116 protein-coding genes, 1 tRNA gene and 1 pseudogene (2 of these 118 running past the window's edge) are annotated in these 111975 nt (G+C 62.0%); 67 read left to right on the top strand and 51 right to left on the bottom strand.

Annotated elements, in window-relative coordinates; translation table 11 throughout:
- On the top strand, positions 1 to 449 hold the 3' portion of the coding sequence (locus RA19_RS11985; protein WP_039162808.1) for a helix-turn-helix domain-containing protein. Its footprint begins 118 nt before the window's first position; the window shows 449 of its 567 coding nt (coding positions 119–567); its start codon lies beyond the left edge, outside the window; it ends in the stop codon at positions 447 to 449.
- 61 nt (positions 450 to 510) lie between these two features.
- Here RA19_RS11985 and RA19_RS26565 read toward each other — a convergent pair whose 3' ends face one another.
- Positions 511 to 960 carry a hypothetical protein gene (locus RA19_RS26565; RefSeq protein ID WP_152615742.1) on the bottom strand — a complete coding sequence of 150 codons (450 nt, stop codon included), beginning with the start codon at positions 958 to 960 and terminating at the stop codon, positions 511 to 513.
- Positions 961 to 1358: 398 nt separating this feature from the next.
- Between RA19_RS26565 and RA19_RS11980 the strand changes: the two genes are divergently transcribed.
- Positions 1359 to 1565: a cold-shock protein gene (locus tag RA19_RS11980; RefSeq protein ID WP_039125638.1), complete on the top strand. Its 207-nt coding sequence runs from the start codon at positions 1359 to 1361 to the stop codon at positions 1563 to 1565.
- 66 nt (positions 1566 to 1631) lie between these two features.
- Here the strand turns inward: RA19_RS11980 and RA19_RS11975 are convergent, their stop codons facing one another.
- Positions 1632 to 2033 (bottom strand): VOC family protein, encoded by a 402-nt coding sequence (locus RA19_RS11975; protein WP_039162804.1) that lies wholly within the window; start codon positions 2031 to 2033, stop codon positions 1632 to 1634.
- Positions 2034 to 2198: 165 nt separating this feature from the next.
- Between RA19_RS11975 and RA19_RS11970 the strand changes: the two genes are divergently transcribed.
- A complete protein-coding gene (locus tag RA19_RS11970) occupies positions 2199 to 3383 on the top strand; it encodes a glycine C-acetyltransferase (protein WP_039162803.1) in 1185 nt (394 codons plus the stop codon).
- A gap of 17 nt (positions 3384 to 3400) precedes the next feature.
- The gene (gene tdh, locus RA19_RS11965; RefSeq protein WP_039162984.1) at positions 3401 to 4429 is read left to right on the top strand and encodes an L-threonine 3-dehydrogenase; all 1029 of its coding nucleotides are present in this window, start codon (positions 3401 to 3403) and stop codon (positions 4427 to 4429) included.
- A gap of 81 nt (positions 4430 to 4510) precedes the next feature.
- On the opposite strand, the gene RA19_RS11960 is transcribed toward tdh, so the two are convergent.
- The 4 genes from RA19_RS11960 to RA19_RS11945 form a co-directional block, all read right to left on the bottom strand.
- Positions 4511 to 5239, bottom strand: coding sequence for a metallophosphoesterase family protein (locus RA19_RS11960; RefSeq protein ID WP_039162802.1), 729 nt, complete (start codon positions 5237 to 5239; stop codon positions 4511 to 4513).
- Positions 5240 to 5250: 11 nt separating this feature from the next.
- Positions 5251 to 5865 carry a hypothetical protein gene (locus RA19_RS11955; RefSeq protein ID WP_152615741.1) on the bottom strand — a complete coding sequence of 205 codons (615 nt, stop codon included), beginning with the start codon at positions 5863 to 5865 and terminating at the stop codon, positions 5251 to 5253.
- Between the two features lie 87 nt (positions 5866 to 5952).
- Positions 5953 to 7548 (bottom strand): phosphoglycerate dehydrogenase, encoded by a 1596-nt coding sequence (gene serA / locus RA19_RS11950; RefSeq protein ID WP_039162797.1) that lies wholly within the window; start codon positions 7546 to 7548, stop codon positions 5953 to 5955.
- Positions 7549 to 7624: 76 nt separating this feature from the next.
- Complete coding sequence (locus tag RA19_RS11945) at positions 7625 to 8779, bottom strand: phosphoserine transaminase (RefSeq protein ID WP_039162795.1); 1155 nt, start codon at positions 8777 to 8779, stop codon at positions 7625 to 7627.
- 279 nt (positions 8780 to 9058) lie between these two features.
- Between RA19_RS11945 and serB the strand changes: the two genes are divergently transcribed.
- From serB to RA19_RS11925, 4 genes are all read left to right on the top strand, one after another.
- Entirely contained in the window at positions 9059 to 9934 is an 876-nt protein-coding gene (serB, locus tag RA19_RS11940; protein ID WP_039162793.1) for a phosphoserine phosphatase SerB, read from the top strand.
- Between the two features lie 272 nt (positions 9935 to 10206).
- A complete protein-coding gene (locus RA19_RS11935; protein ID WP_039162792.1) occupies positions 10207 to 10527 on the top strand; it encodes an ArsR/SmtB family transcription factor in 321 nt (106 codons plus the stop codon).
- Positions 10524 to 10961 (top strand): SRPBCC family protein, encoded by a 438-nt coding sequence (locus RA19_RS11930; RefSeq protein WP_039162790.1) that lies wholly within the window; start codon positions 10524 to 10526, stop codon positions 10959 to 10961. Before RA19_RS11935 ends, RA19_RS11930 begins: the two co-directional genes overlap by 4 nt.
- A 33-nt stretch (positions 10962 to 10994) precedes the next feature.
- A complete protein-coding gene (locus RA19_RS11925) occupies positions 10995 to 11315 on the top strand; it encodes a YciI family protein (RefSeq protein WP_039162788.1) in 321 nt (106 codons plus the stop codon).
- Positions 11316 to 11352: 37 nt separating this feature from the next.
- On the opposite strand, the gene RA19_RS11920 is transcribed toward RA19_RS11925, so the two are convergent.
- The gene (locus tag RA19_RS11920) at positions 11353 to 12351 is read right to left on the bottom strand and encodes an asparaginase (protein WP_039162787.1); all 999 of its coding nucleotides are present in this window, start codon (positions 12349 to 12351) and stop codon (positions 11353 to 11355) included.
- Between the two features lie 191 nt (positions 12352 to 12542).
- On the opposite strand from RA19_RS11920, the gene RA19_RS11915 reads away from it, so the two are divergent.
- The 3 genes from RA19_RS11915 to rlmN all read left to right on the top strand — a co-directional run bounded on the left by RA19_RS11915 (position 12543) and on the right by rlmN (position 14848).
- Complete coding sequence (locus RA19_RS11915; RefSeq protein WP_039162786.1) at positions 12543 to 13073, top strand: invasion associated locus B family protein; 531 nt, start codon at positions 12543 to 12545, stop codon at positions 13071 to 13073.
- 96 nt (positions 13074 to 13169) lie between these two features.
- Complete coding sequence (locus tag RA19_RS11910; protein WP_052261763.1) at positions 13170 to 13577, top strand: lysozyme inhibitor LprI family protein; 408 nt, start codon at positions 13170 to 13172, stop codon at positions 13575 to 13577.
- 83 nt (positions 13578 to 13660) lie between these two features.
- Entirely contained in the window at positions 13661 to 14848 is a 1188-nt protein-coding gene (gene rlmN, locus RA19_RS11905) for a 23S rRNA (adenine(2503)-C(2))-methyltransferase RlmN (RefSeq protein ID WP_039162783.1), read from the top strand.
- A 41-nt stretch (positions 14849 to 14889) separates the two neighbouring features.
- On the opposite strand, the gene RA19_RS11900 is transcribed toward rlmN, so the two are convergent.
- Positions 14890 to 16128 (bottom strand): reprolysin-like metallopeptidase, encoded by a 1239-nt coding sequence (locus RA19_RS11900; RefSeq protein WP_039162780.1) that lies wholly within the window; start codon positions 16126 to 16128, stop codon positions 14890 to 14892.
- Between the two features lie 360 nt (positions 16129 to 16488).
- Here RA19_RS11900 and RA19_RS11895 point away from each other — a divergent pair, with 360 nt between their 5' ends.
- Positions 16489 to 16698, top strand: a complete 210-nt coding sequence (locus tag RA19_RS11895; RefSeq protein ID WP_039162778.1) for a hypothetical protein — start codon at positions 16489 to 16491, stop codon at positions 16696 to 16698.
- A gap of 31 nt (positions 16699 to 16729) precedes the next feature.
- On the opposite strand, the gene RA19_RS11890 is transcribed toward RA19_RS11895, so the two are convergent.
- Positions 16730 to 17578 carry an LOG family protein gene (locus tag RA19_RS11890; RefSeq protein ID WP_039162980.1) on the bottom strand — a complete coding sequence of 283 codons (849 nt, stop codon included), beginning with the start codon at positions 17576 to 17578 and terminating at the stop codon, positions 16730 to 16732.
- A gap of 147 nt (positions 17579 to 17725) precedes the next feature.
- Between RA19_RS11890 and RA19_RS11885 the strand changes: the two genes are divergently transcribed.
- The 4 genes from RA19_RS11885 to RA19_RS11870 all read left to right on the top strand — a co-directional run bounded on the left by RA19_RS11885 (position 17726) and on the right by RA19_RS11870 (position 21812).
- Complete coding sequence (locus tag RA19_RS11885; protein ID WP_039162777.1) at positions 17726 to 18646, top strand: threonine/serine dehydratase; 921 nt, start codon at positions 17726 to 17728, stop codon at positions 18644 to 18646.
- 49 nt (positions 18647 to 18695) lie between these two features.
- Positions 18696 to 19295, top strand: a complete 600-nt coding sequence (locus tag RA19_RS11880; RefSeq protein WP_039162775.1) for a GntR family transcriptional regulator — start codon at positions 18696 to 18698, stop codon at positions 19293 to 19295.
- 119 nt (positions 19296 to 19414) lie between these two features.
- Complete coding sequence (gene dapD / locus RA19_RS11875; RefSeq protein ID WP_039162773.1) at positions 19415 to 20242, top strand: 2,3,4,5-tetrahydropyridine-2,6-dicarboxylate N-succinyltransferase; 828 nt, start codon at positions 19415 to 19417, stop codon at positions 20240 to 20242.
- A 202-nt stretch (positions 20243 to 20444) separates the two neighbouring features.
- Positions 20445 to 21812 (top strand): formimidoylglutamate deiminase, encoded by a 1368-nt coding sequence (locus tag RA19_RS11870; RefSeq protein ID WP_039162772.1) that lies wholly within the window; start codon positions 20445 to 20447, stop codon positions 21810 to 21812.
- Here RA19_RS11870 and RA19_RS11865 read toward each other — a convergent pair.
- Positions 21809 to 22342 carry a HutD/Ves family protein gene (locus RA19_RS11865; RefSeq protein WP_039162770.1) on the bottom strand — a complete coding sequence of 178 codons (534 nt, stop codon included), beginning with the start codon at positions 22340 to 22342 and terminating at the stop codon, positions 21809 to 21811. The genes RA19_RS11870 and RA19_RS11865 overlap by 4 nt on opposite strands.
- A gap of 141 nt (positions 22343 to 22483) precedes the next feature.
- On the opposite strand from RA19_RS11865, the gene RA19_RS11860 reads away from it, so the two are divergent.
- Positions 22484 to 22831, top strand: a complete 348-nt coding sequence (locus RA19_RS11860) for a hypothetical protein (protein ID WP_193748264.1) — start codon at positions 22484 to 22486, stop codon at positions 22829 to 22831.
- Between the two features lie 9 nt (positions 22832 to 22840).
- Here RA19_RS11860 and RA19_RS11855 read toward each other — a convergent pair whose 3' ends face one another.
- The 3 genes from RA19_RS11855 to RA19_RS11845 all read right to left on the bottom strand — a co-directional run bounded on the left by RA19_RS11855 (position 22841) and on the right by RA19_RS11845 (position 26656).
- On the bottom strand, positions 22841 to 23896 hold the full coding sequence (locus RA19_RS11855) for a transporter substrate-binding domain-containing protein (RefSeq protein ID WP_052261762.1): 1056 nt from the start codon (positions 23894 to 23896) through the stop codon (positions 22841 to 22843).
- 109 nt (positions 23897 to 24005) lie between these two features.
- Positions 24006 to 25079 (bottom strand): Hint domain-containing protein, encoded by a 1074-nt coding sequence (locus tag RA19_RS11850; RefSeq protein ID WP_241479056.1) that lies wholly within the window; start codon positions 25077 to 25079, stop codon positions 24006 to 24008.
- A gap of 5 nt (positions 25080 to 25084) precedes the next feature.
- Entirely contained in the window at positions 25085 to 26656 is a 1572-nt protein-coding gene (locus tag RA19_RS11845) for a Hint domain-containing protein (RefSeq protein ID WP_039162766.1), read from the bottom strand.
- Between the two features lie 320 nt (positions 26657 to 26976).
- Between RA19_RS11845 and dapE the strand changes: the two genes are divergently transcribed.
- The 4 genes from dapE to rnr are packed head-to-tail and all read left to right on the top strand — an operon-like array spanning position 26977 to position 31438.
- Positions 26977 to 28122: a succinyl-diaminopimelate desuccinylase gene (gene dapE / locus RA19_RS11840; protein ID WP_039162764.1), complete on the top strand. Its 1146-nt coding sequence runs from the start codon at positions 26977 to 26979 to the stop codon at positions 28120 to 28122.
- Positions 28119 to 28544, top strand: coding sequence for a GNAT family N-acetyltransferase (locus RA19_RS11835; RefSeq protein WP_039162762.1), 426 nt, complete (start codon positions 28119 to 28121; stop codon positions 28542 to 28544). The genes dapE and RA19_RS11835 overlap by 4 nt, the downstream gene beginning before the upstream one ends.
- The gene (locus RA19_RS11830) at positions 28541 to 29113 is read left to right on the top strand and encodes a TIGR04282 family arsenosugar biosynthesis glycosyltransferase (RefSeq protein ID WP_039162760.1); all 573 of its coding nucleotides are present in this window, start codon (positions 28541 to 28543) and stop codon (positions 29111 to 29113) included. The genes RA19_RS11835 and RA19_RS11830 overlap by 4 nt, the downstream gene beginning before the upstream one ends.
- 51 nt (positions 29114 to 29164) lie before the next feature.
- Positions 29165 to 31438, top strand: coding sequence for a ribonuclease R (gene rnr, locus RA19_RS11825; RefSeq protein ID WP_039162758.1), 2274 nt, complete (start codon positions 29165 to 29167; stop codon positions 31436 to 31438).
- A gap of 34 nt (positions 31439 to 31472) precedes the next feature.
- Here the strand turns inward: rnr and RA19_RS11820 are convergent, their stop codons facing one another.
- Entirely contained in the window at positions 31473 to 31895 is a 423-nt protein-coding gene (locus RA19_RS11820) for a DUF1801 domain-containing protein (RefSeq protein WP_039162756.1), read from the bottom strand.
- Between the two features lie 84 nt (positions 31896 to 31979).
- Between RA19_RS11820 and RA19_RS11815 the strand changes: the two genes are divergently transcribed.
- Both RA19_RS11815 and RA19_RS11810 read left to right on the top strand, forming a co-directional pair.
- A complete protein-coding gene (locus RA19_RS11815; protein WP_039162754.1) occupies positions 31980 to 32669 on the top strand; it encodes a helix-turn-helix transcriptional regulator in 690 nt (229 codons plus the stop codon).
- 102 nt (positions 32670 to 32771) lie between these two features.
- Entirely contained in the window at positions 32772 to 34100 is a 1329-nt protein-coding gene (locus RA19_RS11810) for a lytic murein transglycosylase (protein WP_039162753.1), read from the top strand.
- Positions 34101 to 34221: 121 nt separating this feature from the next.
- Here the strand turns inward: RA19_RS11810 and RA19_RS11805 are convergent.
- The 6 genes and pseudogenes from RA19_RS11805 to RA19_RS11780 form a co-directional block, all read right to left on the bottom strand.
- Positions 34222 to 35067 (bottom strand): annotated as a pseudogene (locus RA19_RS11805) (ABC transporter permease); the annotation flags it as partial.
- Between the two features lie 14 nt (positions 35068 to 35081).
- Positions 35082 to 36353 (bottom strand): ABC transporter permease, encoded by a 1272-nt coding sequence (locus RA19_RS11800; RefSeq protein ID WP_039162751.1) that lies wholly within the window; start codon positions 36351 to 36353, stop codon positions 35082 to 35084.
- Between the two features lie 91 nt (positions 36354 to 36444).
- Entirely contained in the window at positions 36445 to 37545 is a 1101-nt protein-coding gene (locus tag RA19_RS11795) for an extracellular solute-binding protein (protein WP_039162750.1), read from the bottom strand.
- Between the two features lie 78 nt (positions 37546 to 37623).
- Complete coding sequence (locus RA19_RS11790; protein WP_039162749.1) at positions 37624 to 38724, bottom strand: ABC transporter ATP-binding protein; 1101 nt, start codon at positions 38722 to 38724, stop codon at positions 37624 to 37626.
- A 371-nt stretch (positions 38725 to 39095) separates the two neighbouring features.
- The gene (locus RA19_RS11785; protein WP_039162748.1) at positions 39096 to 40490 is read right to left on the bottom strand and encodes an aspartate aminotransferase family protein; all 1395 of its coding nucleotides are present in this window, start codon (positions 40488 to 40490) and stop codon (positions 39096 to 39098) included.
- A gap of 66 nt (positions 40491 to 40556) precedes the next feature.
- Complete coding sequence (locus RA19_RS11780; RefSeq protein ID WP_193748259.1) at positions 40557 to 41243, bottom strand: GntR family transcriptional regulator; 687 nt, start codon at positions 41241 to 41243, stop codon at positions 40557 to 40559.
- Between the two features lie 142 nt (positions 41244 to 41385).
- Between RA19_RS11780 and RA19_RS11775 the strand changes: the two genes are divergently transcribed.
- The 5 genes from RA19_RS11775 to RA19_RS11755 all read left to right on the top strand — a co-directional run bounded on the left by RA19_RS11775 (position 41386) and on the right by RA19_RS11755 (position 46737).
- The gene (locus tag RA19_RS11775) at positions 41386 to 42474 is read left to right on the top strand and encodes a polyamine ABC transporter substrate-binding protein (protein ID WP_039162744.1); all 1089 of its coding nucleotides are present in this window, start codon (positions 41386 to 41388) and stop codon (positions 42472 to 42474) included.
- 123 nt (positions 42475 to 42597) lie between these two features.
- Entirely contained in the window at positions 42598 to 43725 is a 1128-nt protein-coding gene (locus tag RA19_RS11770; RefSeq protein WP_039162742.1) for an ABC transporter ATP-binding protein, read from the top strand.
- The gene (locus RA19_RS11765) at positions 43725 to 44606 is read left to right on the top strand and encodes an ABC transporter permease subunit (RefSeq protein WP_039162740.1); all 882 of its coding nucleotides are present in this window, start codon (positions 43725 to 43727) and stop codon (positions 44604 to 44606) included. Before RA19_RS11770 ends, RA19_RS11765 begins: the two co-directional genes overlap by 1 nt.
- Positions 44603 to 45418 carry an ABC transporter permease gene (locus RA19_RS11760; protein ID WP_039162738.1) on the top strand — a complete coding sequence of 272 codons (816 nt, stop codon included), beginning with the start codon at positions 44603 to 44605 and terminating at the stop codon, positions 45416 to 45418. The genes RA19_RS11765 and RA19_RS11760 overlap by 4 nt, the downstream gene beginning before the upstream one ends.
- Complete coding sequence (locus RA19_RS11755) at positions 45418 to 46737, top strand: NAD(P)/FAD-dependent oxidoreductase (RefSeq protein ID WP_193748258.1); 1320 nt, start codon at positions 45418 to 45420, stop codon at positions 46735 to 46737. Before RA19_RS11760 ends, RA19_RS11755 begins: the two co-directional genes overlap by 1 nt.
- Here the strand turns inward: RA19_RS11755 and RA19_RS11750 are convergent.
- The 3 genes from RA19_RS11750 to fliK form a co-directional block, all read right to left on the bottom strand.
- Entirely contained in the window at positions 46716 to 47525 is an 810-nt protein-coding gene (locus RA19_RS11750) for a phosphotransferase family protein (RefSeq protein ID WP_446720278.1), read from the bottom strand. The two genes, RA19_RS11755 and RA19_RS11750, sit on opposite strands and share 22 nt — an antisense overlap.
- A gap of 109 nt (positions 47526 to 47634) precedes the next feature.
- Positions 47635 to 48309 (bottom strand): flagellar hook capping FlgD N-terminal domain-containing protein, encoded by a 675-nt coding sequence (locus RA19_RS11745; protein WP_039162732.1) that lies wholly within the window; start codon positions 48307 to 48309, stop codon positions 47635 to 47637.
- Positions 48310 to 48313: 4 nt separating this feature from the next.
- Complete coding sequence (gene fliK, locus RA19_RS26985; protein WP_206540274.1) at positions 48314 to 48904, bottom strand: flagellar hook-length control protein FliK; 591 nt, start codon at positions 48902 to 48904, stop codon at positions 48314 to 48316.
- A 1558-nt stretch (positions 48905 to 50462) separates the two neighbouring features.
- Between fliK and RA19_RS11735 the strand changes: the two genes are divergently transcribed.
- The 6 genes from RA19_RS11735 (at position 50463) to RA19_RS11710 (ending at position 53767) form a co-directional block, all read left to right on the top strand.
- The gene (locus RA19_RS11735) at positions 50463 to 50756 is read left to right on the top strand and encodes a rod-binding protein (protein WP_039162728.1); all 294 of its coding nucleotides are present in this window, start codon (positions 50463 to 50465) and stop codon (positions 50754 to 50756) included.
- Positions 50749 to 51108, top strand: a complete 360-nt coding sequence (locus RA19_RS11730; protein ID WP_039162726.1) for a flagellar export chaperone FlgN — start codon at positions 50749 to 50751, stop codon at positions 51106 to 51108. The genes RA19_RS11735 and RA19_RS11730 overlap by 8 nt, the downstream gene beginning before the upstream one ends.
- Positions 51109 to 51309: 201 nt before the next feature.
- On the top strand, positions 51310 to 52122 hold the full coding sequence (locus RA19_RS11725; protein WP_039162723.1) for a flagellin N-terminal helical domain-containing protein: 813 nt from the start codon (positions 51310 to 51312) through the stop codon (positions 52120 to 52122).
- A gap of 78 nt (positions 52123 to 52200) precedes the next feature.
- A complete protein-coding gene (gene flaF / locus RA19_RS11720) occupies positions 52201 to 52572 on the top strand; it encodes a flagellar biosynthesis regulator FlaF (protein ID WP_039162721.1) in 372 nt (123 codons plus the stop codon).
- Between the two features lie 2 nt (positions 52573 to 52574).
- Complete coding sequence (gene flbT, locus RA19_RS11715; protein ID WP_039126788.1) at positions 52575 to 52979, top strand: flagellar biosynthesis repressor FlbT; 405 nt, start codon at positions 52575 to 52577, stop codon at positions 52977 to 52979.
- The gene (locus RA19_RS11710) at positions 52976 to 53767 is read left to right on the top strand and encodes a DUF1217 domain-containing protein (RefSeq protein WP_039162718.1); all 792 of its coding nucleotides are present in this window, start codon (positions 52976 to 52978) and stop codon (positions 53765 to 53767) included. Before flbT ends, RA19_RS11710 begins: the two co-directional genes overlap by 4 nt.
- 73 nt (positions 53768 to 53840) lie before the next feature.
- Here the strand turns inward: RA19_RS11710 and RA19_RS11705 are convergent, their stop codons facing one another.
- Entirely contained in the window at positions 53841 to 55169 is a 1329-nt protein-coding gene (locus RA19_RS11705; protein ID WP_039162975.1) for a FliI/YscN family ATPase, read from the bottom strand.
- Between the two features lie 88 nt (positions 55170 to 55257).
- Between RA19_RS11705 and RA19_RS11700 the strand changes: the two genes are divergently transcribed.
- Genes RA19_RS11700 through RA19_RS11660 form a run of 9 tightly spaced genes read left to right on the top strand, consistent with a single transcriptional unit; the run spans position 55258 to position 59840 of the window.
- Positions 55258 to 55647 carry a FlgB family protein gene (locus tag RA19_RS11700; RefSeq protein ID WP_039162973.1) on the top strand — a complete coding sequence of 130 codons (390 nt, stop codon included), beginning with the start codon at positions 55258 to 55260 and terminating at the stop codon, positions 55645 to 55647.
- Positions 55648 to 55660: 13 nt separating this feature from the next.
- Positions 55661 to 56053, top strand: coding sequence for a flagellar basal body rod protein FlgC (gene flgC / locus RA19_RS11695; protein ID WP_039162716.1), 393 nt, complete (start codon positions 55661 to 55663; stop codon positions 56051 to 56053).
- Positions 56054 to 56084: 31 nt separating this feature from the next.
- Positions 56085 to 56387 carry a flagellar hook-basal body complex protein FliE gene (fliE, locus tag RA19_RS11690; protein WP_039162714.1) on the top strand — a complete coding sequence of 101 codons (303 nt, stop codon included), beginning with the start codon at positions 56085 to 56087 and terminating at the stop codon, positions 56385 to 56387.
- A 3-nt stretch (positions 56388 to 56390) separates the two neighbouring features.
- Positions 56391 to 56663 (top strand): flagellar biosynthetic protein FliQ, encoded by a 273-nt coding sequence (locus RA19_RS11685; protein WP_039162712.1) that lies wholly within the window; start codon positions 56391 to 56393, stop codon positions 56661 to 56663.
- A complete protein-coding gene (locus tag RA19_RS11680; RefSeq protein WP_039162709.1) occupies positions 56663 to 57379 on the top strand; it encodes a flagellar hook-basal body complex protein in 717 nt (238 codons plus the stop codon). Before RA19_RS11685 ends, RA19_RS11680 begins: the two co-directional genes overlap by 1 nt.
- 10 nt (positions 57380 to 57389) lie before the next feature.
- On the top strand, positions 57390 to 58175 hold the full coding sequence (gene flgG, locus RA19_RS11675; protein WP_039162707.1) for a flagellar basal-body rod protein FlgG: 786 nt from the start codon (positions 57390 to 57392) through the stop codon (positions 58173 to 58175).
- A complete protein-coding gene (gene flgA, locus RA19_RS11670) occupies positions 58175 to 58597 on the top strand; it encodes a flagellar basal body P-ring formation chaperone FlgA (RefSeq protein ID WP_039162705.1) in 423 nt (140 codons plus the stop codon). Before flgG ends, flgA begins: the two co-directional genes overlap by 1 nt.
- On the top strand, positions 58597 to 59337 hold the full coding sequence (gene flgH / locus RA19_RS11665) for a flagellar basal body L-ring protein FlgH (RefSeq protein WP_052261761.1): 741 nt from the start codon (positions 58597 to 58599) through the stop codon (positions 59335 to 59337). Before flgA ends, flgH begins: the two co-directional genes overlap by 1 nt.
- An 8-nt stretch (positions 59338 to 59345) precedes the next feature.
- Positions 59346 to 59840, top strand: a complete 495-nt coding sequence (locus RA19_RS11660; RefSeq protein ID WP_039162703.1) for a flagellar basal body-associated FliL family protein — start codon at positions 59346 to 59348, stop codon at positions 59838 to 59840.
- Positions 59841 to 59917: 77 nt separating this feature from the next.
- On the opposite strand, the gene RA19_RS11655 is transcribed toward RA19_RS11660, so the two are convergent.
- From RA19_RS11655 to RA19_RS11615, 9 genes are all read right to left on the bottom strand, one after another.
- The gene (locus RA19_RS11655) at positions 59918 to 60316 is read right to left on the bottom strand and encodes a hypothetical protein (RefSeq protein ID WP_039162701.1); all 399 of its coding nucleotides are present in this window, start codon (positions 60314 to 60316) and stop codon (positions 59918 to 59920) included.
- Entirely contained in the window at positions 60313 to 61401 is a 1089-nt protein-coding gene (gene flhB, locus RA19_RS11650) for a flagellar type III secretion system protein FlhB (protein ID WP_039162699.1), read from the bottom strand. Before flhB ends, RA19_RS11655 begins: the two co-directional genes overlap by 4 nt.
- Positions 61398 to 62177: a flagellar biosynthetic protein FliR gene (locus tag RA19_RS11645; protein ID WP_039162697.1), complete on the bottom strand. Its 780-nt coding sequence runs from the start codon at positions 62175 to 62177 to the stop codon at positions 61398 to 61400. Before RA19_RS11645 ends, flhB begins: the two co-directional genes overlap by 4 nt.
- On the bottom strand, positions 62174 to 64207 hold the full coding sequence (gene flhA, locus RA19_RS11640; protein ID WP_446720279.1) for a flagellar biosynthesis protein FlhA: 2034 nt from the start codon (positions 64205 to 64207) through the stop codon (positions 62174 to 62176). The genes RA19_RS11645 and flhA overlap by 4 nt, the downstream gene beginning before the upstream one ends.
- A 452-nt stretch (positions 64208 to 64659) precedes the next feature.
- Positions 64660 to 67110, bottom strand: coding sequence for a hypothetical protein (locus tag RA19_RS11635; protein ID WP_193748256.1), 2451 nt, complete (start codon positions 67108 to 67110; stop codon positions 64660 to 64662).
- Complete coding sequence (gene motA, locus RA19_RS11630; protein WP_039162692.1) at positions 67107 to 67976, bottom strand: flagellar motor stator protein MotA; 870 nt, start codon at positions 67974 to 67976, stop codon at positions 67107 to 67109. The genes RA19_RS11635 and motA overlap by 4 nt, the downstream gene beginning before the upstream one ends.
- Positions 67977 to 68054: 78 nt before the next feature.
- Positions 68055 to 68669, bottom strand: a complete 615-nt coding sequence (locus tag RA19_RS11625) for a MotE family protein (RefSeq protein WP_039162690.1) — start codon at positions 68667 to 68669, stop codon at positions 68055 to 68057.
- Positions 68669 to 69115, bottom strand: a complete 447-nt coding sequence (locus RA19_RS11620) for a hypothetical protein (RefSeq protein WP_039162688.1) — start codon at positions 69113 to 69115, stop codon at positions 68669 to 68671. The genes RA19_RS11625 and RA19_RS11620 overlap by 1 nt, the downstream gene beginning before the upstream one ends.
- A 9-nt stretch (positions 69116 to 69124) precedes the next feature.
- A complete protein-coding gene (locus tag RA19_RS11615) occupies positions 69125 to 69649 on the bottom strand; it encodes a flagellar basal body-associated FliL family protein (RefSeq protein ID WP_039162686.1) in 525 nt (174 codons plus the stop codon).
- Positions 69650 to 69768: 119 nt separating this feature from the next.
- Between RA19_RS11615 and fliF the strand changes: the two genes are divergently transcribed.
- The 4 genes from fliF to fliP are packed head-to-tail and all read left to right on the top strand — an operon-like array spanning position 69769 to position 73067.
- The gene (fliF, locus tag RA19_RS11610) at positions 69769 to 71439 is read left to right on the top strand and encodes a flagellar basal-body MS-ring/collar protein FliF (protein WP_039162684.1); all 1671 of its coding nucleotides are present in this window, start codon (positions 69769 to 69771) and stop codon (positions 71437 to 71439) included.
- On the top strand, positions 71439 to 72038 hold the full coding sequence (locus RA19_RS11605; protein WP_039162682.1) for a hypothetical protein: 600 nt from the start codon (positions 71439 to 71441) through the stop codon (positions 72036 to 72038). The genes fliF and RA19_RS11605 overlap by 1 nt, the downstream gene beginning before the upstream one ends.
- Positions 72031 to 72327: a FliM/FliN family flagellar motor switch protein gene (locus RA19_RS11600; protein ID WP_039162680.1), complete on the top strand. Its 297-nt coding sequence runs from the start codon at positions 72031 to 72033 to the stop codon at positions 72325 to 72327. The genes RA19_RS11605 and RA19_RS11600 overlap by 8 nt, the downstream gene beginning before the upstream one ends.
- Positions 72324 to 73067 (top strand): flagellar type III secretion system pore protein FliP, encoded by a 744-nt coding sequence (gene fliP / locus RA19_RS11595; RefSeq protein ID WP_039162678.1) that lies wholly within the window; start codon positions 72324 to 72326, stop codon positions 73065 to 73067. The genes RA19_RS11600 and fliP overlap by 4 nt, the downstream gene beginning before the upstream one ends.
- Before the next feature lie 445 nt (positions 73068 to 73512).
- Here fliP and RA19_RS11590 read toward each other — a convergent pair whose 3' ends face one another.
- The 5 genes from RA19_RS11590 to RA19_RS11570 form a co-directional block, all read right to left on the bottom strand.
- Positions 73513 to 74619 (bottom strand): flagellar basal body P-ring protein FlgI, encoded by a 1107-nt coding sequence (locus RA19_RS11590; RefSeq protein ID WP_039162676.1) that lies wholly within the window; start codon positions 74617 to 74619, stop codon positions 73513 to 73515.
- On the bottom strand, positions 74619 to 75623 hold the full coding sequence (locus RA19_RS11585) for a flagellin (RefSeq protein ID WP_039162672.1): 1005 nt from the start codon (positions 75621 to 75623) through the stop codon (positions 74619 to 74621). Before RA19_RS11585 ends, RA19_RS11590 begins: the two co-directional genes overlap by 1 nt.
- Positions 75624 to 75626: 3 nt before the next feature.
- Entirely contained in the window at positions 75627 to 77075 is a 1449-nt protein-coding gene (gene flgK, locus RA19_RS11580; protein WP_039162670.1) for a flagellar hook-associated protein FlgK, read from the bottom strand.
- A 46-nt stretch (positions 77076 to 77121) separates the two neighbouring features.
- Complete coding sequence (locus tag RA19_RS11575) at positions 77122 to 78408, bottom strand: flagellar hook protein FlgE (RefSeq protein WP_039162669.1); 1287 nt, start codon at positions 78406 to 78408, stop codon at positions 77122 to 77124.
- A 124-nt stretch (positions 78409 to 78532) separates the two neighbouring features.
- Positions 78533 to 79369, bottom strand: coding sequence for a flagellar motor protein MotB (locus RA19_RS11570; protein ID WP_039162667.1), 837 nt, complete (start codon positions 79367 to 79369; stop codon positions 78533 to 78535).
- Between RA19_RS11570 and RA19_RS26560 the strand changes: the two genes are divergently transcribed.
- On the top strand, positions 79368 to 79580 hold the full coding sequence (locus RA19_RS26560) for a hypothetical protein (protein ID WP_152615740.1): 213 nt from the start codon (positions 79368 to 79370) through the stop codon (positions 79578 to 79580). The genes RA19_RS11570 and RA19_RS26560 overlap by 2 nt on opposite strands.
- Before the next feature lie 34 nt (positions 79581 to 79614).
- Here RA19_RS26560 and hemN read toward each other — a convergent pair whose 3' ends face one another.
- Positions 79615 to 80970: an oxygen-independent coproporphyrinogen III oxidase gene (hemN, locus tag RA19_RS11565; RefSeq protein ID WP_039162665.1), complete on the bottom strand. Its 1356-nt coding sequence runs from the start codon at positions 80968 to 80970 to the stop codon at positions 79615 to 79617.
- A 216-nt stretch (positions 80971 to 81186) separates the two neighbouring features.
- On the opposite strand from hemN, the gene RA19_RS11560 reads away from it, so the two are divergent.
- From RA19_RS11560 to RA19_RS11525, 8 genes are all read left to right on the top strand, one after another.
- Positions 81187 to 81273: transfer RNA gene (locus tag RA19_RS11560), tRNA-Leu, on the top strand.
- Positions 81274 to 81432: 159 nt separating this feature from the next.
- Positions 81433 to 82047, top strand: a complete 615-nt coding sequence (locus RA19_RS11555) for a ribonuclease D (RefSeq protein ID WP_039162663.1) — start codon at positions 81433 to 81435, stop codon at positions 82045 to 82047.
- Positions 82044 to 83012 (top strand): KpsF/GutQ family sugar-phosphate isomerase, encoded by a 969-nt coding sequence (locus RA19_RS11550; RefSeq protein WP_039162661.1) that lies wholly within the window; start codon positions 82044 to 82046, stop codon positions 83010 to 83012. Before RA19_RS11555 ends, RA19_RS11550 begins: the two co-directional genes overlap by 4 nt.
- A gap of 22 nt (positions 83013 to 83034) precedes the next feature.
- Positions 83035 to 83634 carry an LPS export ABC transporter periplasmic protein LptC gene (gene lptC / locus RA19_RS11545; protein ID WP_039162659.1) on the top strand — a complete coding sequence of 200 codons (600 nt, stop codon included), beginning with the start codon at positions 83035 to 83037 and terminating at the stop codon, positions 83632 to 83634.
- Positions 83635 to 83637: 3 nt separating this feature from the next.
- Positions 83638 to 84150, top strand: coding sequence for a lipopolysaccharide transport periplasmic protein LptA (lptA, locus tag RA19_RS11540; protein WP_039162657.1), 513 nt, complete (start codon positions 83638 to 83640; stop codon positions 84148 to 84150).
- Positions 84150 to 84908 carry an LPS export ABC transporter ATP-binding protein gene (lptB, locus tag RA19_RS11535; protein WP_039162655.1) on the top strand — a complete coding sequence of 253 codons (759 nt, stop codon included), beginning with the start codon at positions 84150 to 84152 and terminating at the stop codon, positions 84906 to 84908. Before lptA ends, lptB begins: the two co-directional genes overlap by 1 nt.
- A 272-nt stretch (positions 84909 to 85180) precedes the next feature.
- Positions 85181 to 85738 (top strand): ribosome hibernation-promoting factor, HPF/YfiA family, encoded by a 558-nt coding sequence (hpf, locus tag RA19_RS11530; RefSeq protein WP_039126662.1) that lies wholly within the window; start codon positions 85181 to 85183, stop codon positions 85736 to 85738.
- Between the two features lie 50 nt (positions 85739 to 85788).
- Positions 85789 to 86253: a PTS sugar transporter subunit IIA gene (locus tag RA19_RS11525; protein WP_039162653.1), complete on the top strand. Its 465-nt coding sequence runs from the start codon at positions 85789 to 85791 to the stop codon at positions 86251 to 86253.
- Between the two features lie 346 nt (positions 86254 to 86599).
- On the opposite strand, the gene RA19_RS11520 is transcribed toward RA19_RS11525, so the two are convergent.
- From RA19_RS11520 to cysQ, 8 genes are all read right to left on the bottom strand, one after another.
- Positions 86600 to 88033 carry a sulfotransferase family 2 domain-containing protein gene (locus RA19_RS11520; protein WP_039162651.1) on the bottom strand — a complete coding sequence of 478 codons (1434 nt, stop codon included), beginning with the start codon at positions 88031 to 88033 and terminating at the stop codon, positions 86600 to 86602.
- A gap of 6 nt (positions 88034 to 88039) precedes the next feature.
- Entirely contained in the window at positions 88040 to 89740 is a 1701-nt protein-coding gene (locus tag RA19_RS11515) for a DUF5927 domain-containing protein (protein ID WP_039162649.1), read from the bottom strand.
- Entirely contained in the window at positions 89737 to 90723 is a 987-nt protein-coding gene (locus RA19_RS11510) for a glycosyltransferase family 2 protein (protein ID WP_039162647.1), read from the bottom strand. Before RA19_RS11510 ends, RA19_RS11515 begins: the two co-directional genes overlap by 4 nt.
- Positions 90724 to 90927: 204 nt before the next feature.
- Positions 90928 to 91968: a glycosyltransferase family 2 protein gene (locus tag RA19_RS11505; RefSeq protein ID WP_039162645.1), complete on the bottom strand. Its 1041-nt coding sequence runs from the start codon at positions 91966 to 91968 to the stop codon at positions 90928 to 90930.
- Between the two features lie 2 nt (positions 91969 to 91970).
- On the bottom strand, positions 91971 to 92954 hold the full coding sequence (gene galE / locus RA19_RS11500) for a UDP-glucose 4-epimerase GalE (protein WP_039162643.1): 984 nt from the start codon (positions 92952 to 92954) through the stop codon (positions 91971 to 91973).
- A gap of 46 nt (positions 92955 to 93000) precedes the next feature.
- Positions 93001 to 93894, bottom strand: coding sequence for a UTP--glucose-1-phosphate uridylyltransferase GalU (galU, locus tag RA19_RS11495; RefSeq protein ID WP_039162641.1), 894 nt, complete (start codon positions 93892 to 93894; stop codon positions 93001 to 93003).
- 171 nt (positions 93895 to 94065) lie between these two features.
- Positions 94066 to 94866: a 3-deoxy-manno-octulosonate cytidylyltransferase gene (locus RA19_RS11490; protein ID WP_039162639.1), complete on the bottom strand. Its 801-nt coding sequence runs from the start codon at positions 94864 to 94866 to the stop codon at positions 94066 to 94068.
- Positions 94867 to 95664: a 3'(2'),5'-bisphosphate nucleotidase CysQ gene (gene cysQ, locus RA19_RS11485; protein ID WP_039162637.1), complete on the bottom strand. Its 798-nt coding sequence runs from the start codon at positions 95662 to 95664 to the stop codon at positions 94867 to 94869.
- 112 nt (positions 95665 to 95776) lie between these two features.
- On the opposite strand from cysQ, the gene RA19_RS11480 reads away from it, so the two are divergent.
- Positions 95777 to 96598, top strand: a complete 822-nt coding sequence (locus tag RA19_RS11480; RefSeq protein WP_039162635.1) for an ABC transporter permease — start codon at positions 95777 to 95779, stop codon at positions 96596 to 96598.
- A 73-nt stretch (positions 96599 to 96671) separates the two neighbouring features.
- Here the strand turns inward: RA19_RS11480 and RA19_RS11475 are convergent, their stop codons facing one another.
- The gene (locus tag RA19_RS11475) at positions 96672 to 97274 is read right to left on the bottom strand and encodes an alpha-ketoglutarate-dependent dioxygenase AlkB family protein (protein ID WP_039162633.1); all 603 of its coding nucleotides are present in this window, start codon (positions 97272 to 97274) and stop codon (positions 96672 to 96674) included.
- A gap of 213 nt (positions 97275 to 97487) precedes the next feature.
- Between RA19_RS11475 and dnaK the strand changes: the two genes are divergently transcribed.
- From dnaK to radC, 4 genes are all read left to right on the top strand, one after another.
- Positions 97488 to 99410 carry a molecular chaperone DnaK gene (gene dnaK / locus RA19_RS11470; protein WP_039162631.1) on the top strand — a complete coding sequence of 641 codons (1923 nt, stop codon included), beginning with the start codon at positions 97488 to 97490 and terminating at the stop codon, positions 99408 to 99410.
- Positions 99411 to 99486: 76 nt separating this feature from the next.
- The gene (gene dnaJ, locus RA19_RS11465; protein ID WP_039162629.1) at positions 99487 to 100644 is read left to right on the top strand and encodes a molecular chaperone DnaJ; all 1158 of its coding nucleotides are present in this window, start codon (positions 99487 to 99489) and stop codon (positions 100642 to 100644) included.
- A gap of 127 nt (positions 100645 to 100771) precedes the next feature.
- Complete coding sequence (locus RA19_RS11460; protein ID WP_039162628.1) at positions 100772 to 101092, top strand: hypothetical protein; 321 nt, start codon at positions 100772 to 100774, stop codon at positions 101090 to 101092.
- 141 nt (positions 101093 to 101233) lie between these two features.
- Entirely contained in the window at positions 101234 to 101998 is a 765-nt protein-coding gene (gene radC, locus RA19_RS11455) for a RadC family protein (RefSeq protein ID WP_039162626.1), read from the top strand.
- Positions 101999 to 102097: 99 nt separating this feature from the next.
- Here radC and RA19_RS11450 read toward each other — a convergent pair whose 3' ends face one another.
- The 3 genes from RA19_RS11450 to RA19_RS11440 all read right to left on the bottom strand — a co-directional run bounded on the left by RA19_RS11450 (position 102098) and on the right by RA19_RS11440 (position 105732).
- Positions 102098 to 103651 (bottom strand): phosphate ABC transporter substrate-binding/OmpA family protein, encoded by a 1554-nt coding sequence (locus RA19_RS11450; RefSeq protein ID WP_039162624.1) that lies wholly within the window; start codon positions 103649 to 103651, stop codon positions 102098 to 102100.
- Between the two features lie 24 nt (positions 103652 to 103675).
- On the bottom strand, positions 103676 to 104575 hold the full coding sequence (locus RA19_RS11445; protein WP_039162621.1) for a hypothetical protein: 900 nt from the start codon (positions 104573 to 104575) through the stop codon (positions 103676 to 103678).
- 230 nt (positions 104576 to 104805) lie between these two features.
- The gene (locus tag RA19_RS11440; RefSeq protein ID WP_039162619.1) at positions 104806 to 105732 is read right to left on the bottom strand and encodes a LysR family transcriptional regulator; all 927 of its coding nucleotides are present in this window, start codon (positions 105730 to 105732) and stop codon (positions 104806 to 104808) included.
- 116 nt (positions 105733 to 105848) lie between these two features.
- Between RA19_RS11440 and RA19_RS11435 the strand changes: the two genes are divergently transcribed.
- The 6 genes from RA19_RS11435 to RA19_RS11410 all read left to right on the top strand — a co-directional run.
- Positions 105849 to 106754, top strand: a complete 906-nt coding sequence (locus RA19_RS11435; protein WP_039162617.1) for a dimethylarginine dimethylaminohydrolase family protein — start codon at positions 105849 to 105851, stop codon at positions 106752 to 106754.
- Positions 106751 to 107992: a Zn-dependent hydrolase gene (locus tag RA19_RS11430; RefSeq protein ID WP_052261760.1), complete on the top strand. Its 1242-nt coding sequence runs from the start codon at positions 106751 to 106753 to the stop codon at positions 107990 to 107992. The genes RA19_RS11435 and RA19_RS11430 overlap by 4 nt, the downstream gene beginning before the upstream one ends.
- Positions 107993 to 108049: 57 nt before the next feature.
- Positions 108050 to 109000, top strand: a complete 951-nt coding sequence (locus RA19_RS11425; protein WP_039162613.1) for an ABC transporter substrate-binding protein — start codon at positions 108050 to 108052, stop codon at positions 108998 to 109000.
- A gap of 77 nt (positions 109001 to 109077) precedes the next feature.
- Positions 109078 to 110127 carry a quaternary amine ABC transporter ATP-binding protein gene (locus tag RA19_RS11420; protein ID WP_039126694.1) on the top strand — a complete coding sequence of 350 codons (1050 nt, stop codon included), beginning with the start codon at positions 109078 to 109080 and terminating at the stop codon, positions 110125 to 110127.
- The gene (locus RA19_RS11415; protein WP_039162611.1) at positions 110124 to 111683 is read left to right on the top strand and encodes an ABC transporter permease; all 1560 of its coding nucleotides are present in this window, start codon (positions 110124 to 110126) and stop codon (positions 111681 to 111683) included. Before RA19_RS11420 ends, RA19_RS11415 begins: the two co-directional genes overlap by 4 nt.
- 87 nt (positions 111684 to 111770) lie before the next feature.
- Positions 111771 to 111975, top strand: partial view of an arginase family protein gene (locus tag RA19_RS11410; RefSeq protein WP_039162609.1) — the 5' portion only. The gene runs 785 nt beyond the window's last position; only the first 205 of its 990 coding nucleotides appear in the window; it begins with the start codon at positions 111771 to 111773; its stop codon lies off the right edge, out of view.

The raw sequence follows: 111975 nt of genomic DNA, 5'->3' as shown, positions 1-111975 counted from the left end.
TGGTGAGCCAGATCGAACGCGGCGAAAGCTCCCCCACCATTGCGACGCTGTGGAACCTCACGCGCGCGCTGCAGGTGGATTTTGCCGGCCTGCTGGAAGCGGGCGACATGAAAGACCGGATCGAGGTGCTGCGCGCCGCGGACGTGCCCAAGATCGAGAACATGGGCCAGGGCTGCCGCATCCGCATCCTGTCGCCGCCGGAAGAGGCCGGCGGGCATGAGGTCTATGATATCCGCTTCGATAAAGGCGGCGCGCTGACCAGCCAGCCCCACACCCGCGGCGCGATGGAGCAGCTGACGGTGCTGGAGGGCGAGATCGCGGTCAGTTCCGGCAATGCCAAGGACCATCTGCAGGCCGGCGACACTGCCCGCTATGCCGCCGACGTCGCGCATTCGATCTCCGCGCCCGAGGGGCCTGCGCGGGTGTTTCTGATTGTGAAGAATGCTTGAGGGAAGACAGCTTAGAAATTCCCTGAACGGTTAAGCCTAATCACATAGAGACTGGCTTTTCCTAGCGTGGAACCCGGTCTCCAGACTTATACCAAGGCGGCAGAATAACCGGTTGCGGAACGCATTTCTCAACCAGTAGTGTTTCTTCGCCGGCCGCAAACAGGTTCAATCCCGCAGATACGGCAACAAGCCCGGCGTCCTCGCAGTACTGCTCAGCAGCCCGCGCCAACGCCAAGACGTCTGAGACCGCTTCGATATCCAACTGCGCCGGAGTTACTGAGAGTACGTAAGTGTTTCTGTCGGTTACCGTCTCAACCGGAACAAAGTGGTGTGTTGCTTGTGATCCATCTTCATTGAAGTGTCTTACAGTTCCTTTCACGACAGCAATTTTATGCTGAAAAGTCAGCTGGAGATCCGGACGGTCATCGAAAGGTTCGTATGTCTGTGGAAGCGGCTTATGAAGAGGCTGACCGCTGCATCCCGAAACGAGCAAAGTGGTGAGTGCCGGCATCACAATGCTCCGAAAAGCCGATTCAGGCGATGGCCCAATATCTGAAAAATATCTGAATCTCTTCATTATCAATGTCTTCACAAGAAAACTGTTAGCCCGAGTATGAATGCATTTTGGCCTCCAGCGAAGACAATGTTCAAGAAACATACTTTGACATTCAGAGCCGCGTTTTCCCGGCGCCGGCTTCCGGTCAGACAGCAGTAGTTAGCCCGTGGAACAAGTCTTTGTGAACAAACGCCTTGAAAGACTCACCCCCACGGCCCATATGAAGGGCGCTTACGTTATTCTTGTCGATCCACTGTCTCCCCGTCACCGGCGTTTTCAGTCTCTCGATCCAGACCGACTACGCCAGGCTGCCGCACCGACGCGGGCAGCAAAAACTTTAGGAGACTACGGATATGGCCACCGGCACCGTAAAATGGTTCAACACCACCAAAGGCTACGGCTTCATCGCACCCGACGGCGGCAGCAAAGATGTGTTCGTGCACATTTCCGCTGTTGAGCGTTCCGGCCTGACCGGCCTGGCGGACAACCAGAAAGTCACTTTCGACATCGAACCCGGCCGTGACGGCCGCGAGTCGGCAGTGAACCTGTCGCTGGACTAAGCTTTACAGCTTAGCGGTTTTGAAACGCGGCTCCCGAAAGGGGGTCGCGTTTTGCGTTTCGAGCAGTCAGCCCTTGTTCTTTTCGTTCCAGAGTTTGGGCTCCCACAGCTCAACCTTGTTGCCCTCCGGGTCCATGATCCAGGCGAAACGCCCGTTTTCGTGGGCCTCGGGGCCTTGCAGGATCGGGATGCCCGCCTTGGTCAGCTGCGTGATCATGCCATCCATATCGTCGACCCGGTAGTTGATCATGAAAGAGGCGGTGCTGGGGCTGAACCAGGTGCCGTCCGGATCCGCGGTGCCCCAGACGGTGAGGCCGCCGTCCTCGGCCGTGTCATCCTGCCAGTGCAGTATGGCACCGCCGAAGTCATTGAGCTCCAATCCCAGATGATCGCGGTACCATGCGGCCAGCGCCTTGGCGTCCCCACTCGCCTTGATGAATACCCCGCCGATGCCTGTAATCCGCGCCATGACTGTCTCCTTCCTTCAGCTGCCGGGGCAGATAGGTCGGTTTGGTGGAATTTCACCCAGATGTTCCAGTTTCACGGATTTTTTTCCGGGATAATGAATTCCTGTATTCCGGAAACACGTCCGCTATGCTAGACACGCGACTCGAGACATCCAGGGAGTTTGCTCATGTCCAACGCATTTCTGACCGACATCTCCAACACGCTGGCCCAGATTGAGGGTGAGGGACTGTATAAACGTGAGCGAATGATCACCTCCCCGCAGGGGGGCGAGATCACAGTCGGGGACCGGGCCGTAATCAACCTCTGTGCCAACAACTATCTGGGGCTGGCGGACCACCCTGCCCTGATCCAGGCGGCCAAGGACGCGATGGAGCCGAAGGGGTTCGGCATGGCCTCGGTGCGGTTCATCTGCGGCACACAGGACATTCACCGGGAGCTGGAGCAGCGTTTGGCAAAGTTTCTGGGCAAGGATGACGCGATCCTGTTCGCGGCCTGCTTTGACGCCAACGGCGGGCTGTTCGAGCCGCTCTTGGGGCCGGAGGATGCGATTATCTCGGACTCGCTGAACCATGCGTCGATCATCGATGGGGTGCGCCTGTGCAAGGCCAAGCGCTACCGCTACCTGAACAGCGATATGAACGACTTGGAGGCCTGGCTGAAGCAGGCCCGTGAAGACGGCGCGCGCCATATCATGATCGCAACCGACGGCGTGTTCTCGATGGACGGCTATCTGGCGAAACTGCCGGAAATCCGGGCACTGGCGGACAAATACGATGCGGTTGTGATGGTGGATGACTGCCACGCCACCGGCTTCATGGGGGCGACGGGCGCCGGCACGCCGGAGCATTTCGGGGTGGACGTGGACATCCTGACGGGGACTTTGGGCAAAGCACTTGGGGGGGCCATCGGCGGTTATATCGCCGGGCCGCAGCCAGTGATCGACCTGCTGCGGCAGCGGGCGCGGCCCTATCTGTTCTCCAATTCGCTGCCGCCATCGATTGTTGCTGCCGGGCTGGAAGCGATCCGGCTGGTGGAAGAAGGGGACGGGCTGCGGGCGCAGCTGTTCGAAAACGCGCGCTACTGGCGGGATGGACTGGAAAAGCTAGGTTTTGATCTGCTGCCCGGCGAGCATCCGATCATCCCCGTGATGCTGGGCGAGGCGCAGCTGGCGCAGGACATGGCGGCGCGGCTGTTTGACGAGGGCGTCTATGTCTCCGGCTTCTTCTTCCCGGTGGTGCCGCGCGGCCAGGCGCGGATCCGGACGCAGATGAATGCGGCTCTGACCCGGGAAGAACTGGACCGGGCGCTAGCGGCATTCGCGAAGGTCGGCAAGGAACTGGGAGTGATCTGATGAGCCGTCCGAACACGATGAAGGCGCTGGAGAAAAGCCATCCGCAGGAAGGCCTGTGGATGGTCCAGGCGCCGGTGCCGGAGATCGGCCCCGACGAGGTGCTGATCAAGGTCAAGAAGACCGGCATCTGCGGCACCGACATCCACATCTGGAACTGGGACGAATGGGCCGCGCATACGGTGCCGGTGCCGCTGATCACCGGCCATGAGTTTGCCGGCGAGATCGTCGAGCTGGGCAAGGATGTGACCGGGCTGGAGATCGGCCAGCGCTGCTCGGGCGAGGGGCACCTGATCGAGCATGACTCGCGCCAGTCCCGGGCCGGCAAATTCCATCTGGATCCCGGCACCCGCGGCATCGGGGTGAATGAGCAGGGCGCCTTTGCCCAGTATCTGAAGCTGCCTGCTTTTAACGTGGTGCCGCTGCCGGATGACGTGCCGGATGAAATCGGTGCGATCCTCGATCCGCTGGGAAATGCGGTGCATACCGCCTTGAGCTTTGATCTGCTGGGCGAGGATGTGCTGATCACCGGCGCAGGGCCGATCGGCATCATGGCAGCAGCGGTGGCGCGCCATGCCGGGGCGCGGCATGTGGTGATCACCGATATCAACCCGGATCGTCTGAAACTCGCCGAACACGTGGTGCCGACGGTGCGGGCCGTGAATGTGGCGCGGGAAGAGCTGCAGGATGTGATCCATGAGCTGGGCATGACCCAGGGGTTTGACGTCGGACTGGAAATGTCAGGTAACCAGGCAGCACTGGATCAGATGGTCGAGGCGCTGGTGATGGGCGGCAAGATTGCGCTTTTGGGAATTCCGCCGGGGAAATCGCCGGTGGATTGGAGCCGCATCGTGTTCAAGGCGATCACCATCAAGGGCGTCTATGGCCGTGAGATGTTCGAGACCTGGTACAAGATGATCGCCATGCTGCAGAACGGGCTGGATGTGAGCCGGGTGATCACCCACCGGTTCGGCGTCGATGAGTTTGCCGAAGGCTTTGCGGCGATGAAATCGGGGTCCAGCGGCAAGGTGGTACTGAACTGGTTCTGAGACTGTTGAGGGGGGCTTTGCCCCCTCGCGCCTTCGGCGCTCACCCCCAGAGTATTTTTGACCAGAAAGAAGCTGGAAGGTTTAAGGGGTCAGCGGCACCCGGCCCTGATCTGTCAGCAGCCAGCAGCCACGGCCTTCGAAGACCGCAGCGGTGAGCGGGCGGCCGTAGCCGGCGCCGCTGTCGAGGTTGATCCGGTTCACCCGGTGTTCGGCCTGCTTGGCTGGAGTATGGCCATGAACCACCAGCCAGGGGTGCACGCGCTCGTCCTTTAGGAATTCCTGGCGAATCCAAATCAGGTCGTCTTCACTTTGCTCTTCCAGCTGCAAGCCGGGGCGGATTCCTGCGTGGACAAACAGCAGTTCCCCTTCCTGATGGAAAGGTTTCAGACCTGCCAGGAAGGTCAGATGCGCTTGCGGCACCGCGCCACGGGCGCGTTTGTGGACCTGGTAGATCCGGTCCCCTTCGGCCACATCCACGCCGTAGGACTGCAGGGTCTCGATGCCGCCCAGCCGTTCATGCAGCCAGTGATAGCCGATCAGAAGCTGGGAGTCATTGCGCGGATACTCCTCCAGGAACATCGAGAACATCCGGTCGTGGTTGCCTTTTAGGCAGATCCAGCTGCGGCCCGCGGCCTGGCCCTGCATCAGCCGCTCGATCACCCCGCGGCTGTCCGGCCCGCGGTCAGTGTAATCGCCCAGGAAAACGATGCGTGCGTCCGGGCCGCCGTCGGCCTCGATCCGCTGCAGTGCATCTTCGAGCATGGCCAGCTGGCCGTGGATATCTCCGATGGCGTACACTGGTTGTGGCATGTCAGCCCCTTTCAGATCCGTGCTGTACTGGCTCCTGCAGCCAGCAAAAGAGTAATGAACACCGCTTGGCGCAGCCGCCGCCATCCGTCGGATTCGACGCGGCTTCCCGGATCAGGCAGCAGAAACAGAACCGCATTGCCAAGCAGGACTGCAAGCACCACGTCTTTCGTCCAAATCAAAGTGCCGATCAAGGCTGCGAACGCAGACAAGAGCAAAAGAAGAATACGCGGCAGGCGGCTTTCATCAATTACAGGCTGGCCGTCGCGCGGCCGGGCAAGGACTCCGTTGGTTATTCCCATCCCTAATCCAAACGTCACAGCGGCATTGATCCCCTGCACTGGGTCAAAGACCCTGGACAGCAGCAACCCCGCCCCCCAAAGCGCCCAGTAAAACAGGAGACTGGCAATCCGGTAATCATCCGGCTGCCGCTTTCCAGAGGGCCACGCATCCGCCTTCCAGGCATTGACGCCAACCAAGGCGGCGGCCAGCGCAAGCTGCATCATTTCGGCGGGATCAATTGGGAATCCTGCCTGAAAGCAAAGCAGAACAGCATAGCCGGCCCCGAAAACAGGGAGGGCCAGTTTTACCAAAGGCTGCAACGGGGAAAACGGTTTTTCCTGGGCCATCAAATCACTGAGAAAAATCAATGGCTGCAGGCTAGTTGAGAAACCGCCCCTGATGAAGAGCGGTTTCCCTGTTTTTCATCGCCGCACTCAGGCGACGTCGAATTCCAGCGGCTTGATCTGGTTGAACAGCCCGGTTTCCGCCAGTTTGGCCCGGGCCTCGGCCGGCACCTGTTCGTCGACGTAGAGGAGCGCAATGGCTTCTCCGCCCGCCTCGGCCCGGCCCAGGGTGAAGTTGGCGATGTTGACGCCGTGGTCGCCCAGGGTGTGGCCAAGGGTGCCGATGATGCCCGGCACATCCTCGTTGGTGGTGTAGAGCATATGCGCGCCCACATCGGCCTCGATGTTGATGCCCTTGATCTGGATGAACCGCGGCTTGCTGTCGGAGAAAACGGTGCCCGCGACCGAACGCTCGCGCTTGGAAGTCACCGCAGTCACTTTGATATACCCATCAAACGAACCGGACTTGTCCTGATTGGTGGTTGAAATCTGAATGCCGCGCTCCTTGGCGACCACAGGCGCGGAGACCATGTTCACCTCGGGGTTGGAACGCTTCATGATGCCGGCAATCACCGCACAGTTCAGCGCGTCTAGGTTCATGCCTGCAGCCACCCCATCGTAAAGGATGTTGATCGCCTTGATCGGCTCGTCGGTCATCTGGCCCACGAAGGAGCCCAGGTGGTCGGCCAGTTTGATCCAGGGGCCCATGACCTTGGCTTCCTCAGCCGTGACTGACGGCATGTTGAGCGCGTTTTCGACGGCGCCGGTCAGCAGGTAGTTGGACATCTGCTCGGCCACCTGCAGGGCAACGTTTTCCTGCGCCTCGGTTGTGGCGGCGCCCAGATGCGGAGTGCAGACCACGTTGGGCAGGCCAAACAGGGCGTTTTCCTTGGCCGGCTCGACCGAGAACACATCGAATGCCGCACCAGCCACATGGCCGGAGGTGAGGAGTTCCGCCAGCGCGGCCTCATCCACCAGGCCGCCGCGGGCACAGTTGATAATGCGCACGCCCTTCTTGGTCTTTGCCAGGTTCTCCTTGGACAGGATATTACGGGTCTGGTCGGTCAGCGGCACATGCAGGGTGATGAAATCGGCGCGCGCCAGCAGCTCGTCGAGTTCGACCTTTTCGACGCCCATCTTGTCGGCTTTTTCAGTGCTCAGATAGGGGTCATAGGCCGCAACCTTCATCTTGAGGCCGCGGGCACGGTCGCAGACGATACCGCCGATATTGCCGGCACCGATCACACCCAGGGTCTTGCCAGTCAGCTCAACCCCCATGAATTTCGACTTTTCCCATTTGCCGGCATGGGTCGAGGCCGAGGCCTCGGGCAGTTGGCGGGCAACCGCGAACATCATGGCGATGGCATGTTCGGCGGTGGTGATCATGTTGCCGAACGGCGTGTTCATCACGATCACGCCGCGTTTGGAGGCCGCCTCCTTGTCGACATTGTCGGTGCCGATGCCGGCACGGCCGACGACCTTGAGGTTGTCCGCCTTCTCCAGGATCTTTTCAGTCACCTTGGTGGCAGAGCGGATGGCGAGGCCATCGTATTGGCCGATGATTTCAGCCAGCTTGTCCTTGTCCTTGCCGACGTCGGGCAGGAAATCGACATCAATGCCGCGATCGCGGAAGATCTGAACGGCGGTTTCCGAGAGCTTGTCGGAGACGAGTACTTTGGGAGCCATGGGTTTGGGTCCTTTGATAGCAGGGTCTAAGTGGGAGCGCGGGTTCGGGCGCGCTCCTGATCAGTCAAGAAGCCGTTCAGGCCGCTTCGGTCTGGGCTGCGATCTCGGCCTCAAAGGCCCATTTGATCCAGGGCATCAGCGCCGCCACATCGGTGGCTTCCACCGTGCCGCCGCACCAGATCCGCAGGCCCGGAGGCGCGTCGCGGTAGGCACCGATGTCGTAGGCCACGCCTTCGGTTTCCAACCGTTTGGCAACGGCCTTGGCAAAGGCAGCGCCATCCTGGATGCGCGGGTCGGTGAATTTGAGGCAGACAGAGGTGTTGGAACGATGTTCCGGCTGTTCTGCCAGGAAGGAGATCCAAGGGTTGTCCTGCACGAAGCTCTGAACCGCGGCGAGGTTGGCATAGGCGCGTTCGCGCAGGCCTTCCAGCCCGCCGATCGAGCGGGCCCAGTCCAGCGCCAGCAGGTAATCTTCCACAGCCAGCATCGAGGGCGTGTTGATGGTGGCGCCCTGGAAAATGCCTTCGATCAGCTTGCCGCCCTTGGTCAGGCGGAAGATTTTGGGCAGAGGCCAGGCGGGGGTGTAGCTTTCCAGCCGCTCCACGGCACGCGGAGACAGGATCAGCATGCCGTGAGCCGCTTCGCCGCCTAGCACCTTCTGCCAGGAGAAAGTGGTCACATCCAGCTTGTCCCAGGGCAGGTTTTGCGCGAAGGCCGCGGACGTCGCATCGCAGATTGTCAGCCCTTCGCGGTCCGCCGCGATCCAATCGCCATTGGGAACCCGGACACCGGAAGTGGTGCCATTCCAGGTGAAGACAACGTCATTTGCGAAATCGACGGTGGAGAGGTCCACAATCTGGCCGTAATCGGCGGTTTTGACGGTGGCGTCCAGCTTCAGCTGTTTCACCACATCGGTCACCCAGCCGGAGCCGAAGCTTTCCCAGGCCAGCATCTCGACCCCGCGGGCGCCCAGCAGGTTCCACATCGCCATTTCCACCGCGCCGGTGTCCGAGGCCGGAACGATGCCGATCTTGTAATCGGCGGGGATGTTCAGGATTTCGCGGGTGCCTTCGATTGCCGCCTTCAGGCGCTCTTTGCCCACTGCAGCACGATGCGAGCGGCCCAGCGGCGCACCGGCAAGTTTGGCAACATCAAAGACAGGAGGTTTGGCGCAAGGCCCCGAGGAAAAACGCGGATTGGCCGGCCGCGATGCCGGTTGTTCAATAGCCATAAATGCTACCCTTCCAGATAAGCGCCCCTCGTTGGGGAGGGGTGTCCCGCCCTCAGAGCTAGGGTGCTGCAGCGCGGCACGCAACCGAAAACTTGGAGAAATACGGCCAATGAAACGCTTTTTGCGACACATTTTTCCACCATCGGAAACAACCGCTTCAAAATGAGGGCAAGCGGCCTGCCTTATAACGGCCCCTGTTTTTGACGGTTTCCGTCAGGCTGGCCGATCCGGAAACGGGCCGCTATGACAAAGGGAATCCAAACGGAATGGAGCCCGCCGATGTATGTTGCCACCCTGCTCTGCAACCCTGCCAGCCCGGTGCTGGAGCCTGCACTGATCGAATCGCTGCGCAATGCCTGGGGCGGTGGCGAGGCCGATTGGCTGGCTCTGGGCGTGGCGGCAGAATTTCCTTTGGAGCAGATGCCAGACAACCGATGGGAGATCTGGCAGGACCTGCAGCAGATGGGGGTGGATCTGGTCATTCAGGCCGCTGAGGGGCGCCGGAAAAAGATGCTGCTGGCCGATATGGACTCGACCATGATCCAGCAGGAATGCATTGACGAGCTAGCCGAGGAGGCGGGGGTCGGTGCCCGGGTCAAGGAGACCACCGCGCGGGCGATGAACGGTGAATTGGACTTCGAAGGCGCGCTGACAGAACGGGTCGGGCTGCTTAGAGGGCTGCCCGAGACGGTGATTGCCAAGGTGCTGGCCGAGCGCATCACCCTGATGCCCGGCGCCAGACAGCTGCTGGCGACGATGAAGGCACAGGGCGCCTATGCAGCATTGGTTTCGGGCGGATTCACCGCGTTTACTGCGCAGGTGGCAGCGGAGCTGGGCTTTGACGAGAACCGCGCTAACACGCTGCTGACGGAAGACGGAAAGCTGACCGGAGAGGCAGGCCGACCCATCCTTGGCCGCGAGGCCAAGGTGGAGGCATTGGAGCAGATCACCGCACGGCTTGGGATCGGTGAAGCCGAAGTGATGGCCGTGGGCGACGGCGCCAATGATCTCGGCATGCTGAAACGCGCTGGTGCAGGCGTTGCGCTGCACGCCAAGCCTTCAGTTGCAGCGGAATGCGGTATTCGCATCAACCACGGCGACCTGACTGCACTGCTCTATATTCAAGGCTACAATCAGAACGCGTTCAAAGGCTGAACCAGCCAGCAGCTCTGTCTGCCGTGCCAATTGCACCAGATACAGGAAACGGGGCACTCCCGCGGCCGCAGATGTGGCTGCTGTCGCAGCCACCCCTTGGCGGCCTTGGGCCAGGCTCAGCGCCCTAGGCGCTGAGCCTGGCCCAACGGAAGGAAGGCTGTTCGCAGAACAGGCTGACGACGGGCGGGAGCGCGACCTCCGCTCGGGACCGGCTTTATACATCCGGGAAGTTTTCACTTTCAATAATTAACTATTTCGTTAATAATTATCCTATGACACCGCTTCTAAAGTCCTTTGCCGCCCTGTCAGACGAAACCCGCATGTCGATCGTTGATCAGCTGATCACCCAGGGCGAACTGCCTGCGGGCGATCTGGCCCCCGGCGCAGGCATCTCAGCGCCGGCGATTTCGCGCCATCTGAAAGTGCTGCGCGAAGCCGGGCTGGTCCGCCAGCGGGCGGAAGGCACCAAGCGGCTCTATTCTGCCCGGCCGGAGGGGCTGCGGATGATTGCGGATTGGACCCAGTCCCGCAAGGCCTTTTGGGAAGGCAGCCTGGACCGGCTGGAAGCAGCCTTGATGGAGGGCGATGGATGAGCGGCCTGCAGATGCAGCGGACCTTCCCGGTCAGCCCGGAGAAGCTGTTTGATTGGGTGACCACCCCGGACAAGCTGCTGAAATGGTGGGGGCCTGAGGGCGTGCAAATCCCGGAACACGATCTGGATTTCAGCCGCACCGGTCCCTGGCACTCGGTTATGCAGAACAGCGACGGCCAGCGCTTTCATGTGTCCGGCCAGGTCACCCATGTGAATGCGCCGAAATCCGTCGGCTTCACCTGGGCCTGGCACGGCGAGGACGGCAGCCGCGGCGCCGAGAGCCATGTGACCTTCACCATCGCCGCCGCCGGTGACGGCGCAATGCTGCTGATCGACCACCGCGACCTCGGAGATGATGAGGTTGCCGCAAATCACGAAAAAGGCTGGACCTCCACTCTGCGCAAACTGGAGGCACTGCTCGGCCAGGCCGCCTGAACCATCATCCACAGCAACCAAGGGAGAAGACCAATGCCACAGTTCATTTTTGCGTACCACGGCGGCAAGACCCCGGAAAGCGAGGAGGAAGGCGCCAGAGTCATGGAAGCCTGGAAGAATTGGATGGGGTCGATGGGGGAGGCCCTGAAGGTCCCTGGAGCGCCGGTGGGACTGTCCAAGACTGTCAGCAGCGGCGGCGTGGCGGATGACGGCGGCGCAAACCCGATCTCGGGCTACACGGTGGTCGAAGCCGCAGACCAGAATGCAGCCTGCGAAATGGCCAAGGGCTGTCCGATGGTGGTGGATGGCAGCGGCTCGGTCGAAGTGGCCGAAATCATCGAGATGGATATGTAGTGCAGATGCCCCGGCCCAGGAGCCGGGGCATCACTTCTCAAAACAGCAGTTCGGCTGCGGGACGGATTGAACCGCATTCCAGGCCGCGGCGGCTGTAAAGCACCTTGTTCATGTATTTTTTGGTCTCCGGATGGTCTGCCTCCAGAACGCCCAGGCTGACGAGCAGCGTTGCAATCGCGCATTCGCTGGCACGGGTGGTGCCGTCGGTGATCTTCAGCGCAACGCCCAGCTTCTGTTCAGGCAGAATCGCGATGAACACTGCCTCGGCGCCGGTCTTGATGGCCACCTTGCCGCCCATGGCGCGCATCAGATTGGTGCAGCAGCGGGTTTCGCCGGCCACCAGTTCGGGATGGGCGGTCATCGCTGCGACCAGCTGCTGTGCAGCCTCGGACGGCCGGTCGGAGCGGTCAGAAGCACTTGCAAACCAGGCCATCGACCGGGCCAGGCCAGTGACGGTGGTGGCGAAGTTCGGCGCCGAGCAGCCATCGATGCCATAGCCAGGGCTGTCCTGGCCGGTGGTTTCCTCAAACGCAGCAAGGCAAGCCTGCTGCACCGGGTGGCTGACGTCGATGTATTCCGCATTGCCGCCCAGATACTGGTTCAGGGTCAGAAAGCCCGCGTGCTTGCCCGAGCAGTTGTTGTGCACCTGGCACGGGCTGTTGTCGGTCTTGATCAGCTCGGTACGGGCCGGGATGTCATCCGGCAGCTGCGGGCCGCAGCGGAAATCGTCATCGCTGAGCCCCAGCTGGCCAAGCCAGCTGTTCACCCGGTCCGTATGGATATGGGCGCCGTTGTGGGAAGCGCAGGCCAGTGCCAGCTGTTCGGAAGTGAGCCCATAGCGCGCAGCGGCGCCGGAGGTGATCAGCGGCAGCGCCTGGATCATCTTGGCGGAGCTGCGCGGATAGATCACCGCATCCGGATCGCCCCAGCTGCGCACCACCTGGCCGCTGCCGTCGCAGATGACGGCGTGGCCCAGGTGCAGGCTCTCCAGGATCGGGCCGCGCCAGACTTCGGCCATGGGCACAGGTTTCGCCATGATGTCTCCCCTCATGTTTCCGTGCGGTTTTTCTGGGCGAAATCCTGCCAAAACGCACTTTCGCCCGTGGTGCTAGTTACGTTAGTGTGCTTGTGTAGCGCAAGCGAGGGGATCGGGACCAGACAGCGGATGAACGCTGCGGGCCCTTTGCTTGGTTTTGAGGTATGAGAACAGTCTTGGAGTCGGGACAAATGGCATTGAAACTCGCCCGCGTGGCTGCGGGCCTGTGTCTGGCAGCATTGGCAACCACCGCAATTGCGCAGGAGACATCGAACAACCGGGTCGCTGCGAATGTGGACTGGAGCGTCTTTGAGGGCGACAACCCGGCGGAGTGCTGGGGCGTGTCGGCGCCGAAAGAGACCGTGAACACCCGCGACGGCCGGGTGGTGGCAGTGCGCCGCAGCGAGATCCAGCTGTTTGTCACCTTCCGCGATGATAGCACTCCCAAGGGCGAAATCAGCTTCACCGGCGGCTACCCCTTTGCGCCGGGTTCCACGGTGAACATGGCCATCGGCGAGTCTCAGTTCGAATTGTTCACTGAAGGCGAATGGGCCTGGCCGGCCACGCCTGCAGATGATGCCAAGATCATCACCGCGATGAAGCGCGGCTCGAATGCGGTGATGACTGCGCGATCGGCCCGCGGCACCCAGACCAAGGACACTTTCTCGCTGCTGGGTTTCACCGCAGCGGTGGAAGACGCGGAAAAGCGCTGCAGCAACTAATCTTGCAGGCGGCAACCAGACCAAACCCCGGCCCGTGCCGGGGTTTTCTTGTTTGAACGCCGCAAGCCGCGTAGCATGGGGACAGGAGGTGCCGCCATGCTGAACTCTTCCATCCTGCCGCCCGCCGCCCTTGCAGCTATGCTGCTGGCGCCGATTTCTCTGGCCAACCCCGCGCTTGAATGCGGAAAGGGCAGCCAGGAGGAGGTCGGCTCCTGTGTGGCCGATGACGAGGAAGGCGTTGAAACTGCACTGCTCAACGCGCTGGAAGCCGCAATGGTCGCCGCAGCAGAGCGCGACAACACCAAAGGCGGGACAGCCACCGAGGCGGCATTGATGGAAAGCCAAACTGCCTGGGAGGCCTTTCGCGCAGCCCATTGCAGCTTTATCGGCACGTCCCACCCGGTGCAGGAAGAAGCCGGCATTGCCACCCGCGCCTGCTGGACCACCTTGGGCCGTGACCGGGTCGGCGAGCTGGTGCGCCTGGGCAGCGGTGGGGGCCAATGAACTTTGCCTGAGGATTCCTTTTGATCTTTTGCCGGAATCCTATATAGAGCCGCATCCGCCCACCAGCATCCGAGTCTATTGCCATGACTGCCAGCGCGCCGATCACCCAGGACGTAATGACCCTGCCCCGCAAGGAGCCCGAGGGCGGCAAGATCAATCTTGTCGGCCTGACCCGCGCGCGGATGCGCGAGGTGCTGATCGAGCACGGCACGCCGGAAAAGCAGGCCAAGATGCGAGTCGGCCAGATCTGGCAGTGGATCTACCAGTGGGGCAAGCGCGACTTTGCCGACATGACCAACCTGGCCAAGGCCTACCGCGCGCAGCTGGCGGAAACGTTCGAGATCCGTATTCCCGAAGTGGTGAGCAAGCAGGTGTCGACCGATGGCACCCGCAAGTACCTGGTGCGGATCAACGGCGGCCATGAGGTCGAGGTGGTGTACATTCCTGAGGATGACCGCGGCACCCTGTGCATCTCGTCCCAGGTCGGCTGCACCCTGACATGCTCCTTCTGCCACACTGGCACCCAGAAACTGGTGCGCAACCTGACCCCGGCTGAAATCGTCGGCCAGGTGATGATGGCGCGCGACGATCTGGAGGAATGGCCGGTGCCGGGCGCCCCCAAGGACGAAACCCGCCTGCTCTCGAACATCGTGCTGATGGGCATGGGCGAGCCGCTTTACAACTTCGACAACGTCCGCGACGCGATGAAGATTGCGATGGACCCTGAGGGCATCTCGCTGTCCCGCCGCCGGATTACCCTGTCGACCTCCGGCGTGGTGCCAGAGATTGCCCGCACGGCCGAGGAAATCGGCTGCCTGCTGGCGATCTCCTTCCACGCCACCACCAACGAGACCCGCGACGTGCTGGTGCCGATCAACAAGCGCTGGAACATCGACGAGCTGCTGCAGGCGCTGGCGGATTACCCCAAGGCGTCGAACTCGGAGCGCATCACCTTTGAATATGTGATGCTGGACGGGGTGAACGACTCGGACGAGGACGCACACCGGCTGATCGAGCATATCAAGCGCTACAACATTCCAGCCAAGATCAACCTGATCCCGTTCAACGAATGGCCGGGCAGCCCCTACAAGCGCTCTTCGAACAACCGGATCCGGGCTTTTGCCAATATCGTCTATCAGGCGGGCTATGCCTCGCCGATCCGCAAGACCCGCGGCGATGACATCATGGCGGCCTGCGGCCAGCTGAAATCAGCCACCGAGCGCGCCCGCAAAAGCCGCAAGCAGATCGAGGCCGAAGCCGGGCTCAAGTGAGCCGGCTCCGCCCCAGCCCGGCAGAACCCCAGGCCGCTGTGTCAGGTGAATAGGAAGTGATCCTCGGTGAGCGTGCCGGTATACCCGGACAGCTCAATCTCGTAATAGCCGAAATAGCTGATAGTGGTATCGCCACCCGCTTGAGTGACGGTAAGATCACTGAAGCTGGTCAGAGTGGTGCCGGAAAACTCGATCTTGTCGCGGCCCCGGCCAAAATCTGTGATTTCGTTGCTGTCGAAGAAGTCGGCGGAAACAAAGACAAAAGTGTCGCCATGCGAGCCGCCTGTCATGACATCCGATCCGTCGCCGCCGGACAGCCGGTCCCGGCCGCTGCCGCCAAACAGCCGGTCATTGCCATCACCGCCGTACAGCGTGTCGCGGCCCGAGACGCCCCGCAGCAAATCGTCTTCGCCATTGCCTGAATAGGGGTCGTCGTCCTGGCCGCCCATCAGCAGGTCATTGCCGCGGCCGCCGATCAGCGTGTCCTCGCCGCGGCCGCCGGTGAGGGTGTCCCTGCCCAGATTGCCGATCAGGCGGTCATCGCCTTCGCGGCCGATCAACGAGTCGCTTCCGGCCCGGCCGCGGATCACAGTGTCGCCGCCCACGGCCAGCACTGTCTCGGCCCGGGCGCTTGAATTGATCACGACGGTGCCGGAGTCGCGGACATAGCTGTTCCAGCCCTCGGTGCTGGCGGCATCGCCATATATATGGCTCAGCGCTTGCACATCAAAAACCCCAAGTTCGCTGACATTATAGCCGGCGTAGGAATAGGTCATGACCGTGTTTTCCTGGGTATCCAGGTGCTCTTCCAGCGTCGGATCACCGTCATGCGGGTGTTTCAGGCCCAGCGCATGGCCGATCTCATGCAGTGCCGTCTCATATCCATATGTGCCCGGCGCCATGCTGCCGCCTTCGATCGCCAGTTCGCCGTTGCTTGTGGAATAGCTGGTTGCCCAGGGCAGGTCCGCCCAGCCAGCGGCTGAGCCGCCATCATAGCCGAACACGTTGATCATCGCGGGACCGCTGGTTTCAACAAAGATAAGCCCGGCAGCATCTTCGAATTCCGCCAGGGCTTGGCGGAAGTACGCCTGCTGGGTGCTGTTGAAAGACCAGTAGCTGGTCGCGCCATAAGGGTCGTCACTGGCGCTGCCCAGATCCTCCGGCGCAACAAAACTATAGGTAACAACGGTCTGGGTACCCGTCGCCGCAAGACTGTTCCAGCGGCCTTGCTCAGCCGAGGTGTAATACAGCAGCGCCGTATAATCCGAAACTTCTGCCATCAGCACTCTCCATAAATACGACCCGGGGTCCCGCCGGAAATATCTTGCGTTAAAATACGGCCAAGATTGGCCCGCTTCCGGGCGGAAACCGTACTGTTCAATCCAGTTTATCTCAGCCTGTCATCGTCTGGCTGGAAATCACCATAAAACAAAACGGTACACGGCAGTTCCAGCCGTGCCCAGAGCGGTCTGGTGCAAAACTGCCGCAAATTTCCCGCCCAGGTAGAAGTGCGGGCCGCTTGTTGCCATCTTGCATCAGACTGCGGCTGCCCGATTCTTACCCAAATCCAGCTCAATTTCCGCCATTCGAAGCAAACAGTTTCCAATGCATGGACAAACTTGATCGAGAGGAATCATCTCATGGCACCTGCAGAAAGACAGCCCCCAGCGGTTGACCCCGGCGTTCTGGAACTGATCCGCAGCGAGCGGGAAAAGGCGCTCAGCCCGAGAGAATGGAAATTCCGGCTGCGCGGCTACGGCTACGCCGTGAAAACCGTTGAAGGCACCCAGGTTCTGACCCGGCTGGCCACTGGGGACGAGGTAGGCACGCTGCCGCCGGAATTTGCCTGATTCCCGGCAACAGCGACACTCATTCCGGCGTCTAGCGCTCCCGGCCCGGCAAGCTGTCGCGCGGCGGCGCAGGCTGCCAGTTGTCGATGATCTCCACCGCTTCCTTGGCGGTGTCGACAAAGCGGAACAGATCCAGATCCTGATCTGAAATGGTGCCGGCGTCGGCCAGAGCATCCCAGTTGATGATCGACTCCCAGAACGCCTTGCCGAACAGAAGAAACGGCACCCGCTCCATGCGGCCGGTCTGGATCAGCGTCAGGCTTTCGAACAGCTCGTCCAGAGTGCCAAAGCCGCCCGGGAACACGGTGATCGCCCGCGCCCGCATCAGGAAATGCATCTTGCGGATCGCGAAATAGTGGAAGTTGAAGCTTAGGTCCGGCGTAACATAACCATTGGGCGCCTGCTCATGCGGCAGCACGATCGAGAGACCAATGGAATGGCCTCCCGCATCTTCGGCGCCGCGGTTGCCTGCCTCCATCACGCCTGGCCCGCCGCCAGTCACGATGACATTCTTGCGGCCGCCGCTCTCCTTTGACTTCTCTGTCATAAGCCGGGCAAACTCCCGCGCCTCGTCATAGAAATGCGACAGATCCGCCAGCGTCTGCGTGCGCGCCTGACCCTTATGCTGCGGGTCAGGAATACGGGCGCCGCCGAACATTACAATGGTGCTTTCGATACCGTGCTCATTCAGCATCAGCTCCGGCTTCAGCAATTCCAGCTGCAAACGCACCGGCCGCAGCTCCTCGCGGCACAAGAACTCCTCATCCGCAAAAGCCAGACGGTAGGCAGGCGCTTGGGTCTGCGGCGTGACGGGCACATGCTCGGCCCGGTCACGGTCGGAGTGAGCATCGCGGAAACGGCTGTGGCGGTCTTCGGTCATGGAAAATCCCAGCATTAATCAACAGGACTCCCTTTGTAGCCGTCCTGAACCGTTAGCGCCAATCAAGAATGCAGGAACGCACTGTTTGTCTTGCACCCGCCAGTCCCGCGGCTAAGGTTCGCGCTTGTCACACAGGGAGGGCCACAGATGAACTGGCAGGACGAAATCACCGCAGCCGCAGACCGCATCCGCCCTCATGTGCAGCAGACTTCAGTGATGCAGGCACAGGGCTTCGGGCTTGGCTTTCCGGTGGAACTGAAGCTGGAGCACATGCAGCACACCGGCAGCTTCAAGGCCCGCGGCGCCTTTAACACGCTGTTGAGCCAGGATGTGCCCACCGCGGGGCTGGTCGCGGCCTCCGGCGGCAACCACGGCGCCGCCGCCGCCTTTGCCGCGCATCAGCTGGGCCACAAGGCGCGCATCTATGTGCCCGAGATGGCCGGCCCCGCCAAGATCGCCCTGATCAAGCGCACCGGCGCCGACCTGCAGGTGGTGCCCGGCGCCTATGCCAACGCGCTGGAGCAGGCCCAGGCTTATGAAGCGGAAACCGGCGCCATGCAGGTCCACGCCTATGACGCGCCGACCACGGTTGCGGGCCAGGGGACCTGTTTTGCCGAATGGCAGGATCAGGGGCTTGAAGCAGATACCCTGCTGATCGCCGTTGGCGGCGGCGGGCTGATCGCCGGGGCGCTGGCTTGGTTCCAGGGTGCCAAGAAGATCGTCGCGGTAGAACCCGAAACCTCCTGTGCGCTGAATGCCGCCTTGCAAGTCAAAGCACCGGTGGATGTCGAGGTCTCCGGCGTTGCCGCCAATGCGCTTGGCGCCAAGCGGATCGGCAGCATCTGTTTTGAGCTCGCCTCGGCGCAAGGCGTGGAGTCCGTCACCGTGCCGGACACTGCCATCACCGAGGCGCAGACCGCACTCTGGCGCGAACGGCGGATCCTGGCAGAGCCCGCAGGCGCCACTGCCCTGGCGGCGCTGATGTCCGGCGCCTACCGGCCCCAACAGGGCGAACGTGTGGCGGTTCTGATCTGCGGCGGCAACATTGCCCCGGACCCCCTCGGGTAATCCCCGATAATCCTTGCGGGGCGCACCCCGCCCCGCTATCGCCAAGGGCATGTCGGCAACCATCGCAGATACCATCTACCGCGCTCTCAGCGAACGCATCATCACCGGCAGCCTGCCCGCCGGCGAAAAGCTGCGCCAGGACCATATCGCGCGCGAATTCGAGGCCAGCCACGTGCCCGTGCGCGAGGCACTGTTGCGGCTCGAGGCCCATGGGCTGGCCAAATCCGAACCCCGCCGCGGCACCCGCGTCAGCGCCCTGGACCCGTCCGAGATCCGCGAAGTCATCGAAATGCGGGTTTCGCTGGAGGTGCTGGCCCTGACCCACGCCTTTGCCCGCCTGACAGATGCGGATATCGCGGCCGCAGAAGAAGCCCGGCTCGCCTGCGATGCCGCCGAGGACATGGCAAGCTGGGAGCGCCTCAACCGCGCCTTCCACCGGGTGATCCTGTCGCCTTGCGGCATGCCGCGACTGCTGGCCTCGATCGGCGATCTGCACATCGCCGCTGCCCGGCATCTGTTTGCCAACTGGCAGCACCAATGGACCCGCCGAGTGGACTCGGATCACGCCGCCATTGTCCAGGCGATGTCCCGCCGCGATCCTGCCGCCGCTTGCGAAATCCTGCGCCGCCATCTGCGCCGGGTGCGTTAGAGCGGCACTGAACCGTCAATCCGCCGTCCGGGGCGTCAATTTGGACGCAATACGGACATGACCTGCAGGCAGATTGCCGCTATGTAACCCCGAATCTAACCGATGCCGGAGGAACATCCATGTCCAACGCCCAGCTGGAAGCAGCAATCGAAGCCGCCTGGGAGGCGCGCGACACCATCACTCCCGCCACCACCGGCGAGCAGCGTGAAGCTATCGAAGACACCCTGAACGCACTGGACTCCGGTTCGCTGCGCGTGGCCGAAAAGCTGGAAAGCGGCGACTGGCACGTGAACCAGTGGGCCAAGAAAGCGGTGCTGCTGGGCTTCCGCATCAAGGACATGGAAATCCACGAAGGCGGCCCCCAGGCCGGCGGCTGGTGGGACAAGGTCGACAGCAAGTTCAACGGCTGGAGCGAAGAGCAGTGGAAATCCGCTGGCTTCCGCGCAGTGCCGAACTGTGTCGTCCGCAAATCCGCCTATATCGCCCCGGGCGCAGTTCTGATGCCCTCTTTCGTGAACCTCGGCGCCTATGTCGATGAAGGCACCATGGTTGACACCTGGGCCACCGTCGGCTCCTGCGCTCAGATCGGCAAGAACGTGCACCTGTCCGGCGGCGTCGGCATCGGCGGCGTGCTGGAGCCGATGCAGGCCGGCCCTACCATCATCGAGGACAACTGCTTCATCGGCGCCCGCTCCGAGGTCGTCGAAGGCTGCATCGTGCGCGAAGGCTCGGTGCTGGGCATGGGCGTGTTCATCGGCAAGTCGACTAAGATCGTCGACCGCGAAACCGGCGAAGTGATGTACGGCGAAGTGCCGCCCTACTCGGTGGTTGTGGCAGGCTCGATGCCGTCCAAGAACAACATCAGCCTCTACTGTGCGGTGATCGTGAAGCGCGTCGATGAAAAGACCCGCTCCAAGACCGGCATCAACGAACTGCTGCGCGACTGATCCGCACCGCAGTGCTGCAAGAGATGAACGCGCCCTTTGCTGGGCGCGTTTTTCTTTTTGCGGAAGACCCCTGCTTCTTTCTGGTCCCAAATACCCCGGGGTGAGGCCGCAAGGCCGAGGGGCAGCGCCCCTCCTCTGTAAAATCCTTGCCGCGCAATAAACCTGCCGCTATTGATATTATACCTACACATAAGGGGGTCAGATGCAGACAATATTCGCCCGGCACGCCCGCCTGCCTCAGGGGTGGTCTGAAAACATTCGGCTGGCGGTTGAAGACGGCCGGATCACGTCACTGGAAACCGCAGCCCGGCCGCAGGCCGGCGACACCCAAGCGGACGTGTTGCTGCCGTCGCTCGGCAACCTGCACTCCCACAGCTTCCAGCGCGCCATGGCCGGCATGACCGAGTACCGCGCTGCCGGCAAGGACAGCTTCTGGACCTGGCGCGAACTGATGTACCGCTTCATGGACCGCATCACGCCTGAGCAGTACGAAGCCATCGCCGCGCTGGTGTTCATGGAAATGCTGGAGGCCGGCTACGCCTCAGTGGGCGAGTTCCACTATGTCCACCACCAGCCCGGCGGCGGGCATTTTGACTCCATGACAGAACTCAGCGAACGGGTCTTTGCCGCTGCCAGCCAGACCGGCATCGGCCTCACCCATCTGCCGGTGCTCTACACCTACGGAGGTGCGGGAAAGCAGGCTCTGAATGGGGGCCAGCAGCGGTTTGGCAACTCGGTTGCAGAGTTCTCCGATCTGGTCGCACGCGCCCGGGAGATTGCTGCGCGGGACTTGGCCGAAGACGCCTGCGTCGGCATTGCGCCGCATTCGCTGCGCGCCACCTGCCCCGAGGATCTGGCGGAGGTGCTGCAAATCCAGAACGGGCTGCCGGTGCATATCCACATCTCAGAACAGCCCAAGGAAGTGGCAGATATCAGCGCCTGGCTCGGCGCCCGCCCGGTGGAATGGCTGCTGGGCAATGCGGCCGTCGACGGCAATTGGTGCCTGATCCATGCCACTCATATGACCAGCGCCGAGACCATCGGCATGGCTCAATCCGGGGCCGTTGCTGGTCTCTGCCCGATCACCGAGGCGAACCTGGGCGACGGTCCGTTCAACGGGGTCGAATACCTGGCGCATGACGGCGCATTCGGGGTCGGATCAGACTCTAACGTGCGGATTTCCCTGCCCGAGGAGCTGCGCACGCTGGAATATTCCCAGCGTCTGCGCGACCTGGCGCGGAACGTGCTGGTGCCGGGTGAAGGTTCGGTTGGCGAGACCCTGTATATGGGCGCAGCAAAAGGCGGGGCGCAGGCCCTTGGCCGCGATGCCGGGCGGATCGAGACAGGCGCGCTGGCGGATATGGTGGCAATTGACAGCAGCGTGCCGGCCCTTTGCGCGCTGAAGCCGGAACAGATGCTGGACGGGCTATGCTTTGCCGCAGGTGACGACACAGTGACCGACGTCTGGAGCGCCGGGCGCCATGTGGTGCAGCAGGGTCGGCATATCTCGCGAGACAGTGTAGTTGCGAGCTACCGGACCGCCATCAAGGAGCTGTTGAACAGTCTCTAAACCGGCAAAAAACGCACATGAATTACAACGCCGCCACCGGAAACCACGCCGGTGGCGGCATGGTCTGAAACAATCCCCTCGCCAGGGGAAAAACAGCCTTCGCCTGCCAGTTCCAACCCGCCCGAGACAACAAACAGCACGTGGCGGCCCGCCGCATCAAGCACCACTTTCTCCTTCAGAATTGCGGCGTTCGCTGTCACCCGTGCCGGATCATGGATCACGTTGAACGCTTTGCAGGGACCGTTGCGCAAGCGGCAGTCCAGCTCCAGCCCGCCATCAAAAGCAAGCGGCTGCAGCGGATTGGCCGCCAAGCATGTTGCAGCGTTGGACAGCACATGCCCTGCCCCTTCAACGATGCAATGAATACGGGACAGCCCAGGGAATGCCGAGAAGGGACCACTACGGGCAATGTCTGCAAGGCTGAGGCGCCAGATCATCCTGCTTTCTTCCTCGTGCACGGCCAGCTCGCGGGTGACGCCGCCACCGTTTTTCCAGGGCACGGGCTGGGCGGAGCGTGTAGAAAAGCGCATGGGCGGATCCTTTTGACCGTGAATTAAGCGTAGACATAATACCCTGCCAGCCGCGGCCGCAAGCTTTCCCTTTGCTCCGGCCCTCGACCCGGGTCAGCTAATGGATTGACCATCCCCCTGCCCCGGCGCTATGGCGGCGGCATGGAAAAGAAGAAACCCTCCCGCCAGCAAGTCTATACCCTGCTTGTCCAGATCGGTCGCAAGGACGGGGACGGGCTGCCCGACGGCGCCACCGGTGCTGCGCTGATGATCTATGCCTCCGGCGTGGACGAGGCCGAGGCGGTGCGCGAAACCGTGGCGATCCTCAAGCAGGCCGACACCGCGCCGCTGGATGTGACCGGCTACGGCACCCTGGAAGAGCGCGAGGCGGAAGGCCATGAGATCGGCGACGAGGAGCGCGCGCTGATGCAGCGGGCACTGGACGAAAATGCCGTGATCGTGGCCCAGATGACCCCGTTCTTTGACGGCGAGGAGCCGGTCTTTCACTAACGCCGGGATTTAATTCTGGCTGCCGAACCATTTGCGGTAGAGGGCATTATAGCTGCCGTCCTCCTGCATCGCCAAAAGCGCCTGGTTCACGTCTTCCACCAGCGGCGAGCCGGCCGGGAACACCAGCCCGTAATTCTCGCGCAGGAAGGGCTGGCCGATGGTGTGGCCGTACTGGTGCCCGCCCTGCTGGACATAGTAATTCAGCACCGGTGCATCAAACACCACCGCCGTTACTTCGCCGCGTTCAAAACCGTCCAGCATGTCCTGCAGCCCGGTGTAGGCGGCAAAATCAATCTCGCGCCGGCCGAGGAAACCCGCGGCGGTCGATCCTTCTATGGTGCCCACGGATTTACCGTACAGGTCATTGACCGAGTTCACCGAGCCGCTGATCGCCTCCACAGTCATCACAGCGGTGATCTTGGCGACAAAGACCGAGACGATGAACAGCGACGACACCACCAGCACCACGCCGAACATACGGCCGATGGGAGTGCGCGGCACCCGTTCCTCAAACCCGCCGTTCACCACCAGGTTCAGTGCCCACCAGAAGGAGGGAAACCAGGCCTCGTTCAGGGGCCGGTCGAAATAGGGCTGCGCGCGGCGCTCAAACACCCACATCATCATGCCGCCGCCGAACAGCAGCAGAAAGGCAATGCCGATTGCCGCCGCCAGATCCCAGGACAGCAGCGCTCGCAGCAGCGACGGCTGCCGGACCTCATCGGCCTGCACCATGATCTGCAGGCCGCTTTCAAAGATCGGGTGGCTGAAGTCCATCACCACTTCGCGCGCCGCAGTGATCGAGATATTGGCCGCGGCCAGATCCGCCTCGCCGCTGCGCACGCCATCGAGCATTTCTGCAAAGCCGGACACGCGGTTGATCTGATAGTCCCAGTCCAGCCGCTCCGCCAGGATCTTCAGCAGTTCCAGGGAGAAGCCGGTATCGCGCCCGTCTTCCACCATCGAGAACGGCGGGCGGGTGACGGTGTTGACCGTCAGCACCTGGGCAGAGAGCAATTGCCCCCACAGCAGAAACAGGGCGGCGGTGATCAGGCGGAATTTCAGCACGGAAACGCTCAGCGGCAGGCCTCAGGGACGGTTTGAAATTCCTTAGGCGGTTCGCCAATTCCACGCAAGCGCCTTGGCGGCAAAGACCGCACAAGCCGTGGCCGCTGTGTCAGGCAGTCCGCCGCTCGGCCAGCACCGCGGCATCAAAAGCCCGCAGCACCGGGAATTTCGGCTGCCGGTGCTCGGGCAGCGCACTTGGGCCCAGCGGAGCCAGCAGGCTGGCGGCCAGCCGTTCCGGATCGCGGCGCAGGCGGCCCAGGAACAGGCTCTCGGTCTGCGCGCCTGCGGCCAGCAGCGGCTCGTGGTCCGGCAGCACCGCCTGCCGGTAGGTGATCAGCGGCGCATGGGCCTCGCCCGGCAGGGCGGTTCCCGTGCCCAGCAGATTGCCTGCCGGCACCAGAACCGCAGGCTGGCCGAACAAGTATTCGACTTCCGAGCCCGACAGCACCAGCCGCTGGAAGGGCGCCGCATGGATATCCTGCAACAGCCCGAAGTAAGGCGCCCTCAGCCGCACCGGCGCAAAAGAGCCCAGCGCCGGCACCCGCCGTTCAACCACCTGCAGCACCGGCACTGCCGCACCGCTGCTGTCCAGCACCAGATCGCCGCGCTGCAGACTGCCCAAAGCCCGGTATCCCTGAGGCGTGGCAACCGGTGTGGATGGCAGCAGCCCAGGCGCCGGGCCTGCGGGTTCCATCGCGCTGGACAGGGCCAGATACTCCACCGCAGGCGCCACATAGCCCAATGGCCCGATCAGCGCGTGCAGATCGCGCAGCCGCCAGGGCTTCGGCGCCGTCAGCGCGGCCATCTGCATCTGGCTGCCGTCGGGCCGCTCCACAGTCAGCCGCCCCTGGCGGGCCGGAGCATCCCAGCCATAGATCAGCCGCAGCTGATCGGTGCGCCCCACAACCGTCGGATTCAAGGTCCGGTGCATTACCGCCCCGTTTTGCTCCAGCACAAAGCTCAAGCCCCCGCCTGGCACCGCCTGCAGCGCCAGCCGCAGCGGCCAGCCGCCACCTTGCGAGAACAGCACCAGCGGCTCGGGCCGGGCGGTTTCCGGCAGCCGGAACTCCAGCATCAGCGAGCCGCGCACCAGCAGGGCATCGCCGTCAGAAGCGCCTGCCGCCTGCAGCGCCTGCGGGTCGCTCCAGTTGCACCCGCGGCCGGAAACCGCAAACCAAGCCACGTGCCTCAGGCCGCCTCGATTGAGGCCAGAAGGCGGCCCTCATAGGCTTTCAAAGCAGGCCTTGCCGCCGGGCTGTAGCCGGCACCGGTCTCCGGGTCGAGTTCCGGGAACAAAGTGCAGATCTCTTTGGCCACCGGCTGCTCAAACAGGCTGAGGATCTGCGGCCCGGGCAGAAAGCTCTCAGTTGCCAGCCCTTCGGAATAGACCACCTGATGGCGGTCGAACATCAGATGCACATAGGTTACCTCGCCGCCCGGGCAGCGGGCCACGCTGCGGCCGTTGACCAGATCCTTGGCCGCCACCAGCACCTCTTCCTCGCCAAAGAACAGCTCGGCATGGGCGCCGCGCACCAGCACCCGGTGCTGCGGCGACACCATCAGTTCGCCATGTTCGCCAAAGGCGCCGGCCGCGATGCGGACAGGAGCGAAATCCCCTTCAGCCGCAACCGACCGTCCGCCGCTCCAGCACAGCGGCTGGGCGCCATCGTCGCGGGTCTCGACCAGATCTCCGGGCATCAGCTCCTCAACCGGAACCTCGCCATAAGGGGTCCGGATCCGGGTGCCGGCCACAAAACAGGGAATGGAGCTTGCGTTGACAAAGCCCACATCGGAATTGGCCCCGTTGTTCACCTCATAGGTGAAGTTGAAATCCTCGACATCGCCGTCGCCGAACAGGGTCAGAGTGCCGTCGGCGTTCAGCTGCACTTGCTGGCCGGTGTTCAGCGTCACCACCGAACCAGCCGACACCGCGGTGCCGTTGATGTGGGTAATGGTCAGGGTGCCGCCAGAGTTGTTCTCGTCGTTGGCCAGCACATCGATAGTCTTGCTGCTGTCCGGCGCAACAAAGACGTTATCAGTCATCGCCACCAGGTCGGTCTGCACCGAATCGGCGGCGATCAACAGGTTACTGTCGTACCTGCTGTCGCTAACATCGGCGATACCGATGCGGATATCGTTCACCTCTCCCGGGTTGACGTGCATCGTCAGGGTCATGGTGATGGTGAACCCGTCCATCTCGGTGTTGAAATCATCACCGGCGTTGTCAACGTAGAGGTTCTCGTTGATCGACGAACTGATGTTGCTGGGATTGGCTTGGCCGTTGCCCACCTCCAGCAGAACCTGCTCGCCATTGACCCAGACCGCCACCACGTCCTGATAGACCGAGTTCTGGAATTCCGGGAACTCCTCGGAGGAGAAGACGAATTGCATCGTCATCACATCCGAGTCGGGGATGAAGCTGACGTCCAGGTAAGAGGCGTCATAGGTATTGGTGCCGGCCGCAGCGTTAAAGTCCGCGTTGTTGCTTTCACCGGGGGTATTGGTCGAGGTCTGGGTCGAGCGGTTCGGATCGCCGCTGGAACGGGTGAAATGGCTGGCGCGTCCGGTGGACAGGATCACACCGCTGTCGCTGGGCGTAACACCGGGGGCCAGAGCGTCACCATTTGAATAGATCGCCGAGGATTGGCTCCAGCCCGAGTAGGAGGCGCCGACAACGGTGGCCCCGTCGCCGAAAATCGTCTGCGCCATCTGCGTTGCAGACGCGTTGGTCTGGTAGTTGAGTTCGGCGCCTGTTGCCATGTTCAGCCCACCCCTTGCCTGTAGGAGGCCGGACAAACGAGACGCACGCAGGACTCATGCCTGCTGTTGTCACACAGCCGGGCTGCGGCGGTACGCTGCCTGGGTCTGGTTGGCCTTTTGCGGCCTGCCTGCTCGTTTTGATGCCCTGCCTCGGGTCATTATTAACAAACCCTTAACACACCCCCGGCACAGGAGTCAGCCGCAGGCTGCCACAGCTGCAAAACCGCTGCTTTTGCGCCACATTTACTGTCGCAGGGGTGAATTGCGCCCCAAGCCATTCCGCGTTAGCCATGGCGAACCGGAAATCCAGGAGCCCGCCCATGCCGCAGACCGATCCCGCCCGCCTGACCGCCGACCTGATCCGCTGTCCCTCGGTCACCCCCGAGGAAGGCGGCGCGCTTGTGCTGCTGGAGAAACTGCTGAGCGAAGCCGGATTCGACTGTACCCGCACCGACCGCGGCGAGGTTTCCAATCTGTTTGCCCGCTGGGGCGCCAAGGGCCACGCCAAAACCTTCGGCTTCAACGGCCACACCGACGTAGTGCCCTTGGGCGATGAGGCCGCCTGGACCATGCCGCCTTTCGGCGCCGAGGAGAAAGAGGGTTTCATGTACGGCCGCGGCGCCACCGATATGAAGTCCGGTGTGGCTGCCTTTGTCGCCGCTGCTGTGGATTTCGTCAAGGACACGCCCCCCGACGGCGCCATCATCCTGACCATCACCGGCGACGAGGAGGGCCCCGCTCTGGACGGCACCACCGCGCTGCTGGACTACATGGAGCGCGAAGGTGAGCAGATGTCGGTCTGCCTGGTGGGCGAGCCCACCTGCCCCAACGAGATGGGCGAGATGATCAAGATCGGCCGCCGCGGCTCGCTCACCGCCTGGTTCACGGTGACCGGCGTACAGGGCCACTCCGCCTATCCGCACCGCGCCAATAACCCGCTGAACGCAATGGCACGGCTGATGGACCGCCTGGCCAGTCACGAGCTGGACCAGGGCACCGCGCATTTTGATGCGTCGACGCTAGCGGTGGTTACCATCGACACCGGCAACCCGGCCACCAATGTGATCCCGGCGCAGGCGACCTCGGCCGTCAACATCCGCTTCAACGACTCGCACAGCGGCGCCAGCCTGACCGAATGGCTGCAGGGCGAGGCGGATAAGGTTGCGGCAGAGTTCGGCCTTGAGATCGGTATGGAGGTGAAAATCTCCGGCGAAAGCTTCATCACCCCGCCCGGCGCACTGTCAGAACTGGTCTCGGCAGCGGTTGCCGCGGAAACCGGCATGACTCCGGAGCTGTCGACCACCGGCGGCACCTCGGATGCACGGTTTGTCAAGAACCACTGCCCGGTGGTGGAGTTCGGCCTGGTCGGCAAGACCATGCATCAGGTCGACGAACGGGTCGAGGTCGCCCAGATCCACCAGCTGAAGTCGATCTACACCCGCATCCTGCAGGACTATTTCGCATGAGCCTGAGTATCGCTGTCACTCTGGACCTGGCGACCTGCTTTGCCCTGCGCCACCAAGTCTTTGTGGTGGAGCAAGACGTGCCGGTGGAAGAAGAACAGGATGCGCTGGACGCCTCCGCCACTCATCTGCTGGCGGTTCTGGACGGTGCCCCGGTTGGAACCGCACGGATTGTCTTCAAGGACGGCACTGCCAAGATCGGCCGGGTTTGCGTGCTGCAATCCGCCCGCGGCACCGGCCTTGGCGCCAAGCTGATCGAAGCCGCGGTAGAGACCGCCAGGCAGCAGCCGGGCATTGCCAAGGCTAAACTCGGTGCGCAGCTTCACGCCATCGGCTTCTACGAGAAACTCGGCTTCACCGCCTTCGGCCCGGTTTATGACGATGCCGGCATCGACCACCGCGACATGGTGCGTGATTTCACGTGAAACGCGCCCTGGTCATCATGGTCAAAGAGCCGCGCCCGGGACGGGTCAAGACCCGGCTGGGCAAAGACATCGGCGTGATCCCAGCCACCTGGTGGTTCCGCCACCAATCCGCCCGGCTGATCCGTCGCTTGCAGGACCCGCGCTGGCAAATCTTGCTGGCGGTGGCCCCGGAAACTGCGGTGATCTCCAAAACCTGGCCGGCTGATCTGCCCCGCCTTCCGCAAGGCAACGGAGACCTGGGCGCACGGATGAAGCGGATGCTGCAATCCCTGCCTGGCCCAGTCTGCCTGATCGGCGCCGACATCCCCGGTATCACCCGAGCCCACATCGCCCGGGCTTTCTCAGCCCTTGGCAATCACGACGCGGTTTTCGGCCCGGCAGATGACGGCGGCTATTGGCTGGTGGGGGCCAAGCATCCCGCCCGGCTGCCCCGCACCCTGTTCGATAATGTCCGCTGGTCCAGCGAACATGCGTTGGCCGACACGCTGCAGACCCTGCCCGGATACCGCATTGCGCTGACCGATACCCTGCGCGACGTCGACACCGCCGCCGACCTGCCCCGCCGCTGAGCCCGCGCTTTTCACCATGACGCCGCCTGCCCGCCGTGATACGCGGGTTTTATGAGCCGTATTCCCTCCAAGGCCGAAATCCTCGACTGGATCTCCGCCAACCCGACCCAGACCACCAAGCGCGACATCGCCCGGGCCTTTGGCATCAAGGGCGCCGATCGCATCGACCTCAAGCGTATCCTCAAGGAGCTGGAGGCGGAAGGCCACTTGCAGAAACGCAAGAAAACCTACCGCGACCCGGACCAGCTGCCGCCGGTCACGGTACTGGAGGTGAAGGCGCCGGATGCGGACGGCGATCTGTACGGGCGCCCGCTGGAATGGCACGGCGAGGGCGTGGAGCCCATCATCCTGATCCTGCCCAAGGCCTCCGATCCAGCGCTGGGCCAGGGCGACAAGGTGCTGGTCAAGCTGCAGCTGGTGAAGGATGAAGACCACAATTACGAGGCCCGCCTGATCCGCCGTATCGGCAGCAATCCGAAACGGGTGCTGGGCATCTTCCGTGCAGGTTCTGAAGGCGGGCGGGTTGTTCCGATCGACAAGGCCTCGTCCAACGAATGGATGGTGCTGCCCGACGGAGTGAACGGCGCCAAGGACGGCGAACTGGTTGAGGCCGAACAGGCCGGACCCAAGGGCCGCATGGGCCTGCCCCGTGCCCGCATCGCGGAACGCCTCGGCGATCCCACTGCGCCCAAGGCGGTGTCGCTGATTGCGATCCACCAGCATGGCATCCCCGATCACTTCCCCGACAAGGTGATGGCTGAAGCGGACGCCGCCAAGCCGATGGGCCTCAAAGGGCGCGAAGACCTGCGCGAGCTGCCGCTGGTCACCATCGACCCGGCCGACGCGCGCGACCACGATGACGCCTGTTATGCCCATGCCGACGACGACCCCAAGAACCCTGGCGGCCATGTGATCTGGGTGGCAATTGCCGATGTCGCCGCCTATGTGCGCCCGGGCTCAGCCCTGGACCGCGAGGCGAAGAAGCGCGGCAACTCCAGCTATTTCCCGGATCGGGTGGTGCCGATGCTGCCGGACCGTCTGTCGGGCGACCTCTGCTCCCTGCACGAAGGCGTGCCGCGCGCCTGTATCGCGGTGCGGATGCAGGTGGATGCCGAGGGCAACAAGCTCAGCCACAAGTTCGTGCGCGGGCTGATGTGCTCCGCCGCTTCGCTGCATTACGCCGAGGTGCAAGAGGCGCAGGACGGCAATCCGAACGAGACAACTGCGCCGTTCCTCGACGATGTGATCAAGCCGCTTTATGCCGCATATGAGGCTCTAACAAGGGCAAGAGCCGCGCGTGAGCCGCTGGATCTGGACCTGCCGGAACGCAAGATCGTGCTGGATGGGGACGGCAATGTGACCTCGGTGGCGTTCCGCGACCGGCTGGATGCGCACAAGCTGATCGAGGAATTCATGATCCTCGCCAATGTCGCCGCCGCCGAGACGCTGATCAAGAAACGCTCGCCGCTGTTGTTCCGGGTGCATGAGGAACCGGCACAGGAAAAGCTGGAAGCGCTGCGTGAAACCGCGCAAGCGGCCGGGCTTAGTCTGGCCAAGGGGCAGGTGCTGCAGACCCGCCACCTGAATTCTCTGCTGAACCAGGCCGCAGGCACTGACGATGCAGAACTGATCAACATCTCCACCCTGCGGTCGATGCAGCAGGCCTATTACAACCCCGAGAACTTCGGGCACTTCGGCCTGGCGCTGCGCAACTACGCGCATTTCACCTCGCCGATCCGCCGCTATGCCGACCTGATCGTGCACCGCTCGCTGATCTCCTCGCATGGCTGGGGCGATGACGGGCTGGACGTCGAAGCCATCGAACGGCTGGAAGACACCGCCACCCATATCTCGGACACCGAACGGCGCTCGATGATTGCCGAACGGGACACAACGGACCGCTACCTGGCGTCTTATCTCAGCGAGCGGGTGGGCAATGAATTCGAAGGCCGGATCAGCGGCATTGCCCGGTTCGGGGCATTCGTGAAGCTGGACGAGACCGGCGCTGACGGGCTGGTGCCGGTGCGCTCGATCGGGCGGGAGTTTTTTCATTTCGATGCCCAGGCCGGGACGCTGACGGGATCGGACACCGGTCTGACTTTGGCTATCGGCCAGCGCGTGACCGTGCGGCTGACCCAGGCAGCGCCGGTCACCGGCGGGCTGGAACTGGAACTGCTGGCTCTGGGGGACGCGCCCATGCCCTCCGGTGGCGGCCAGCGCGGGCGCCGCAGCCCGGCGGGGCGCACCGTGAAACGCAAGGCGGCAAAATCCAAGCACAAGGCCGCCAAGGTAAAGCGCAAAGTCGAGCGCAAGCGGCGGAAATAAGGGGCTGTCCCCACGGGGACAGCTTGGCATTTTGTCAGGCAGGGATCTCCAGCGGCTTCCTGATCCGGTACGTCAGCGCCCGTTTGATCAGCCAGCTGTGGCGGAGCGGTTCAATCTCTGCCGGGTCATCAAACAGTACCGCGCGGGTGCCTTCGAACCGGTCCCAGGCGGGAAAGGCCGCGGCAAACTCCGGGATCAGCCGGCTTTGGCAATGCACAAACAGGGCAAAACGTGCGCCCTTGGGCACACCAAGCCGTATTGCAGAGCCTGTTTTCCGCTCTGGTGTCAGATAGGAAGGCTGGCCCCAGCGCAGGGCTTCCTCAACCCGGCCAGCCTCTGGTGTTTGCGCTGCGGTGTCAAAGATCAGCCGGCGCAGCGCCAGCAGACCCTCTTGGGCCGAAGCATCTGGAACATCAAAAGCGGCTTTGATTTGATCGCTGGCAAAGGGCGGCTGCATCCCGGATGCTCCTGGCTTGGGTTTGATGCCAAACTAAAGCATACTGATGCCAGAAACTGTCATCATGAAATGGGATGATGGATCATGTCCCGCACCCTTCGCCTGTTCCAGCTGATGCAAGCCCTGCGGCTTGGCCCCGGCCCGCATACCGCGGCGCGGCTGGGAGAGGAACTGGGTGTCTCGGCCCGCAGCATCCACCGCGATATCGCCACCCTGCGCGAGATGGGAGCGGTAATTGATGGCGAGGCGGGGTACGGCTTCACCCTGATCGAAGACAACGCGCTGCCGCCTATGGGATTCCGCGACACCGAGCTAGAGGCGCTGGTGCTGGGGCTGCGCGAGGTCGAGCAGATCGGCGACCCGGAGCTGGCCACCGCCGCCTCGGAAGCTTTGCGCAAACTGCAGGCTCGGCTGCCGCAACGGCAGGCGCACCGGCTCCGTCATGCGGTGCTGGCACCTTACCGCTTTGACCGGCCGGTGCCGCCGGCAATTTCTGCACAGGAACTGCGGCAGGCGGCCTGGGACGAAGTCGAGGTGCGCTTTGGCTATACCGACGGCCATGGTGCGGTAACCGAGCGGCAGGTGAAACCCTTGAGCGTGGTCTATTTCGACCGCTCCACCGTGCTGCTGGCCTGGTGCGGGTTGCGCGATGATCTGCGGATGTTCCGGCTCGACCGGATGCGCGGGCTGGAGGTGACCGGGCAGAGCTTCCGTCCGCACCGGGTGCCAATGCTGCGGGAGGCGTTGGAGCAATTGCGGCGGGAGCACGGCTAGGCCCGGATGGCAGGCGGGCCTTCGCACATGCGCGAACCCGGCCCTTTACCCGGGCCCTGCCGCAGGTAGACTGGAGAGGAGCAGTGGATAAAGAGGTGCATCATGCGCAAATGGGTTGCGGCCTCGCTGATGGCAGGCGGGGCAATGGCGGCAGAGGCCGCACCGGACAACTCCCTGAAGCCCGCACAGCGGCCGGATGCGGCTGCACAGGAATTACAGCATGAAAGCTATCAGATTGCGGCGGTTGGAACGTTAAGGCCGGTGGCCCGGCCCGCACCGCCCAAGGCAGCAGCACCGGAGACTGCTGCATCGGAGTTGAATTTTGACAGTTGGGTCAAGGCGTTTCGCAACCGCGCCCTGGCGCAGGGGATCAGTGCTCCGGTGCTGGACAGCGCCTTTTCCGGCGTGCGCTATGACCCCGAGGTGATCCGGCGCGATCGAAACCAGTCGGAATTCACCAAGACGATCTGGGTCTACCTGGACAGTGCCGCCTCGGCGCTGCGGGTCAAAAACGGCAAGGCGGCACTGCGCAAACAGCAGGCGCGGCTTGAACAGATCGAGGCGCAATACGGTGTCGAGAAAGAGATCGTGGTGGCGATCTGGGGGCTGGAGAGCAGCTATGGCGCCTTCCGCGGCAAAATGAATGTGATCCGCTCGCTGGCGACGCTGGCGTTTGACAGCCGCCGCGGCGCGTTTTTCGAGGGCCAGCTGCTGGCAGCGCTGAGGATCCTGCAGGCAGGCGATGTGCCGGCCCGTCAAATGACCGGTAGCTGGGCCGGAGCAATGGGGCACACTCAGTTCATCCCGACCTCGTATCTGGACTACGCGGTGGATTTCACCGGCGACGGCAAGCGCGATATCTGGTCGGACAACCCGGCGGATGCGCTGGCTTCAACCGCGGCCTACCTGAAGCAGTTCGGCTGGGTGACGGGCCAGCCCTGGGGCGTGGAAGTAACGCTGCCCGAAGGGTTCGACTACACGCTGGCCGACCGCGAGATCGAAAAGCAGCCTGCCGAATGGGCGGCGCTTGGCATCAAGGGGCTGGATGGGCGCGCGGTTGCGGACCATGGCGCCGCCTCGGTTCTGCTGCCTGCGGGCCACGAGGGGGCGGCGTTTATGATCTTTCAGAACTTCGCGGTGCTGGAGCGCTACAATACAGCGGACGCCTATGTGATCGGGGTCGGGCATCTGGCTGACCGGATCAGCGGCGGTGCGGAAATCCAAGGCGCCTGGCCGCGCCGCGACCGGGCATTGACCCTGGCAGAGCGGGAAGAGCTGCAGGAGCGGCTGACCGGCGCCGGATTTGATACTGAGGGTATTGACGGCAAGATCGGCCCGAAAACGATCGGAGCGGTGCGGGCCTATCAGGTGGCAAAGGGTCTGACACCTGATGGTTATGCCTCGCCGCGGCTGCTGGAAGGGCTGCGATAGCAGGGAGGGGGCCAGCCCCCTCTTGGCCTCGCGGCCAATTCACCCCCGGGATATTTCCGGCAAGAGGAAGAGCAAAAGGCCCCGCATAACGGGGCCTTTGTTGTTTAGAAGTGCGTGGCGGTCAGGTGGGGGACATGCCGCGCAGGCGCTCGGATCGGCGGCGCAGCATTTCCACCGTGGCCAGCAGCATGATGGAGATCGCCACCAGGATTGTCGCCACTGCCAGGATGGTGGGCGAGATCTGCTCGCGCAGACCGGTGAACATCTGCCAGGGCAGCGTCCGCTGGCCGGCCGAGCCGACAAACAGCACCACCACAACCTCGTCGAAGGAGGTGATGAAGGCAAATAGGCCGCCGGAGATCACGCCGGGCATGATCAGCGGCATCTGGATCCGGAAGAAGGTGGTGACCGGATCGGCGCCCATGTTGGCGGCAGCGCGGGTCAGCGAACGGTCGAAACCAACCAGCGTTGCCGTCACCGTGATGATCACAAACGGAATCCCCAGCGCGGCATGGGCCAGAACCACGCCCATGTAGGTGCCCTGCAGGCCGATGCGGCTGTAGAAGAAATACATGCCGGCCGCGGAAATGATCAGCGGCACGATCATCGGTGAGATCAGGATAGCCATGATCGCCCGGCGGAACGGCACATGCGGCTGGCTCAGGCCGATGGCCGCGAGGGTGCCGAAGGTGACCGAGACGATAGTTGCCATCGGCGCGATCTTCAGCGAGTTCCACATCGAGGTCTGCCAGGAATCATCGCCAAAGAAGTTCCGGTAGTGCTTCAGCGAGAAGCCTTCAGGATCCAGCCGCAGCATCTCCGGCGTGAAGGTGAAGAAGTCCTGCGCGTTGAAGCTGAGCGGAATGATCACGACGATCGGCGCGATCAGGAAGAAGAAGATCAGCCCGCAGATCACCCGGAAGGAATAGTACCAGGCACGCTGGCCAGTGCTTGCATAAGGAGGAAGTGCGCTCATGTCCGTTACCCCAGCTTCACGTTGTCGATGCCGACAATCTTGTCATAGACCCAGTAGAGCAGCAGGACGACAGCCAGCAGGATAGCCCCCAGTGCCGCGCCCAGGCCCCAGTTGCCCGAGGTCGAGATATGGTAGGCAATCAGGTTGGAGATGAAGGTGCCCTTGGTGCCGCCGACCAGTGCCGGGGTGATGTAGTAACCCACCGCCAGGATGAAGACGAGGATCGAGCCCGCGCCGATGCCCGGCACCGATTGCGGGAAGTAAACCCGCCAGAAGGCTGTCCAATCGGTGGCGCCCATGGATTTTGCGGCGCGCATATAGGTCGGGTTGATGGTCTGCATCACCGAATACATCGGCAGGATCATGAAGGGCAGCAGGATGTGGGTCATCGCGATGATGGTGCCCAGTTCATTGTTGATCAGCACCAATCGGTTGGCGTCATCCACCAGCCCGATCCAGACCAGTGTGTCGTTGATCACCCCCTGTTGCTGCAGCAGGATCTTCCAGGCCGAAGTTCGCACCAGGAGCGAGGTCCAGAACGGCAGCAGCACCAGGATCAGCAGGAGGTTGGCCTTGCTGGCGGGCAGGTTGGCCAGCAGCCAGGCCACCGGGTAGCCAAGCAGGATACAGCTGAAGGTGATGATCAGCGACATCCGCATAGTGCGGATCAGCAAGGTGTTGTAGATCCGCTCGTTCTCGGGGCGGACCTCGGCGCCGTCCGCGCCCAGCTTCATATCCACCGCATTGAGGAAATAGCCTGCGGTGCGGACGCCGGAATAGGTCTTGATGGTTTTCCAGAGGTCCACGTCTCCCCAGCCGTCATTCAGCTCAATGAGCTTTTCGCGGTAGGGGCCATCGTTTTCGACATCCCATTTCTTGACCTTGCGGCCCGATTTGCGGAACACCGAGGCGATGCCCGGATTTTCATAGTTCAGACGCTTGGCAACCTTGGTGTGGGTCTTGGCGTTGGCAGCGTCCTTCAGGTCTGCGGCCAGGGCGGCAAAGGCCGCTTCCTCCGGCAGCTGGTTCGACCCGGGATCCCAATCCTCCAGCGCTTCGATCGTGCGCGGCAGAACGTCCTGGACGATGCGGTTGTCCACCGACCGGTACAGCATGTCGGCAACCGGCAGGATGAAGGTCAGCAGGATGAACAGCAGCAGCGGCGCAATCAGCATCAGCGCGCGCAGCTTCTGCATCCGCAGCGCCCGCGCCAGGCTGCGCTTGAGCGGCGTGCCGTCCGCCGCCAGCATCGGGCCGGATTGGCTAATATCAGTCATGGGGTTCCCCGTCGGGTCTTTTATTTTGTGGGGCGGGGGCCTGCGTGTTGGCGGCCCCCGCCGGGCCTTTTCAATTCAGGAAAAGGTCAGATTACTTGGCCAGCCATGCCTGGAACTTAGCGTCCAGATCATCGCGGTTGTCGGCCCACCATTCGTAGTCATAGACGTGAACGTTGGAGGCGTTGGCCGGATCGGTCGGCATGTGCGGCGCCATGTCGATACCCAATTCGGCGTGCTTGCCAACCAGCGGTGCCGAGGAGGCACGGGCCGGGCCGTAGGAGATGTAGGCAGCCTGGTCAGCCAGACGCTGGGTGTCGGTGGCGAACTTCAGGAAGTCCAGAACGCGCGCCTTGCGGTCGGCCGGCAGGCCTGCCGGAATGACCCAGCCATCAAGGTCGAAGGACTGCATGTCCCAGAGCATGCCAATCGGCTGGTTCTGTTCAGCAATCGCCGAGAACAGGCGGCCGTTGAAGGTCGAGCCCATCACAACTTCGCCGTCAGCCAGCAGCTGCGGGGTTTCCGCGCCTGCACTCCACCAGACGACCTGGTCTTTGATGGTGTTGAGCTTGGCCAGGGCGCGGTCTACGCCTTCGTCGGTGCCCAGAACGTCATAGATATCGTCCTTGGCAACGCCGTCGCAGTACAGCGCCCATTCCATGTTGTCGATCGGACGGCGCTGCAGCGAGCGTTTGCCCGGATATTTCTCGGTGTCGAAGATCGCGCAGACTGTGTCCGGCTGGTCGATCAGGTCGGTGCGGTAGCCGAAGGTGGTCGAATAAACGATCTGCGGCACAAAACAGTCGCTGACGATCAGGTCGCCGAAGTCTTCGGTGGCGGAGGTGCCATCGGGTGCTGCAGCAAGAACTTCGTCGTGATCCAGCTCTTCCGCCAGGCCTTCGTCGCACAGGCGCATGGAGTCGGCAGCCACGGCGTCAACCAGGTCCCAAGTCACATTGCCGGCTTCGTTCATCGCGCGGATCTTGGCCACAGCCTCTGCCGAGCTTTCGTCCCAGATCACTTTCAAACCGGGGTTCTGGGCCAGGTAGGGCTCAACATAAGCTTTGTGCTGGCTGGCCTGATAAGCACCGCCCCAGGACACCAGGACCAGTTCATTGGACATTTCCTCGGCAAAGGCCGATGGCGCGCAAAGGGCGGTGGTCACCGCCAGTGCAGACAGTTTGCTGAGTTTCATAGAGAGTCTCTCCTTGTTGAAATCACATAAGTGAGGCCCCCGGTCGTTCGTCTGCCGGGGGTTCGTCGCGCGCAGGGCTTAAGCGTCCAGCGCGCGGCAGTCTTCCGGCAGCCAGCCGATTTCGATCTGCTGGCCGGGCTGAAGACGGGTCTGGTCCGGGGCGTTCCGGGTCTTGATGATAAACTCATCATTGCCGGCCACCCGCAGACGGGTGCGGAAGATGTCGCCCATGTAAATGAACTCCAGCACTTCCGCCTTGAGCGTATGGGCGCCTTCCTGCAGGCGCTCCTTGTTGTATTCCACCCGCTCGGGGCGGATCGACACCCGGGTGCGCTCGCCGGGACGGGAGACGTTGACCGGCTTGCAATCGATCAGTTCGCCATCGTCCAGCTGCACCAGGGCAACGCCGTTGTTGATTTCCTTGACAGTGCCTTCCAGCGTGTTGTTTTCGCCGATGAACTGCGCAACGAAGCTGTTCTCCGGGCTTTCATAAAGCTGATCCGGCGGCGCGATCTGCTGGATGCGGCCGTCGTCGAACACAGCAACGCGGTCCGACATGGTCAGCGCCTCGGTCTGGTCGTGGGTCACATAGACCACAGTGATGCCCAGACGGTGCGCCAGGTGGGTGATCTCGAACTGCATCTTTTCGCGCAGCTGCTTGTCGAGCGCGCCCAGCGGCTCGTCCATCAGAACCAGCTCAGGTTCGAACACCAGCGCCCGCGCCAAAGCGATCCGCTGCTGCTGGCCGCCCGAAAGCTGCGACGGGCGGCGGCCGCCGAAGGCGCCCATTTCCACCATGTCCAGTGCCCGCTTCACCTTCTCCTCGCGCTCGGACTTGCCCATCTTGCGGACTTCCAGAGGGAAAGAGAGGTTTTCCGCAATCGTCATATGCGGGAACAGCGCATAGTTCTGGAACACCATGCCGATGCCGCGCTTGTGCGGCGGGATGTTGTTGATCGACACCCCGTCCAGGCGAATGTCGCCATGGGTGGCGGTTTCAAATCCGGCCAGCATCATCAGGCAGGTTGTCTTGCCCGATCCCGACGGGCCAAGCATGGTCAGAAATTCGCCCTTGGGCATGGTGAGGTTGAGGTCTTTGACAACGAGATTTTCGCCATCATAGCTCTTTTGGACGCGTTCGAATTCAACGAACGCATCAACGTTTGACGCATCAGCCAAAGCGGGCTCCCCGTAGTTTGTCTATCCGGCAGATTTGCTCTGCACTTATTCGAAGTTAATCATACCAACGCTACCAAGCGCTAGAGATGAAAAAAATATTCTTTCCATGGAGAGTTTACGAAATTCATCCCGTCACCCTCTCCGTTAGCCGAAAAGAATATCCTTGGGGAACTGTAGGCCTGATTCCGCTTGGTATACCGGACTTTTTGCGACGCACCCCAGACGTTTTGCGCCACCGTCAGCGCTAAACTTGCACGAAAACGACTCTTTCCAGCGCAGCACCGAAGAAAAAGGCCCAGCAGGGAAACCGCTGGGCCGGGTCTGAGTCGGCGGGGAAAGCGCCGCCGGTTACGCGGCGCCGGGGAGAAAAATCAGGCGCTGTGCAGCAGGTCCTGCGCCTTCAGCTCGGCATAGCATTCGTCGAGCGACTTGGTTGCGCGTTCAATCAGCACGTCGATCTGCTCAGGCGTGATCACCAGCGGCGGCGAGATGATCATCCGGTCGCCCACATGGCGCATCACCAGATTGTTGGCAAAGCAGCGCTCGCGGCAGATGTAGCCGACAGTGCCAGCATCCGAAGCAAAGACGGCGCGGGCCTCTTTATCGGGGGTCAGCGCGATGGAGCCCATCATACCCACGATCTTGGCCTCGCCCACCAGCGGGTGATCGGTCAGCGCTTCCCATTTCTCTTTCAGATACGGCGCCGCCACGTCGCGCACATGGCCCAGGATGTTCTCCTCTTCCATGATGCGCAGGTTTTCCAGCGCCACTGCTGCCGCAACCGGGTGGCCCGAGTACGTGTAGCCGTGGTTGAACTCGTCGCTGGCGATCACCGAGGCAACCTCGTCGCTGACGATGGAGCCGCCAATTGGCGCGTAGCCGGAGCTGAGACCCTTGGCGATGGTCATGATGTCGGGGCGGATGTTCAGGGTTTCGCTGCCGAACCAATTGCCGGTGCGCCCGAAGCCGCAGATCACCTCGTCGGCGATCAGCAGGATTTCGTATTTATCGCAGATGCGCTGGATTTCCGGCCAGTAGCTGTCCGGCGCCACGATCACACCGCCGGCGCCCTGCACCGGCTCGGCGATAAAGGCGGCGACGCGGTCTTCGCCAAGCTCCAGGATCGCCTCTTCCAGCTCGCGGGCGCGCTGCAGGCCGAATTCTTCGGGCGGCATGTCGCCGCCCTCGGCCCACCAATTGGGCTGGTTGATATGGTGGATATCCGGGATCGGCATGCCGCCCTGGGCATGCATGCCGCTCATGCCGCCCAAGCTGCCGCTGCCGACCGAGGAGCCGTGATAAGCATTCTTGCGGCTGATGATCACCGATTTCGACGGCTTGCCCTTCAGCGCCCAGTAATGGCGCACCATGCGGATGTTGGTGTCGTTGGCCTCGGAGCCGGAACCAGCGAAGAACACATTGTTCAGATCCCCCGGCGCCAGTTCGGCAATCCGCGCCGCCAGCGCGATGGCGGGCACATGGGTGGTCTGGAAGAACGTGTTGTAATAGGGCAGCTCGCGCATCTGGCGGGCCGCAACCTCGGCCAGCTCATCGCGGCCGTAGCCGATGTTGACGCACCACAGGCCTGCCATCGCATCAAGGATCTGGTGTCCCTCGCTGTCGGTCAGATGGACGCCGTCCGCGCGGGTGATGATGCGCGCGCCCTTCTGCGACAGCTCGCCGTTGGCGGTGAAAGGATGCATGTGGTGGGCGGCGTCCAGCGCCTGCAGCTCGGCTGTCGGCATGTGGTTGGTGATAACGGTCATGGGACTCGCTCCTGAGAATGACTGATTGGCACCAGAATATGATCAAATTCTCAGGAGTCAATCGAATCAGTTAGCGCCCTTCAGTCCCTCAACCACGTGCTCCATGCCCTGGCAGACGTCCCGTTCCATCGCCAAAGCGGCCATTTCAGGGTCCTGCCGCCGCAGCGCTTCAAGAATGTCCTTGTGGCGGTCCGGGAAGCTCTGGGTGCCAAGCCGTCCGCTGACCACCCGCAGGGACGGGCCGAAGCGCAGCCACAGGCGGTCGGCGATATCGCTGAGAATGGGCGCCTCGGCATGGGCATACAGCATCGTGTGGAAGCTGTAGTTCTGCACAAGATAGCCTGCCACATCCCCGGTCGCGATCGCTTTGTCGAGCGCATTATCGATGGCCACCAGCTTCTCGATATGGGCTGCACCGATCCGCGGAGTTGCCCGGCGAGCAAGCTCGCACTCGATTGTTTTTCGGGCAAAAATCAGTTCTTCCAGGTCCTGGGGACCGAGCAGCGGCACAGATACCCGGCGATTGCCCTGGAACATCAGCGCACCATCCGAGATCAGCCGCCTGATCGCTTCGCGCACAGGCGTCATGCCGGCCCCCAGCGTCTCCACCAGGCCTTGGATTGTCACCGCCTGCCCGGGCACCAGTTCGCCGAACAGAATCTGCGACCTGAGCGTCTGGTAGACGATCTCATGCGCGGGCAGTTTGGCCGGGCTTTCAGGGGCCGCAGCGGGCGGCGGAGCAGTCTCGGTCACCTGGGGTTTTCCTCCTCGATTTTGGCCAGCTTGCACCAGTTTTACCCAAGTGAAAACATAAAGAGTATTGCCGAAAGCGGCAAAACTTGATCAAATCCCACCACAGCCGGACCCTGAAACCGGCACGCACAGGGAGAAATTCATGACACTGAAGACGATGACCATGACCGCCGTCGTTGCCCTTGGCACGGCCGCCGCTGCCTCTGCCGAAGAGGTGCGCGTTTACAATTGGTCCGACTACATCGACGAAAGCCTGCTGGAGAAATTCGAGACCGAGACCGGCATCAAGCTGATTTACGATGTGTTCGACAGCAATGAGGTTCTGGAGACCAAAATGCTGGCCGGCGGCTCGGGCTATGACGTTGTGGTGCCGACCGGCTCCTTTATGGCGCGGCAGATCCAGGCGGGCGCCTTCCAGAAGCTGGACCCGTCCAAGCTGACCAACTCCGGCAACATGTGGGACGCGATCGAAGAGCGCACCGCGCTGTATGACCCCGGCAACGAATATTCCATCAACTACATGTGGGGCACCACCGGCATCGGCGTGAACGTCGGCAAGGTGAAGGAAGTGCTGGGCGAAGATGCCCCGATCGACTCGCTGGAGCTGGTGTTCAACCCGGCCAACATGGAAAAGCTGGCCAGCTGCGGCGTGCATTTCCTGGACGCCCCGGATGAAATGATCCCAGCGGCGCTGAAATACATCGGTGAAGACCCCAACAGCATGGACGCCGATGTGGTCGCCAAGGCCGAGCCGGTGCTGCTGGGCGTGCGCCCCTATATCACCAAGTTCCACAGCTCCGAATACATCAACGCGCTGGCCAACGGCGATATCTGCGTAGCCTTCGGCTGGTCCGGCGACGTGCTGCAGGCACGCGACCGTGCGGCAGAGGCTGAAAACGGTGTCGAGATCGAATTCAATGCACCGAAAGAAGGCGCACTGATGTGGTTCGACCAGATGGCGATCCCGGTTGATGCCCCGAACCCGGACGGCGCCCATAAGTTCCTGAACTTCATCATGGATGCCCACAACATGGCGGCGGCGTCCAACTATGTTTACTACGCCAACGGCAACAAGGCGTCGCAGGAATTCCTGGAAGAGGACGTGATCGGCGATCCGGCGATCTATCCTGGTGCCGAGACCGTCAAGAACCTGTACATCAAGGAAGGCTACCCGCCGAAAGTACAGCGCAAGGCCACCCGTATGTGGACCAAGGTCAAATCCGGCACCTGATCAGCCGCACATGACCCCCGGGGCGCGCAGAATTTGCCGCCCCGATTTTCTGAACGCGCCGGGGCATCCCTTGAGCGCGGCCATCCGAGACATTCGCGCGACACATCGCAGAAGAGGCCCGGCTTGAATACTTCCGCTTTCGAACCCTGGAACGATCCCGAGGCAAAGCCCCTGATCCATTTCCAGAACGTCACCAAACGCTATGGTGAGTTCACCGCCATCGACAATCTGACCATCGACATCTACGAGCGGGAATTCTACGCGCTGCTGGGCCCGTCGGGCTGCGGCAAGACCACGCTGATGCGGATGCTGGCGGGGTTTGAGACCCCGACCGAGGGCACCATTCACCTGGCCGGGCAGGACATCGCCCCGGTGCCGCCGAACAAGCGCGCGGTGAACATGATGTTCCAGTCCTATGCGCTGTTCCCGCATCTGTCTGTCTGGGAAAACATCGCCTTTGGCCTGAAGCGCGAGAAGATGCCCAAGCATGATATCGGCGACCGGGTTGAGGAGATGCTGCGGCTGACCCGGCTGGAGAAATTCGCCCGCCGCAAGCCGCATCAGATCTCCGGCGGCCAGCGGCAGCGGGTTGCACTGGCACGCTCGCTGGCAAAACACCCGAAACTGCTGCTGCTGGACGAACCGCTCGGCGCGCTCGACAAGAAGCTGCGCCAGGAAACCCAGTTTGAACTGATGGATATCCAGGAGAAAACCGGCACCACCTTTGTGATCGTGACCCACGACCAGGAAGAGGCCATGACGGTCGCCTCCCGCGTGGCGGTGATGGATCACGGCAAAATCATCCAAGTGGCCACGCCGGACCGGATCTATGAAACGCCGAACTCGGTCTATGTGGCTGATTTCATTGGCGACGTGAACCTGATCGAAGGCACCGCCAAACCTAATGGCAGCGACGTCTACGCCATGTCCTGGCATGAAGGTCACGCGCCGTTGGCCGTGCAATCGCCTAACGGGTTTTCCGACGGGCAGAAATGCCATCTGGCCATCCGGCCGGAAAAGGTCTCGATCAGTGCCGACAAGCCCGAGACCGCGGACAACGCCGTGCAGGGGAAGATTCTGGATATCGCCTACCTGGGCAATATCTCCACCTACCATGTGGAGCTGCCCACCGGTGCCGTGATCAAGGCGCAGGCCGCCAACACCCGCCGCATTGCCCGCCGCGCATTCACCTGGGAAGACACTGTCTGGCTGTCCTGGACCGCCACGGCAGGCGTTCTGCTGGCTGAATAATGCGCCGCTATTTCCTGATTGCCATCCCCTATGTCTGGCTTCTGGCGCTGTTCCTGGTGCCCTTTGCCATTGTCCTGAAAATCTCGCTGTCGGACGCGGCCATAGCCCGGCCACCCTACTTCCCGCAGTTCGACTGGGCCGAGGGCATTGCCGCCTTCCTGGCTGAGTTGGATTTCGAGAATTTTGTCTGGCTGACCGAAGATGATCTTTATTGGAAGGCCTACCTCAGCTCACTGAAGATCGCGGTCATCTCAACCTTCTTCACCCTGCTGGCCGGCTACCCGATTGCCTATGGCATGGCCCGCGCCCCGGCTGAGTGGCGCCCGACGCTGATGATGCTTGTGATCCTGCCGTTCTGGACCTCCTTCCTGATCCGCGTCTACGCCTGGATGGGGATCCTGTCGAACGAGGGCTTCCTCAACCAGTTCCTGATGTGGACCGGGGTGATCTCCGAACCTCTGACGATCCTCAACACCAATTCCGCCGTCTATATCGGCATCGTCTACACCTATCTGCCGTTCATGATCCTGCCGATCTATTCGGCGCTGGAGCGGCTGGACGGATCGCTGATCGAGGCCGCCGAAGACCTGGGCTGCTCGCGCCTGTCGGCCTTCTGGCTGGTGACAGTACCGCTGTCGAAAAACGGCATCATCGCCGGCAGCTTTCTGGTCTTCATTCCGGTGCTGGGCGAGTTTGTGATCCCGTCGCTCTTGGGCGGCTCGGACACGCTGATGATCGGCAAGGTGCTGTGGGAAGAGTTCTTCTCCAACCGCGACTGGCCGGTGGCATCCGCGGTGGCGGTGGTTCTCTTGCTGCTGCTTGTCGTCCCGATTGTGCTGTTCCAGCGCAACCAGCAGAAACAGCAGGAGGCCGAACAATGAACCGTATGAGCTGGTTTAATGCCGTATCGCTGACCCTGGGCTTTGCCTTCCTCTATATCCCGATGGTGATCCTGGTGATCTTCAGCTTCAACGAAAGCAAGCTGGTCACCGTCTGGGCGGGTTTCTCGACCAAATGGTACGGCGAGCTGCTGCAGAACGATGCCTTTTTGAACGCCGCCTGGGTGACTCTGAAAGTAGCGGTGTTCTCCTCCACTCTGGCGACCGTGCTGGGCACCATCGCAGCCTATGTGCTGGTGCGCGGCGGGCGGTTCATGGGGCGGACGCTGTTCTCCGGCATGATCTACGCGCCGCTGGTGATGCCCGAGGTGATCACCGGCCTGTCGCTGCTCTTGCTGTTTATTGGCATTGGCCTCGACCGCGGTGTCTTCACTATCGTGCTGGCGCATACCACCTTCTCGATGTGCTATGTCTCGGTGGTGGTCTCCTCGCGGCTGGTGACATTTGACCGGTCCTTGGAAGAGGCGGCGCTGGATCTCGGCTGCTCGGCGTCCGAGGCGTTCCGGCTGGTGACTCTGCCGATCATTGCGCCTGCGGTGATTTCCGGCTGGCTTCTGGCCTTCACCTTGTCGCTGGACGATCTGGTAATTGCCTCCTTCACATCCGGCCCCTCAGCTACCACCCTGCCGATCAAGATCTTCTCGGCCGTGCGCCTGGGCGTTTCGCCTGAGATCAACGCGCTTTCGACAATCATGATCAGCATCGTGACAGTTGGTGTGATCACCGCCTCGCTGGTGACCAAACACCAGGTGGCCAAACAGAAGCGCGAGGAGATGGAGGCGGTGCGCAGCTGATGCGCCGGATCTTCTCCGACTACGCCTATGGTCCCGGCCCGCGCAGCAACTGCTGGTGGGACGAGACCATCGCAGCACCGGAGTGGCCGGTGCTGCAAGGTGATACTGATGCTGATGTCGCGATCATCGGCGGAGGTTTCACCGGCATGTCGGCCGCGCTGCATCTGGCAGAGGCCTGGGTTTCGGTTGCGCTGCTGGAAGCAGAGTCTCCAGGTTGGGGCGCCTCGGGGCGGAATGGCGGTTTCTGCTGCCTCGGCGGATCAAAACTTTCCGGCCGCAATATGCGGCGGTTCTTTGGCCAAGCGGCCGCCGATACCTACGATGCCAGCGAAGAAGCCGCAGTGCATCTGGTTCGTGGACTGCTGGAAACCCATGGCATTGACGCCGACACCCATTCGCAAGGCGAAACCCAGCTGGCCCACAGCGAAAAGGCAGCCGCGCGCCTTCTGGCCGAGGCAGAGGCGATGCGGCAGCAGGGGGAGGAGCCGGATTTCCTGACCCATGACCAGCTGCGGGACAAGGGGCTGAACGGCAGTTTCCATGCGGCGCTGACGACACCAGTAGGCTTTGCTCTCAACCCGCGAAAGTATCTGTTCGGCCTGGCCGCGGCAGCCCAGAAGGCCGGGGCAAGACTGTATCAGCACAGCGCCGCCTTGGCCGTAAAGCAAGCCGGCGGCAAGTTTGAAATAGAGACTAACAAAGGCACATTGCGGTCATCCAAGGTAGTTATCGCCACCAATGGCTATTCTTCCGAGGACCTGCCGGACTGGCTCGCCGGGCGTTATATGCCCACACAATCCACGGTTATGGTCACCCGGCCCCTGTCGCAGGAAGAGCTGCAAGCGCAGGGGTGGTTCTCGCATCAGATGGCCTATGACACCCGCAACCTTCTGCACTATTTCCGCTTGATGCCGGACAATCGCTTCCTGTTCGGGATGCGCGGCGGGCTGCTCGCCTCACCGAGGGCCGAGGCCGGAATCCGGCGCAAGCTGCGGCAGGATTTCGAGGCGATGTTCCCGGCCTGGCGCAATGTGGAAACCACGCACTGCTGGTCCGGCATGGTCTGCCTCTCGCGCAACCTAGTGCCCTTCATCGGTCCGGTGCCGAACCGCCCGGGTATGTTTGCAGGCCTTTGCTATCACGGCAACGGCGTAGCGATGGGCAGCTATTCCGGCCGGTTGCTGAGCGATCTGGTGCAGGGACACACACCGGACCTGCCCTATTCCCCGGTGGTGCAGAAAATGCCGCGTTTTCCCTTTGGCCGCGCCCGCCGGGTGCTGATGCCGCCCGCTTATGCCTATTTGGGCCTGATGGACTGAAGTGCCGCGCGCTCCAGTTCGAACGCCTGCCAGTCCTTCTCCCCGCCCCGCTCTGCCCGCCACAGGCAATAGGCCGCCATGCGCCAGTGGAACCAAGGCATCAGCGCCAAGGCCCGGCCCGTAATCCGCCGGTCAGGATAGCCGGTGAGAAAGGCATCCTCTTCGGCCTTGGACAGTGGGGCACCACGGTACATAAGCTGCATGGCAGGCGACAGGAACAACGCCAGATCCTCGGCTGGATCGCCGACTTGCGGGCACTGCCAGTCAATCAGCGTCAGCGTGCCGTCATGGGCCAGCAAATTACCTGGCACCGGGTCGCCATGAATCAGAACCGGCTGCGGCAAAGGCGGAATCCGGCCCAAAGGGCGCAGCTCCGGCAACCCCTTCTGCTCTGTGCAGCGGGCAAGAATGCCGCTGGTTTGCCGCTCCAGTGCTGCACTGCCATTTGCTCCGGCAGGCAGTCCGGATGGCGGTGCCAGATCGTGCAAACGGCCCAAGAGCTGCGCCACATGGCCCGCATCTTCCTCCCAAGGGCTGCCGTTTACATGGGCATAACTCAGCCAGTTCCGCCCTTCGAACACACCGATCTGCACCAGCGGCGGTACCATCCCGGTACCGGACAGCGCGGTCAGCACCGCAGCCTCCCGTTCAGGATCATTGGCAAACAGGGGATTGGCACCATCCGCCGCATACAGCTTGATCACCAGAGCCCCGGCCCGCCAGACATGGTTCGACCGCCCGCCGGCCAGGCGCCGGGGAGCGGGAACATGCAGGCCCGTTGCAGACAAATGGGCAAAAAAACGGGTTTCAAACTGATCGGGCAGCGGTTGCAGGGCGGTCTCCAAAGTTATGCCGCCCTGTTCTTAGACAGTTTTTCCGCCTGCGCATACCGTCCGGTCAGGCGCCTGGGTCGCGCAGCGCGCTGACAGCGGAGGCCAGCACAACTGAACCGCCTTCGGTAATCAGCCCCACTTCGCCGCCCTGCATGCGGGTCTCGTTCACTTTGAAGTAAATCTCGGCATATTCCTCGAGCAGAACCTCGTCACCCTTTCTGCTTTCGACCACAAAGGCGTATTCACCCTTTTCAAACGGGTTGCCGTCGTCATCGAGGCCATTCCATTCGTAAGGTTCGGCTGAAACCGGCAGGCTGATGCGCTGCACTTCGGAGCCATTTTCATCCTGCACCACCAGGGTCACGGCCTCGGCAGCCGCCGCAGGATTTGGTGCAATAGTGATACTGCTGCTGCCATCAAAGTAGCCTGGCGCAACTGCCCGGGCCTCCATTCCGACCCAGCCGGACAGAGCAGCCATATTGGCGAGGCCAAGCTGCGCTTGCAGGCCTTCCAGAAGCGTGTTGCTCTTGGTTTGCTGCTCTACCATCGAGAACTGCGCTAGCTGTGCGGCATATTCCGTCGAGTCCAACGGTTCCAGCGGGTCCTGATTCGTCGCCTGTGCCGTCAGCATTCTGATGAAGGTCTCAAAATCCGAGGTCAGGCCTGCGGTTTGCTGTGAGGACGCCTGCGGCAGTGGCTGCCCGGCAGTGCTGCCTCCGGAAGTAATTGGTGTTGTCATGTGATCAAACCCTCATATCCACGCCGGAGTTCCCCAGCCGGAGATTTTGCGTTGCTGGTTCTTGAGCTTCAGCGGTATCCGAGCCGCGTGCCGCACTGCCGGACTGCGCCGCGCCGCCGTCCGGTTCCTGGCCGGCATGGCCGCCGCCCGCCTGGCCGCCGCTGAATTCAAAAGAAATGTCTTCATAGCCCATGCGGCGGAATTCCTCTGCCAGTTCATGGATGTGGCGGCGCATCAGATCGCCGGTTTCCGGGCGTTCGGTGTGAATCACCATCGTGATGCCCGATTCGCTGGCCATGACACGCATTTTCACCTGACCCAGCTCTTGCGGGTTCAGCGAAATTTCCACCTTCTGCTCCCCCTTGGCGGCAAAAGCCTCAGCCATCTGGGCCGCGATCATGCGCGGTGTTTCCGGGCGATGGACGGTCCCTGTGCCAAAAGATGCCTCGGCCAAAAGCTGTGTCAGCCCGGGTGCATCGCCAGAAAGGCCAAGCACGCCGGATAGAGTTTCCCCGGATCCGCCCAGCAGGTCGCTTTCCGAATTTACCGCGGTCACGCCGCCCGGCGGACGCAATTGCGCGGATGCCGCCGCCATTTGCACTGCCGCGGAGGGCTGATTGGCAGGGGCCGCGCGGAAGTCTCCGCGTTTAACGGATTTGGAAACCAGCCGATCAGCAGCAGCGCTGGCTTCAGCCTCTTCTGCCGCTTCTTCAGCTGCAGCCCCGGACCCGGCAACAGCGGCTGCGTTTGCCCGTTGACTGCTGCCGTTCATGCCTTGACCGGCGGCAAAGGCCTGTACCCCTCCTTGTGCGGCAGGAGCCGCGTTCAACCCGGCTTTGTTAGATTGCAGAGCAGCGGTCTGAGACACTTCCGGTTCAGGTTCCGCTGTCTGCTGCTCCGCCTGTAGCGGGGACAACTGCTGCGGCGGCTGTTTCCCATTAGCGGCAACGCCTGACTGGCTGGCTGGCAGCGTGTCAGTGTTCAAACCTGCAGATACCCGGCCGGAAACATTGCCCCTGCCTTCTTTCGTGGCAAGCTCGCCCGCTTCCGGCTGCACTCCCTGCTGGCTTGCTGAAACCCTCTCCGCAGCTGCCGGGCTGGAAGACGAGGAAGCGGCAGCTTTAACCGCTGTTTCAACGGGCGTGGCAGTATCTTGTTTTCCTGCCGGATTGGCGGCAGGCGCCTGGCGGGCCGCGCCCGCTTGACCCGGGTGTCCTGCTGCCGCCATCCCTGCCTGGCGTTCGCCGCCGGCAGGTTCAGCCGGCCGGCCTGCTGATGTTTCAGCTACATGCCCCTGGCGCACTGATTCTGCCGGGCTGTCCAGCGCAGGATCTGCGGCGCCAGCCCCGGATCCTGCGCGCTTCCCGTCCGCCCCGGCCGCCTCGGTACCCGTCCGGGGAGAGGCCGTGCCCTGCTGGGCTGTATCCGGATCGGCCGCCTGCGTTCCCCGCACCGGCACTCCCGTTTCACCCGGCTTTGCGGTTGCGGCATCTGCCGGTTTTTCCGGCAGACCTTGCGCTTTCGCTTCACCACGCTCCTTTGTACCTGCAGCCCCTGCAGGCTGAGCACCAGGGGTTTCTGCTGCGCGATCCGCCCCGGGATCCATCAGAGCAAGCCCGGGGTTCCCGCTGCTTGCTGTCAGATTTGCTTTCCCAGAATCAGCTTCCCCATTGCCGGGCTCCGCATTTGCCGCTGTTTCACTCAAACCAGCGGCCTGTTCATTTGCGATCACCGGTGCCTGAACATCCGTCCCTTTAGGATCTGAATCTGAAGCACGGTGAGGCGCCGGGGCGGAATCAGCCGAACCCTTGCCCGCAGCAGGATCCGATCCGGTTTCCCCATCCGCGACTGATTCTCTCTTGCCGGTTCGTGCGTCCAATTCGGCCTTTTCAAGGCTGGACTGCCTGGACACTTCGTCCGCAAAAGTACTGGAATTAGATGATTTTTTTGACGAACCCATCGTTGCAGGCGGTGTTTTCCCAACAGTGCCTGCCTCGGGGGCAAGGATCGAATTCATAATCATGATCGTCTTCCGGATATTCTATCTCGACCCGGACAGGCTTACTCAAAACCGGTTACGGCAATTTTAACCGGTTCCGGCGCAGTCTTGGAAAAATCGATGGAATTCGAATTTTCAAACCGGAGAACCGGATATGCCAGATCTACTGCCAGTACCGATTCAGACACCGTCTGCAATCACCCCGGTGCGGCCCGCAGCCAGCGATCCGCTGCGCGAGGCCGCAATTGAACTGGAAGCCTCCTTTCTTGCGCAAATGCTGAAATCCGCGGGCCTCGGCGAAGCCCGCGAAGGCCTTGGTGGCGGTGCCGGCGAAGAGCAGTTTTCCAGTTTTCTGATCCGCGAACAGGCCACACAGATTGCCCGCTCCGGCGGCATCGGCCTGGCCGAATCACTTTACCACGCATTGAAGGAGACCCAAGGTGAGTGACCCCAAACCCCAGCAGCTCATCGACGAGCTTGACCAGATTCTCGACCGTGAGCGCGCCGCACTGATGGCAGGCGACCTTGCCAAACTGGAAGAGCTTCTGGCCAAGAAAGAGAAGGCAATCGGCAAATTGAACGCCGTAACCGAACTTGAGCGCGAGTCCCTGACCCAAGTGCATACCAAGGTTTCGCGCAACCAGGAGCTTTTGGACAGCGCCATGGAGGGGATCCGCGCCGTTGCCGCCCGCATGGCTGAATTGCGCCGTATCCGCAGGGGATTGGACGTTTACGACCAGGCCGGGCGCAGGACCCGTTTTGGCACCCGCAGCGCCACCCGGCTGGAAAAGCGGGCCTGAATGCAATTTTGGGAAAATTCTAAAAAACCAAATCCCCGCATTAGCACTCCCTTAGCAACTCCTGCGCCAATGTCGCCTTGCACCTCAGACGGGGTGGCGCGGAAACCGGACGGTGGAACGCACAGTCAGAAAGACGTCAAACAACGCCCCTAGGGCAAACAAGATTGGGGCCAAAGCGCCCCGCAGCTAAAGGAAAAAGCTATGACCAGCATTCTGACAAACAATGGCGCAATGGTTGCTCTGCAGACCCTGAAGTCTGTGAACAACAACCTGGAAGAAACCCAGAACCAGATCTCGACCGGTAAAGAGGTCGGCATGGCGAAGGACAACTCCGCTGTCTGGGCCATCTCCAAATCCATGGAATCGGACATTCAGGCGTATCAGTCCGTCTCCGACGCCCTGGACTTTGGTGAAGCCACGGTTGCGGTTGCTTCCTCCGGTATGGAACAGATCGTTGAAACCCTGAAAGAGATGCGCGAGCTGACCGTTGCAGGTGTTTCCCAGAACGTGGACCACGACAAGATCGAGGCCGACCTGGACAAAAAACGTGACCAGATCAATTCGATCATCGGTTCCGCCACCTTCAACGGCGCAAACCTGCTCGACAACAGCGTCACTCCGCAGCTGGACGTTCTGGGCGGCCTGCGCCTGGACGGCAGCGACACCATCACGGTGACCGCGATCGACACCGGTGCCAACATGGACACGACGAGCATCCCGGCGCTCACCAACACTAACGCAACCACCGTTCTGTCGGAAATCGAAGCGATGCTCGCATTCGCCATCGACTCGGCAGCACAGCTGGGTGCGGACAGCAGCCGCCTGAGCGACCAGAACGACTTCGTGTCGAAACTGACCGACTCGCTGAAGTCCGGTGTCAGCACCATGACCGACACCAACATGGAAGAAGCGTCGGCCCGGTTGAAAGCCCTGCAGACCCAGCAGCAGCTGGCAGTGCAGTCGCTGACCATCGCCAACTCGGCGCCATCGACCTTGCAGCAGCTGTTCCGTTAACAGCCTGAACCGGGGCGCGCTTAGCGCCCCGGCCTTCCCCTCTCAGAGAACCTGAAGAATAATACGTTAGGAAAACACGTGAATGCCCTTCTGAAGGCGAAGAGTGCCTATTCGGCGGCAAAGGCCCCGACCCGGACAGCTAAGAATTTCGAATATGAAGTGGTCGCCCGCGTTACCCGCCGGCTGATCACGGCGGCGCAAAACGGCCGCGATGAATTCAGTGAACTTGCAGCAGCGTTGAACGACAACCGCAAACTCTGGACGATTTTCACGGCAGATCTCGCTTCCAAAGGCAACCCCCTGCCGAACGATCTCAAGCAGAACCTCTTCGAACTGGCGGAATTCACGAGACAGCACACCAGCAAAGTGCTTCAGCGCGAGGCCAACATCCGGCCGCTGGTGGAAATCAATACGGCCATCATGCGTGGCCTCCGCAGCGGAGCTTCCTGAATATGAGCGGACTTGTCCTGAAACTTGCCCCCAAGGAGCGTGTCCTTGTGAATGGCGCGGTGATTGAAAACGGCGACCGCCGCAGCCGCCTGTCCATTGTCACCCCGGATGCAAACATCCTGCGCTTGCGCGATGCAATCCACCCGGAAGAAGCCAATACACCGGTGCGCCGGGTGTGCTATGCAGCACAGCTGATCCTGTCCGGCGATGCCGATCCCGAAGAAGAGCGTTTGCCGATGCTGCGCCGGATCGAGGAACTGAGCCAGGTCTTCACCGACCCTGACAGCCGGGCCTCGATTGCTGAGGCAACCGACGCGCTGATCGGCAACAACCACTACCGCTGCCTCAAGGCGCTGCGCACCTTGCTGCCGCGGGAAGACCGGCTGTTTGCAGTCAGGCCGTCATGAGCTTCCAGCCCCTCCTGCCTTCCACAGGAATTGCGGGCTGGAACTTCCTTCAGGCCACATATGACAAGCAGTTCGAAGTCTTTACCCAAGACGCCGTGCTGCAACGCGAATCCGATTACTTTCTGGAAAACATCGGAAATGTGAAAAGCGCCGCGGATCTGATTTCAGATCCCCGCCTGCTAGATGTCGCTCTCGGTGCCTTCGGCCTGGAGGAGGACAGCTACAAGAAAGCTTTCCTGGAGCGTATCCTGCAAGAGGGCACGGAGGCAGACGATGCCTTGGCCAACCGCATGGACGATGCCAGATACGTGCAGCTGAGCGACGCATTCGGGTTCGGCCCTGGCCAGTCTCTGAAAACCGGCGACCTTCAGGCCATGACCGAGCTGGTTTCCGCAAACCAGGTGCAAGCTTTCGAGACAGCCGTCGGCGAGCAGGATCCCGCCATGCGGACAGCCATGTTTGCCGAACGCGAACTGGCGGCCGTAGCGGGCGATGACACTTCGGTGGACACCCAATGGTTCAATGTCATGGCGCAGCCCGCCTTGCGGGAAATGTTCGAGCTGTCGCTGAATCTGCCATCAAGCATCGGCCAGATTGACATCGATCAGCAGCTCACTGCGTTCAAGGACCGGGCAAATGCAGTGTTTGGGTCTGATGATCTGTCGGGTTTTTCCGACCCCGAACAAATGGACAAGCTGATCACCAGGTATCTGGCTATGTCCGAGATCAGCCAGTTTGACTCAAGCATATCATCGGGTTCAACCGCGCTGCTCCTGCTGCAAGGCTGATCATCCCAAACAGAAAGGAGCTTTCAGCAAACACTGAAAGCTCCTGTTGCTTTTGCGGCGCATTCCGCTGCCGTTACCGCCCGGCTTTGGCCCGGCGCAGCAACAACAGCAGGCGGTTAAAGCTGCTGGTGATGCCGTCCGGGTCTTCGCGCCCGAAAAACGCATCCAGCTCGGGCCAGAGACGCACAGCCTGATCCAGCACCACATCATTACCTTCGGCGTAAAGCCCCGCGCGGATCATCACTTCCGACTGTTCGTAGGCGCCCAGGAATTTGCGCACATCCTTGATCGCTTCATTCTCGTCGGCGGAGGCCGCGGCCGGAAGACTCCGGGAGACGGAACGGGAGACATCAATCGCCGGGAACCGGCCGCGCTCAGCGATTTCCCGGTTCAGTACGATATGGCCGTCCAGAACACCGCGCAGAATATCCGCAATCGGCTCGTCCATGTCGGAACCAGCCACCAGGACACTGAACACCGCAGTAATGTCGCCCTGCCCGTCGCCGCCCGGGCCTGCCCGCTCGCACAGGCCGGTAATCAGCGGCGTCACCGACGGCGGATAGCCGCGCAATGCCGGCGCTTCGCCGGAAGCGGCAGAGATTTCACGGTGGGCCTCGGCAAAACGGGTGACCGAGTCGGCCAGGAACAGAACGTTCTTGCCCTGATCCCGGAAATGCTCGGCCACGGTCATTGCAGACCAGGCACAACGGCGCCGGACCAGTGCCGACTGATCGGAGGTCGCTGCAACAACGACGGCCCGCCGCATGCCCTCCGGTCCCAGGACCTGCTCGACAAAGTGATTCACTTCCCGGCCGCGCTCGCCAATCAGGGCCATCACCACCACGTCGGCTTCCATCGCCTGCGCCAGCTTGGCCAGCAGCGAAGACTTACCCACACCGGAACCGGCAAACAGGCCAATCCGTTGCCCGCGCACAATCGGCAGAATCGTGTTCAGCACTGCCTGCCCGGTGGCAAGCCGCTCGCCCATCGCGCGCCGGCCGGCCGCTTTGGGCGGTGCGGCCATCAGATCCCGCGCGGCAGGGCCCGGCAGAAGCGGGCGGCCGTCCAGCGGTTCGCCAAAAGGATCAATCACCCGGCCAACCCAATGATCACTAGGAGAAAACTCCGGAGACGGGTGCAGCAGCACCGCATCGCCAATGGCGGCCCCATCCGGCGCCCTGTCCGGCAGCATGCTTATGTTGCTGCCGCTGATCTTCAGAACTTCGCCGTGCAGCTCATCCTGCGGGCCGCGGCGCAGTATAAGCCTGTCGCCGATCCGCGCGGAAGCCGCAAGACCGTCTATTTCGATCTCTCCGCCCGAGATACCGGTGACTCTGCCCATCTTCGTGGCCAGGCGTTTTCCGGCTATTTGACGGGTCAGTGCTTGCAGCTCTGCTTTCATCGCAGCGGCCTCCATTGATGTCCTGAAAACAATTTCTAAAGGAATCGGGGTTAAGCCTTGATTGAAATCGATCAAGGGAGAAGCCCTGGTGTTCACAGAATTGAACGTCTTCAAAATTGCCTATTCCATGGCGGCGCATGCCGGCAAACGCCAGGCATTGGTTTCCCAGAATATCGCCAATGCCGATACGCCCGGTTACCACGCCAAGGATATCAAGCCTTTCAAGGAAGTCTTTGCAGCAGGCGCCCGCCCCAGCAGCATGATCGCAACCCGCGGCAGCCATTTGAACGGCGCCGCCGGCAGCGGCATGGATTGGGCTGTCACCACCAGCGATGCGGGCAGCGACCCCAATGACAATTCTGTTTCCGTCGAAACCGAACTGCTGAAAGGCGTCGAGACCGAGCGCCAGCACAAGCGTGCCATGGCGATCTATAAGTCCTCCTTGAACATCCTGCGCACCAGCCTGGGCAAGAACTGAAGAGGTTTGAGCAATGAGTGAATTTTCCAGAGCCCTTTCCGTCACTGCCAGCGGCCTTAAGGCGCAATCCGCGCGCCTGCGCCATGTGTCTGAAAACATTTCCAACGCAGACACGCCGGGCTACCGCCGCAAGACGGTTCCGTTTGAAGCCGTGCGGGAGCTGCAGACCGACGTAGAGCACGTGCGCACCGGCCGTGTCACGCTGGACCGCCGCGACCTCGAGGAAGTCTATGACCCCTCGCATCCGCTGGCCGACGAAAGCGGGCACTACAAGGGCTCAAACGTCGATCTGATGATTGAAATCGCTGACGCCCGCGAGGCGCAGCGCAGCTACGAAGCCAATTTGAAAATGTTCGAGCAGACCCGCTCGATGTCCTCCTCGCTGATGGACCTTTTGAGACGCTAACAGACCTAACTGAAACTTTTGGAGATCCAGAATGGATATTCGCAGCCTTTCCGCAACCAGCGGCTATGCCGCCGCCCGCCCGGCAACTAAGGCCGACCCGAATCATACAGCCGCAGGCGCCGGTGCCGGTGCCCGCCTGAAAGAAAGCTTCGAAGATTTTGCCGCCACTTTGCAAAAGAGCGAGCAGGTTTCGATGCAGGCGATGACTTCGCAGGCGGATCCGCACGCTCTGGTGCAGGCGCTGGCCCAGACCGAGCTGGCGGTGGAGACCGCAGTGACCGTGCGCAACAAAGTGGTCGAGGCCTATCAGGAAATCCTGAGGATGCCGGTCTAAGCCATGATGAGCGAAAGCCTGTTCTATGACACCCTGCGCCAGGCCATGTGGGCAGCGGTCACCATGGCGACACCGATTCTGATCGTTGCCCTGGTGGTCGGCCTCGCCATCGGCCTGTTCCAGGCCCTGACTTCGGTCCAGGAAATGACCTTGACCTTTGTCCCCAAACTGACAGCGATTGTCGTCGTGTTCTGGATGACCATGGGCTTCATGACCCAAACGCTGGTGGCTTTTTTCAATGGCCACGTTGTTCCCATGATTGCCGGAGGATCGTAATGGAAACTGCAGGCTATGCCACTCTTTCGCGCCAGTCCGGCCTGATGCGGGAAATGCGCGTGATCGCAAACAATATCGCCAACTCGGCCACCACGGGCTTCCGCCAGGAAGGCCTGATCTTTTCGGAATTCGTGAAATCTTCGCCCGGGCAGCAGTCGCTGTCGATGTCGCGGGCAAACATTTTCAACACCTCGATGGAACAGGGGGCGATGACCAAAACAGGCGGCACCTTCGATTTCGCGATCGAGGGCGATGCGTTCTTCATGGTCGAAACCCCGCAGGGCGAACGGCTGACCCGTTCCGGCGCCTTTTCCCCGAATGCCGAGGGCGACCTGGTGACAATGGATGGCCTCCGGGTGCTGGATGCCGGCCGCGCGCCGGTGTTCGTGCCGCCGGATGCCGGCAAGATCGAAGTCGGCGCCGATGGCTCGCTCAGTGCAAACGGGCGGCTTCTGGGGCAGTTGGGCCTGTTCAAACCGGTGGAGCTGCACTCTTTGGTGCGGGAGGACGGCGTCATGTTCCGCGTCGACGGGGAAATCGAGGAGACTTTCGATTCGAAAGTTCTGCAAGGTTTCCTGGAAGGCTCCAACGTGAACGCGATTTCCGAGGTCTCCCGCATGATCGAAGTCCAGCGTGCCTATGAAATGGGCCAGAGCTTCCTGCAGTCGGAAGACGAACGCATCCGTAATGCCATCAAGAACCTGATCAAGTCCTAGGAGAATCCAGATGCGTGCCCTGAAAATCGCCGCAACCGGCATGAGCGCCCAGCAGCTGCGGGTGGAGACCATCTCCAACAACCTCGCCAACATGAACACCACCGCCTACAACGCGCGCCGCGCCGAGTTTGCCGACCTGCATTACCAGCAGATTTCGCGCGCCGGCACCGTGAACGCATCGGACGGCACCGTGCTGCCAACCGGCGTGCAGGTCGGCCTTGGTGTGCGTCCGGCAGCCATTTCGGTGCATCTGTCCCAGGGCGCGCTTCAGCAGACCAACAATGACCTGGACATCGCAATCGACGGCAAAGGCTACCTGGAGGTCACCCTGCCTTCCGGCGAGACAGCCTATACCCGCGACGGCGCCTTGAAGCGCTCAGCGGAGGGGCTGATCGTGACCTCCGACGGTTTCGCCGTGTCGCCGGAAATCACCATTCCCGATGACGCCACCAGCATCTCGATAAACGCCGAAGGCGAAGTTTACGGCTATTTCGATGGCACGACCGGCGGCCAGCTTCTGGGCCAGTTCACCCTGGCAGGCTTCACCAACCCCAAAGGTCTTGAAGCGATCGGCAGCAACCTGTTCAGCGAGACCGAAGCCTCTGGCGCCGCCACTGTTTCCACTGCCGGCGAAGATGGGCTTGGCACCTTCCGCCAGGGTTATCTGGAAGGCAGCTCGGTCGACGCTGTGCGCGAAGTAACCGAGCTGATCGAAGCCCAGCGCGGCTATGAAATGAACGCCAAGGTCATCTCGGCTGTCGACCAGATGATGGGTGCAACCACACAGGTGCGCTGATGAAACTTGCTCTCGCCTGCCTGACCGCCGCCGCGCTCTGTGCTCCGCCTGCTTTGGCAGAGTATCTGATCCCGCTGCGCACAATCCGCGCCAAGGCAATTGTAACCGCCGAAGACCTGGCCCTGAAGAAAGGCGAGATCCCCGGCGCGTTGTCGAACCCGGCCGAAGTGATCGGCCAGGAGGCCCGCGTCGCGCTTTACGCCGGGCGGCCGCTGCGGGCGGGCGACATTGGCCCGCCGGCCATTATTGAACGCAATGACCTGGTCACCCTGATTTTCCGCCAAGGCGGGCTGACCATTGCGGCGGAAGGCCGCTCGCTTGGACGCGGTGCTGCCGGCGACGCCGTCCGGGTCATGAATCTCTCTTCCCGCGCCACTGTCACCGGGCGCATCTCGGAAGACGGCTCCGTTGAGGTAAACTGATGACTAAGAGATATTCCCCCGTCAAACCGCTGCTGATCGGGCTGACAATACTCGGGGCTTGCGGCCGGATGGACCATCTGGGCAAAGCGCCTTCCTTCACACCTGCGAACGAATCGCCCGAACATGTCGCCATGCTGTACCAGGGGCTGCCGACGCAGACCCAGACCCGGCGCACCGTGGACGGGTCCTCTTTGTGGAGCGGTTCGCAGCAATCACTGCTGGGCGACCGCCGTGCCATGAAACGCGGTGACATCCTGACGGTGGTGATCGAAATCGACGAAGAGGCGGAGATCTCCAACGATACCCAGCGCTCGCGCTCGGGGTCGGAAAGCCTGAATGTGCCGCATTTGCTTGGCTTGCCGCAGCGGCTGGACCGGAAACTGCCCGAAGGCGCCACTTCGGCCGATGCGGTTGAGCTCGGCAGCAGCAGCGCTTCCGGCGGCAAAGGAACCGTCAAACGCAGCGAGAAACTGGAGCTGCGGGTCGCCGCCACTGTTGTTGACGTTTTGCCCAACGGGGTGCTTGCGATCAGCGGCACCCAGGAACTGCGGGTGAACTTCGAACTGCGCGAGCTGCTGGTCACCGGCTATGTCCGGCCCCAGGACATCAGCCGCCAGAATGAAATCACCTATGACAAGATCGCCCAGGCCCGAGTCTCTTATGGCGGCCGCGGCCAGATCACCGATGTTCAGCAGCCGCGCTACGGCCAGCAGCTGCTTGACGTAATCCTGCCGTTCTGAGGGTAGCCATGCTGTCGAAACTCCTGCCAGTCATTCTGCTGATCATCGGAACCGGAGGCGGCATCGGCGCCGGCATCATGCTGGCACCGGCACCCGAGCCTCCTGTCGCCGAGGGCAGCGAAGAAGCAAAACCCGCCGAAGAAGCTGAGGAAGAAATCGCCGAAGAAAGCGAAGAGAACCAGCGCGAGTACATCAAGATCAACAACCAGTTCGTGGTGCCGGTGGTCGAACGCGACGAGCTGACATCCCTGGTAGTCATTTCGCTGAGCCTGGAAGCCAAGAAAGGCACCACGGAAAAAGTGCACATGCTTGAACCCAAGCTGCGCGATGTCTTCCTGCAGGTTCTGTTTGATCACGCCAACATGGGCGGCTTCCGCGGCGCCTTTACCCGTTCGGATGTGCTGGAGCCGCTGCGCACCGCTTTGCGCGAAGCAGCGCAAAAGCACATCGGCAAAGGCGTCTACGACGTCCTGATCATGGAAATCTCCAGGCAGGACGTCTGACCGGAATCACACCCCGGAATCCAAAAGGCCGGTCCCGCAAGGACCGGCCTTTTCGGTTGCTTTGATTCCGGCTTGGTTCACCCCTCCAGCAGCCGGTTCATCTGCGCTTTGGCTTGCTCGGCCTTATGCCGCTTGCGTTCGGCTGCGGCCATGGTTTCCACCGCGTGCTTGCGGCCGAACGCCTTGCGCAGCTGGTCCATCATCCGCAGCTTCTGAGCCGTCGCCTGGGCCAGTTCCAGGTTCAGCTGGCGCCGGGTGCGGGTGTGCCAGCCTTGCCACAAGAGATCTGCGCCCAGCGCTTTCATCGCGTGATCCTCTCCTGCCTCGCTGCGCGCGCTCTGCACCTGCTCGTTCAGTTTGGCCAGCTGACCGCGCAACTGGGCTTCCCTGGCCAGGACCGGCTGCACTTTGGCATGTTCCTGCATGTATTGCGCAGCTGTAACCGCTGCCATCTGATCCAGCATTTTCTGCTTCATGTGACCTTCCCTTTGGCGCGCAGGCGCATTTCTTCGGCAAAGCGGATCGCCGCAGCCACCGGCGCATAATGCTCCTCATGGATTTCGTCGCCAATCTCGACCGCGGCATGCAATGCCCGTGCGGTTGGCGGATCGCTGTGAATCGGAACGCCGTTTTCATTGGCGACGCGCCGGATCGCTGCCGCCACTTCGTCCACGCCTTTGGCGACGCAGACCGGTGCGGTGCCGGGCTCCCGGACCCACTGAAGCGCAACCGCATAATGGGTCGGGTTGACGATCACCACATCGGCCTTGGGCACATCCGCCATCATCTGGCCCATCGCGATCTGCTGTCCGCGCTGACGCCGCTGGCCTTTCATATGCGGATCGCCTTCAGAGTCCTTGATCTCATCCTGGACTTCCTTGCGCGACATCATGTTCTTGCGGCGGTGCTCCGCATGCTGGAAAGCCGCATCCACAACACCGATAGCCAGCGCGATGATCAGCGCCAGGAACAAAAACTCCATCGCCAGCTGCGCCAGCATCAGGACCACCGACTGCGGGCCGGTTCCGGCAGAAGAGATCATCTCCGGCAGCCGGTAGCTGAGATACACGCCCAGGCAAACCGAATAGAGCAGCAGCTTCACGAAGCTCTTGAAGAACTCAAACAGGCCGGAGCGGCCGAACTTATTCTTGGCATTTGAGATCAGCGAAATGCGCGACAGCTTCGGCTCCAGCTTGCTGGGGGCGAAAACAAGGGCCCGCTGCCCGACAATCGAGAGCAGCACCAGGGCAAATGGCACCAGGAACCACGGCAGGACCGGACGGAAAGCGCTGCCGATGAAACCTGCCACCGGGGCGGCGGAGGGACCCTCGAAAAACAGCGGTGCAAGCCGGTCCGGCTGGTCGATAAACGCCATCAGCGCGGTGCCGATGCCTTCGACGCTGCTGCTGCCAGCGGTGTAAAACGCAATGATCAGGCCGAGATACGCCGCAGCCACCGAAAGATCTGTGGACTTGGCAACTTCGCCTTTTTCCCGGGCCTTTCGGAGTTTCTGTTCCGTTGGCTCAAATGACTTATCTGAGTCGTCGTCCTGCCCGCTCATGGCATTCCGCCTCCCGGGTCTGCAATGAACATCATCAAGGCTCTGATCCAGACATCCAGGATCATCGGGCTGCCAACCATCAGGATGAACAACCCGCTGAAGGTAATCACCGGCGCACCGACCATAGCCACCATCAGCTGCGGCATCGCCCGGTTAATCACCCCCAGGGCCAAATTGTAAATGACGGCGGTAACCACGAACGGCGCCGCCAGTGTGAAGGACAGGGAGAAGCTTTGCGAGACCCGGTAAACGCCCCATTCCGTCAGCCCAGCCGCGGCCGGGAACTGGCCTGCGGGAAACATCTGGTAAGAGCGGATCAGCAGCTCTGCCACCCGCACATGCAACCCCATCATTGCCGCAAGAGTGACGCCGGAAATCATCAGAACAGCGCCAAGCGCCGGCATTGGTTCCGCACCGATACCGCCCAGAACCTGCGATAGCGAGGTGCTTTGCGCCGCCATCGTGCCGGCCGTCTGCAAGGCCAGCACAAAAATCCGGATGCCGATGCCCAAAGCCAGCCCGATGATGGCTTCGGTCACGGCAAAGCGGGCAAAGCCCATAACACCTTCCGGCGCCGGGAAGGCCGGCAGCGCCGGTGCAACCACAAAGGTAAAGGCCGCGGCCACCGCCAGTTTGACCCGGGCGGGGACATAAAGCTCCCCCATCGCCGGCAGCACCGACACCATCGCCGCAATCCTCAGAAACACGATTGCGGCATGCCAGAATCCTGCCCCCAGCAGCGCAACCAGCTCCGGGGGCAGAAAGTTCAGGCTCATGCCTGCACCATCCCAACCAGGGCCGGCCGGGCCTCCAGCCCGATTTCCTCGAAGGAAAGCACCGGATTGGTGAGGCCGCGCGACTTCAGAATGGTCTTCAGATAGCGGCGGCGGCGGGTCGAGGTGACGACTGCGGCAAACACCCCCTGGTCGGTCGTGGCAGAGAGTTTGTCGGTCATCCCCTCGGCCAGCCGGTTGAACAGATCCGGCGGCAGCGCGATGTCCAGCCCGGCTCCTTGCCCGTCAACCTGATAGGTCGAGAACTTGTCCTCCCACTCCGGCGCCAGCTGGATCAGCGGGATGGTCCCGTCCTCGCGCTTCATCTCAGCAACCAGCTGGAAGCCCAAGCGCTGGCGCACATGCTCGCAGATCAGCTCGGGCTGGGTGCTGTGCAGGCGGGCTTCGGCAATCGATTCCAGAATCAGCGGCATGTTGCGGATCGAGACCCGCTCCTCCAGCAGCAGCCGCAGCACCGCGTGCAGCGTGTCCATCGGCACCTTGTCCGGCACCAGCGCGTCCAGCAACTTGCGGTTGGCCTCGGCCCGGAAACTGTCCGACAGCTGGGTCATCTCGTCCAGCAGCCGGCGCAGCGATTTCAGCGTCAGCAGGCGGGCAAAGTTCTGCTTGATGATCTCCAGCAGATGCGTTGCCAGAATTTCCGGCGGGCTGACCACCGTGGCGCCGGCCAGAGCAGCCTGCTCCTGCGCCTTTACGGGGATCCAGCGGGCGGGCGCGCCATAGACCGGCTCGGTCACGTCAGTTCCCGGCGGCAAAGCATCATGATTGTCCGGCATCAGCGCCAGCACCATGTCAGGATTGAGAATGCCGCGCACCTGCTCGACCCCCTGCACCTTGATGACATAGGTGCCCTTTTCCAAATCATGCTGATCGGTCAGGCGGATCTCCGGCAGGATCAGGCCGAACGTTGTGGCAATATGCGAACGCATATTGGCAATCCGCGCGTCCAGCCCGGTGCCCGCATCCAGCACCATGCTCACCAGGTCAGGCGCAAACTCCAGATGCAGATCGTCCAGGTCCAGAATGTCGCCCAGAGGCCGGCTGGCGGCCGGATCCGAGGCCTCCTCGATCTTTTCCTCGATCTCGGCTTCGGCATCGTCCCTTTTCTTTTTCGCCATCCTGTAGGCGGCGTAGCCAAGCACCCCTCCACCGGTCACAAACGGCAGGAACGGCAAGCCCGGCACCAGGGCAAACAGCACCATCAGCACGGCAACGGTGGTCAGTGCGGCCGGATGACGGCCGAACTGATCAAACAGGGCGGTGTCGGTGGCGCCTGTGGTGCCGCCGCGGGCCAGCAGAAGCGCCGCGGCAATGGAAATGATCACCGACGGGATCTGCGAAACCAGCCCATCGCCGACAGTCAGAATCGCATAAGTCTCAAAGGCATTGCCGACCGGCATGCCATGGACAAGCACGCCCATGATCAGGCCCATCACCAGATTCAGGAGGGTGATCAGCAGGCCGGCGATTGCGTCGCCCTTGACGAACTTCGAAGCACCGTCCAGCGAGCCGAAGAATGTGGTCTCCTGTTGCTCGCGCTCACGCCGCTCCTTGGCCGTTTGGTGATCGATAGCACCGGCGGACATATCCGCGTCAATCGCCAGCTGTTTGCCCGGCATGCCATCCAGCGCAAAGCGGGCGCCGACTTCGGCCATCCGCGCGGCACCTTTGGTGATCACCATGAAATTGACGATCAGCAGCACCCCGAACACCACCAGGCCGAGGAAAACGCTGCCGCCCATGACAAACTGGGCAAAACCTTCAATCACATTGCCGGCCGCATCGGTGCCGGAATGCCCCTGGCCGATGATCAGCTTGGTTGAGGACACGTTCAGTGACAGACGCAGCATCAGTGACGCCAGCAGAATCGTCGGGAACGAGGAGAAATCAAGCGGCCGCTCAATGAAAAGCGTGATGGTAAAGATCAGGATGGCCAGGGCAAACGAGGCCGCCAGCCCGATATCCAGTACCCAGGCAGGCATCGGCAGGATCATCATCACAATGATCGCCATCAAAGCCAGCGCCAGCAGGACGGTAGGGCTGAATAGTTGTTCTGTTGTCAGCTTAGGCACAGGTCGGGCCCCATGTATTGCGGTTACTTATTGGGAGAACCTGCGGCAAGCGGACCGGAGCAGGAGCCTGGGTCAGATCAGCCGCGCCGCCAGACCCAAAGGCCAGCAGCCTGTATCGCGCAGTCCCCGCCGCAGCAGGCAAAGCAATGGCAACCGTTCTGAAGCGTTTTCGGGCCGCACCGGCAAAATGCACAGCCCCGCGTTCTGCGCATGATCCACGCAGAATCAGCCTTTGCAGGCAAGGTATTGAATAGTTTTCCGGCATTCTGCCCGTTCCAAATCAGGATTCACCCGGTCTTCACGTTACCGGCCGCCGGTTGACAAAGTGTTATCATCAAAAGCAAAGGCCGCCCCGGAAGGGACGGCCAAACGGCTGCAAACAGGCTGCCTGTTCACTGACTTTCTTCGGTATCGCCCAGGCCGGTTCCAACTTGATTGAGCAAATCGGTGATACCGCCTCTGGTTCCTTCGCTGCTTTCGACCAGCGCCCGTGCATGGGCCAGCGGTGTCAGCCCTTCAGGATCCTGCGCCGTTTCGCCAATCTGTGTGGTGACCGAAGCAACCGCTCCGAACTGAGCGTCCTCGCCATCTTCAATGGCTTCGATGGCTTCAAGGTTCTCGGAATGCCAGAACCCGCGGGCTGCTGCATTGGCCTCATCCTCGGCCAATAGATACTCACCCGCCCGGTCATATTCGCCATTGCGCCACAGCGCCTCGGCCCGGATCCGGTTGGCATCAGATCCTTCCAGGCCCATCAGTTCAACAAGCGCCCGGTGCGGTTTGTCCATTACCAGCGCGGCCTCAGCCATCATCAGGCGGCGGGTTTCATCCTCCGGCTCCAGCGAAAGCTTGGTCAGAAGGCTCTCTGCTTGCTCGGCAAACCCAAGGTCCAGCAGGCGGCGGGCCACCGGGACCGCAACCGGGGCAGCTTCAGCCGCCGTAGTCTGCCCCGCGAACACCAGCGCATATTGCAAGAAAGTCACATCATCCGCACGTTCCGTCAAAAGCAGCATCAGCGGCTCGATTGCAGCAGTCCGTGCCTTGGGCCCGTCACGCTCGGTCAGGCTTTTCAGTTCCTGGAACGCGTCGTGGAACTGCCCCATCAGCGCCAGCGAGGCGACCTGCGCCTGACGCAGCTGCGCGCCCAGCTCGGTCTCGCGGTTTTCCAGCTCGTAGGAAGCGATCAGATCCGGAACATCCGGCGACAGCGCCTTGCGCTCCTTGACCGACAAAGCGACCAGATCAATCAGCGCCGCAGGAGCGTTACCTGTCCGCTCGGCAACCTCGCTGGTAAGTTCTTCGGCCACTTTTTCAGTGTCACCCTTCAGCTCGGCGATCGCGGCCTCAGCCAGGTTGATTTCCGGCACATCCTCAACCCCGGTCCGGTCCACCGCCCGCAGCACCGCCTCGGCAACATGATGCTCTCCGGCTTCAGCAAACATCTGGCTCAACCGAGGCCCCAGATGCACCCGCAAATGTGTCGGCATCTTCGAGAAGGCCTGCTGCATGGCATCGGTATTTGCGCTTTTCTTAACGGTTCCGTCGGCCAAGGCACCCCAGAACGCGCCATGGCCTTCGCAGCCCTGCTGCCCGGAGAACGGATTGTTAACCGGGAGGACGGCGCCATCCATCATCATGGCCATAGCTTCCAGAAGCGCGGCTTCCTGGCTGGCCTGCTCTTCAGGAGGCAGAATTGTCAGAATGGACCGGGCCTCGGCACCAAAGCCAAAGAACAGATAGAGCCGCGCCAGCGCATAAACACTTGCCGGGTTCACGTCGTCAAACTCCCGGACAAGCGCTCCGCGCAGCGGTCCGAGCTGATCTGCAAACGGGCGTTCATTGCCCCAGTTGTGGATCGCGACGTCGCGGTCTGCCAGGCAGTGATCCGGTTTGCCGCTGCCGTCTGACAAGGCGGCCATCAGCCCGGTCTCGCGGTCGATTGCGGAGGTGACGGAGATATGATCCAGCGGATTCAAAGGCCTGTCTGAACGCCCCAACGGGTCAAGCCCTGCTGTATCATCCGCCTCAGGGATCCCATCGGCGGCCACGCTGAGAAGGCCTTGATTCGCAGCCCTGCCGATCTGCTGCAGCAGCCGCTGTTCCGATTCCCGCACCACTGCGGCGCGCTCGGTCTCTTCCATGTTCAGCAGCATGCCGGTTTCCGGAAGCCCTGGAGCTGCCTCGTCAGCGGCAGTTTCTTCGTCTTTCGGGAACCCGTTCCCGTCTAAAGGCAGGGACACAGATTCCTGCGGCGGTTCTTCTTCAGCCGCGGTCTCAGCATCAGGCACAGCGCTCTGATCCTGGGGCTTGACGGTCTGTCCCGGAGCGGCCTGACCGGTAATGGCCGCCGCAATCTCCAGCGCCATCCGCGCATCTGCCGCCGCCGACTGGGAAAAATTGAACCGGTAGCCGCTTTGCGAAGACGGCGGCGTAAGCGGGAGAACACTGCTGCCTACCGAATATTGATTCTCTGAGGGCGGCAGCCCGCCATCGCGGATATCGACAACCAGATAGCCGTCCTCCTGTACATAGGAGGTAACGGTGCATTCACACCCCAGCTGCAGCCGCAGCGGCTGGCCAGGCCCGTTTTGCCCAAGCGATTGCAGGCGTGTGCGCGGGATAAGGTTGAACACCCGGGAGGTGTCAAACTCCACATCCGGCGCATCGATGTTCACCGTCGCCGATTTACCGCTTTGCGTCAGCGACCAGTCGGCACCGCCCGGCAGGCGCATGACCAGGCGCGTGAACCCATTGTGCTCACCCGAGCGGGTCACAATCGTCTGCGCCGAGACGGCGCCAGCCGTCAGAATTGCGGCTGCAGTGGCAAGTGCGCGCCAGATCATGCTGCGTCCTGTTTCACCGATTTGAGCGCCTCTTCAAGCTCCGAGAAACCGGGGCGGATATGAGACGGAGTATTTTGACGGCCGACTTCGATGCAAATCGCAGCGGCATGGTTGTGCAGATTGGCCACCAGCACTTCGCGGATCAGCTGGTAGAAATGCGCATCCTCTTCGATCACGGCTTTCACCTTGCCGGCAAATGGGGCGACAAGACCGTAGGCCAGGAACACGCCAAGGAAGGTGCCCACAAGCGCGCCGCCGATCATTTTACCCAGCACCTCCGGCGGCTGGTCGATCGAGGCCATGGTTTTGATCACGCCAAGCACCGCCGCAACAATCCCAAGCGCCGGAAGGCCGTCCGCCATAGTCTGCAGCGCGTGGCTGGAATGCAGCGCGTGATGCAGGTTGGCCTCCATGCGCTTCTCCAGAACTTCCTCCACCTGATGCGGATCGTCATAGTTCATCGACGCCGAGCGCATGGTGTCGCAGATCAGGTTCACCGCTTCCTTGTCGGCCAGGATCTTGGGGTACTTATTGAAAACAGACGAGTTTTCCGGGTCCTCAATATGCTGTTCCACTTCGACCGGATTGGCCCGCGCAATGCGGATCAGGGCAAACAGCAGGCACAGGAGGTCGCGGTAGTCATCCGGCTTCCATTTCGGGCCTTTGAAGACCTTGCCGACGTCCTTGACCGTGTGTTTGACACCGCCCATGTCGTTGCCAAGCAAGAAGGCCCCGACCGCAGCGCCGCCAATCATCATCATCTCAAACGGCAGCGATTTAAGAATAATCCCCATCTTGCCGCCGGCCAGAAGATATCCGCCGAACACCATGGCAAAGATCACCGCAATGCCTACAATCCCGATCATAGGTCCACTCCGAATTCCATTGGTTTTTATAAGATTAGGCGAGTCTTCCTAAGGAAAGACTAAGCCCGCGCGCCCAAGTCACTCCTTGGGCACCGCCCCGTTGCGGCCAGCCAGAACCACGCTGATGGTATAGGCGGCTTCCGGGCTCAGGCCCGCCATGATTCCCGCCGCTGCCTCTGGCTGCATCCGGGCGAGGAAACCCGCAGCAAAGCCGGGATCCATTTCCTCGAACAAGGCCGCGGCCTCCTTGGGCTTCATCTGCTCGTAAACCGTTGTCAGCCGGGTCACATCCGCCTCGGTCGCGCCATCGGCCAAAGCCAGGGTTGCCCGCAGCTTCTCCTCGGCTTCCTGCAATGCCGCCAGCTTCTGCTCGATCGCCTGATCGGCAATTTCCAGCGCTTTCAACCGGTCCTGAAGTTCCGCCTCGCGGGCGGCCAGAGCCTTCTCCCGCTCCTGAAAGGCAGCCAGCATCGTTTGCAATTCCGCCGAGGAGGGCATTTTGCTCATGGGGGTCTCCCCCTTGTGCTCCATCTCCCCGCCGCCCGGCTGCTGCAGACTCGCGACTTCACGGGCGATCGCCGGTCCGGCCTCAAGGCCCAGCCGCACCGCGGCGGAGCCCATCAGCAGAACCGCCAGCATCATCAGCGTGCCGCCGCGCCGCAAGCGCTTGGATTTCTTCGCTCCCTTCGCCATCACGCCACCCGGTTCTGGCTGCGGTTGTGGCGCACGAACATCAGCCCCGAAGGTTTGGCTTCTTCCGCCTCGTCCGCTGCGGGCTGCGAATCGGCTTCATAGGCCGCCGCCATCGCTTCGTCTTCAGAGCCGGCCTGCGCCGCCGGAGCTGCGGCTGCAGCCTCGGGTATGTCGTGCATCGAGGCCATCATCAGTTCCAGCCGCTGCGCCACCGATTCGGCGCGGCCGGTCAGCTGCTGCAGCGCCTTGCTGGAGCCGTCCGACACCTGCTGCGCCGCTTGCAGCGACTTGTTCAGATCATCCACCTGGGCGGACAGCACGGCCACCGCACCGCCTACGCCTTTTTCCAGGTCATTGAAGCGTTTCAGCCGGCGCGACAGCACCAGGCAATAGAATCCGGCGCCCAGCGCTCCGGCCGCAAGCAGGATATCAGCAATAATGTCCATCCTGTCCTCCTAGTTCAGTACGAAATCCATGATCAGCAGATCGCGCACCCGGCCCTGGCCGGTGGCAATATTGATCCGCCGCAGCATCTGCGCTCTCAGTTTCGGCAGCGCCATCGGATCGGTCAGATCCTCAAGCTCCAATGCTCTTAGATAGCTGTTCAGGACATCGATAACCCGCGGGAGGATTTTCTCGACCTCGGCCTGATGGGCAAGATCGACCTCAAGTTGCGCGCGGAACCGCAAATGCTTGATACCGCTGGCTTTGCGCAGGGTAATCACAATCGGGTCCATTTCGATAAAGGCAAGATTGGCGATATCCTCCGCCGTCTCACCATTGTCCACGCCTTCTGGCGCCGCTTCGGCCGCAGGCGCCGGTTCTGGCGCTGCTTTCTGACCAAAGGGAAGAAGGCCTGACTGAACGGCGAAGAATCCTCCGCCCGCCCCTACCAGCGCCAGCACCACCCCGATGATGAGGGGCAGTTTGCTTTTCTTGGCCGGGGCTTCTGCTTCCGTATCTACTGCAGCGTCTGTCATGGCTATCCCTAAAACGTCGTGCAGCTTCTTCATAACCTGCGAGGAACTAACCGAATGTTAAGGCCGATCCGTCAAAAAGGTTGCACGCCGGACAGAACGCCGGTGCGACGGAGGTTAATGTGCAGCAGATCAAGAATGTCTGGGCAGAAATGGACATGCGCAAGCGCGTGATTGCAGTGGGTGCCACGGTGATCATGATTCTCAGCGTTTTCGCGATGTCCCATGTGGCAAGCAAGCCAACAATGACTCTGCTCTACGCCGGGCTGGAAAGCGGTTCGGCTGGGGATGTGGTGCGGGCGCTGGAACAGCGCGGCACACAGTATGAAGTACGCGGCGGCTCGATCTACGTGCCGTCAACGCGGCGTGACGAACTGCGGATGACGCTGGCCAGCGAAGGCCTGCCCGCTAATGGCGGCAAGGGCTACGAGCTCCTCGATTCGCTCAGCGGCTTTGGCACAACATCGCAGATGTTTGATGCAGCCTACTGGCGCGCCAAGGAAGGCGAACTGGCCCGCACCATCGTCGCCAGCCCGCATGTCAGCCAGGCGCGGGTGCATATCGCCAACACCGGCTCGAATCCTTTCCAGCGGACGGTTGAACCCACCGCATCGGTTTCGATTGTGCCGATGGGCTCGCCGATCACACCGCCGCAGGCCAATGCAATCCGCTTTCTGATTGCCTCCGCCGTTACCGGCCTTGCAGTTGAGAATGTCGCAGTGATCGATGCCAATGGCGCGCTGATTGGTTCAACCGATGCAACCGCCGCGGCCGGGGCCGGGACAGACGACCGCTCGCAGACGATTCGCGAACGGGTCATGCGGCTGGTCGAAGCCCGCGTCGGCCAGGGCAATGCCGTGGTTGAAGTCAGTGTTGAAACCGTCACCGACACTGAGTCGATCCGCGAGAAGCGAGTGGATCCGAAAAGCCGCGTCGCGGTCAGCACCGATGTGGAGGAACGTGCCGATTCTTCCAGCAACCAGTCCGGCGAAGTGACCGTGGCCTCCAATATCCCCGATGGCGATGCGGCCTCCGGCCAGGGTTCCAAGGCAAACACCAGCGCGACCCGGGAGCGGATCAACTATGAGATCTCGGAAACCGAAAAAGAAATCGTCCGCGGCCCTGGTGCCATCAAGCGCCTGACCGTTGCGGTGCTTGTGAACGGAACCGCTGCCACTAATGATGCCGGCGAAACTGTTTTCCAGCCCCGGCCGGAAGAGGAGCTGGCTGCCATGCGCGAGCTGATCTCTGCCGCTGTCGGCTTTGACGCAGAGCGCGGCGACGTAATCACCCTCAAGTCAATGGAACTGCCGGCCGTGGAGCCGCAAGGGTCTGTGGCGTCGTCCTCCTTCATGGACAACCTCTATTTTGACGCGATGTCGCTGATTCAGATTGCAGCGCTGGCCATTGTCAGCCTGATCCTGGGCCTGTTCGTGGTGCGTCCGATCCTGTCGAATCAGGCAACGCCGGTTGCTGCCCTGCCTGGGCCGGACGACGGCGGGCTGCCCGGCCTGCCCGGCCCCGGCGGCGACGGCGGCTTCATGACGGCACCGGATCTGGGTGCAGGCCTCGCGCTGGACGGCGAAATCGACAGCGGCGACGGCCAGTTTGAACCGATGGGCGGCCTTCCCACCATGGGTGCGGGCGACATGATGGGCGCTGCTGGCCTGGGAGCACTGGGCGGCGGCTCGGACGATCCGGTCGACCGCCTACGCAACCTGATCGGCGAACGGCAGGAGGAAACCGTCCAGATCCTGCGCGGCTGGCTGGAAGAGAATAAGGAGCAGGCCTGATGACAATTGCCCATTTGCTGGAAGACTTCGGGTTCAGCACCCCGGCAGAACCGGCCGTGCCTGCCGTCTCCGAGGAAGTCATAGAAGAACAGCGCCTGGAATCCTTTGAAAAGGGCTACAGCGCCGGATGGGATGATGCGGTGACAGCCAAGGATCAGGAGACCAGCCGGATCTCCGCCGAACTCGCCAATTCCCTGGAGGATCTCAGCTTTACCTACCACGAGGCGCAAAGCCAGCTGCTTGATTCGCTGGACCCCATGTTCAAGGTTCTGACCAGCGCTATCCTGCCCGATGCAATGGCCGCTTCCTTTGGCCATCACATCGTTGATCAGCTTGCCGAATTGGCCAAGGGGCAGACCGATCAGCCGATGCGGATCGTGGTTTCCCCCGGCGAAGGCGCCACGGTGCGGAACCTGCTGCCGGAGAATTTTTCGGTACCGGTCACGGTGCAGGAAGACGGTGCCCTGACACCAGGCCAGGCCTATCTGCGCATTGGCAGTTCCGAGTGCGAAATCAACTGCGATGCGCTGCTGGAGTCGATTCAGGACTCAATTGAAGCCTTTACCTATCACGCCAAAGAGGACAGCCAGTATGGATGACGCTGCCGATCTGAACATGAAACCCGCCGATGCAGGCAATCCCTTTGTGTCGGTCCCCGTCGAGGTGGTTGTCTCGGTCGGCAAGGCCCGACCGCTGATCCGCGACCTGGTCAGCCTTGGCGAAAATGCGGTCCTGACGCTGGACAAACGGGTCGAAGATCCGGTGGACCTCTATGTCGGGGACCGTTTGGTTGCCCGCGGCCAGCTGGAAGAGCTGGAAGGAGACCAGGCCGGCCAGCTGGCCGTGCGCCTCACGGAAATTGCCGATCTGCAAAGCGGTTTGGGATGACACATAAGACCTTTGTGCGGGCGGCACTGGTCTCAGCACTGCTGCTGGCCTTGCCGCAGACCGCCCTGGCTCAAGAACTGAGCCTTTCGCTGGCAGACGGCGAGTCGGTTTCGGCCCGTTCGATCCAGCTGATTCTGTTGATTACCGTGCTCAGCCTGGCCCCGGGCCTGCTGATCATGATCACCTGCTTCCCCTTTCTGGTGACAGTGCTGTCAATCCTGCGCCAGGGGCTTGGGCTGCAGCAGGCACCGCCCAACATGCTGATGATCAGCCTGGCCTTGTTCCTGACCTATTTTGTGATGGAACCTGTCTTTACCGAAGCCTGGGCCACAGGCATCAACCCGCTGCTGGAAGAGCGGCTGGAGCCAGGAGAGGCCATTGCCCGCAGCCTGGAGCCCTTCCGCGCCTTCATGGCCAACCGGCTGGATCCGGATACGTTTTATGCCATTGCTGACCTCAGGCCGGAAACCCAGGGCATGGACCCCGTTCCCGAGGCCCCTCTGTCGGCTCTGGTGCCGAGCTTTCTGCTGTCGGAAATTTCGCGCGCCTTTCAAATCGGCTTCCTGGTTTTCCTGCCCTTCCTGGTGATCGATCTGGTGGTGGCCGCCGTCCTGATGTCCATGGGCATGATGATGGTGCCGCCGGCAATTGTGTCGCTGCCGTTCAAACTGGCCTTCTTTGTTGTTGCAGACGGCTGGAGCCTGATCGCAACCGCTCTTGTGCGCAGCTACTACCCCTAAGTTCCTTGTAGCCTTGCAAGGCCCGGGCATCTGTTGCGATGCCCGGGCCTTTTTGATTGGCCGTGCACGTTCCTGCGAACTTGTCGAATGCGCCTCAGCAGCAGCGCTATGCTCGTTGCCGTGATCTGATAGAGCATGCAGCGAAACACCTGTGCCTGGGCGGCAGCGAACTCAAAAGCATCCGTCCCGCGCTGATCCCGGGGACGCCACGGCATCCTGCCACCTAGGCCTGATGCCGCTGATGCGGCTGAAGGATGACGAGGGATATCGGCGACAATTGCCCGTCTTCAGAAACATATGCACCGGCGTTTTCCCTCTGGGTCTGCTCCCGCGTCTTATGTCGCCTTCGGCTTGAAAGCAGAGCAGCACCGCTAGTTGCCTGCACATCAAAAACCCTGGCTTGCTCAGGCAAGCCAGGGCGCAATACCCAACAGGTCAATTTCCGTCAGCGCACGACGAACTCGGCATGCAGCGCGCCGGCCGCCTTCAGGCTTTTGAGGATATCGATCATGTCCCGCGGCGAGACGCCCAAGGCGTTCAAGCCTGCCACCACTTCCGACAAGGAGGTTGTCTCCGGCACTTCGGCCAGCTGAATTCCTTCCTCTTCCTCGATGGCTGCCCCGGTCCGCGGCACGGCTACAGTCTGCCCGTTTGCAAAGGGATTGGGCTGCACCACCAGGGGTGCTTCCTCGATCCGCAGGGTCAGATTGCCCTGGGCCACGGCCACCCGGGAGATCCGGACGTCGCTGCCCATGACGATGGTGCCCGAGCGCTGATCCACCACAACCCGCGCTTTGCGCTGAGGTTCAACCAGGATGTTTTCAATCCGGCCAACCGCATGCGCCGTAGAGCGTGTGTTTGTGCGCTGGATATCCACCTCGACAGTGCCGGAATCGCGCATCAGCGCAACGTTGCGGCCAAACTCATCGTTGATCGCCCGTTCAATCCGGCCCGCTGTGGTAAAGTCCGGCTCACGCAGGGCCAGCCGCATAGAGGACAGCGAGGCCAGGTCAAAGTCGATCTCCCGCTCGACCCGCGCGCCGGAGGGGATAACACCGGACGTCGGCACGCCCTGCGTAACCTGCGCTGCTTCTCCTTCGGCAACGGCTCCGCCTGCAAGAATGGTGCCTTGGGACACCGCGTAGATCTGGCCGTCGGCTGCATTCAGCGGTGTCATAATCAGAGTACCGCCCAAAAGGCTCTTGGAATCGCCGATGGCCGAAACAGTCACATCAATGGTGCTGCCAACCCGGGCAAACGGCGGCAAAGTTGCCGTCACAAACACAGCTGCAACGTTTTTCGGGCGGAATTGCTCGCCGGTCACATTGACCCCGAGACGCTCCAGGATGTTGGACATGATCTCTTCGGTAAACGGAGAGTTCCGCAAACCGTCGCCGGTGCCGTCCAAGCCAACAACCAGACCGTAGCCGACCAGATCGTTGCCCCGGACACCGTCAAATTCAACCAGGTCCTTGAGGCGGATGGTGCTCGCCTGCGCCACTGCAGGCAGAAGAAACAGGCAAGCGATGAGAAGGCGGAAATATACCAGCATCAGAGATAGTTCATCAGTGAGAGACGCGAGCTGCGCGAGGTGATCGTGTACAGGCCTTCCAGCTGAGTTTGCGCTTCTTCCAGCCGGGTATAAGTCTCGTACGGATCAGCGGAAACCAGGTTGTTCTTGACGATGCTCAAGCTGGTTTTCGACGCTTCATTGCGGGTGTTGACGGCCTCCAGCTGGCCTTCGATGAAGCCGACATCCGCCTGCAGCTGGATCAGCCTGTCCTCGCTCTCCGACAATTCTCCGGCGGCGTCGATGACAAGATCAATCTTCACCTCTTCCGTCAGGCCGAGGCTTGGCTCATCCGCAAGCGAGGTGATGACATAGCTCTGCAGCGTGTGCTTGAGGTTTTCGTCATCAGCACGGATGCCCAAAGTGACTTGCTCGCCCTCGCCAACGGTAACCGGTTGCAGCGACGTCGTGGAGCCCTTGTACATCACGGTGTCAAACCCTGCGGGGTCATCAAACCAGTCCTTGACCGCTTGGATGATGTCATCGCTTGTGGTCAGGCCGGAGACCTCGGTCAGAATGGCGGTCATCAGCGTGTTGGAGCCGTTGAGCGGCTGCGTATCCGTTGCAGTGCCCGCAAAGATTGTCCGGCCGCCGACGGCAGAGTTCATCAAATTGATCGCGCTGGACATTCTCTGCTTAGCCTGGCTGGCGAACTGCTCGGCGTTGTTCAGATCCATGGTCGGCGACAGCGTCACGATATCGTTGCGCATCGCTTGCACCTGGCCGTGCACCTTCTCCAGGCTGCCCTGAATGGTTGTGGCAAACAGCTGCACCTCGCCGTTGGCAACCATATAGCTGTCCAGACGGTTCAGGTTGCTTTCCAAATCTGCCAGATAGGTGAAATCCCCGCCCAGCCGCTCAGTCAGATTGGCGGTTTTCCCTGTTGCAAACTCTTCAGACAGGGTGGTGACACTCTCCTTCAGCTCCGAGTTCCGGCTGCGGAGGAAGAGGTGCTGCGCCATATCTCCATAGGAATTAACAATCATGCGTCAGATCCTCAAAAGTGTGTCCATAAGCTCGTCGATCACGGTGATCATCCGGGCGTTGGCAGCGTAGAATTTTTCGACCAGCATCAGGTTTTGCAATTCGGCGTCAGTGTCGACACCCAGCGCAAGCTCGGCCTGGCTCAACTCATTGAAACTCGCGGCGGCAAAGGTTGAGGCACGGGATGCCGTCTCATTGTCCTGGGCAAACCGCGACAGCAGATTGGCGCTCAGCGTTGACGCGGTCATATCTGCAGTCCCCAGCCCGATCGAAGACACGGTCCTGTTGGTGTTCAATGCGTCCGAGTAAGCCTGCAGCAGGCTGGAATCGCCAGGATCGCCCTGCCCGGCCGCATAAAGCCCGTCGCGGAAGCGCCAGGTTTCGGCGGCACCGTCCAAGGCAACCAGATTGTTCAGGTCAATCCGGTTGGAAATTCCCACGGTGTTCACAGGATCGAAGAAGGCACCGTCATCGGTAAAGATGCCGGCATCGGTCGCCCCGATTGTCGCATCCAAGGCTGGATCCTGGAACCGCTCGATCAGATCGGCGGCCATGGCATCCAGATCCTCCTGGGCCTCAACGGCGGTCACATCGCGGATCTCGAATTGCGCGGTCAGCGTGCCGCCGCGCAACGGGCCATCGGTGCTTGTGTCAATCGACCGGCCGTTGACCTCAATCCCGGAAAGCAGGCCGTTGCCCAGCGTCATATGCGGCATGATATCCCGCGACGGCGTAAAGGTCAGTTCGGACGCCTTATGATCCAGCAGCATCACCCCGCCGGCGGAATACAAGCTGAGCTGGCCATTGTCGCGCTGAACCACATTGACCGGGATGATCTCGTTGATCTGATCAATCAGCTGATCCCGCTGATCGTGCATTGAAACGGCATCCATGCCGCCCGCTTCCACGACCATGATCCGGGCATTAAGCTTTTCGATCTCCTTCAGCGCCTGGTTCACCTTGTCCACCTGAGCACCGATCGCATTGTCGGCGACGATCCTCAGGTCCCGAAGCCCTTCGGCGGTGCGGGAGATCGAATCTGCCAGTGTGTTCGCTTTGACCGAAAGATCATTCAGCCGGGGCTGGGAGTCTGGCCGCGACACCGCTTCGATCAGTGACGATTCGAAATCCGATAGCTGCGACGCCAACGACATTTCATCATCGACGGTCCCGACCAGATCGGACATCCGTTCAAAGAAATCGGCCTGCACTTTGGCGGCCCCGTAGTCCGCCTCGGCAACCCGGCGGTTGGTAATCAGAACCGGGTCGTTGAGGCGCTGAACACTGCCAACCTGGACGCCGGGAACACCGGGTCCAGGAGTGTTCAGGTCAAGAACCCGCCGCGTGTAGCCCGGTGTAAGGGCATTGGAGAGGTTCTCGGAGACCACCTGCGACGAGCGGCTGGCCGCGTTCAGCCCGCTCATCGCGCTGTTAAGCGCGGAATAGATAGACATGTTCAGCCTGCTTTCGTGAAGCCAATGTCAGGAGGCATCAAGCGCGTTAGCGCTTGATGTTGGTGGTTTCCTGCAGCATTTCGTCAACGGTCTGAATGACCTTGGCGTTGGACGAATAGGCCCGCTGGGTCTGGATCATGTCGGTCAGCTCGGTCGCCACATCGACAGCGGATTCCTCAAGCGCATAACCCAGTATATCGCTGGTTGGCCCGTCGCCTGCGTCCCAAAGGTAGAAGTCACCGGATTCATCGTTCGGCATATAGGTCTGAGAATCCAGCGCCCGCATCCCGTTCATGTTCGGCACATCCACCAGTGGCACTTGGTAGATGACCCGTTCGTCGCCGGAATCGTAGGTCGCAATAACTTCGCCGGATTCATTGACCTTCACCGCAACAAAGGTTCCGACCGGGTTGCCGTCCTTGGTGGTGTTGTTCTGAACAAATTCGTCACCCAGCTGCTGCAAGCCATTGCCGCCGATGGTGCCGATGTTGATCTCGATCGGGCCGCTTGCAACGTTGACGGTCACGGAACCTTCGGTCGCGTCATACGCGTTCCCGGTCACCAGAGCCACGCTGGCCAGGGTGCCGCCGGTGCTGGAGCTGTCATCAAAGGTCAGCGTGTACTCGGCGATCACCGCACCGGCGGATGCAGAGTCGGCGATTTCCATCGTCCACTCGTTGTCTGCCGCGCCGGTTGGCGTATAGGTGATGGTCAGGTCTTCAGCCCGGCCCATGTTGTCGTAATAGGTCACCACCTGATCTTCGGGACCAGCTGTAGTACCAACCACAGCACTGTCGGCCGGAAGGTTTGCCGTCAGGCTGATTTCGGTGGTCGGAACCGCGGACAGGCGGTTGAGGTCCACGTGGATCGGCTCAAGAGAACTGCTGGTGTCGCGCGGATAGTCCGGGACCGTGCCGTCGGAATTCGCAGGCCATCCCATCAGGACCAATCCCGATTCAGTGGTAAGGTAGCCATTGGAATCTGTGCGGAAAGACCCGGTGGAGGTCATCATCATTGTCGGGCTGCCGCCAGCCTCGACCTCGGTGATGGATGCCACCGGCAGCATGCCGCGGCCGCGCACCGCAAGGTCGGTGGCGTTATTGGTGGACACCAGCGGGCCGCGTTCATCAATAAGGCGGACATTGGTGGTGCGCACGCCGCCCGCCGAATAGCTGCCGCCGGAGCCGGACAAAACCATAGAATGGAAGTCTGTCTGCACCCGCTTGTACCCGCGGGTCGAGGAGTTGGCGATGTTGTCGGAAATGGAAGCCAACCGGCTGGCGTTGGCGCTCAATCCTGAAACGCCCGCGTTCAGCGACGAAGAAATGGTCATAGCACGCCTTTCTGCTGCATCTAATCATTCTGGATGCAACAGCTAGCGCAGGAGCGATTAACGGGCGGCTAACAGATAAAATACAAGTTATCTGCCAGCCGCCGGACCCAGTGTTTTCAGGGTTTTATTCGCGCAAAAGGATGATTTCGATCCGGTTGTTGCGGGCCGCCATCGGATTCGCGACAGCCAGCTTGCGGTCGGCATGACCGGTCACCCGGTGAATCCGCCGCGCTGCCAGCCCGCCCGATTCGAGCAGCACGCGGGTCTTGTCCGCCCTGGTGTGAGACAATTCCCAAACAGGGTTTCTCGCCAGCACAACCGGATGCGACCGGATATGGCCGCCAATGGCCGCATTGCTTTCTACCCCTTCGGAAACCCGGGCAATCATCCTGACCAGATCCCGGAACAGGGCAGTCGGCTCCGCTTCCCCGTCTTCAAACAGCGGAGCGTTCTCAGTTGCAAACAGCTCGATGATCAGGCCTTCATCGGTGACGCGGGTCACGATATGGCGGGACATCGCGACAGACACCATGCTCTCGCCGCCGCGCCCGGAAAGCTGCTCCTCGATGGCGCGGAACTTGGAATCTTCCTCTTCGCGCTTTTCATCGGCTTCAACCCCGGTGTCGCCCTGCGCCTGCTGGGCATCCACCGGATTGACATCCGTGGCCCCGGTGCCGGACTGCGGCTTGATTTCCTCGGTGAACATGCTGTCCCCCTGGAAGGCGCCATTGCCGCCGCCGGAAACCCGGCTCAGCGGAATCGATGGCGAGAAGTAGTCCGCCAGACCCTTGCGTTGTTTTTCTGTTGTCGCGTTCAGCAGCCACATCAGCAAAAAGAAGGCCATCATCGCGGTCACGAAGTCTGCATAAGCCACTTTCCACGCGCCGCCGTGATGGCCATCGCCACCACCCGATTTTTTCTTCTTGATGATAATGGGCGCCACATTGCCTTGTGCGCTCATGTTCACCACCACTATTTTCACCCATTCTCTGGATAGCAGGCGGCGCGTTAAACGGGCCTTAACAATTAAACTTGCCGGCAGTTCGCAGGCGAAGTGGCGCCTGTTCCGGCCAAATCAATGCTTTGGCCCGAAAGCCTTGCGGCGCGGCGGCGGTCTGGCGCCGCTGCGCGCCAGCGCAGCGCCGGGCCCAACGGCGGCGTGCATTCAGTGAATGCACCAAGCAGGCGGGAGCCTGCCCTGTCCTGTCAGGAGGCACGGCTGTAGCGCACGCCTTCCGGCATATGGGCGTCAAACCCGCTGGCGATAATCCGGGTCAGCGCCCTGCCTTCGGGAGCAATCTCCAGCGCTTCGCTGGTCAGCGCAACATAATCCCCGAATTGTTCCGCTGTCCGGGCCAGGCCGGCCTCCAGCCGATCCGCAATTCCGCCGAAGCGCTGCCGCAGCTCATCCCTGTCCAGCCGGAAACCGCACATCAGCATCTCGATCGCACGGCCGCGCATCAGGTCTTCTTCGCTCATCACATGGCCGCGCGCGCCCGCCAGCTGGCCCGACTCGATCCGCTGCACATAGGCAGGCGTTGCCGCGGCATTCTGGACATAACCGCCAGCGAAACGGGAAATCGAAGATGCCCCGAACCCGATCAGCGACGGGCATGTGTCATCGGTGTAGCCCTGGAAATTGCGCCGCAGATGACCGCTGCGGGCCGCGCGTTCCAACCCATCTCCGGGCTTGGCAAAATGGTCGATCCCAATCGCTGCATATCCAGCCGCCGCAAAGGCCTCTGCCGCTTGACCGGCAAGATGGAACCGGGCGATGTCATCCGGCAAGGCCTCCTCTTTGATCAGCTTTTGCCGCTTGGCCACCCAAGGCACATGCGCATATCCGAACAGGGCGAGCCGGTCCGGACCCAGGCTCAGCACCTTTTGCACTGTATCTGCGAACCGCGCCGGGGTCTGATGCGGCAGCCCATAGACCAGATCCGCATTGAGCGAAGTGATTCCCGCGGCGCGCAGGTCGTCCACACAGGTCCTTGTCACCTCAAACGGCTGCGCCCGTCCGATTGCCTGCTGCACCAGCGGGTCGAAATCCTGGATACCGATGCTGGCCCGGCTCATGCCCTCCGCAGCCAGCGCCGCAATCTTGTCCCGGTCCACCATCGTCGGGTCGATCTCCACCGAGAACTCCCAGTCGTCTGTCTGCGGGAAAACCGCCTTTACCGCTTTCGCCAGGCGGTGAATCAGATGCGGCGGCAGAATGGTCGGTGTGCCTCCGCCCCAGTGCAGCCGCCCCATCTGCAGCCCTTCCGGCAGCAGCGGCGCCACCAGCTTCAGTTCCTGCTCCAGTGTGCCGATGTAGCTTTCCACCGGGCTTAGCGTCTGGGTGCCTTGTGTGCGGCAAGCACAGAACCAGCAAAGCCTCTCGCAGAACGGAATATGCAAATAGACGGAAACCGGCACATCCGGATCCAGCGCTTGCAATTGGCGGGCTTGTTCCTGGGCGCCCACCGACGGAGTAAAGACCGGCGCGGTCGGATAAGAGGTATAGCGGGGCACCCGGCTGTCGAACAGCCCAAGAGCTTGGAGGCGGTCAATCTGTTTCATGACTGTCCTATGCCTGTTTAACGGCCCCGCCACTTTGCGCAGGATCAAACCGATGGCCTGAGTTATCCATTCCGGCTTTTCCGCGTTTCCCATCAACACACTGGTTTCAATTGAAAATTCCCTGCATACGCTGATTTTCCGGAAAATCGGCAAAGACGCGCATTTTCCATTTGACGCTGCCTGCGACTCTGCTTATACGCCCTCCTCACGACACCTGCCCAGGTGGCGGAATTGGTAGACGCGCTAGCTTCAGGTGCTAGTGTCCGTATGGACGTGGAGGTTCGAGTCCTCTCCTGGGCACCATTTCCCAAGATATATACGCCAGTCCGGGATGCCCCGTTCCGCAGCACGGCTAAGCGCACCTGTAAACCAGCCTGCCCCGGCGCAGTTGAGTTTGACGGCCAAAGCGCCTATCTCCTGTCCAGCACCAGCCGGCGCGGTGAATATCAAAAGGGAACCCCTGTGGCCAACCACCTGTACAAGAACGACCTGCCCGACGGGCTGGACCTTGGTCCTGTTGTGGCCATTGATTGCGAAACCATGGGTCTGAACCCGCACCGCGACCGGCTTTGCGTGATCCAGATGTCCGGCGGCGACGGCGACGCCCATATCGTGCAGGTGGCCAAGGGCCAGACCGAAGCTCCCAATCTCTGCCGGATGCTGGAAGACCCCAATGTCCTGAAACTGTTCCATTTCGGCCGGTTCGATATTGCCGCCATGTATAATGCTTTTGGCGCCCTGGCGGCGCCGGTTTATTGCACCAAGATCGCCAGCCGCCTGGTGCGCACCTATACCGACCGGCACGGGCTCAGAAACCTGACCCAAGAACTTCTCGGCGTCGACATCTCCAAGCAGCAGCAGATGAGCGACTGGGGTGCCGAAGAGCTGACCGATGCCCAGCTCGATTATGCCGCCTCGGACGTGCTGCACCTGCACAGGCTGCGCGAGGCGCTGGACAAGCGGCTCGCCCGCGAAGACCGCACCGGAATGGCCCAGGCCTGTTTCGATTTTCTTCCCATGCGCGCCAGGCTGGATCTCGCCGGCTGGCCCGAAACTGATATTTTTGCACACTCATGACCAATACAGAAAAATTCCTTTCTACCGCCCGCCAGGTGATCGCTGATGAAGCCAAGGCGCTGGACGCTCTGGCAGACAGCCTGGACAACCGCTTTGCCGAAGCGGTGCAGCTGATCCTCGGGGCAAAGGGCCGCATCATCGTCAGCGGCATCGGCAAATCCGGCCATATCGGCCACAAGATCGCCGCCACCCTCGCCTCCACCGGCACCCCCGCCTATTTCGTGCATCCGGCCGAGGCCAGCCACGGCGACCTTGGCATGCTGTCCGAGGGCGATGTGGTGCTGGCGATCTCCAACTCCGGAGAGGCGCCGGAACTGGCCAACCTGCTCGTCTTCACCCGCCGCTTCGGCATTCCCCTCATTGGGCTGTCCAGCAAGTTGGACAGCACCCTGATGAAACAGGCGGATGTGCATCTGCAGATCCCCTCGCTGGGTGAAGCCTGCGGGTTTGGCATGGTGCCGTCGATCTCAACCACTCTAACCCTGGCGATGGGCGACGCGCTGGCGATTGCGCTGATGAAACACCGGGATTTCCGCCCGGAGAATTTCCGCGACTTCCATCCGGGCGGCAAGCTGGGCGCACAGCTCAGCAAAGTGCGCGACCTGATGCACGCCGGCGAGGCCCTGCCGCTGGTCCCCGAGGCCACGCCGATGCCCGATGCGCTGATCGAGATCAGCCAGAAAGGCTTTGGTGTTGCCGGCGTTGCCGCAGCAGACGGTTCCCTGGCCGGCATCATCACCGACGGCGACCTGCGCCGCCACATGGACGGGCTGTTGGAAAAAACCGCCGCGGAAGTCATGACCGCGGGCCCGGCCACAATCGCTCCTGGCGCCATGGCCGAAGAAGCGGTCGCCGTGATGAACCAGCGCAAGATCACCTGCCTGTTTGTGGTGGATCCGGAAAACGGCGGCAAGGCCGAGGGGCTGCTGCACATCCACGACTGCCTGCGCGCAGGCTTGGGCTGACGCGGGCCGGAGTTTCAGGACTATGGACAGCTACTCCAGAGCCGTTGCCTATCTCAAGGTGTTGCTGCCGTTGGCGGCCCTGGTTCTGATGTCCACCCTGTTCCTGATCTCGCGCGGCGTGAATACGGACGCGGTGATCCCCTTTGCCCAAAAGGAGATCGAGGACAGGATGAAAGGCCAGCAGATCACTGCGCCGTTCTTCTCCGGCACCACCGCGCAGGGCGACGAGATCATGGTCACCGCCTCGCTGGCCCGTCCCGGCGGCGCCGGCTCCCCGGCGATTGCCAGCGATCTCGCTGCCGAGATCAATCTGGCCGATGGCGGGCAGATCACCCTCGCCTCCAAGACCGGCGCCATTCATCCCGGCCAGGACACCGCGCAGTTCACCGGAAACGTGACCATTACCTCCGCCGACGGGCTGCTGGTCGAGACCGAAGAGCTGAACACCGCGCTCAGCGGGCTGGAAGCGGAAAGTCCCGGCCCGGTCCGCGCCAGCGGCGCAATTGGCAAGCTGACCGCAGGTAATATGCGCATCGGGGTGAAAACCGAGGGCGGCCCGGTCCATATGCTGTTCAAAAACGGGGTGAAGCTGCTATATGATCCCCAGAAACCGGAAAGATAACCTGTGTCCTATTTGCGCGCCCTGATATTCTGCCTGCCGCTGGCAATGCTTCCCGGCCTTGCTGCTGCGCAGACGGCCTCCGTCGCTTTTGGCGCGGTCAAATCCGATCCCAGCCAGCCCGTCGAGGTCACTGCTGACAATCTGGCGGTGAACCAATCCGACGGCTCTGCCGAGTTTACCGGCAATGTGCTGATCGTTCAGGGCATCATGCGGCTGTCGGCCGACAAGGTACTGGTGATCTACAAGACCGCGGATGATAGCGGCGCCAAGGCCGGCATCGAACGGCTGGAGGCCACCGGCAATGTGGTTCTGGTCAGCGGCCCAGATGCAGCCGAGGCGCAGCGCGCCGAATACACCATCGACAAGGGCACTATCGTGATGACCGGCAATGTTCTGCTGAACCAGGAAGGCGGCACTCTGGCCTCGAACCGGCTGGAAGTGAACCTGACCTCGGGCACCGCGCAGATGGCAGGCCGGGTGAAAACCATCCTGAACCCGGACGGCGGCAGCAACTGATGGCGCGGCCGGATCTGACTGTTACCGAAGGCTCCTCCGGGCTGCGCATCGAGAAGCTGCGCAAATCCTACCGCAAGCGGGTGGTGATCCGCGACGTGTCGATGTCGCTGAAGCGCGGTGAAGTAGTGGCACTGCTGGGTCCCAATGGCTCCGGCAAGACCACCAGCTTCTACGCCATCGCCGGCTTGGTATTCCCCGAGGCCGGCACCGTCACCATAGACGGCCAGAACGTGACCGGCCTGCCGATGTACCGCCGCGCCCGGCTGGGCATCGGCTACCTGCCGCAGGAAATGTCGATCTTCCGCGGCCTGTCGGTCGAGGACAATATCTCTGCTGTGCTCGACATCTCGCAAAAGCACGAGCACAAACGCCGTGAGCGGCTGGAAGAGCTGCTGTCGGACTTCTCGATCGAGCACCTGCGCCGCGCCCCGGCCCTGGCGCTGTCGGGCGGCGAGCGCCGCCGGGTCGAAATCGCCCGCTGCCTGGCTGCCGATCCGAAGTACCTGCTGCTTGACGAGCCTTTTGCCGGCGTCGACCCGATTTCGGTCGGCGATATCCGCCATCTGGTGGCGGACCTGAAAAAGCGCGGCATCGGTGTTCTGATCACCGACCATAACGTGCGCGAAACGCTCGAGATCGTCGACCGCGCCTATATCCTGCACGACGGCCAGGTGCTGATGTCCGGCAGCCCCGAGGAAGTGGTGGAAAACGAAAACGTCCGCCGCGTCTACCTCGGCGACAATTTCCGGATTTCCTGACCCGCTCCGCCAATGGCGGGCAACCGGAAAAATATGCCTGAAACCCATGTTTCTTTTTTCCGGGATTCGCATTGACTCTCCCGGCCAGTTGCCGTCGAATTACCTCATGGCAAATGCGCACACCGATGCAAACCGCTTGATGGCCTTGGCAACAGGGCCTGCAGCGATGCAACCGGCCGCCTTGCCTGCCCCCCGGATCCGCATCTGACGTGACACTGCCAAGGATTGCCTTGGCAGCAGATTCGGCCGCAATAATTCGTGAAGGAGATCACATGCGTTACAAAATCAGCGGTAAACAGATCGACATCGGCGAAGCTCTGCAAACACATGTGCAGAACGAGCTGGGTTCGGTTGTTCAGAAGTATGCTGAACGGCCAACCGACGCCGCCGTGGTCTTTTCCCGTTCGGCGCATGAGTATGTATGTGAAACCACTGTGCATCTGTCCACTGGACTGACCGCCCAGGCCAAAGCACATGCGACGGAAATCTATGCTGCGTTCGAAGGCTGCTGCGAGAAAATGGAAAAGCAGCTGCGCCGCTACAAGCGCCGGTTGAAAGATCACCACAAGGACCGCAGCGAACCGGTTGAACATCTGGGCGCCAATTCGTATATCCTCGCATCTGAGGAAGCGGATACCGAGCCGGACTCGCTGCAGCCGATCATCGTCGCCGAAATGGAAACCCGGATTCCGTCGCTGTCGGTCGGGGAAGCGGTGATGCAGATGGAGCTTGCAGGGGCACCGGTTCTGGTCTTCCGTAACGAAGGCAAAGACGGGTTGAATGTGGTCTACCGCCGTGAAGACGGCAACATCGGCTGGATCGACCCGTGATCATCTAAGGTATCGGCGCCCCTGCGGGGCGCCGGAACGGAGCAGAAGAAATGCAGATTTCCAGCATCCTCAAGCCAGAGGCCGTCCGGGTAATCGGTGCGGCCTCCAGCAAGAAGCGCTTGTTCCAGGAAATCGCAGATGTTGCTCAGACCGCCTATGGGCTGGACGCCCAAGCCACGCTCGAGGCTTTGCTGGACCGCGAAAGCCTCGGCCCCACCGGGGTGGGCCATGGCGTTGCCCTGCCGCATGCCCGGCTGGACATGATCAGCGAGGTCTGCGGCATTTTCCTGATTCTGGAAAAGCCGCTGGATTTCGGAGCAGTTGACCGCCAGCCGGTGGACATCGCCTTTGCCCTGTTTGCACCGGAAGACGCCGGTGTCGAGCATCTGAAAGCCCTGGCGCTGGTGTCCCGCACTCTGCGCGAGCAGAGCTTCTGCACCAAGCTGCGCGCCAATCACGAGCCGGCAACCTTGTACACCATCCTGACCGAGGACCAGTCAGTTCAGGCTGCCTGACGTGCGATTTCCGGCCATCTGAAACCCAAACACCGCTTGCCGCCCGTCCGGTTGCGCCGTCTGCTTCCGGTGGCAGGATCTCCCGCCCGTCATCGGCCGCCTTCCGGCGGCACTCTTCCCGTTGGGCCAGGCACGCCTGAGAGCCTTCAGCTCACAGGCATGCAGCCGCGCTTCCCACTGCACCGCCGCATCTCTGCGCAAAGCCTGCCGCAATCACCGCGCCGCACTCCGTGCGGCGCCCGGCCCAAGGCCGTTGCGGATGTTTGGCTTGCCAAACTTCCGGCGGGCGCGGGAGCGCCTTGCTGGCAGAGACCGCAGCGGTCCGGGCAGGCCAGGTCAGGTCAGGTCAGTCCTGGCGCCAAGGACCAAAGCCAAAAGCCAGATAGTCGCGCTGGTACACCGCTGCAACCATCGCTTCCAGCTCCGCGTCATAGATATCGTTCAGCGTAAACGGAACGTCCGGCGCAGCAGCAGGCACCTCCCCCGGCTCCAGCCGCCCCAGTTTGCGCGCCAGTGCCGGAAGATCCTCTGCCATTTCCTCCTCGCGGATCAGAAGGTCCGGAGATCCGAGCTCGGCAAATCCTGCCAGAACCTGGCTCTGGCTGGCCCACTCCGGATCCACCCGCACCGAGGTCTGCCCAGCCAGATTGGCCCGCAGAAATGCCAAAAACCCGCAAAACGCTTCTCTGTGCTGCGGCAGGGAGTAGCCTCCGCCTGGACCGTTTTCCGGGATTTTCACTCCAAATTGACGCCGCAGCGTGTTGCGGACCGGTTTGTAACTGCCCTCTCCCGCCCGCAGAACGCGGCGGCAGAACACTGCATGCGCCCGTGCTGCCGGGTGGCGCAGCACCGTGAAGCTGCGGAAGCCCTTGTTGCCGCGTTTCCACTGCCGCAGCTGCTTCTGGTTCATGCCCTGGATCAGCCCGTCCGGCGCCACATGGTCCAGGCCTGCCATCCAGCGCGCCACCTCCGGCTCAGGCCCGCCCTTCAGCGGCAGGTACAGCAGCGGCGTCACCACGCCGGCAGCATAGCCGGGCACCGCCGGCCCCCGGCGCGGCTCGAAATTCGGCGTCCGTGTCAGGTTGAACCGGTCCATGCCGGCCAGCGCCTCCTGCACGTCATCAGGATTGGCGACCTTGGACAGCAGCGGCGCCGGGTTTTGCCGCTTGAGGCTCTCGTCCAGCGCCTCCAGCTGCTGCGGCACCCCAAGCCAGCGCGCCAGCCCGTTCATCACCTCCACGCTCTGCAAATCTTCGTAAGCCACATAAAACGCCGTCTGCCCCAGGCCCTGCAGCCGGTTCAGCAGCGTCACCTGGAAGTCCTGCAGCGCCTCCACATGCGCTGCAAACTCCGCTGCGTCAAACCGCACCTTGGCCTCCTTGCGGCGTTTCACATTGGTCAGCTTCCACTGGCCGGTTTCCTGAGCGATCTTCCAGGACACATAGCTGTCCAAAGGATTGCGGGTCAGCACGATCTTGCCGCAGCGCGGATCGTCCAGCATTGTATCCAGCACCCGCGGATCGTGATCGTGGAAATAGCGGAAGCCCCCCAGCACACCGGGCTGCGCCTTGATCTCCTGCAGCAGCCGCTCCGGGTCCGCCTCGCGCATGGGCTGGGTCACGCCAAGAATTTCGCTCTTGTTCGGATAGCCGATGAAATGCGGATTGAAGGCCTCGCCGTGGCAGATGAGTCCGTCAAAGGCGTTGAGGTTGGCCTCCAGGAAATTGGAACCGGTCCGCATTTCCGCAAAGACAGCAAAATAGTCAAAGGAAGAAGACATCAGGATTTATCGCACCAGATAGGGTTTGCGCGGCGGCTTTGGCATGCTGACCGGACCATGCTCAACCGGGAAGTCCCCCATCAAATAAGGATGCATGCCCTGGTTCTTCAGATTCTGCAGGAATTGCCCGAAACCTTCAAGATCGGTCATTTTCGGCGCCTCGCTCAGGTGACGGGCTGCCAGCGGCCCGATTTCGTCAATGATCGTTTGCAGCGGTTCCATCGGAGCCTCTGCAAACTCCGCCATCGGCCAGATCCGCACCCGCGCCTTGGTCCATTGCGACCGCAGCACTTTCAGCTGCTCGGCCTCGATCCGCTGCAGCCGGGCGGCTTCCTGCCGCAGCTCGGTGAAATTACGGTTGGATTTGAACAGAGGCACGGCCCATGCACCGCTAATCACCGAAATCTGCACGTTGGAATCCCGGGCTATCAGCCAGTTCACCGCCTGATTGTCGCGGGGCCCGAATTGGAAGCACTGGCGTTCGCCCCGGGTGTTCCAGATCAGGCTGGTGAGAAAACTCTCGGGGTTATAGTCGCGCACCTTGGCGCTGCCGTTGAGGCAGCCGTTGAGCAGGGTCTGGCCTTCCGAGAATGCCGCCCCTTCGGGTGCAAAGATATGGCCATGCACCCGGGCGCCGGTTGTTCTGGCCAGCCAGGTCTCAAAATCCTCAAACAGCTCGGTAAAGCCCTGGAACACGGAATAGGGGCTGGAGGTGATGCCGTTCTCCGAACCATGCCCGGGAAAGCGGCTCTGCATGTAGAGGCCGGGGCGGCCGCGTGTGCGCCGCTCTACGGCCTTGGCAAAGATCCGGTCGATCTTGCCGGGGTTTGGCTCGGTCCGCTTCATCGCTCCGGCCGGGTCGGTCAGGAAAGCCTGGTACAGCCGTTCCGCATGCGGCCAGATCTTGCGGGCGACAAAACAGTCGGACCGTCGCAACAGCTGCAGGTGATCGTCATAGAAAATATGCGGCTTGCCCTGGAAATCGAATTTCGACAGCGTCAGCGAGCGGCTCTCGATATTGCTGGAACACTGCCGCACCAGCGTCTGAAAGTAGCTTTCATCCGGAATCCAAACCTTGCGGAAGTAGGCATCATAAACCGGGCGCTCCGGGTCCTCCAGGATCGCAGACAAGGTCTGCCGGGTCAGGCACCACCACTGGCTGCCCATATGCGGCACCAGCCCGGGCGGGATCCGGCGCTTGAACCGCAGCTTGCGCTGCAAGTTCACGTAACGGTCGAAAAGGTAACGGTTCTTCTTCCAGGAGAACGGGAACCGCAGGGTAAAGCGCTCATGGCTGAGGCCGCCGACAATCCACGGCACATCTGCGGTGGTGGCGCTTTCGATGAAATCGGTGCGCGGGCGGGCGGCAAGGTAATCAATCAGCTCTTCGATCGGCCGCAAAGGCAGGCAGGACCCCGAAGCGAGATAGACATGGCGGACGCCCGGGAACTGCGCCAGCATCACCTCGGACGCGGACTGCGAGGCTGCAACAATGCCCCAGGTGCCCCACTCGCAGCGGTGGCGGGCAGAGAAGCGCACCAGCGGTTCATCAGCCAGCGACTCTCGGAACCGGGTGAACACCCGGGGGTCCACGTTGCGGTCCACATGCAGGACCACCGGGCAGCCGCTGGCGGTCCAATGCCGTACCACCTGCGCCGCCCGCTCCAGCGCCGTGTGCACCAGCATGACCACCCCGACCGTGCTCATGCCCAGTTCCCCTTGGACATCAGCCCCAGAATCTCAAGCTGGCGCCAGTTGATGTATTTCTCGCTCCATTTGCACCACAGCTCCGGCTGCTCCGCCAATCCGCCTGCATAGGCCTTGTATTCCACCGACCCGGCATAATGCTGCCCCCGGACCAGTTCCTCCTGCGCTTTGGCGGTGAACGTATCCAGGAACTTGGTGTGCAGCAGCGCGCCGCTGGCCTTCTCGCCGCCATCCGCCTCATAGACCTGGTTCAGCCCGCGCGGCAGCAGCGCATGGGTCGAGCTCGCATAGGCAAAGCGCCGGTGCCATTTGACCAGCGGTATCTTGTTCAGCGCCGGCGCCTTCTGCGGCTGGTCGGCAAAGAACACCCGCGCCCGCGGCCCGCCCTGAATCCACAGGTTGCCGTATTCCGGGTTGCGGGAGATCATGTAATTGCCGCTGTCGAACCAATGGGCGATATCCAGCGGATTCTGCCCTGCCTGATACGGCACCTCGCCGATCCGGCCCTTGGGATAGACGTCGATCAGCATCGCCGAAAAGCTGCGGATCGCGGAATTGTCCAGCCAGTCGGTCAGCGCCCGGATCGGCCTTGTATCGCAGAACGGGTAGATAAAGAACTCATCCGGATCGACCACCAGCACCCAGTGGCCGTGCGCGTATTTGCGCTTGAGATAGTTCATCCAGTCGATGCCGAACCCCGCCCGCTTATAGCTGGCGGTCGTCTGCCACAGCGACACATCCGCCATTCCGCGCAGGTAGTCGGCAGTGCCATCGGTGGAACCATTGTCCACGAACAGGAAATGATTGATCCCCATGCCGCGGTAATACTGCAGGAAATAGGGCAGCCGGATCTGTTCGTTGCGCATGGTGCAGACCAACAGGATGTCACCGGGCCGGATCGACCCCGTATGATCCTGCACCGGGGTGAGTTCACCGGATTTGCGCACCGCGCGCACAAGCCGCCGCTTGCGCCGCAACCGCATCCGGTAAGAATCCCAAAGCCCCACGTTTACTCCAAATCATCTCTCAAGGAGCGCACCCGCCTGGCCGGTCCGTCCCGGACCTGTCGCAAGCTTCCGCACAATATGTCACGGGTGCACTGTATTAACAACGAATTTAGAAACAGTTACACGGAGCTACGGTCCCGCTGCAACAGTGCCGTTGCAGCAGATGTCTCACTCTGGGCCTCACCAAGCAGCAGGCTGCATCAGCCCCAGCTCCGCCAGCTGCCCGGGGCCCCGGTACCGCACCGACCCGGCATGCCACAAATCCGGAGCCTCCGTAATGCGGTCGTAGTAGGCATCAAACTGCTGCGGCGTGTGAAAATGCTGCCCGCGCTGTTTTTCCGTTGCCGATTTGGAAACAATTTCGGGCAGGAACTTGGTGTGCAGCAGCACCCCCGAAGGCGCCGCGCCGCCCGGTCCCCTGTACAGCGCATTCAGCGCCGGCGGCAGCAGCGAATGAGTAGAGTTGATATAGGCATAGCGGCGGTTCCAGCGGATCAGCGGGATCTTGTTCAGCGTTGGCGACCGCTCCGGCTGGGCCTGAAAGAACATCCGCTCCCGGGCACCGCCCTGCACCCACAGATTGCCTGCCGGGTGCTGCCGGACCGCCCTGTAAGGCCCGGCATCAAACCATTGCAGCACCTCGCAGGGGTCCTGCCCCGGCGCATAGCTTTGCGTTCCCAGCGGTCCCTTGGGATAGAGGTCCAGCATCAAAGCGCCAAAACCCGGCTGGCCGCGGCGCTCCAGAACCTCAGTCAGCTGCGGCAGCCCGTGCTGTTCCATGCCGGAGTAGACCAGCAGTTCGTCCGTATCCACCGTCAGGCACCAGCGCCCGTGCCCATAGCGGATCAGCAGCCAGCCCAGCCAATCCAGGCCAAAGCGGGTCTCACGGTAACTCGCCGAAGTCTGCCACAGCGACACATCCGGCTGCGCCGCCAGCAATTCGGTGCTGCCGTCATCGCTGCCGTTATCCACTGCCAGAAAATGCACGGCACCCAGGCGGCGGTAGTGCTCCAGGAAATACGGCAGCCGGGTGATCTCGTTGCGCAGGACGGTAAAGACGAGCACCCCGCCGCCGGGAATCTGCGCGGTCCGGTTCGCAACTTTGGCCAGCTGGCGGCGGGCCCGCAGGCTCCGCCATAGCATCCGCCGCCGCTTCCACCGCATCCGGTAGGCCCCGGTCAGGCCCAGCGGCGGCAGGTCAGGAGCGGCGGGGCCTGTCATGCTCAGCCCTCGTAGTGGCCTGTCTTATGCCACTTCCAGGCGTCGGCAATCATTACCTCCAGCGTCGACCGCTGCGGCTCCCAGCCCAGGTCGGTCACCGCCCGGGTCGAGCCCGAAACCAGTTTGGTGCAGTCCCCCGCCCGGCGCTCGCCAGTGTTGCAGGGCACCTTTTGCCCTGTCACGGCTTCCGCCTTGTCCATCACCTCGCGGACAGAAAAGCCTGAACCGGTGCCCAGGTTGAACACCTGGCTGCCCTTGCCCGCTTCCAGCCATTTCAGGCCCAGCACATGCGCATCCACCAGATCGCAGACATGCACGTAATCGCGGATGCAGGTGCCGTCCGGCGTGTCGTAGTCGGTGCCGAAGATGGTCAGCGCATCACGCTTGCCCGCAATCGCATCCAGCACCAGCGGCACCAGATGGGTCTCGGGGCGGTGGAACTCGCCCACCTCAGCCTCGGGGTCCGCTCCCGCCACGTTGAAATAGCGGAAGATCACCGAGCGCAGCCCATGCGCAGCGCCGAAATCCTTGAGGATATCCTCCACCGCGCGCTTGGACGCGCCATAGGCGTTCAGCGGCAGCTGCGGGGTGTTTTCGTCCAGTACCACATTGTCGTGCTCGCCATAGGTGGCACAGGTCGAGGAGAACACGAAGTCCAGGCAGCCCGCTGCAACCGCAGCTTCGATCAGGTTCAGCGAACCGCCGGTGTTGTTGGCCCAGTAGCGGCCCGGCTCGCTCATCGCTTCGCCAACCTGGCTGAGCGCCGCAAAATGCATCACGGCGGCGGGCTGGTACTTGGCAAAAACTTCGTCCAGCCGGGCGCGGTCATTCAGGTCGCCCTTCTCGAAGGGGCCGAATTTCACCGCATCCTGCCAGCCGGTCACCAGATTGTCGTAGGTTACAGGGGTATAGCCCGCCGCCTTCAGCGCCTTGCAGGCATGCGAGCCAATATAGCCGGCGCCGCCGGTCACGAGGATATTTGTCACTGTCTCTGCCCCATGCAGGGCCGCCCCGGCAGGGCGGCCAAAGGTTTTACTGGGCGGCTTTGCCGACCTGGGCGATCTCGGAAATATAGCTCATCAGATCGTCCCGCAGTTCATCCCGCGCCAGAGCAAAGGCAACGGTCGCCTGCAGAAAGCCCGCCTTAGAGCCGCAGTCGAACCGCTGGCCGCGGAAGCGGTAGCCGTAAACCGGCACGTCCTGGGCGATGTCCTCGGCAATTGCGTCGGTCAGCTGGATCTCGCCGCCGGCACCCGACTTCATCTTGTTCAGGTTCTTCAGAACCGAAGGCGACAGGATATAGCGGCCGATCACCGCCAGATTCGACGGGGCCTCCTCAGCCTTCGGCTTTTCCACCATGCCATTGGCAGAAACCACCTGGCCCATGTCGTCCTTCACGTCCAGAACGCCGTAGGCGGAGGTCTTCTCGGGCGGCACTTCCATCGCCGCGACCATGTTGCCGCCGGTTTCCTCATAGGCCTCGACCATCTGCTGCAGGCAGGGCTTTTCGGCTGCAATCACGTCGTCCGGCAGGATCACCGCAAAGGGCTCATTGGCGATCAGGCGGCGGGCGCACCAGACAGCATGGCCCAGGCCCAGCGCCTTGTGCTGACGCAGATAGGCAATGGCGCCGGATTCCATATTGGTGCTCTGGAGCACTTCCAGCAGCTCATCCTTGCCCTTTTTGCGCAGCTCCTGCTCCAGCACCGGCGAGTGGTCGAAATAGTCTTCCAAAGCCCCCTTGCCGCGCGAAGTGACAAAGATGAACTCCTTGATCCCGGCTGCGCGCGCCTCGTCGATGGCGTATTGCACCAGCGGCCGGTCGACCAGGGTCATGATCTCTTTCGGAACGGATTTCGTTGCGGGCAGGAACCGGGTTCCCAGGCCTGCAACCGGAAAAATTGCTTTGGTTACTTTTCTGCGCATAGCGTTCTCTCAATACTCAAATCCCGGGGCCGGCGGCTGTCTCCCGCGCAGGGCGCAAGACGTCTGGCGCGCATCATGCCCGGGTTTCTCCAACAAATTGTAAAGCAGCTGCCTGCCGCAGCCCGCTGCCGCGGCCCTGTATCAGCTTTTGCCCTCATTACCATCTTCCAGTCACTCGTGCCCCATCTTCTTCATCATCGCTTCCAGCCGCGGCACATCCTCGGGATTGTTCAGCTCCCAGAATTCCCGCCCGCGCGCCTCAACTTCCACGCACAGCACCTTGCGGCCGTTCTCCAGGAAGCGCAGCTGTTCCAGCCCTTCCAGGCTTTCCAGCGGCCCGGTCTCCCAGTCAGGATACGCTGCCAGCGCATCCGGACGGTAGGCATAGACGCCGACATGGTGGTAGACCGGCGTATTTTCGCCATCTCCGTAGGTTTCGCCGCAATAGGGCACCACCTCTTTGGAGAAGTAGAGCGCACTGCGGTCTTCGGCAAATACCGCGGTGGTGCCGCCGACCCGGCCGGCCTTGCGGTCGGCCAGAAGGCTGTTCAGCGTTTCGCCGTTGCAGCGCAGGACCGGTGTTGCCAGCCCCATGCCCGGCGCCGCGCGCAGGCCCGCCACCAGGTCCTCGACAAACCAATGCGGGGTCAGCGGCGCATCGCCCTGCAGGTTTACGACAATGTCATAGCCGCCGCCCAGCGCCGCATGCGCTTCGGCACAGCGTTCGGTGCCATTGGCGCAGGTTTCCGAGGTCATAACCACCTCGGCGCCAAACCCCTCGGCAGCGTCTTTGATGCGATCGTCATCCGTCGCCACCACAACCCGGTCCACGCCCTGGACCGAGCAGGCCGCCCGCCAGGAACGCTCGACCAGCGTGCGTTTCTCGCCAGTGGCGCCGGTCAGCGGCACCAGCGGCTTGCCGGGATAGCGGGTTGAGGCATAGCGGGCGGGGATGACGATCAGGACAGACATTCAGGCTTTCTTCAGTTCCACGGCCGGTGCATAGGCGATGAAGAACGGGTTCGCATAGCCCTCTTTGCCATAAATCAGCGGGGAATGATCGTCAAAACGCACCACATTGCCGCCAGCCCCTGCGAGCACCGCGTGACCGGCAGCGGTGTCCCACTCCATGGTGCGGCCGACGCGCGGGTACAGATCCGCCTCGCCGGTGGCCACCAGGCAGAACTTCAGCGACGAGCCGGCGCTCTTGCTGTCCTTGACGCTGTACTTGCCGATGTAGTCGTCGGTGGCCTGGTCGCGGTGCGATTTCGACGCCACCACCATCAGGGCGGAATTATCGCTGTCTGCCACCCGGATCGGGCGGGTCTCGCCGATCGCCGCGGGATCAAAGGCGCCGGTCTCTTCGACCGCGCTGCCGTCGGCCAGGGTAAAGAACATGCGCTGCTTGGCCGGTGCATAGACCACGCCGCGGGTCGGCACGCCTTTTTCGACCAGCGCGATATTGACCGTAAAGTCGCCGCGGCGGTGGATGAACTCCTTGGTGCCGTCCAGCGGATCGACGATCAAGAAGGTGTCGCCGCGCTCCTTATGCGAGGCCGACTGTTCCTCGGTCACCAGCATCATGTCAGGGAACGCTGCCCGCAGACCGGCCGAGATCAGCGCGTCTGCCGCTTCATCAGCCTCGGTCACCGGGCTTTCGTCGGATTTGACCTTCACGTCGAAATCGTCGGAGTTGTAGATTTCCATAATCTTTGCGCCGGCCTCGATGGCCAGGCGGCGGATCACGGGCACCAGGTCTTCATAAGTCACGCAGCTCTCCCTGATACAGGTTTAATTGAAAATTTGCCTGCTCCCCCTTATGATGCGCTGACAGCAGAACGGCAAGCAGCCGCATCAAATTCGAGCAGAGATTACAGGCCTCATGTTTCAGCAGCGCTCACAGCAATCCTGGTACTTCGGATTTATCCCCTTCGCCGAGGTGGTGTTTCACTCGGTGGTGCGCAGCGTCCGTTCCAAGCACAACAATGCATTTCTGGCCCTCGGCCTGAATATCCTCCAGGCCGTGCTCTTCGTGGGCGCGTTCTATGCCATGTTCTCCCTGCTCGGGCTGCGCGGCTCAGCCATCCGCGGCGATTTCCTGCTGTATGTGATGTCCGGTGTCTTTCTGTTCATGGTCCACACCAAGACGGTTGGCGCTGTTGCCAACGCCGAGGGGCCAAGCAGCCCGATGATGCAGCATGCGCCGATGAATACGATGGTGGCAATTGCGTCGGCGGCAATCGGCGCGCTCTATATTCAGGTGCTGTCGCTGTTCATCATCCTGTTTGTGTATCATGTCGCCTTTACGCCCGTGCACATCGAACAGCCCATTCCGGCTTTTGGCATGGTGCTGCTGTCCTGGATCACCGGGGCCGCGGTCGGGCTGGTGCTGCTGGTGCTGAAACCCTGGGCGCCCGGGCTGGTCAGCATCCTGACAATGATCTACCAGCGTGCCAATATGATCGCCTCGGGCAAGATGTTCCTTGCGAACACCTTGCCCAGTTTCATGCTGGCCATGTTCGATTGGAACCCGCTGTTTCACTGCATTGATCAGTCCCGCGGCTATGTCTTCATCAACTACAACCCGCATTTCAGCTCCTGGCAGTATGCCGCCTGGGTTGCCCTGATCCTGATCGTGATCGGCCTGATGGGCGAATTCTACACCCGCCGCCATGTCTCCATCAGCTGGAGCGCGCGGCGCTGACGTCAGGCGCAGCACAAGGTTTTTGAGTAAAACTCCCGGCAAAAGTTTTTGAAAACTTTTGGTCCGGCGCCCCTCAGGTCACCACGCGCAGTGTCAGATTGATCCTTCCCCCCTTGGGCAGCAGGCGGGAGGATTTGAACCGGATCCGGTCCACCCCGTGATACGCGAGCCGCGCCTCGCCCCCCATCACCACCACATCGCCCGAGTTCAGCCACACCGATTCGGTCCTGCCCCCGCGGGTGCGGTTGCCGATCCGGAACAACCCGTCGTCCCCCAGCGAAATGGACACCACGGGAAAGGAAAAATCCGCCTCGTCCTTGTCCTGATGCAGCCCCATCCGGGCTCCCTCGCCATAGTAGTTGAGCAGGCAGCACTCCGGCTGCCGCTCCAGCCCGGTCAGGTCCCGCCAGATGTCCAGAACCGCCTCAGGGATTGCCGGCCACTTCTGCCCCTTGGGGTGCTGCTCCGCATAGCGGTAGCCGGAACCATCGGAATACCAGCCGAACTGCCCCGCCGAAGTCATCCGCACCGACATCTGCCCGCCGCCCCGCACCTTGGGCGAAAACAGAGGCGCAGCTTTCAGCACCGGCCGCAAAGCCTCGATCAGCACCGCCTGGCGGGCGGGTTCCAAATAGCCCTTGCACACATCAAATCCGCGCACGCGCAGCAGGGTCATTGCCGTTCATCCATCCTTAACCATGACCCTTGCAAAAAAGCGCATCGATTCACGCATCACAGCCAATCTGGGCGCTTGCAGGGGCGTTTTCTGCTCCCTATATACGCCGGGACGCGGCAAGGTGCAGACCAAACCGCAACTTCAATCGGGGCCGGGATGCCGCAACGGGTTCAGGCCTCGGGTAATCGCCTTGAGTAGTAAAAGGGATCGAATATGAGCAAAGTTATCGGCATCGACCTGGGTACCACCAACTCCTGTGTGGCCATCATGGACGGCTCGCAGCCCCGCGTGATTGAAAACGCCGAGGGCGCGCGCACCACCCCGTCGATTGTTGCCTTCACCGACGACGAGCGTCTCGTCGGCCAGCCGGCCAAGCGCCAGGCTGTCACCAACCCCGACAACACCGTCTTTGGTGTGAAACGCCTGATCGGCCGCCGTAACGACGACCCGGCCGTCGCCAAAGACAAGAAAATGGTGCCCTTCGCCATCGTCAACGGCGGCAACGGCGACGCCTGGGTTGAAGCCAAGGGTGAGAAATACTCCCCGTCGCAGATCTCCGCCTTCACCCTGGGCAAGATGAAAGAGACCGCAGAATCCTACCTGGGCGAGGAAGTCACCCAGGCGGTTATCACCGTGCCGGCCTACTTCAACGACGCACAGCGCCAGGCCACCAAAGACGCCGGCAAGATCGCAGGCCTCGAAGTTCTGCGCATCATCAACGAGCCGACCGCGGCTGCGCTGGCTTATGGCCTCGACAAAGAAGACACCCAGACCATCGCGGTTTATGACCTCGGCGGCGGTACCTTCGACGTCACCATCCTGGAAATCGACGACGGCCTGTTCGAAGTGAAGTCGACCAACGGCGACACCTTCCTGGGCGGCGAAGACTTCGACATGCGCATCGTCAACTACCTGGCTGACGAGTTCAAAAAGGAAAACGGCGTCGATCTGTCCAAGGACAAGATGGCCCTGCAGCGTCTGAAAGAGGCCGCAGAGAAAGCCAAGATCGAACTCTCCTCCACCTCGCAGACCGAGATCAACCAGCCGTTCATCTCGATGGATCCCTCCTCGGGCCAGCCGCTGCACCTGGTGATGAAACTGACCCGCGCCAAGCTGGAAAGCCTGGTGGCTGACCTGATCAAACGCTCCATGGATCCGTGCAAGGCGGCTCTGAAGGATGCTGGCCTGTCCGCCTCCGACGTGGACGAGGTGGTTCTGGTCGGCGGCATGACCCGGATGCCGAAAGTCATCGAAGAAGTAACCAAATTCTTCGGCAAAGAGCCCCACAAAGGCGTGAACCCGGACGAAGTGGTTGCCATGGGCGCCGCCATCCAGGCCGGCGTTCTGCAGGGCGACGTCAAAGACGTGGTTCTGCTCGACGTGACCCCGCTGTCCCTCGGCATCGAAACCCTGGGTGGCGTCTTCACCCGTCTGATCGACCGCAACACCACTATCCCGACCAAGAAGTCGCAGGTGTTCTCGACCGCGGAAGACAACCAGAACGCCGTGACCATCCGCGTGTTCCAGGGCGAGCGTGAAATGGCAGCCGACAACAAGATGCTCGGCCAGTTCAACCTCGAGGAAATCCCGCCGGCGCCGCGCGGCATGCCGCAGATCGAAGTGACCTTTGACATCGACGCCAACGGCATCGTGTCGGTCGGCGCCAAAGACAAGGCGACCGGCAAGGAACAGCAGATCACCATCCAGGCCTCGGGCGGCCTGTCCGACGACGACATCGAAAAGATGGTCAAGGACGCCGAGGAGAACGCGGAAGCCGACAAGGAACGCCGCGAGCTGATCGAAGCCAAGAACCAGGCCGAATCGCTGATCCACTCCACCGAGAAGTCGGTCGAGGAGCACGGCGACAAGGTCGACCCGTCCACCATCGAAGTGATCGAACTGGCGGTTGCTGCGCTGAAGGACGATCTGGAAAACGAGAAATCGACCGCCGAGAAGATCAAATCCGGCATCCAGAATGTTACCGAAGCGGCGATGAAGCTGGGTGAAGCGATCTACAAAGCGCAGGCTGAAGCAGACGGCGACGACGAACCGGCAGCCGCAGATGAGGCCGCAGGCCCGGCCGACGACGACATCGTTGATGCCGAATTCGAAGACCTGGATAACGATAAGCGCTAAGCCTGAAACTCAGGCCATAGCGGGCCGGTCCGGACCCCGGACCGGCCCATTTTCGTTGCGGCAGATGGGGTAACCGATGTCAAAACGCGATTATTACGATGTTCTCGGGGTGGCCAAAGGCGCCTCCGCCGACGAGATCAAAAAGGGCTTTCGCAAGAAGGCCAAGGAACTGCACCCCGACCGGAACAAGGACAATCCGGACGCCGAGTCGCAGTTCAAGGAAGCCAACGAGGCTTATGACGTCCTGAAAGATGCCGAGAAAAAAGCGGCCTATGACCGCTTTGGCCATGCTGCCTTTGAAAACGGCATGGGCGGCGGCGGCCAGCGCGGCGGCGGCCAAGGTTTTGGCGGCGGCGATTTCTCCTCCGCTTTCTCCGACGTGTTCGACGACCTGTTCGGCGACTTCATGGGCGGCCAGCAGCGCGGCGGCGGACGGCAGCGGGCCTCCCGCGGCGCCGACCTGCGCTACAACCTGCGCGTCTCGCTCGAAGAGGCTTTTGGCGGCCTGCACAAGACCATCAAGGTTCCGACCTCGGTCTCCTGCACCTCTTGCGAGGGCACCGGTGCCGAAGGCGGCGTGGAACCCACCACCTGCCCGACCTGCTCCGGCATGGGCAAGGTCCGCGCGCAGCAGGGCTTCTTCACCGTTGAGCGCACCTGCCCGACCTGCTCGGGCCTGGGCCAGATCATCAAGAACCCGTGCAAGTCCTGCCACGGCCACGGCCGCGTCGAAAAGGACCGCTCGCTGTCGGTGAACATCCCGGCAGGCGTGGAAACCGGCACCCGCATCCGCCTGGCAGGCGAAGGCGAAGCCGGCCTGCGCGGCGGCCCTCCCGGCGATCTCTACATCTTTGTCGAGGTGACCCAGCACGCGCTGTTCGAACGCGACGGCAACAACCTTTATTGCCGCGTTCCCGTCAGCATGGCCAAAGCCTCGCTTGGCGGCTCGATCGAAGTGCCGACCATCGACGGCGGCCGCGGCCGTGTCCAGATCCCCGAAGGCAGCCAGTCCGGCCGCCAGATGCGCCTGCGCGGCAAAGGCATGCCCGCACTGCGCGGCGGCGCCACCGGCGACATGTTCATCGAACTGGCGGTGGAAACCCCTGTGAACCTCACCTCCCGCCAGAAAGAGCTTCTGCGCGAGTTCGAGGAGATCTCCGAGGAAAACACCAACCCCGAATCCCGCAGCTTCTTCTCTTCGGTGAAAAGCTTCTGGGATGGCATGAAGGGGTGAGGCCCGTCTGGGAAACCGTCCGGGGGACGGTTTCAGGGCCGAACGGGCGGAGCCCCGGGCGTTGCCAACTCTCTGGCTTTCTGAAAGCGTCCCAGCCGGGGCGCTTTCTTTTTAAGAAGGATCAGTAGTGGCCAAAAAAGAATGGAAGATCATCGACGGCAAAATCCCTGATGACGCCATGGCATTTTTGGAGGATGTCATCGCCAAGGGAAATGCTGCGTGGGACAAGCGCGTCAAGGAAGGAACCGTCGTACCACCCTGGCACGAGATACCGGGCTACGGCCGGGCTTCGATGTGCTGGCGTATGGGCGGCGGTGAAGATTACATGAGAAACTTCCGCGAGTGGTTCTCGGTCTTGGACCGCCATGACAGAGAAAAGTTTCAAACTGAGTTCCCGGAACCTCAGGATTGGTCAGGATTCTACGCTTCTATGCTGACTGGACCATAGGCCACTGCCCCTTCACACCCCATGCCGCACCGCTGCGGTGCACAAGAGGTGCACAGATGGTGCACACAGATCCCCCTCACTGCCGCCGCAAAGCAGCCCGCATTAACACTTCCTCAACCAAGATGGCGGCACCATGGCGCCATGGCACAGGACCCCTCATTCCAGGACGTCTCCCTGCCGCTGTTCCCCGGCAGCGACGAAGCCCCCCCACAGCCCCTGACCGCCGGCCGCCTGCCCTCCTACATCAAGGACCACCGCTCCCGCCTGCGCGACCGCTTCATGACGGGCGGCGCTGCCGCAATGCCGGACTACGAACTTCTGGAACTGGTCCTGTTCCGCTCCATCCCGCGCCGCGACGTTAAGCCTTTGGCCCGGCAACTGCTTGATACTTTTGGTGATTTCAACCGTGTCGTCACCGCCTCACCGGAGCGGCTGGCCACCGTCAAGGGCATCGGCGATGCAGTGATCACTGACCTCAAAGTGCTAGAGGCCGCCGCCCACCGCATGGCCCGTGCCCGGGTGATGCAACGGCAGGTGATCTCCAGCTGGGACGCGCTTCTGGACTACTGCCACACCACCATGGCCCACCGCGAGACCGAGCAGTTCCGCATCCTGTTCCTGGACCGCAAAAACGTGCTGATTGCCGACGAAGAGCAGGCCCGCGGTACCGTTGACCATGTCCCCGTCTACCCCCGCGAAGTTGCCAAACGCGCCCTGGAGTTGAACGCCAGCGCCTTGATTTTAGTGCATAATCACCCCTCCGGGGACCCCACCCCCTCAGACAGCGACATCAGTATGACTGAGCAGATACAGGTCGCGCTCACGGCCCTGGGAATCACTCTCCACGACCATCTGATCATCGGTAAATCCACCGAGCTCAGCTTCCGCGCCCACGGGCTTCTTTAGCGCTGCCGCACCGCGCGCCCGCGCGGTGCCGGGCCCAAGGGTTTGCAGGGCATCTTTGATGCCGTGACAAACGCGCGGGAGCTTCCCGCCCCATGAAGGTTACCGCACCCAGACCTCAACCCGGCGGTTGATCTGGCGGCCCCAGGCGCTGTCGTCACAGGCCATCGGAAGCGCTTCGCCAAAGCCTTCGGTGCGGATTTTCACCCGGCTGATATCGGCTGTTTCAGCAGCCTTGATCACTGCGTCCTGCACTGCGCCAGCCCGTTTCAACGCAATCTTCCGGTTGCCTTCCGCAGCTCCCACTCCATCAGAAAACCCGGCAAAAACAAGCTCTTTTGCGTCATACGCTCCCGCTTCCAGCGCCCGAGCCAGCTGTTCGATATTGCTGCGGGATTGCGCGTCCGGCCGGGCGGAGCCGGGCTCGAACCGGAACGATACCGTCAGCCGCTGCAAACCGTTCAGCGCAGTGACCAGCCGCTGCAGCTCATCCAGCCCCGCTTTCCCCTCTGCCGCCAGAACCGCATTGGCCAGGCGGCTGCCCTGGCGGCTGACCGGAATGAGCTCCGGCGCCTGGTCCACAAATCCTGCCCGCCGGATCACCGCCTGTGCCGCAGGGCCGCGCACATAGGCCATGAAATCTCTGGCGACCTTGGGCAGACGGCGGGCCGGCAAATACAGGAACATCGGCACCGTAAGCGGGTAATCTTCGGTTTTCACGGCCCGCCGGCTGGCCTTCAGAGCAAAACCGCAAGGCCCGGTCAAAGTCAGCATCCGCGCAGCGCCCTTCTCGGCATAGCTGGCAATGCCAATCGCAAAAGGATCAACCAGAACCTGGCGGGCCAGCGCGCTGCTGCGGGCGTGGCGGCGGGCCGCCGCTGGAAAACCGGACCCGAACGGCGCCATGAGCTTGTCCTCCACGGCCTGCGCAAGCCCGGAACCGGCGGCTGGCAGATGCAGCGAAACCGGCGCATCCGGGCCGCCAAGTTCCTGCCAATTGGTGATCTCTCCCGAAAGCACCCGGGCCAGCTGCGGCAGTGAGATCTCGCGCACCGGGTTGCTGGGTGCCACAACCGGCACAAAAGCATCCAGGGCCAGCACCCGGCTGCGCCCTGGGGCTGTCAGGTCGCCCAGCCCCGCGGCGCGTGCCGCTTCCCGCTCAGCCGGGCGGATTTCACGCAAGGCCATCGCCACATCGGCCTCGTCAGCCAGCAGCGCAGCCAATCCAGCATCGGTTTTACTGACGATAAAGGTGAACCGGGCAGCCGGCGTCTGTCCCCGCAGCAGCACATGGCTGAAATTGCCTTCGGGCAGCGCCTCCCGGCGGGTCTGATAGCCATTGCGCAGCGCAAACCCCTCGATCAGCGCAGGCAGAAGGACCTCGGACATCGACGAAGATCCGGCCAGCGTGATCTCAGCCACAAACCCGGACAGGCTGGGGCAGCCAGGCCCGTCGCAGACCACGCCCGAACCGTCCACGGTCAATTCGCCGAACTGGGTCTGCACCCGGTAGAATTCGCCGTCAAACCCCAGCAGGGTGCCGGTGATTTCAACCGCGCCGTCGGGCGAGGACAACGTGACATCCTGCGCTGCAAGCGCGCGCGCGAAGGCTGCTAGAAAAAGTGCGGCACAGATGGCCGCACGGAGCATGTTCATGAGGGTACCTGGAATTACCGCAAATCAGTTGGTTGCGATTTTCAGGTCTTCCACAAGATTATTCAACACCAGAAAACTGCCCTGTGCATCGCAACCAGGCATGGCCATCACCAGATCCCGGCTGCTGAGGCGGCCGCCGCGCAGCTGCAGCGCCTGAGCGGCAACATCGCGCCCGCAGTTTTCTGCGGTGACTTCGGCCTCGGCAGTAAGCGCCACGGTGCCGGACTGGCCGGGCAGACTGGCGGGAAGGCTGTAAACCTCTGCCACCCGGGCTCCCAGAAGGCTGCCGTTGCCCAAGCGGATGGCCTGTCCAGCCCCGGTTGCGGCGCCATGCCAGACATGGCCGGCACTGCCATATGCCGCACCGAATTCCCGGGCATGGATTTCCAATCCGCTGCTGCCGCTCCATTGCAGAACAACGCGTTCGATGGAGCCAATATCCTCCACCTCGGCGACAGCAACGGCACCATTGCCGCTGACCGTCTCGGCAATGAACACTGCCGTCTGTGCCAGTGCCGGCACCAGCGCGGAATAGCGGCCCGACGCATCCAGCTTCACCGTAAAGCTCATTCCGCTGTGATGCACGGTCAGACGTTCACTGGCACGGCATGGAGCCGAAACCGACAGGCTGACCATAGCCGCCGGAGCTGCCTCGGCAGTTGCTGTCATCTGGCAGAGAAGGGGCTGCACCGGGGCTGCTGCCGCGCCGTCTTCGATCCCGTTCTCTTCTTCCACAGGAGCCGACGTCAGAGTAATTTGCTCAATCTGCAGCTGGGCTGCTTCGGGCTCGCCGGGCAGCTGCGGGTCAGCGGCCGCAACCGGACCAGCCACCCAGCCCGGGCCGGAGGCCTGCATATAGAACCCGATACCCAGCGCGCAGGCCAGCGTCATGGCGCTCGTCAGCATTACCTGTTTGCTTAGCATTGGATCCTCCTGAACCTGGTTGGTTCTGAAACTGTGCCGGGAAATGCCGGCCAGTTTGTGGCCGCATGCAGGAGAGAATCCGGCAAAACCGGCAAAATTCCATGCGCCGGCAGGCTCCAGCCGGGACCTATGCGGCTTGCGCGTATGGTGCCTGCAACCGTCAATGCGCCTTGTTCAAAGCCCGATTCTCTGACGCCGGACCGGGACGACCGGAAGGGCAGTGCAGCTTTTCAGGATCTCAAAGGTGCCGTTTGCCCAGCTGCGTCACGCACCAGCTGGATGAAGGTTTTCACCACCAGATTCGGCTCCTCGCCGCGTTTGCGCACCAGCTTGATCTCGGACTTAAGATCAAACATGCCGTCGCCAACGGAGCGCACCCGGCCCTCGCGCACCCAGATATCGGCAAAGCTTTCGGGCAAGTAACCAATGTAGCGGCCTGTCAACACCAGCATTGCAATGCCTTCAATCTGATGCGCGCTGGCGTTTGACGGCAGCCCGCGGGAGACCGGTGCCACCAGATCTTCGTTCAGGTAGGCCCGCTTGCAGAAATTGGCCTGCGGCAGCAGCTCCTCGACACGCGCAGGCGTGTCAGCGGTAAACAATGGATGGCCGCGGCTGCAGTAAAGCCCAATCCGTTCATATCCCAGGGTCTCATAGATCAGGCCAGGCTTGTGTTTGTGAAACACCCCGACGCCCAGCGCGATCTGGCCATCCTGCACCGCCATCTCGATGTCATCCGGAGCCAGCGAATGCATCTCGATCTCAACCTCCGGCGCGATCCGGGTGAATTCGGCCAGGGCACTCATGATCGGTGCCTCGTTGTTGAACACCCAATTGTCGATCGCCGCCACCGGCAAACGGCCGACCAGTTTGCCTCGGGTACCGTCCACCGTCTCGCCGAACTGGTCCAGCGCCGCAAACAGCTTGTGCGAGGCGGCATAGACGATCTCGCCTTTATCCGTCAGCCGGAACCCCTTGCGCCCGCGCTGGCACAGGCGCATGCCCAGCCGGGTTTCCAGATCTGCAATCTGCCGCGAGATGGTGGAAGCCGAGACATTCAACGTAATCTGCGCCGCCGAAAACCCGCGCGCTTCCACCACCGCGCAGAAGACGTAGAGCAGGTGCAGGTCGGCTTTGGAGAGGGCGGGCGGCAGCATGGCGTCACCATACTTGCATGGATGTAAAAGTTAAGTCCCTTAGTTTGTAATTTAATAAAAGCTAATCCCGAACGATCCTTCCTCCCAAGCATGTAATGACTGGGAGGTTGAGCAGCATGGATGCAAGCACTGCAACGGCCAAGCGCTGGGGGATCAACAACGACTACGCCAAGCTGACGGATGTTCTGCTGGGCAAGCCGGAGTATTTCAAATGGGTTGAGGCCGGCCCGCTGATCGGCCGCACTCTGGCCAATGCGCATAAGACCGGCGTGCAGTTCGACCTGCAGCTGGCGATGAAGCAGCACTCAGAGATGGTGTCGATCTACGAGGGGGCCGGCGTCACCTGCCATTACCTGGACAGCGACGAGGTGCTGCACCGCAATTTCTTCGCCCGCGACAGTTCGGCCATGACACCCTGGGGCGCGCTGATCTGCCATATGCAGCTGAAATGCCGCCGGGCGGATTATGCCACCGCGATCAAATTCTATCAGGACAATGATATCCCGATCTGGAAGTTCGCTACCGCGGGCCATTTCGAGGGCGGCGACTTCAATATCATTGAGCCGGGCCGGGTTCTGATCGGCTATTGCGGTGAGCGCTCCGAGAAAGAAGGTTCGGAGCAGGTCGCCGAATTTGTCCGCGCCGAAGGCTGGGAGGCCGTGGTGGCCCCGATCAGCCGCGAGTTTGTGCATATGGATGGGCTGATCGTGCCGCTGGCCGAGAAGCTGGCAGTGGCCTGCATCGACGCGATGGAGCCCTGGCTGGTGGATATCGTCAAAAGCTGGGGCATCGAGATCGTCGATGTCTCCTATGCCGAAGCGAAGAACCTGGGTGTGAACCTGGTGGCGCTGGGGGATGGCAAGGTGCTGTCGATGGACGGCGCCAAGGATCTGAACGCTAAGATGCGCGCCCTGGGGTTCGAGGTCTACGACCCGGACATGTCGATGTTCACCCTCGGCGGCGGTGGCGTGCACTGCCTGAGCCAGGCGCTCTGCCGCGAAGACGCCCCCCAAAGCGCATGAGCAGCAACCACCGCATAAATGGCGCCCGGCTGTGGCAGAGCATCATGGAGATGGCCAAGATCGATGCCTTGCCGGGCGGCGGCTGCGGGCGGCTGACGCTCACCGATGGCGATCTGGAAGCGCGCGAGCTGTTCACGCGCTGGTGCGAGGATGCGGGCTGCACCGTCACCTATGACCGGCTGGGCAACATGTTTGCCCGCCGCGCGGGCCGCGATCCGGACGCGCTGCCGATTGCCATCGGCAGCCATCTGGACACCCAGCCGCACGGCGGCAAGTTCGATGGCGTTTACGGCGTGCTGGCAGGTTTGGAAGTGGTGCGGACGCTGAACGATCTGGGCTTGGAGACCGATGCCCCCATCGAGATCGTCAACTGGACCAACGAGGAAGGCGCGCGCTTTGCCCCGGCCATGCTGTGCTCGGGCGTCTATGCCGGGCTGTTTGACCTGGAATTCGCCCTCAGCCGCGAAGATGCCGAGGGCCTGCGCTTCGGTGATGAGCTGGCACGGATCGGCTATGCTGGAACAGAACCCTGCGGCGCGCATAAATTCGGCGCCTTCCTCGAAGCCCATATCGAGCAGGGCCCTGTGCTGGAAGCCAATGACGAGGTGATCGGCGTGGTCACCGGCGGCCAGGGCCAGCGCTGGTATGATGTCACCGTCACCGGGCGCGACGCCCATTCCGGCTCCACCCCGATGCCCGGCCGCAGCGACGCGCTGGTGGCCGCCGCCCGGCTGATCCAGGAGGTGCAGCGGATCGCCTTGGCCTATGGCCCTGACGGCGTCGGCACCGTGGGCGAGCTGCACGTCAGCCCGAATTCCCGCAACACCATCCCCGGCGAGGTCCGCTTTACCATCGACTTCCGCCACCCCGACGACGCCGTGCTGAGCGGCATGGACAACGCCATCCGCCGCGCTGCCGCCGAAGAACAGGAGGCAGACGTCGCGCTGGACATGATCTGGCACAATCCGCCAGTGAAATTCGACGACCGCTGCGTCACCGCCATCGAGACCGCGGCCAAAGACAGCGGCCATCCCTGGCGCCGGATGGTGTCGGGCGCAGGCCACGACGCCTGCCAGGTGGCGCGCAAGGTGCCCACCGCGATGGTATTCGTGCCCTGCCGCGACGGCCTCAGCCACAACGAAGCCGAATGGGCTGAACCAGACCACCTCGAGGCCGGCTGCAATGTGCTGTTGCAGGCCGCGCTCACACTCTCAAAACAAATGGCCCCGGCATCGTGATCACGCGCCGGGTGCTCAAACAATGAACAAAGTGATCATCCAACAAGGGAGACTAACATGAACAAGACCAAAACACTGGCCGCCGCCGCATTGGCCGCCACCATCGGCAGCACCGCCATGGCGCAGGATGTGGTGATCGGCGTGCCGAACTGGGCCTCGGTCCGCGGCACCGCACACATTTTGAAAGTGGCGCTGGAAGACAATCTGGGCCTGTCGGTGGAGCTGCAGAACGGCACCAACCCGATCATTTTCGAGGCGATGGATTCCGGGGCCATGCATGTCCATCCGGAGGTCTGGCTGCCCAACCAGCAGAACCTGCATGACACCTTTGTCACCGGCAAGGGCTCTGTGGCGCTGAACCCCAACGCGGTGCTGTCCGACCAGCAGATCTGCGTCACCAAGGATACCCAGGAGCGCACCGGCATCTCGGCGCTCAGCGACCTGACCGACCCGGACATGGCCGCCAATTTCGACACCGACGGCGACGGCCGCGGCGAGATGTGGATCGGCGGGGCAGGATGGGCTTCGACCAATGTCGAGAAGATCCGCGCCAAATCTTATGGCTACTCCGAGACCATGAACCTGATGGAGATGGACGAGACTCTGGCCCTGGCCCAGGTCGACAATGCTGTGGCACAGGGTCAGAACATCGTCTTTTACTGCTACACTCCGCACCACATGTTCTCGCTCTACGACCTGGTGCCGCTGACCGAGCCTGCCTATGACGCCGCCGAATGGGATGTGAAACAGCCCACTGACGACCCGAACTGGCTGGAAAACTCCAAAGCGGGCACCGCCTGGGACGCCGCCAAGCTGCATGTGTTCTACGCAGCCGGCCTCGCCGACAGCCAGCCGGAAGCCGCAGATATGCTGAGCAAGGTGAAACTCACCACCGAACAGGTGAACGCAGTGGTCTATGCGCTGTCGGTCGATGGCCAGGACCCGGCCGAATTCGCCCGCAAATGGGTCGATGAGAATGCCGATCTGGTGGACTCCTGGTTCCAGTAAACTGCCGGAACCAAAGGGCCACAGGCGGGTGGCAGCGCCGCCCGCCAAACGAACCGGGACATCCGGAGACTGAGCTTATGACTGACAATGTGATCACGCTGGACGGCGTGTGGAAAATATTCGGCAACAATGCCGATGCTGCGATGGCGGCAATCCGGGAACGCGGCCTGGGCAAGGCCGAGGTGCTCGAGGAATTCAACTGCGTGGTCGGCATTGCCGATGTGTCCTTTGAGGTGAAGCGCGGCGAGATCTTCTGCGTGATGGGGCTGTCCGGCTCCGGCAAATCCACCATGGTGCGCCACCTGAACCGGCTGATCGAACCCACCGCCGGCAACATTTCGGTGATGGGCCGGGACATGCTGACCCTGTCGGACGCCGACCTGCGCGAGATGCGGGCGATGAACATCGGCATGGTGTTCCAGCATATGGCGCTGCTGCCGCACCGCACCGTACGCGACAATGTGGGCTTCCCGCTGCAGGTGCGCGGCGAACCGAAATCCACCCGCTGGGAAGTTTCGCAGCGCTGCCTGGACAAGGTGAACCTTACCGGTTTCGAGGACCGTTTCCCGCGCGAACTGTCCGGCGGCATGCAGCAGCGGGTCGGCCTGGCGCGTGCGCTGGCCTCGGACCCGGATGTGCTGTTGATGGATGAACCCTTCTCAGCCCTCGACCCGCTGATCCGCCGTCAGTTGCAGGACCAGTTCATGAAACTGTCGGCTGAGCTGAACAAGACCACCGTCTTCATCACCCATGACCTGGACGAGGCGATCCGTATCGGCAACCGCATTGCCATCATGAAGGACGGCCGCATCGTGCAGATCGGTACGCCGGAAGAGATCGTCACCCAGCCCGCCGACGACTACGTGCGCGATTTTGTCGAGGGGATTTCCAAGCTGAAATTGGTCTTTGCCCATTCGATCATGGTGCCGATCAGCGAGTACCAGCCCACCCGCCCGGTGAATTTCGACGAAAGCCCGCGGGCGCATCACGGCACTGACCTGGACCAGCTGATCGATATCGCGACCTCGACCGAGAACGTGATTGTCATCACCGGCGACGATGGCGCCGACATCGGCGTGGTTGACCGCGCGACGCTCTTGAAAGGCATTCAGGGGGGCAAGGCATGAAGGATACAACGTTTGAATCACCCGGCCTTAGCGTCGAAGAATTTGCCGTCGAAAACGGCCCCTACTACGCCCGCGAATTTGCCCGCATCCAGGGCAAAACCGGCTTTGCCTGGTCCTGGAACACCATGGCTGCCGTCTGCGGTCCCTTGTGGGGTGCCGCCCGCGGGGCCTGGGGCTTTTTCTGGATGTTCCTGGTGCTGGAGCTGTTTGCCCTGGTGCAGATCGGCCGCGGCCTTTGGGGCGAACTTGGCGCCGACCAGCTGGCCCGCTATGAGCGCCTGCTGGGCAACATTGCCAAGCGCGAAGCCCAGGCGGCGGATCTGACCGCCGCGGGCGACGCTGCCGGTGCCGCCTCGAAACTCAAGATCGCCGACAACCTGCGCGCTGCCGCCGACAAGGCGCTGGAGGCTGCCAATGCCGCCAGCAGCACGGCGCTGGCTATTCTGCTCACCGGCCTTGCCTTGATGGCCGTGATCAAACTGGCCGAGGGCTTTTATGCCAACACCGCCTACGAGGCGCAGTACCTGCGCTGGCGCTCGGGCCAAAAGGCGCAGTCGGGGATGAGCCGCAACGGGTTGATCTTCGGCGCCATCGGCCTCTTGGCGATCTGGCCGCTGACCCTGGTGCGCTTCACCGTCGCCAAACCGGACGAGGCCATGGCGGGTGTCACCGGCGGCCTGCTGGGCGAGCGCCTGCCGATCACTGAATTCCCGGTCGGCAAGGAATACTTCGCCGCGCTGTCCAAGAAAGGCGATGCGGGCTTCGACTGGCTGGCCAACAACTTTGGCGATGTCTTCGACGGAGTGACCGCCGGCATCCGCTGGGTGCTGGACGGCCTCGAAGTGTTGCTGATCCAAACCCCCTGGCCGGTGGTGATGTTTGTGACCGTGGTCATGGCGCTGCGCCTGGCCGGGCCGCGCGTGGCGATCTTCACCGCGGCCTCGCTCGCCTACCTCGCCTTCATGGGCCTGTGGGAGCTGGCGATGATCACCGTGGCGCTGATTGGTGCCGGCGCCTTCCTCTGCGTGGCAATCGGCATTCCGCTCGGCATCTGGTTCGGCAAGTCCAAGCGCGCCTATGCCATCGCCGAACCGGTGCTGGACTTCATGCAGACCATGCCGGCCTTTGTCTATCTGATCCCGATCATCGCCTTCTTCGGCACCGGCAAGCCGCCGGGGGTGCTGGCCACCCTGGTTTTTGCGATGCCGCCGGTGATCCGCCTCACCGCCCTCGGCATGCGCGGCGTGCCCGAGGCCACCAAGGAAGCCGCCGTGGCATTTGGCTGCTCCCGCCGCCAGCTCTTGTTCAATGTCGAGCTGCCGCTGGCGCTGCCCTCGATCATGACCGGCATCAACCAGACCATCCTGATGTCGCTGTCGATGGTGGTGATCGCCTCGCTGATCGGCGCTGAAGGGCTGGGCGCCCTGATCTTGGAAGCGCTGCAGTACGCGGCCAAAGGCCAGGGCCTGCTGGGCGGTCTCGCCATCCTGTTCTGCGCCATGGTCATCGACCGGATCGCGCAAGGCGCCTACCGCAAGAAAACCGGCGAAAGCTGACCCCTCCCCCGGGCTGTTCCCGGACTGCCCCGGTGCTGCAACTTTGGCATCGGGGCCCTTTTCTTCTCTAACTCGGAAAGACTACTCATGGCTGACGAACATCTGAAATCCATGATGGAGAACCTCTACTGGTGGGGCATCCCCACCATGTTCCGCTGCCCCAACGAAGGCCCCGACGGCCAGGACATCGCCCTGGTCGGGGTGCCCCATTCCACCGGCAACGGCACCACCGAGCGCGACCAGCATCTGGGCCCCCGCGCGCTGCGCAATGTCTCCGCCGTCGGGCGCCGGA

The sequence above is a fragment of the Leisingera sp. ANG-M1 genome (assembly GCF_000813745.1).
Taxonomy (GTDB): domain Bacteria; phylum Pseudomonadota; class Alphaproteobacteria; order Rhodobacterales; family Rhodobacteraceae; genus Leisingera.
Note: the sequence above shows the minus strand (reverse complement) of the source record. Positions and strands in the feature narration are given on the sequence as shown.

Bases quoted from the DNA above. Each gene is read 5' to 3' on its own strand.
- RA19_RS11645 (WP_039162697.1), bottom strand. From the start codon at position 62,177: ATGAGCCTGAACTTTCTGCCCCCGGAGCTGGTTGCGCTGCTGGGGGCA.
- RA19_RS11600 (WP_039162680.1), top strand. From the start codon at position 72,031: ATGGATGACGCTGCCGATCTGAACATGAAACCCGCCGATGCAGGCAAT.
- RA19_RS11510 (WP_039162647.1), bottom strand. From the start codon at position 90,723: ATGCGGTTGCGGCGCAAGCGGCGGCTTGTGCGCGCGGTGCGCAAATCC.
- fliK (WP_206540274.1), bottom strand. From the start codon at position 48,904: ATGGCGGCGGCATCCGCGCAATTGCGTCCGCCGGGCGGCGTGACCGCG.
- RA19_RS11550 (WP_039162661.1), top strand. From the start codon at position 82,044: ATGACCAATACAGAAAAATTCCTTTCTACCGCCCGCCAGGTGATCGCT.
- RA19_RS11945 (WP_039162795.1), bottom strand. From the start codon at position 8,779: ATGGCTATTGAACAACCGGCATCGCGGCCGGCCAATCCGCGTTTTTCC.
- RA19_RS11525 (WP_039162653.1), top strand. From the start codon at position 85,789: ATGCAGATTTCCAGCATCCTCAAGCCAGAGGCCGTCCGGGTAATCGGT.
- RA19_RS11725 (WP_039162723.1), top strand. From the start codon at position 51,310: ATGACCAGCATTCTGACAAACAATGGCGCAATGGTTGCTCTGCAGACC.
- RA19_RS11445 (WP_039162621.1), bottom strand. From the start codon at position 104,575: ATGCTAAGCAAACAGGTAATGCTGACGAGCGCCATGACGCTGGCCTGC.
- RA19_RS11475 (WP_039162633.1), bottom strand. From the start codon at position 97,274: ATGACCCTGCTGCGCGTGCGCGGATTTGATGTGTGCAAGGGCTATTTG.
- RA19_RS11970 (WP_039162803.1), top strand. From the start codon at position 2,199: ATGTCCAACGCATTTCTGACCGACATCTCCAACACGCTGGCCCAGATT.
- dnaK (WP_039162631.1), top strand. From the start codon at position 97,488: ATGAGCAAAGTTATCGGCATCGACCTGGGTACCACCAACTCCTGTGTG.
- RA19_RS11425 (WP_039162613.1), top strand. From the start codon at position 108,050: ATGAACAAGACCAAAACACTGGCCGCCGCCGCATTGGCCGCCACCATC.
- RA19_RS11735 (WP_039162728.1), top strand. From the start codon at position 50,463: ATGCCAGATCTACTGCCAGTACCGATTCAGACACCGTCTGCAATCACC.
- hemN (WP_039162665.1), bottom strand. From the start codon at position 80,970: ATGAAACAGATTGACCGCCTCCAAGCTCTTGGGCTGTTCGACAGCCGG.
- fliE (WP_039162714.1), top strand. From the start codon at position 56,085: ATGGATATTCGCAGCCTTTCCGCAACCAGCGGCTATGCCGCCGCCCGC.
- flgG (WP_039162707.1), top strand. From the start codon at position 57,390: ATGCGTGCCCTGAAAATCGCCGCAACCGGCATGAGCGCCCAGCAGCTG.
- RA19_RS11865 (WP_039162770.1), bottom strand. From the start codon at position 22,342: ATGCGCTTTTCTACACGCTCCGCCCAGCCCGTGCCCTGGAAAAACGGT.
- RA19_RS11705 (WP_039162975.1), bottom strand. From the start codon at position 55,169: ATGAAAGCAGAGCTGCAAGCACTGACCCGTCAAATAGCCGGAAAACGC.
- RA19_RS11815 (WP_039162754.1), top strand. From the start codon at position 31,980: ATGTCCCGCACCCTTCGCCTGTTCCAGCTGATGCAAGCCCTGCGGCTT.
- flhA (WP_446720279.1), bottom strand. From the start codon at position 64,207: ATGGCGATCATTGTGATGATGATCCTGCCGATGCCTGCCTGGGTACTG.
- RA19_RS11685 (WP_039162712.1), top strand. From the start codon at position 56,391: ATGATGAGCGAAAGCCTGTTCTATGACACCCTGCGCCAGGCCATGTGG.
- RA19_RS11575 (WP_039162669.1), bottom strand. From the start codon at position 78,408: ATGACCATTTCTTCGTCGCTGAACGCGGGCGTTTCAGGATTGAGCGCC.
- RA19_RS11895 (WP_039162778.1), top strand. From the start codon at position 16,489: ATGGCACCTGCAGAAAGACAGCCCCCAGCGGTTGACCCCGGCGTTCTG.
- RA19_RS11810 (WP_039162753.1), top strand. From the start codon at position 32,772: ATGCGCAAATGGGTTGCGGCCTCGCTGATGGCAGGCGGGGCAATGGCG.
- RA19_RS11915 (WP_039162786.1), top strand. From the start codon at position 12,543: ATGGCATTGAAACTCGCCCGCGTGGCTGCGGGCCTGTGTCTGGCAGCA.
- RA19_RS11760 (WP_039162738.1), top strand. From the start codon at position 44,603: ATGAACCGTATGAGCTGGTTTAATGCCGTATCGCTGACCCTGGGCTTT.
- galU (WP_039162641.1), bottom strand. From the start codon at position 93,894: ATGCGCAGAAAAGTAACCAAAGCAATTTTTCCGGTTGCAGGCCTGGGA.
- RA19_RS11430 (WP_052261760.1), top strand. From the start codon at position 106,751: ATGAGCAGCAACCACCGCATAAATGGCGCCCGGCTGTGGCAGAGCATC.
- RA19_RS11515 (WP_039162649.1), bottom strand. From the start codon at position 89,740: ATGAGCACGGTCGGGGTGGTCATGCTGGTGCACACGGCGCTGGAGCGG.
- RA19_RS11435 (WP_039162617.1), top strand. From the start codon at position 105,849: ATGGATGCAAGCACTGCAACGGCCAAGCGCTGGGGGATCAACAACGAC.
- RA19_RS11680 (WP_039162709.1), top strand. From the start codon at position 56,663: ATGGAAACTGCAGGCTATGCCACTCTTTCGCGCCAGTCCGGCCTGATG.
- tdh (WP_039162984.1), top strand. From the start codon at position 3,401: ATGAAGGCGCTGGAGAAAAGCCATCCGCAGGAAGGCCTGTGGATGGTC.
- flhB (WP_039162699.1), bottom strand. From the start codon at position 61,401: ATGAGCGGGCAGGACGACGACTCAGATAAGTCATTTGAGCCAACGGAA.
- RA19_RS26560 (WP_152615740.1), top strand. From the start codon at position 79,368: ATGTTCACCACCACTATTTTCACCCATTCTCTGGATAGCAGGCGGCGC.
- RA19_RS11655 (WP_039162701.1), bottom strand. From the start codon at position 60,316: ATGAAGCAGAAAATGCTGGATCAGATGGCAGCGGTTACAGCTGCGCAA.
- RA19_RS11880 (WP_039162775.1), top strand. From the start codon at position 18,696: ATGTCGGCAACCATCGCAGATACCATCTACCGCGCTCTCAGCGAACGC.
- flgH (WP_052261761.1), top strand. From the start codon at position 58,597: ATGACTAAGAGATATTCCCCCGTCAAACCGCTGCTGATCGGGCTGACA.
- RA19_RS11505 (WP_039162645.1), bottom strand. From the start codon at position 91,968: ATGACAGGCCCCGCCGCTCCTGACCTGCCGCCGCTGGGCCTGACCGGG.
- RA19_RS11900 (WP_039162780.1), bottom strand. From the start codon at position 16,128: ATGGCAGAAGTTTCGGATTATACGGCGCTGCTGTATTACACCTCGGCT.
- RA19_RS11625 (WP_039162690.1), bottom strand. From the start codon at position 68,669: ATGGCGAAGGGAGCGAAGAAATCCAAGCGCTTGCGGCGCGGCGGCACG.
- RA19_RS11935 (WP_039162792.1), top strand. From the start codon at position 10,207: ATGACACCGCTTCTAAAGTCCTTTGCCGCCCTGTCAGACGAAACCCGC.
- RA19_RS11800 (WP_039162751.1), bottom strand. From the start codon at position 36,353: ATGACTGATATTAGCCAATCCGGCCCGATGCTGGCGGCGGACGGCACG.
- RA19_RS11620 (WP_039162688.1), bottom strand. From the start codon at position 69,115: ATGGACATTATTGCTGATATCCTGCTTGCGGCCGGAGCGCTGGGCGCC.
- RA19_RS11635 (WP_193748256.1), bottom strand. From the start codon at position 67,110: ATGATCTGGCGCGCACTTGCCACTGCAGCCGCAATTCTGACGGCTGGC.
- RA19_RS11785 (WP_039162748.1), bottom strand. From the start codon at position 40,490: ATGACCGTTATCACCAACCACATGCCGACAGCCGAGCTGCAGGCGCTG.
- RA19_RS11955 (WP_152615741.1), bottom strand. From the start codon at position 5,865: ATGGCCCAGGAAAAACCGTTTTCCCCGTTGCAGCCTTTGGTAAAACTG.
- RA19_RS11835 (WP_039162762.1), top strand. From the start codon at position 28,119: ATGAGCCTGAGTATCGCTGTCACTCTGGACCTGGCGACCTGCTTTGCC.
- RA19_RS11980 (WP_039125638.1), top strand. From the start codon at position 1,359: ATGGCCACCGGCACCGTAAAATGGTTCAACACCACCAAAGGCTACGGC.
- serA (WP_039162797.1), bottom strand. From the start codon at position 7,548: ATGGCTCCCAAAGTACTCGTCTCCGACAAGCTCTCGGAAACCGCCGTT.
- hpf (WP_039126662.1), top strand. From the start codon at position 85,181: ATGCGTTACAAAATCAGCGGTAAACAGATCGACATCGGCGAAGCTCTG.
- RA19_RS11890 (WP_039162980.1), bottom strand. From the start codon at position 17,578: ATGACCGAAGACCGCCACAGCCGTTTCCGCGATGCTCACTCCGACCGT.
- RA19_RS11590 (WP_039162676.1), bottom strand. From the start codon at position 74,619: ATGCTGGTATATTTCCGCCTTCTCATCGCTTGCCTGTTTCTTCTGCCT.
- RA19_RS11795 (WP_039162750.1), bottom strand. From the start codon at position 37,545: ATGAAACTCAGCAAACTGTCTGCACTGGCGGTGACCACCGCCCTTTGC.
- RA19_RS11440 (WP_039162619.1), bottom strand. From the start codon at position 105,732: ATGCTGCCGCCCGCCCTCTCCAAAGCCGACCTGCACCTGCTCTACGTC.
- RA19_RS11775 (WP_039162744.1), top strand. From the start codon at position 41,386: ATGACACTGAAGACGATGACCATGACCGCCGTCGTTGCCCTTGGCACG.
- RA19_RS11710 (WP_039162718.1), top strand. From the start codon at position 52,976: ATGAGCTTCCAGCCCCTCCTGCCTTCCACAGGAATTGCGGGCTGGAAC.
- RA19_RS11920 (WP_039162787.1), bottom strand. From the start codon at position 12,351: ATGGCGAAACCTGTGCCCATGGCCGAAGTCTGGCGCGGCCCGATCCTG.
- rlmN (WP_039162783.1), top strand. From the start codon at position 13,661: ATGACTGCCAGCGCGCCGATCACCCAGGACGTAATGACCCTGCCCCGC.
- flgC (WP_039162716.1), top strand. From the start codon at position 55,661: ATGAGTGAATTTTCCAGAGCCCTTTCCGTCACTGCCAGCGGCCTTAAG.
- RA19_RS11925 (WP_039162788.1), top strand. From the start codon at position 10,995: ATGCCACAGTTCATTTTTGCGTACCACGGCGGCAAGACCCCGGAAAGC.
- RA19_RS11520 (WP_039162651.1), bottom strand. From the start codon at position 88,033: ATGTCTTCTTCCTTTGACTATTTTGCTGTCTTTGCGGAAATGCGGACC.
- RA19_RS11490 (WP_039162639.1), bottom strand. From the start codon at position 94,866: ATGTCTGTCCTGATCGTCATCCCCGCCCGCTATGCCTCAACCCGCTAT.
- flgK (WP_039162670.1), bottom strand. From the start codon at position 77,075: ATGTCTATCTATTCCGCGCTTAACAGCGCGATGAGCGGGCTGAACGCG.
- dnaJ (WP_039162629.1), top strand. From the start codon at position 99,487: ATGTCAAAACGCGATTATTACGATGTTCTCGGGGTGGCCAAAGGCGCC.
- RA19_RS11885 (WP_039162777.1), top strand. From the start codon at position 17,726: ATGAACTGGCAGGACGAAATCACCGCAGCCGCAGACCGCATCCGCCCT.
- RA19_RS11870 (WP_039162772.1), top strand. From the start codon at position 20,445: ATGCAGACAATATTCGCCCGGCACGCCCGCCTGCCTCAGGGGTGGTCT.
- motA (WP_039162692.1), bottom strand. From the start codon at position 67,976: ATGATCGGGATTGTAGGCATTGCGGTGATCTTTGCCATGGTGTTCGGC.
- flgA (WP_039162705.1), top strand. From the start codon at position 58,175: ATGAAACTTGCTCTCGCCTGCCTGACCGCCGCCGCGCTCTGTGCTCCG.
- lptC (WP_039162659.1), top strand. From the start codon at position 83,035: ATGGACAGCTACTCCAGAGCCGTTGCCTATCTCAAGGTGTTGCTGCCG.
- RA19_RS11480 (WP_039162635.1), top strand. From the start codon at position 95,777: ATGTTTCAGCAGCGCTCACAGCAATCCTGGTACTTCGGATTTATCCCC.
- serB (WP_039162793.1), top strand. From the start codon at position 9,059: ATGTATGTTGCCACCCTGCTCTGCAACCCTGCCAGCCCGGTGCTGGAG.
- RA19_RS11860 (WP_193748264.1), top strand. From the start codon at position 22,484: ATGGAAAAGAAGAAACCCTCCCGCCAGCAAGTCTATACCCTGCTTGTC.
- RA19_RS11930 (WP_039162790.1), top strand. From the start codon at position 10,524: ATGAGCGGCCTGCAGATGCAGCGGACCTTCCCGGTCAGCCCGGAGAAG.
- RA19_RS11660 (WP_039162703.1), top strand. From the start codon at position 59,346: ATGCTGTCGAAACTCCTGCCAGTCATTCTGCTGATCATCGGAACCGGA.
- RA19_RS11420 (WP_039126694.1), top strand. From the start codon at position 109,078: ATGACTGACAATGTGATCACGCTGGACGGCGTGTGGAAAATATTCGGC.
- RA19_RS11975 (WP_039162804.1), bottom strand. From the start codon at position 2,033: ATGGCGCGGATTACAGGCATCGGCGGGGTATTCATCAAGGCGAGTGGG.
- fliP (WP_039162678.1), top strand. From the start codon at position 72,324: ATGACACATAAGACCTTTGTGCGGGCGGCACTGGTCTCAGCACTGCTG.
- RA19_RS11745 (WP_039162732.1), bottom strand. From the start codon at position 48,309: ATGACAACACCAATTACTTCCGGAGGCAGCACTGCCGGGCAGCCACTG.
- RA19_RS11910 (WP_052261763.1), top strand. From the start codon at position 13,170: ATGCTGAACTCTTCCATCCTGCCGCCCGCCGCCCTTGCAGCTATGCTG.
- lptB (WP_039162655.1), top strand. From the start codon at position 84,150: ATGGCGCGGCCGGATCTGACTGTTACCGAAGGCTCCTCCGGGCTGCGC.
- RA19_RS11605 (WP_039162682.1), top strand. From the start codon at position 71,439: ATGACAATTGCCCATTTGCTGGAAGACTTCGGGTTCAGCACCCCGGCA.
- RA19_RS11960 (WP_039162802.1), bottom strand. From the start codon at position 5,239: ATGCCACAACCAGTGTACGCCATCGGAGATATCCACGGCCAGCTGGCC.
- RA19_RS26565 (WP_152615742.1), bottom strand. From the start codon at position 960: ATGCCGGCACTCACCACTTTGCTCGTTTCGGGATGCAGCGGTCAGCCT.
- radC (WP_039162626.1), top strand. From the start codon at position 101,234: ATGGCACAGGACCCCTCATTCCAGGACGTCTCCCTGCCGCTGTTCCCC.
- RA19_RS11820 (WP_039162756.1), bottom strand. From the start codon at position 31,895: ATGCAGCCGCCCTTTGCCAGCGATCAAATCAAAGCCGCTTTTGATGTT.
- RA19_RS11755 (WP_193748258.1), top strand. From the start codon at position 45,418: ATGCGCCGGATCTTCTCCGACTACGCCTATGGTCCCGGCCCGCGCAGC.
- RA19_RS11415 (WP_039162611.1), top strand. From the start codon at position 110,124: ATGAAGGATACAACGTTTGAATCACCCGGCCTTAGCGTCGAAGAATTT.
- RA19_RS11845 (WP_039162766.1), bottom strand. From the start codon at position 26,656: ATGGCAACAGGCGCCGAACTCAACTACCAGACCAACGCGTCTGCAACG.
- RA19_RS11585 (WP_039162672.1), bottom strand. From the start codon at position 75,623: ATGATTGTTAATTCCTATGGAGATATGGCGCAGCACCTCTTCCTCCGC.
- RA19_RS11570 (WP_039162667.1), bottom strand. From the start codon at position 79,369: ATGAGCGCACAAGGCAATGTGGCGCCCATTATCATCAAGAAGAAAAAA.
- RA19_RS11615 (WP_039162686.1), bottom strand. From the start codon at position 69,649: ATGACAGACGCTGCAGTAGATACGGAAGCAGAAGCCCCGGCCAAGAAA.
- RA19_RS11765 (WP_039162740.1), top strand. From the start codon at position 43,725: ATGCGCCGCTATTTCCTGATTGCCATCCCCTATGTCTGGCTTCTGGCG.
- RA19_RS11450 (WP_039162624.1), bottom strand. From the start codon at position 103,651: ATGAACATGCTCCGTGCGGCCATCTGTGCCGCACTTTTTCTAGCAGCC.
- dapD (WP_039162773.1), top strand. From the start codon at position 19,415: ATGTCCAACGCCCAGCTGGAAGCAGCAATCGAAGCCGCCTGGGAGGCG.
- flbT (WP_039126788.1), top strand. From the start codon at position 52,575: ATGAGCGGACTTGTCCTGAAACTTGCCCCCAAGGAGCGTGTCCTTGTG.
- dapE (WP_039162764.1), top strand. From the start codon at position 26,977: ATGCCGCAGACCGATCCCGCCCGCCTGACCGCCGACCTGATCCGCTGT.
- rnr (WP_039162758.1), top strand. From the start codon at position 29,165: ATGAGCCGTATTCCCTCCAAGGCCGAAATCCTCGACTGGATCTCCGCC.